The 115,343-nt window shown below is 39.7% G+C and carries 119 protein-coding genes, 1 pseudogene and 5 riboswitches (2 of these 125 cut by a window edge); of the genes and pseudogenes, 106 read left to right on the top strand and 14 right to left on the bottom strand.

The window, feature by feature from the left end:
- The 7 genes from FFR60_RS10820 to FFR60_RS10790 all read left to right on the top strand — a co-directional run.
- A protein-coding gene (locus tag FFR60_RS10820; RefSeq protein ID WP_137664170.1) for a sugar ABC transporter ATP-binding protein crosses the window boundary here: on the top strand, nucleotides 1-1,206 show its 3' portion. The gene continues 297 nt to the left of window position 1, outside the view; the window shows 1,206 of its 1,503 coding nt (coding positions 298-1,503); its start codon lies off the left edge, out of view; its stop codon occupies nucleotides 1,204-1,206.
- Nucleotides 1,206-2,222 (top strand): ABC transporter permease, encoded by a 1,017-nt coding sequence (locus tag FFR60_RS10815; protein WP_137664169.1) that lies wholly within the window; start codon nucleotides 1,206-1,208, stop codon nucleotides 2,220-2,222. Before FFR60_RS10820 ends, FFR60_RS10815 begins: the two co-directional genes overlap by 1 nt.
- Nucleotides 2,203-3,234, top strand: coding sequence for a galactofuranose ABC transporter, permease protein YjfF (gene yjfF, locus FFR60_RS10810; protein ID WP_249354986.1), 1,032 nt, complete (start codon nucleotides 2,203-2,205; stop codon nucleotides 3,232-3,234). The genes FFR60_RS10815 and yjfF overlap by 20 nt, the downstream gene beginning before the upstream one ends.
- 472 nt (nucleotides 3,235-3,706) lie before the next feature.
- Nucleotides 3,707-5,320: a PTS transporter subunit EIIC gene (locus tag FFR60_RS10805; protein WP_137664204.1), complete on the top strand. Its 1,614-nt coding sequence runs from the start codon at nucleotides 3,707-3,709 to the stop codon at nucleotides 5,318-5,320.
- Between the two features lie 2 nt (nucleotides 5,321-5,322).
- Nucleotides 5,323-6,654, top strand: a complete 1,332-nt coding sequence (locus FFR60_RS10800; RefSeq protein ID WP_137664168.1) for a 6-phospho-alpha-glucosidase — start codon at nucleotides 5,323-5,325, stop codon at nucleotides 6,652-6,654.
- Between the two features lie 74 nt (nucleotides 6,655-6,728).
- The gene (gene gnd / locus FFR60_RS10795) at nucleotides 6,729-7,628 is read left to right on the top strand and encodes a phosphogluconate dehydrogenase (NAD(+)-dependent, decarboxylating) (RefSeq protein ID WP_137664203.1); all 900 of its coding nucleotides are present in this window, start codon (nucleotides 6,729-6,731) and stop codon (nucleotides 7,626-7,628) included.
- Nucleotides 7,625-9,001, top strand: a complete 1,377-nt coding sequence (locus FFR60_RS10790) for a gluconokinase (RefSeq protein ID WP_137664167.1) — start codon at nucleotides 7,625-7,627, stop codon at nucleotides 8,999-9,001. Before gnd ends, FFR60_RS10790 begins: the two co-directional genes overlap by 4 nt.
- Here the strand turns inward: FFR60_RS10790 and FFR60_RS10785 are convergent.
- Nucleotides 8,998-9,723 (bottom strand): MurR/RpiR family transcriptional regulator, encoded by a 726-nt coding sequence (locus FFR60_RS10785; RefSeq protein WP_137664166.1) that lies wholly within the window; start codon nucleotides 9,721-9,723, stop codon nucleotides 8,998-9,000. The two genes, FFR60_RS10790 and FFR60_RS10785, sit on opposite strands and share 4 nt — an antisense overlap.
- A 108-nt stretch (nucleotides 9,724-9,831) precedes the next feature.
- On the opposite strand from FFR60_RS10785, the gene FFR60_RS10780 reads away from it, so the two are divergent.
- From FFR60_RS10780 to FFR60_RS10755, 6 genes are all read left to right on the top strand, one after another.
- Entirely contained in the window at nucleotides 9,832-10,299 is a 468-nt protein-coding gene (locus FFR60_RS10780) for a PTS sugar transporter subunit IIA (RefSeq protein ID WP_137664165.1), read from the top strand.
- A gap of 204 nt (nucleotides 10,300-10,503) precedes the next feature.
- Nucleotides 10,504-10,920, top strand: a complete 417-nt coding sequence (locus FFR60_RS10775; protein WP_137664164.1) for a GFA family protein — start codon at nucleotides 10,504-10,506, stop codon at nucleotides 10,918-10,920.
- Between the two features lie 105 nt (nucleotides 10,921-11,025).
- A complete protein-coding gene (locus tag FFR60_RS10770; RefSeq protein ID WP_137664163.1) occupies nucleotides 11,026-11,868 on the top strand; it encodes a sialate O-acetylesterase in 843 nt (280 codons plus the stop codon).
- 17 nt (nucleotides 11,869-11,885) lie between these two features.
- Nucleotides 11,886-12,407 (top strand): PadR family transcriptional regulator, encoded by a 522-nt coding sequence (locus tag FFR60_RS10765; RefSeq protein ID WP_137664162.1) that lies wholly within the window; start codon nucleotides 11,886-11,888, stop codon nucleotides 12,405-12,407.
- Between the two features lie 120 nt (nucleotides 12,408-12,527).
- A complete protein-coding gene (locus FFR60_RS10760; RefSeq protein WP_137664161.1) occupies nucleotides 12,528-13,901 on the top strand; it encodes a GNAT family N-acetyltransferase in 1,374 nt (457 codons plus the stop codon).
- The gene (locus FFR60_RS10755; protein WP_137664160.1) at nucleotides 13,894-14,829 is read left to right on the top strand and encodes a phosphotransferase family protein; all 936 of its coding nucleotides are present in this window, start codon (nucleotides 13,894-13,896) and stop codon (nucleotides 14,827-14,829) included. Before FFR60_RS10760 ends, FFR60_RS10755 begins: the two co-directional genes overlap by 8 nt.
- Before the next feature lie 146 nt (nucleotides 14,830-14,975).
- Here FFR60_RS10755 and FFR60_RS10750 read toward each other — a convergent pair whose 3' ends face one another.
- Nucleotides 14,976-15,671: a DUF1003 domain-containing protein gene (locus tag FFR60_RS10750; RefSeq protein WP_137664159.1), complete on the bottom strand. Its 696-nt coding sequence runs from the start codon at nucleotides 15,669-15,671 to the stop codon at nucleotides 14,976-14,978.
- A gap of 397 nt (nucleotides 15,672-16,068) precedes the next feature.
- Here FFR60_RS10750 and FFR60_RS10745 point away from each other — a divergent pair, with 397 nt between their 5' ends.
- The 9 genes from FFR60_RS10745 (at nucleotide 16,069) to grdD (ending at nucleotide 24,659) form a co-directional block, all read left to right on the top strand.
- Nucleotides 16,069-16,452 carry a hypothetical protein gene (locus FFR60_RS10745; protein WP_137664158.1) on the top strand — a complete coding sequence of 128 codons (384 nt, stop codon included), beginning with the start codon at nucleotides 16,069-16,071 and terminating at the stop codon, nucleotides 16,450-16,452.
- A 329-nt stretch (nucleotides 16,453-16,781) separates the two neighbouring features.
- A riboswitch (glycine riboswitch) is annotated at nucleotides 16,782-16,887 on the top strand.
- 3 nt (nucleotides 16,888-16,890) lie between these two features.
- Nucleotides 16,891-16,960, top strand: a riboswitch (glycine riboswitch).
- A 110-nt stretch (nucleotides 16,961-17,070) separates the two neighbouring features.
- Nucleotides 17,071-17,448 carry a GrdX family protein gene (locus FFR60_RS10740; protein ID WP_137664157.1) on the top strand — a complete coding sequence of 126 codons (378 nt, stop codon included), beginning with the start codon at nucleotides 17,071-17,073 and terminating at the stop codon, nucleotides 17,446-17,448.
- A 40-nt stretch (nucleotides 17,449-17,488) separates the two neighbouring features.
- Nucleotides 17,489-18,775, top strand: coding sequence for a glycine/sarcosine/betaine reductase component B subunit (locus tag FFR60_RS10735; protein ID WP_137664156.1), 1,287 nt, complete (start codon nucleotides 17,489-17,491; stop codon nucleotides 18,773-18,775).
- A 23-nt stretch (nucleotides 18,776-18,798) separates the two neighbouring features.
- Entirely contained in the window at nucleotides 18,799-19,272 is a 474-nt protein-coding gene (grdA, locus tag FFR60_RS10730) for a glycine/sarcosine/betaine reductase complex selenoprotein A (protein ID WP_088932293.1), read from the top strand.
- Between the two features lie 18 nt (nucleotides 19,273-19,290).
- Entirely contained in the window at nucleotides 19,291-20,592 is a 1,302-nt protein-coding gene (gene grdB, locus FFR60_RS10725; RefSeq protein ID WP_137664155.1) for a glycine reductase complex selenoprotein B, read from the top strand.
- A 61-nt stretch (nucleotides 20,593-20,653) separates the two neighbouring features.
- Nucleotides 20,654-21,622, top strand: a complete 969-nt coding sequence (locus tag FFR60_RS10720; RefSeq protein ID WP_137664154.1) for an NAD(P)/FAD-dependent oxidoreductase — start codon at nucleotides 20,654-20,656, stop codon at nucleotides 21,620-21,622.
- Complete coding sequence (trxA, locus tag FFR60_RS10715; protein ID WP_137664153.1) at nucleotides 21,619-21,942, top strand: thioredoxin TrxA; 324 nt, start codon at nucleotides 21,619-21,621, stop codon at nucleotides 21,940-21,942. The genes FFR60_RS10720 and trxA overlap by 4 nt, the downstream gene beginning before the upstream one ends.
- Before the next feature lie 12 nt (nucleotides 21,943-21,954).
- Nucleotides 21,955-23,490: a glycine/sarcosine/betaine reductase complex component C subunit beta gene (grdC, locus tag FFR60_RS10710; RefSeq protein WP_137664152.1), complete on the top strand. Its 1,536-nt coding sequence runs from the start codon at nucleotides 21,955-21,957 to the stop codon at nucleotides 23,488-23,490.
- Nucleotides 23,491-23,501: 11 nt separating this feature from the next.
- A complete protein-coding gene (gene grdD, locus FFR60_RS10705; RefSeq protein ID WP_137664151.1) occupies nucleotides 23,502-24,659 on the top strand; it encodes a glycine/sarcosine/betaine reductase complex component C subunit alpha in 1,158 nt (385 codons plus the stop codon).
- Between the two features lie 45 nt (nucleotides 24,660-24,704).
- On the opposite strand, the gene FFR60_RS10700 is transcribed toward grdD, so the two are convergent.
- The 3 genes from FFR60_RS10700 to FFR60_RS10690 form a co-directional block, all read right to left on the bottom strand.
- Complete coding sequence (locus FFR60_RS10700) at nucleotides 24,705-25,151, bottom strand: hypothetical protein (protein WP_137664150.1); 447 nt, start codon at nucleotides 25,149-25,151, stop codon at nucleotides 24,705-24,707.
- 116 nt (nucleotides 25,152-25,267) lie between these two features.
- Nucleotides 25,268-25,900 (bottom strand): HAD family hydrolase, encoded by a 633-nt coding sequence (locus FFR60_RS10695; RefSeq protein ID WP_137664149.1) that lies wholly within the window; start codon nucleotides 25,898-25,900, stop codon nucleotides 25,268-25,270.
- A 1-nt stretch (nucleotide 25,901) separates the two neighbouring features.
- The gene (locus tag FFR60_RS10690) at nucleotides 25,902-26,669 is read right to left on the bottom strand and encodes a DeoR/GlpR family DNA-binding transcription regulator (RefSeq protein WP_137664148.1); all 768 of its coding nucleotides are present in this window, start codon (nucleotides 26,667-26,669) and stop codon (nucleotides 25,902-25,904) included.
- Between the two features lie 161 nt (nucleotides 26,670-26,830).
- On the opposite strand from FFR60_RS10690, the gene FFR60_RS10685 reads away from it, so the two are divergent.
- The 4 genes from FFR60_RS10685 to FFR60_RS10670 all read left to right on the top strand — a co-directional run bounded on the left by FFR60_RS10685 (nucleotide 26,831) and on the right by FFR60_RS10670 (nucleotide 30,767).
- Nucleotides 26,831-29,101 (top strand): ATP-binding cassette domain-containing protein, encoded by a 2,271-nt coding sequence (locus tag FFR60_RS10685; protein WP_137664147.1) that lies wholly within the window; start codon nucleotides 26,831-26,833, stop codon nucleotides 29,099-29,101.
- 223 nt (nucleotides 29,102-29,324) lie between these two features.
- On the top strand, nucleotides 29,325-29,600 hold the full coding sequence (locus FFR60_RS10680; RefSeq protein ID WP_171004912.1) for a hypothetical protein: 276 nt from the start codon (nucleotides 29,325-29,327) through the stop codon (nucleotides 29,598-29,600).
- Nucleotides 29,581-29,799: a hypothetical protein gene (locus tag FFR60_RS10675; RefSeq protein ID WP_137664146.1), complete on the top strand. Its 219-nt coding sequence runs from the start codon at nucleotides 29,581-29,583 to the stop codon at nucleotides 29,797-29,799. The genes FFR60_RS10680 and FFR60_RS10675 overlap by 20 nt, the downstream gene beginning before the upstream one ends.
- Before the next feature lie 101 nt (nucleotides 29,800-29,900).
- Nucleotides 29,901-30,767, top strand: a complete 867-nt coding sequence (locus tag FFR60_RS10670; protein ID WP_137664145.1) for an arginase family protein — start codon at nucleotides 29,901-29,903, stop codon at nucleotides 30,765-30,767.
- A gap of 30 nt (nucleotides 30,768-30,797) precedes the next feature.
- Here the strand turns inward: FFR60_RS10670 and FFR60_RS10665 are convergent, their stop codons facing one another.
- Together FFR60_RS10665 and FFR60_RS10660 are read right to left on the bottom strand one after the other, a co-directional pair.
- Nucleotides 30,798-31,256 carry a VOC family protein gene (locus FFR60_RS10665; protein WP_249354985.1) on the bottom strand — a complete coding sequence of 153 codons (459 nt, stop codon included), beginning with the start codon at nucleotides 31,254-31,256 and terminating at the stop codon, nucleotides 30,798-30,800.
- Nucleotides 31,257-31,260: 4 nt separating this feature from the next.
- The gene (locus tag FFR60_RS10660) at nucleotides 31,261-31,989 is read right to left on the bottom strand and encodes a DUF2087 domain-containing protein (RefSeq protein WP_137664144.1); all 729 of its coding nucleotides are present in this window, start codon (nucleotides 31,987-31,989) and stop codon (nucleotides 31,261-31,263) included.
- Nucleotides 31,990-32,133: 144 nt separating this feature from the next.
- On the opposite strand from FFR60_RS10660, the gene FFR60_RS10655 reads away from it, so the two are divergent.
- The 5 genes from FFR60_RS10655 (at nucleotide 32,134) to FFR60_RS10635 (ending at nucleotide 36,898) form a co-directional block, all read left to right on the top strand.
- Entirely contained in the window at nucleotides 32,134-33,042 is a 909-nt protein-coding gene (locus tag FFR60_RS10655) for a DUF2268 domain-containing putative Zn-dependent protease (RefSeq protein WP_137664143.1), read from the top strand.
- A gap of 62 nt (nucleotides 33,043-33,104) precedes the next feature.
- Nucleotides 33,105-33,196: riboswitch (TPP riboswitch) on the top strand.
- A 176-nt stretch (nucleotides 33,197-33,372) separates the two neighbouring features.
- Complete coding sequence (gene tenA / locus FFR60_RS10650) at nucleotides 33,373-34,029, top strand: thiaminase II (protein ID WP_137664142.1); 657 nt, start codon at nucleotides 33,373-33,375, stop codon at nucleotides 34,027-34,029.
- Between the two features lie 115 nt (nucleotides 34,030-34,144).
- The gene (gene ilvB / locus FFR60_RS10645) at nucleotides 34,145-35,824 is read left to right on the top strand and encodes a biosynthetic-type acetolactate synthase large subunit (RefSeq protein WP_137664141.1); all 1,680 of its coding nucleotides are present in this window, start codon (nucleotides 34,145-34,147) and stop codon (nucleotides 35,822-35,824) included.
- Nucleotides 35,817-36,314 (top strand): acetolactate synthase small subunit, encoded by a 498-nt coding sequence (ilvN, locus tag FFR60_RS10640; RefSeq protein ID WP_137664140.1) that lies wholly within the window; start codon nucleotides 35,817-35,819, stop codon nucleotides 36,312-36,314. Before ilvB ends, ilvN begins: the two co-directional genes overlap by 8 nt.
- 11 nt (nucleotides 36,315-36,325) lie before the next feature.
- Nucleotides 36,326-36,898 carry a TetR/AcrR family transcriptional regulator gene (locus FFR60_RS10635; protein ID WP_137664139.1) on the top strand — a complete coding sequence of 191 codons (573 nt, stop codon included), beginning with the start codon at nucleotides 36,326-36,328 and terminating at the stop codon, nucleotides 36,896-36,898.
- Nucleotides 36,899-36,952: 54 nt separating this feature from the next.
- Here the strand turns inward: FFR60_RS10635 and FFR60_RS10630 are convergent, their stop codons facing one another.
- Both FFR60_RS10630 and FFR60_RS10625 read right to left on the bottom strand, forming a co-directional pair.
- Entirely contained in the window at nucleotides 36,953-37,405 is a 453-nt protein-coding gene (locus FFR60_RS10630; protein ID WP_137664138.1) for a precorrin-2 dehydrogenase/sirohydrochlorin ferrochelatase family protein, read from the bottom strand.
- A 30-nt stretch (nucleotides 37,406-37,435) separates the two neighbouring features.
- Nucleotides 37,436-38,947 carry an amino acid permease gene (locus FFR60_RS10625; protein ID WP_137664137.1) on the bottom strand — a complete coding sequence of 504 codons (1,512 nt, stop codon included), beginning with the start codon at nucleotides 38,945-38,947 and terminating at the stop codon, nucleotides 37,436-37,438.
- A 481-nt stretch (nucleotides 38,948-39,428) separates the two neighbouring features.
- Nucleotides 39,429-39,598: riboswitch (cobalamin riboswitch) on the top strand.
- Between the two features lie 114 nt (nucleotides 39,599-39,712).
- Here FFR60_RS10625 and FFR60_RS10620 point away from each other — a divergent pair.
- The 34 genes from FFR60_RS10620 to FFR60_RS10455 all read left to right on the top strand — a co-directional run bounded on the left by FFR60_RS10620 (nucleotide 39,713) and on the right by FFR60_RS10455 (nucleotide 70,043).
- Nucleotides 39,713-40,213, top strand: coding sequence for an ECF transporter S component (locus FFR60_RS10620; RefSeq protein ID WP_088932315.1), 501 nt, complete (start codon nucleotides 39,713-39,715; stop codon nucleotides 40,211-40,213).
- A 21-nt stretch (nucleotides 40,214-40,234) separates the two neighbouring features.
- A complete protein-coding gene (cobD, locus tag FFR60_RS10615) occupies nucleotides 40,235-41,305 on the top strand; it encodes a threonine-phosphate decarboxylase CobD (protein ID WP_137664136.1) in 1,071 nt (356 codons plus the stop codon).
- Nucleotides 41,296-42,285, top strand: a complete 990-nt coding sequence (locus FFR60_RS10610) for a GHMP family kinase ATP-binding protein (protein WP_137664135.1) — start codon at nucleotides 41,296-41,298, stop codon at nucleotides 42,283-42,285. The genes cobD and FFR60_RS10610 overlap by 10 nt, the downstream gene beginning before the upstream one ends.
- Entirely contained in the window at nucleotides 42,176-43,531 is a 1,356-nt protein-coding gene (locus tag FFR60_RS10605) for a cobyrinic acid a,c-diamide synthase CobB (protein ID WP_137664134.1), read from the top strand. The genes FFR60_RS10610 and FFR60_RS10605 overlap by 110 nt, the downstream gene beginning before the upstream one ends.
- The gene (gene cbiB, locus FFR60_RS10600) at nucleotides 43,528-44,484 is read left to right on the top strand and encodes an adenosylcobinamide-phosphate synthase CbiB (protein WP_137664133.1); all 957 of its coding nucleotides are present in this window, start codon (nucleotides 43,528-43,530) and stop codon (nucleotides 44,482-44,484) included. The genes FFR60_RS10605 and cbiB overlap by 4 nt, the downstream gene beginning before the upstream one ends.
- 14 nt (nucleotides 44,485-44,498) lie before the next feature.
- A complete protein-coding gene (locus tag FFR60_RS10595) occupies nucleotides 44,499-45,149 on the top strand; it encodes a cobalt-precorrin-8 methylmutase (RefSeq protein ID WP_137664132.1) in 651 nt (216 codons plus the stop codon).
- Nucleotides 45,149-46,270, top strand: coding sequence for a cobalt-precorrin-5B (C(1))-methyltransferase CbiD (cbiD, locus tag FFR60_RS10590; RefSeq protein ID WP_137664131.1), 1,122 nt, complete (start codon nucleotides 45,149-45,151; stop codon nucleotides 46,268-46,270). The genes FFR60_RS10595 and cbiD overlap by 1 nt, the downstream gene beginning before the upstream one ends.
- The gene (gene cbiE / locus FFR60_RS10585; protein WP_137664130.1) at nucleotides 46,267-46,878 is read left to right on the top strand and encodes a precorrin-6y C5,15-methyltransferase (decarboxylating) subunit CbiE; all 612 of its coding nucleotides are present in this window, start codon (nucleotides 46,267-46,269) and stop codon (nucleotides 46,876-46,878) included. Before cbiD ends, cbiE begins: the two co-directional genes overlap by 4 nt.
- Before the next feature lie 25 nt (nucleotides 46,879-46,903).
- Nucleotides 46,904-47,422 carry a decarboxylating cobalt-precorrin-6B (C(15))-methyltransferase gene (locus FFR60_RS10580; protein ID WP_371853220.1) on the top strand — a complete coding sequence of 173 codons (519 nt, stop codon included), beginning with the start codon at nucleotides 46,904-46,906 and terminating at the stop codon, nucleotides 47,420-47,422.
- A 4-nt stretch (nucleotides 47,423-47,426) separates the two neighbouring features.
- Nucleotides 47,427-48,194, top strand: a complete 768-nt coding sequence (locus tag FFR60_RS10575; RefSeq protein WP_137664128.1) for a cobalt-precorrin-4 methyltransferase — start codon at nucleotides 47,427-47,429, stop codon at nucleotides 48,192-48,194.
- Complete coding sequence (locus FFR60_RS10570) at nucleotides 48,187-49,245, top strand: cobalt-precorrin 5A hydrolase (RefSeq protein ID WP_137664127.1); 1,059 nt, start codon at nucleotides 48,187-48,189, stop codon at nucleotides 49,243-49,245. Before FFR60_RS10575 ends, FFR60_RS10570 begins: the two co-directional genes overlap by 8 nt.
- Complete coding sequence (cobJ, locus tag FFR60_RS10565; RefSeq protein WP_137664126.1) at nucleotides 49,224-49,949, top strand: precorrin-3B C(17)-methyltransferase; 726 nt, start codon at nucleotides 49,224-49,226, stop codon at nucleotides 49,947-49,949. Before FFR60_RS10570 ends, cobJ begins: the two co-directional genes overlap by 22 nt.
- Nucleotides 49,946-50,689, top strand: coding sequence for a precorrin-6A reductase (gene cobK, locus FFR60_RS10560; RefSeq protein WP_137664125.1), 744 nt, complete (start codon nucleotides 49,946-49,948; stop codon nucleotides 50,687-50,689). Before cobJ ends, cobK begins: the two co-directional genes overlap by 4 nt.
- A 1-nt stretch (nucleotide 50,690) precedes the next feature.
- Entirely contained in the window at nucleotides 50,691-52,121 is a 1,431-nt protein-coding gene (cobA, locus tag FFR60_RS10555; protein WP_137664124.1) for a uroporphyrinogen-III C-methyltransferase, read from the top strand.
- Complete coding sequence (locus FFR60_RS10550; RefSeq protein WP_137664123.1) at nucleotides 52,118-52,900, top strand: sirohydrochlorin cobaltochelatase; 783 nt, start codon at nucleotides 52,118-52,120, stop codon at nucleotides 52,898-52,900. Before cobA ends, FFR60_RS10550 begins: the two co-directional genes overlap by 4 nt.
- Nucleotides 52,893-53,621 carry a cobalt-factor II C(20)-methyltransferase gene (locus tag FFR60_RS10545; protein ID WP_137664122.1) on the top strand — a complete coding sequence of 243 codons (729 nt, stop codon included), beginning with the start codon at nucleotides 52,893-52,895 and terminating at the stop codon, nucleotides 53,619-53,621. Before FFR60_RS10550 ends, FFR60_RS10545 begins: the two co-directional genes overlap by 8 nt.
- Nucleotides 53,611-54,360 (top strand): energy-coupling factor ABC transporter permease, encoded by a 750-nt coding sequence (locus FFR60_RS10540; protein WP_137664121.1) that lies wholly within the window; start codon nucleotides 53,611-53,613, stop codon nucleotides 54,358-54,360. Before FFR60_RS10545 ends, FFR60_RS10540 begins: the two co-directional genes overlap by 11 nt.
- Entirely contained in the window at nucleotides 54,347-54,646 is a 300-nt protein-coding gene (locus FFR60_RS10535; RefSeq protein ID WP_088932332.1) for an energy-coupling factor ABC transporter substrate-binding protein, read from the top strand. The genes FFR60_RS10540 and FFR60_RS10535 overlap by 14 nt, the downstream gene beginning before the upstream one ends.
- Nucleotides 54,633-55,310 carry a cobalt ECF transporter T component CbiQ gene (gene cbiQ, locus FFR60_RS10530; protein WP_137664120.1) on the top strand — a complete coding sequence of 226 codons (678 nt, stop codon included), beginning with the start codon at nucleotides 54,633-54,635 and terminating at the stop codon, nucleotides 55,308-55,310. The genes FFR60_RS10535 and cbiQ overlap by 14 nt, the downstream gene beginning before the upstream one ends.
- Nucleotides 55,311-55,335: 25 nt before the next feature.
- On the top strand, nucleotides 55,336-56,139 hold the full coding sequence (locus FFR60_RS10525) for an ATP-binding cassette domain-containing protein (RefSeq protein ID WP_137664119.1): 804 nt from the start codon (nucleotides 55,336-55,338) through the stop codon (nucleotides 56,137-56,139).
- 20 nt (nucleotides 56,140-56,159) lie between these two features.
- Nucleotides 56,160-57,647, top strand: coding sequence for a cobyric acid synthase (locus FFR60_RS10520; RefSeq protein ID WP_371853251.1), 1,488 nt, complete (start codon nucleotides 56,160-56,162; stop codon nucleotides 57,645-57,647).
- The gene (locus FFR60_RS10515) at nucleotides 57,644-58,213 is read left to right on the top strand and encodes a cob(I)yrinic acid a,c-diamide adenosyltransferase (protein ID WP_137664117.1); all 570 of its coding nucleotides are present in this window, start codon (nucleotides 57,644-57,646) and stop codon (nucleotides 58,211-58,213) included. The genes FFR60_RS10520 and FFR60_RS10515 overlap by 4 nt, the downstream gene beginning before the upstream one ends.
- A gap of 33 nt (nucleotides 58,214-58,246) precedes the next feature.
- On the top strand, nucleotides 58,247-59,191 hold the full coding sequence (gene hemC, locus FFR60_RS10510) for a hydroxymethylbilane synthase (RefSeq protein WP_088932337.1): 945 nt from the start codon (nucleotides 58,247-58,249) through the stop codon (nucleotides 59,189-59,191).
- 10 nt (nucleotides 59,192-59,201) lie between these two features.
- Nucleotides 59,202-59,894 (top strand): uroporphyrinogen-III synthase, encoded by a 693-nt coding sequence (locus FFR60_RS10505; protein WP_137664116.1) that lies wholly within the window; start codon nucleotides 59,202-59,204, stop codon nucleotides 59,892-59,894.
- 13 nt (nucleotides 59,895-59,907) lie between these two features.
- Complete coding sequence (locus FFR60_RS10500; protein WP_249354991.1) at nucleotides 59,908-60,639, top strand: hypothetical protein; 732 nt, start codon at nucleotides 59,908-59,910, stop codon at nucleotides 60,637-60,639.
- A 6-nt stretch (nucleotides 60,640-60,645) separates the two neighbouring features.
- Nucleotides 60,646-61,233, top strand: coding sequence for a bifunctional adenosylcobinamide kinase/adenosylcobinamide-phosphate guanylyltransferase (gene cobU, locus FFR60_RS10495; protein WP_137664114.1), 588 nt, complete (start codon nucleotides 60,646-60,648; stop codon nucleotides 61,231-61,233).
- Nucleotides 61,230-61,991, top strand: coding sequence for an adenosylcobinamide-GDP ribazoletransferase (cobS, locus tag FFR60_RS10490; protein ID WP_137664113.1), 762 nt, complete (start codon nucleotides 61,230-61,232; stop codon nucleotides 61,989-61,991). Before cobU ends, cobS begins: the two co-directional genes overlap by 4 nt.
- Nucleotides 61,988-62,560, top strand: a complete 573-nt coding sequence (locus FFR60_RS10485; RefSeq protein ID WP_137664112.1) for a histidine phosphatase family protein — start codon at nucleotides 61,988-61,990, stop codon at nucleotides 62,558-62,560. The genes cobS and FFR60_RS10485 overlap by 4 nt, the downstream gene beginning before the upstream one ends.
- Before the next feature lie 316 nt (nucleotides 62,561-62,876).
- Nucleotides 62,877-64,025: a radical SAM family heme chaperone HemW gene (hemW, locus tag FFR60_RS10480; RefSeq protein ID WP_137664111.1), complete on the top strand. Its 1,149-nt coding sequence runs from the start codon at nucleotides 62,877-62,879 to the stop codon at nucleotides 64,023-64,025.
- 121 nt (nucleotides 64,026-64,146) lie between these two features.
- Nucleotides 64,147-65,187 carry a heat-inducible transcriptional repressor HrcA gene (hrcA, locus tag FFR60_RS10475; RefSeq protein ID WP_137664110.1) on the top strand — a complete coding sequence of 347 codons (1,041 nt, stop codon included), beginning with the start codon at nucleotides 64,147-64,149 and terminating at the stop codon, nucleotides 65,185-65,187.
- Between the two features lie 34 nt (nucleotides 65,188-65,221).
- Nucleotides 65,222-65,779, top strand: a complete 558-nt coding sequence (grpE, locus tag FFR60_RS10470) for a nucleotide exchange factor GrpE (protein WP_137664109.1) — start codon at nucleotides 65,222-65,224, stop codon at nucleotides 65,777-65,779.
- 50 nt (nucleotides 65,780-65,829) lie between these two features.
- On the top strand, nucleotides 65,830-67,659 hold the full coding sequence (gene dnaK / locus FFR60_RS10465; protein WP_088932346.1) for a molecular chaperone DnaK: 1,830 nt from the start codon (nucleotides 65,830-65,832) through the stop codon (nucleotides 67,657-67,659).
- 150 nt (nucleotides 67,660-67,809) lie between these two features.
- Nucleotides 67,810-68,970 carry a molecular chaperone DnaJ gene (gene dnaJ / locus FFR60_RS10460; protein ID WP_137664108.1) on the top strand — a complete coding sequence of 387 codons (1,161 nt, stop codon included), beginning with the start codon at nucleotides 67,810-67,812 and terminating at the stop codon, nucleotides 68,968-68,970.
- A gap of 89 nt (nucleotides 68,971-69,059) precedes the next feature.
- Nucleotides 69,060-70,043 carry a plasmid pRiA4b ORF-3 family protein gene (locus FFR60_RS10455; protein ID WP_137664107.1) on the top strand — a complete coding sequence of 328 codons (984 nt, stop codon included), beginning with the start codon at nucleotides 69,060-69,062 and terminating at the stop codon, nucleotides 70,041-70,043.
- A 70-nt stretch (nucleotides 70,044-70,113) separates the two neighbouring features.
- Here the strand turns inward: FFR60_RS10455 and FFR60_RS10450 are convergent, their stop codons facing one another.
- The 3 genes from FFR60_RS10450 to FFR60_RS10440 form a co-directional block, all read right to left on the bottom strand.
- Entirely contained in the window at nucleotides 70,114-70,848 is a 735-nt protein-coding gene (locus FFR60_RS10450) for a dehydroquinate synthase/iron-containing alcohol dehydrogenase family protein (protein WP_137664106.1), read from the bottom strand.
- A 360-nt stretch (nucleotides 70,849-71,208) separates the two neighbouring features.
- Nucleotides 71,209-73,803 carry a bifunctional lysylphosphatidylglycerol flippase/synthetase MprF gene (gene mprF / locus FFR60_RS10445; RefSeq protein WP_371853211.1) on the bottom strand — a complete coding sequence of 865 codons (2,595 nt, stop codon included), beginning with the start codon at nucleotides 73,801-73,803 and terminating at the stop codon, nucleotides 71,209-71,211.
- Nucleotides 73,793-74,515 carry an alpha/beta fold hydrolase gene (locus FFR60_RS10440; RefSeq protein WP_088932351.1) on the bottom strand — a complete coding sequence of 241 codons (723 nt, stop codon included), beginning with the start codon at nucleotides 74,513-74,515 and terminating at the stop codon, nucleotides 73,793-73,795. Before FFR60_RS10440 ends, mprF begins: the two co-directional genes overlap by 11 nt.
- A 184-nt stretch (nucleotides 74,516-74,699) precedes the next feature.
- Here FFR60_RS10440 and FFR60_RS10435 point away from each other — a divergent pair, with 184 nt between their 5' ends.
- The 12 genes from FFR60_RS10435 (at nucleotide 74,700) to FFR60_RS10380 (ending at nucleotide 86,219) form a co-directional block, all read left to right on the top strand.
- Entirely contained in the window at nucleotides 74,700-75,335 is a 636-nt protein-coding gene (locus tag FFR60_RS10435) for a lysozyme family protein (RefSeq protein ID WP_137664104.1), read from the top strand.
- Between the two features lie 149 nt (nucleotides 75,336-75,484).
- A complete protein-coding gene (gene dnaG, locus FFR60_RS10430) occupies nucleotides 75,485-77,305 on the top strand; it encodes a DNA primase (RefSeq protein ID WP_137664103.1) in 1,821 nt (606 codons plus the stop codon).
- A gap of 22 nt (nucleotides 77,306-77,327) precedes the next feature.
- Entirely contained in the window at nucleotides 77,328-78,437 is a 1,110-nt protein-coding gene (rpoD, locus tag FFR60_RS10425) for an RNA polymerase sigma factor RpoD (RefSeq protein WP_088932354.1), read from the top strand.
- Between the two features lie 265 nt (nucleotides 78,438-78,702).
- The gene (locus FFR60_RS10420; protein WP_137664102.1) at nucleotides 78,703-80,385 is read left to right on the top strand and encodes a cell division site-positioning protein MapZ family protein; all 1,683 of its coding nucleotides are present in this window, start codon (nucleotides 78,703-78,705) and stop codon (nucleotides 80,383-80,385) included.
- An 80-nt stretch (nucleotides 80,386-80,465) separates the two neighbouring features.
- Nucleotides 80,466-81,323 carry a CvfB family protein gene (locus FFR60_RS10415; protein ID WP_137664101.1) on the top strand — a complete coding sequence of 286 codons (858 nt, stop codon included), beginning with the start codon at nucleotides 80,466-80,468 and terminating at the stop codon, nucleotides 81,321-81,323.
- A 113-nt stretch (nucleotides 81,324-81,436) separates the two neighbouring features.
- Nucleotides 81,437-81,892: a ferric iron uptake transcriptional regulator gene (gene fur, locus FFR60_RS10410; protein WP_010744609.1), complete on the top strand. Its 456-nt coding sequence runs from the start codon at nucleotides 81,437-81,439 to the stop codon at nucleotides 81,890-81,892.
- Nucleotides 81,893-82,004: 112 nt separating this feature from the next.
- A complete protein-coding gene (xerD, locus tag FFR60_RS10405) occupies nucleotides 82,005-82,895 on the top strand; it encodes a site-specific tyrosine recombinase XerD (protein ID WP_137664100.1) in 891 nt (296 codons plus the stop codon).
- 14 nt (nucleotides 82,896-82,909) lie between these two features.
- Nucleotides 82,910-83,290 (top strand): GNAT family N-acetyltransferase, encoded by a 381-nt coding sequence (locus FFR60_RS10400; RefSeq protein ID WP_137664099.1) that lies wholly within the window; start codon nucleotides 82,910-82,912, stop codon nucleotides 83,288-83,290.
- The gene (locus FFR60_RS10395) at nucleotides 83,277-84,023 is read left to right on the top strand and encodes a segregation/condensation protein A (protein WP_137664098.1); all 747 of its coding nucleotides are present in this window, start codon (nucleotides 83,277-83,279) and stop codon (nucleotides 84,021-84,023) included. The genes FFR60_RS10400 and FFR60_RS10395 overlap by 14 nt, the downstream gene beginning before the upstream one ends.
- Nucleotides 84,020-84,601 (top strand): SMC-Scp complex subunit ScpB, encoded by a 582-nt coding sequence (gene scpB / locus FFR60_RS10390; RefSeq protein ID WP_088932361.1) that lies wholly within the window; start codon nucleotides 84,020-84,022, stop codon nucleotides 84,599-84,601. The genes FFR60_RS10395 and scpB overlap by 4 nt, the downstream gene beginning before the upstream one ends.
- Complete coding sequence (locus FFR60_RS10385) at nucleotides 84,601-85,317, top strand: pseudouridine synthase (RefSeq protein WP_137664097.1); 717 nt, start codon at nucleotides 84,601-84,603, stop codon at nucleotides 85,315-85,317. The genes scpB and FFR60_RS10385 overlap by 1 nt, the downstream gene beginning before the upstream one ends.
- A gap of 68 nt (nucleotides 85,318-85,385) precedes the next feature.
- A riboswitch (FMN riboswitch) is annotated at nucleotides 85,386-85,504 on the top strand.
- A gap of 121 nt (nucleotides 85,505-85,625) precedes the next feature.
- Nucleotides 85,626-86,219: an ECF transporter S component gene (locus FFR60_RS10380; RefSeq protein ID WP_137664096.1), complete on the top strand. Its 594-nt coding sequence runs from the start codon at nucleotides 85,626-85,628 to the stop codon at nucleotides 86,217-86,219.
- A gap of 56 nt (nucleotides 86,220-86,275) precedes the next feature.
- Here the strand turns inward: FFR60_RS10380 and FFR60_RS10375 are convergent, their stop codons facing one another.
- Nucleotides 86,276-86,491, bottom strand: coding sequence for a ferredoxin (locus FFR60_RS10375; protein WP_088932364.1), 216 nt, complete (start codon nucleotides 86,489-86,491; stop codon nucleotides 86,276-86,278).
- Nucleotides 86,492-86,519: 28 nt separating this feature from the next.
- Between FFR60_RS10375 and FFR60_RS10370 the strand changes: the two genes are divergently transcribed.
- The 11 genes from FFR60_RS10370 (at nucleotide 86,520) to FFR60_RS10320 (ending at nucleotide 97,990) form a co-directional block, all read left to right on the top strand.
- On the top strand, nucleotides 86,520-87,506 hold the full coding sequence (locus tag FFR60_RS10370; RefSeq protein ID WP_137664095.1) for a helix-turn-helix domain-containing protein: 987 nt from the start codon (nucleotides 86,520-86,522) through the stop codon (nucleotides 87,504-87,506).
- Nucleotides 87,497-88,888, top strand: a complete 1,392-nt coding sequence (locus FFR60_RS10365; RefSeq protein ID WP_137664094.1) for a RecQ family ATP-dependent DNA helicase — start codon at nucleotides 87,497-87,499, stop codon at nucleotides 88,886-88,888. Before FFR60_RS10370 ends, FFR60_RS10365 begins: the two co-directional genes overlap by 10 nt.
- Before the next feature lie 68 nt (nucleotides 88,889-88,956).
- A complete protein-coding gene (locus FFR60_RS10360) occupies nucleotides 88,957-89,607 on the top strand; it encodes a LysM peptidoglycan-binding domain-containing protein (protein ID WP_137664093.1) in 651 nt (216 codons plus the stop codon).
- Between the two features lie 60 nt (nucleotides 89,608-89,667).
- Nucleotides 89,668-90,339, top strand: a complete 672-nt coding sequence (gene cmk / locus FFR60_RS10355) for a (d)CMP kinase (protein ID WP_137664092.1) — start codon at nucleotides 89,668-89,670, stop codon at nucleotides 90,337-90,339.
- A gap of 146 nt (nucleotides 90,340-90,485) precedes the next feature.
- Nucleotides 90,486-91,706, top strand: coding sequence for a 30S ribosomal protein S1 (rpsA, locus tag FFR60_RS10350; protein ID WP_088932369.1), 1,221 nt, complete (start codon nucleotides 90,486-90,488; stop codon nucleotides 91,704-91,706).
- A gap of 461 nt (nucleotides 91,707-92,167) precedes the next feature.
- Complete coding sequence (gene der, locus FFR60_RS10345; protein WP_088932370.1) at nucleotides 92,168-93,478, top strand: ribosome biogenesis GTPase Der; 1,311 nt, start codon at nucleotides 92,168-92,170, stop codon at nucleotides 93,476-93,478.
- 228 nt (nucleotides 93,479-93,706) lie between these two features.
- Complete coding sequence (hbs, locus tag FFR60_RS10340) at nucleotides 93,707-93,982, top strand: non-specific DNA-binding protein Hbs (protein WP_010744623.1); 276 nt, start codon at nucleotides 93,707-93,709, stop codon at nucleotides 93,980-93,982.
- A 265-nt stretch (nucleotides 93,983-94,247) separates the two neighbouring features.
- Nucleotides 94,248-94,967 (top strand): hypothetical protein, encoded by a 720-nt coding sequence (locus tag FFR60_RS10335; protein ID WP_137664091.1) that lies wholly within the window; start codon nucleotides 94,248-94,250, stop codon nucleotides 94,965-94,967.
- Between the two features lie 163 nt (nucleotides 94,968-95,130).
- Nucleotides 95,131-96,183, top strand: coding sequence for a hypothetical protein (locus FFR60_RS10330; RefSeq protein ID WP_137664090.1), 1,053 nt, complete (start codon nucleotides 95,131-95,133; stop codon nucleotides 96,181-96,183).
- Nucleotides 96,184-97,431, top strand: a complete 1,248-nt coding sequence (locus tag FFR60_RS10325; protein ID WP_088932372.1) for a tetratricopeptide repeat protein — start codon at nucleotides 96,184-96,186, stop codon at nucleotides 97,429-97,431. It abuts the gene before it with no gap.
- Between the two features lie 13 nt (nucleotides 97,432-97,444).
- Nucleotides 97,445-97,990, top strand: a complete 546-nt coding sequence (locus tag FFR60_RS10320; RefSeq protein ID WP_088932373.1) for a YpiB family protein — start codon at nucleotides 97,445-97,447, stop codon at nucleotides 97,988-97,990.
- 40 nt (nucleotides 97,991-98,030) lie between these two features.
- On the opposite strand, the gene FFR60_RS10315 is transcribed toward FFR60_RS10320, so the two are convergent.
- Entirely contained in the window at nucleotides 98,031-98,921 is an 891-nt protein-coding gene (locus tag FFR60_RS10315; protein ID WP_137664089.1) for a YitT family protein, read from the bottom strand.
- 170 nt (nucleotides 98,922-99,091) lie between these two features.
- Here FFR60_RS10315 and FFR60_RS10310 point away from each other — a divergent pair, with 170 nt between their 5' ends.
- From FFR60_RS10310 to topA, 18 genes and pseudogenes are all read left to right on the top strand, one after another.
- Nucleotides 99,092-99,442 (top strand): nucleotide pyrophosphohydrolase, encoded by a 351-nt coding sequence (locus tag FFR60_RS10310; protein WP_088932374.1) that lies wholly within the window; start codon nucleotides 99,092-99,094, stop codon nucleotides 99,440-99,442.
- Nucleotides 99,439-100,656, top strand: a complete 1,218-nt coding sequence (locus FFR60_RS10305) for a CCA tRNA nucleotidyltransferase (RefSeq protein WP_137664088.1) — start codon at nucleotides 99,439-99,441, stop codon at nucleotides 100,654-100,656. The genes FFR60_RS10310 and FFR60_RS10305 overlap by 4 nt, the downstream gene beginning before the upstream one ends.
- Entirely contained in the window at nucleotides 100,653-101,015 is a 363-nt protein-coding gene (locus tag FFR60_RS10300; RefSeq protein ID WP_137664087.1) for a thioesterase family protein, read from the top strand. The genes FFR60_RS10305 and FFR60_RS10300 overlap by 4 nt, the downstream gene beginning before the upstream one ends.
- Nucleotides 101,016-101,087: 72 nt before the next feature.
- Nucleotides 101,088-101,540 (top strand): hypothetical protein, encoded by a 453-nt coding sequence (locus tag FFR60_RS10295; RefSeq protein ID WP_088932377.1) that lies wholly within the window; start codon nucleotides 101,088-101,090, stop codon nucleotides 101,538-101,540.
- Between the two features lie 226 nt (nucleotides 101,541-101,766).
- Nucleotides 101,767-102,348 carry a MarR family winged helix-turn-helix transcriptional regulator gene (locus FFR60_RS10290; RefSeq protein ID WP_137664086.1) on the top strand — a complete coding sequence of 194 codons (582 nt, stop codon included), beginning with the start codon at nucleotides 101,767-101,769 and terminating at the stop codon, nucleotides 102,346-102,348.
- Between the two features lie 115 nt (nucleotides 102,349-102,463).
- A pseudogene (locus FFR60_RS10285) lies at nucleotides 102,464-104,344 on the top strand (ABC-F family ATP-binding cassette domain-containing protein).
- Nucleotides 104,345-104,395: 51 nt separating this feature from the next.
- Nucleotides 104,396-104,890, top strand: a complete 495-nt coding sequence (locus FFR60_RS10280; protein ID WP_137664085.1) for a dihydrofolate reductase — start codon at nucleotides 104,396-104,398, stop codon at nucleotides 104,888-104,890.
- Nucleotides 104,891-105,000: 110 nt separating this feature from the next.
- Nucleotides 105,001-105,840 carry a DegV family protein gene (locus FFR60_RS10275; RefSeq protein ID WP_137664084.1) on the top strand — a complete coding sequence of 280 codons (840 nt, stop codon included), beginning with the start codon at nucleotides 105,001-105,003 and terminating at the stop codon, nucleotides 105,838-105,840.
- 51 nt (nucleotides 105,841-105,891) lie between these two features.
- Nucleotides 105,892-106,743: an SGNH/GDSL hydrolase family protein gene (locus FFR60_RS10270; protein WP_137664083.1), complete on the top strand. Its 852-nt coding sequence runs from the start codon at nucleotides 105,892-105,894 to the stop codon at nucleotides 106,741-106,743.
- Nucleotides 106,743-107,357: a YpmS family protein gene (locus tag FFR60_RS10265; RefSeq protein ID WP_137664082.1), complete on the top strand. Its 615-nt coding sequence runs from the start codon at nucleotides 106,743-106,745 to the stop codon at nucleotides 107,355-107,357. Before FFR60_RS10270 ends, FFR60_RS10265 begins: the two co-directional genes overlap by 1 nt.
- Before the next feature lie 33 nt (nucleotides 107,358-107,390).
- Entirely contained in the window at nucleotides 107,391-107,612 is a 222-nt protein-coding gene (locus FFR60_RS10260) for a YozE family protein (RefSeq protein ID WP_137664081.1), read from the top strand.
- 82 nt (nucleotides 107,613-107,694) lie between these two features.
- Entirely contained in the window at nucleotides 107,695-109,116 is a 1,422-nt protein-coding gene (locus tag FFR60_RS10255) for a S41 family peptidase (RefSeq protein WP_137664080.1), read from the top strand.
- 43 nt (nucleotides 109,117-109,159) lie between these two features.
- Complete coding sequence (lepB, locus tag FFR60_RS10250; RefSeq protein ID WP_137664079.1) at nucleotides 109,160-109,708, top strand: signal peptidase I; 549 nt, start codon at nucleotides 109,160-109,162, stop codon at nucleotides 109,706-109,708.
- Nucleotides 109,709-109,848: 140 nt separating this feature from the next.
- Nucleotides 109,849-110,856, top strand: a complete 1,008-nt coding sequence (locus FFR60_RS10245) for a C45 family autoproteolytic acyltransferase/hydrolase (protein ID WP_137664078.1) — start codon at nucleotides 109,849-109,851, stop codon at nucleotides 110,854-110,856.
- A gap of 307 nt (nucleotides 110,857-111,163) precedes the next feature.
- Complete coding sequence (gene ylqF, locus FFR60_RS10240) at nucleotides 111,164-112,012, top strand: ribosome biogenesis GTPase YlqF (RefSeq protein ID WP_088932386.1); 849 nt, start codon at nucleotides 111,164-111,166, stop codon at nucleotides 112,010-112,012.
- A complete protein-coding gene (rnhB, locus tag FFR60_RS10235) occupies nucleotides 112,012-112,776 on the top strand; it encodes a ribonuclease HII (protein ID WP_137664201.1) in 765 nt (254 codons plus the stop codon). The genes ylqF and rnhB overlap by 1 nt, the downstream gene beginning before the upstream one ends.
- Before the next feature lie 57 nt (nucleotides 112,777-112,833).
- Entirely contained in the window at nucleotides 112,834-113,688 is an 855-nt protein-coding gene (gene dprA, locus FFR60_RS10230; RefSeq protein ID WP_137664077.1) for a DNA-processing protein DprA, read from the top strand.
- 101 nt (nucleotides 113,689-113,789) lie between these two features.
- Nucleotides 113,790-115,343, top strand: the 5' portion of a protein-coding gene (topA, locus tag FFR60_RS10225; RefSeq protein ID WP_137664076.1) for a type I DNA topoisomerase. It continues 525 nt past the right edge of the window; only the first 1,554 of its 2,079 coding nucleotides appear in the window; the start codon lies at nucleotides 113,790-113,792; its stop codon lies beyond the right edge, outside the window.

Below are 115,343 nucleotides of genomic sequence, written 5' to 3'. Positions count from 1 at the left end.
GAAAATATCTATATTGGTCGACAACCAAAGAAGCTGGGCAAGATTGATTGGAAGAAAATGAATGAGGATGCTAAGAAGCTGTTAGAAACATTGAAGATTGATGTAGATGTAACGCAAACACTCGACAGCTACTCTGTTTCCGTTCAGCAGATGATTGCAATCGCACGGGCGGTAGATATGTCGGCCGGGGTTTTGATATTAGATGAGCCGACATCTAGTTTGGACGGCAATGAGGTAGAGCAATTATTTGAGATTATTCGCGAGTTGAAAAATAATGGAATGGCCATTTTGTTCGTAACTCATTTCTTGGATCAAGTCTATGCCATTTCTGATCGAATTACTGTACTGCGAAATGGCCGCTGGATTGGAGAATATCCTGCAAATGAACTAAGCCAGATCGACTTGGTGACTAAAATGATTGGTCAAGAATTCAAGGATGAGGATTCTCGGGCATTCAGGAAAACCACCGATTATCCGCAAACGAGTTTTATTCAAATGCGGAATGTCACAAAAAAAGGCGTGATCAATGATTTTTCCATGAAGATTCGTGAAGGCGAGGTTTTAGGTTTAGCAGGGCTTTTGGGTTCTGGTCGAAGCGAGGTAGCCGAGCTGTTGTTTGGGGCACAAGAGTTTGATGAAGGTGTTCTTTACATCGATAATGATCATATTAAAAAAATGTTCCCGCAAAAGGCTATCAAAGAAAATATCGGCTTTTGTTCTGAAGATCGAAAGGTCTCAGGGATTTTGGCTGATTTGAGTATTCGTGAAAATATCATCGTGTCTTTGCAGGCAAAACGGGGCTGGAAACGAATCGGTTATAAAGAGCAGCAAGAGATTGCTGAAAGATATATAAAGCTATTGAACATCAAAACTCCAGATGCCGATAAAAAAGTTGGTGAGTTATCGGGGGGAAATCAGCAAAAAGTGTTATTGGCTCGTTGGCTGGTAACCGATCCTAAGCTTCTAATTTTGGATGAACCGACGAGGGGAATCGATATTGGTTCAAAAAGGGAAATTGAAAGTCTGATTCTTTCAATTTCCAGAAAAGGGATGTCGATCTTGTTCATTTCTTCTGAGTATGAGGAAATGGTTCGCTGCTGCGATCGGATCATCGTGCTAAGAGATCGGCTTTCAGTGGCTGAATTGGTTGAGGAGCAAATTTCTGAGAACAATATCATGAGCGCTATTGCCGGGGAGGTATCGTAATGGAAAAACTCAAACGGTTGTTAAAACGCAAGGAACTGTGGGCAGTAGTCGGTCTATTACTGATCTTACTGTTCAACTTAATATTTTCACCGAACTTTTTCAAATTATCGATTAATAACGGACACTTATATGGAAGTATGATCGATGTCTTAAATCGTGGAGCTTCATTGGTCATCGTTTCAATCGGGATGTGTTTAGTAATCGCAACTCGAGGCATCGACATCTCGGTCGGCTCAGTCAACGCCTTGGGAGCGATGGTCGCTGCTTATTTACTGACAATTGGGACTCCGGTTGTTGCGGCAATTGCAGCAGGTCTAATTGTGGGCTGTCTTTGCGGGATATGGAATGGCTTTTTGGTAGCTAAACTGAATATCCAGCCGATGATTGCAACGTTGATCTTGATGACAGTCGGTCGCGGGTTTGCTCAAATTATTTCCGGCGGTGAAATTTTGACTTTAGGAAAGACTTCCTATTCATTTATTGGCCGAGGCTATTTTTTAGGAATCCCTTTTCCAGCAATCTTGATGGGATTGATCGTTCTGGGTGTTTATCTGCTGACAAGAAAGACTTCGTTAGGGCTGTCGATCGAATCGGTCGGGATTAATGAGCAATCCGCTCGCTATGCAGGGATCAATACGCGGCAAGTTTTATGGATATGCTACATAATTTGTGGTGTGCTGGCAGCATTGAGCGGAATGATGGATAGCGCAAATGTTTCTAGTGCAGATGGAAATAATAACGGACTGATGTTGGAGCTTGATGCGATTCTAGCAGTTGTATTGGGAGGCACGTCGATGGATGGCGGGAAATTCTATCTTGGCGGAACAGTAGTCGGTGCTCTGTTTATCCAAACCTTGACGACAACTATTTTTACTTTTGGGATTCCGTCAGAGACGATCATGGTAGTCAAAGCGATCGTGGTAATATTTGTGGTGCTGCTTTCTTCTGAAAAAATGAAAGAATGGTCGACAGCAATGAAGCAGAAAAGAAAGGCAGGTGTTTCGATTGAAAATTAAGCTTGGTAATTTTAATATTCCGTTGTTGGCCTCCATTGGAATTTTCCTCTTGATGTTTTTGGCGGGCTCAGTGATGTATCCTAGCTTTTTATCATTGCGGGTTGTTTTGAATCTATTTATCAATAATGCCCATCTAATCGTGCTGGCTTGTGGGATTTGTTTTCCAATATTAACAGGCGGTATTGATTTGTCCGTTGGTGCAGTGATCGCAATGACGTCGATGATTGCGGCTGCTTTGCTGCAAAAAGGGTTGAATGCTTTTATTGTAATCGTCCTTTGCTTATTAATTGGTATTGCATTTGGAACAGTTCAAGGCTTTCTTATCCAATATTTCAAGATGCATCCTTGGATCGTTACGCTTGCCGGAATGTTTTTTGCCCGCGGCGTCTGCTATCTGATCTCGATCGAGTCGATCCCGATTACGGATGATACGTTTTATAAGCTGTCGCAATTTAAAATCTATTTGCTGCCGGGTTACTTTATTTCGCTGAATGTGTTGATTGCGATCGTCTTCGTACTTGCTTGTATCTATGTGTCAAAATATACTCAATTTGGCCGAACCGTTTTTGCCATCGGCGGCAACATGCAGTCGGCAATCTTGATGGGCCTGCCGGTGGATCGCACGAGAATTATGATTTACTCTTTAAGTGGTTTTGGATCGTCATTGGCTGGTGTGATGTTCAGCTTTTACACATTATCGGGCTATGGCTTGCATGCTCAGGGGTTAGAAATGGACGCTATCGCTGCTTGTGTAATCGGCGGGGTGTTATTGACTGGTGGTGTCGGCTCCTTGATTGGACCGGTGATAGGTGTCTTAATTACGGGTGTGATTCGTACGATGGTAGATTTTCAAGGGACCCTCAGCTCGTGGTGGACGAAGATTTTTGTCGGGTTATTGATGCTCCTTTGTATCGTCATGCAGGTGGCGATCGTAAATCGCGGCAAGCGAACGAAAGATACAAAGAAAACAAAAGAAGAAACTATAGACGAATCCATCGATGTGGTGGTCTGATACGGGTTTCAAAATAGATATAGTTTAATGAGCTTCCTATTTTAGGAAGCTCATTTTTTATAAAGAAAGTATAAAATTTTCACATGAATAAATCGCTTTGTAGCGGGTATATCCATGTCTGGCTTCACGAACTAGCCTTTCTACACAACGGTGTGACCCAGCCAGTTGCTGCTAAATTAGCATTAAGCAGAACTAGCATATCGGCAATAAGCAAAAATATTTCGAAATTTGAGAAGCAATTTAGAAATATTTTGGTCTTATTGCTGTGAGACACAGCGATTGGTCTTTGGAGCTGATGTGGAACAGTACCTACTTGGTGCTCAAAAGCTGAGCGAGTTCGCGAAGCCTTTCTTATCTTATCTATGAAACATATTTCAAATCATGAAACCAGTTGAGTTGTAAGCGGTATCCATTTATTTTTGCAAGTGTGCCCCGTATACTGAACACATCACAAAAAGAAGGAGATAGAATGATGAAAGCAAAAATCATGGATAGCATGCAAAAATTTTCTAAAGCAATGTTCGTGCCTGTGCTGATCTTGCCGATAGCAGGTATCTTGATTGCAATTGGAAACGTTTTTACTAATCCGCGATTGATCGAGATGTTCGGCTTTTTAGATAATCCGATCACGATGGGTTTTGGCAGTATTTTATCCGCGGCTTTATTACCAGTTTTAACAAATTTAGGAGTCATTTTCTGTGTGGGTATTGCTCTAGGATTGGCAAATAAGAAAAAAGCGGAGGCGGCCTTTACTGCTTTACTTGGTTATTTAGTGTTCTTATACGCGATGAACAAATTTATGGAGCTGCGAGATATGCTGGTTGCTCCGGATCAGCTGCAGGGTTCAGGACAGGCATTAGTTCTAGGAGTTCAAGTCTTGGACATGGGAGTCTTTCTAGGAATTATTCTTGGGATCGTCGTTGCAGTGATCCATAATCGTTTTATTGATACGACATTCAACAATGCTTTTCAAGTATACGGCGGTGCACGATTTGTCTTTATCGTGTTGATTCCAGTATTAGTGCTGGCGGCTATTGCACTTTCATTTATCTGGCCAGTCATTCAGCAAGGAATTGACGGGTTGGGCGGTGTGATCCAAAGGACAGGAAACTTTGGTATCTTCCTTTATGGTTCATTGGAACGATTATTGATCCCAACTGGATTGCATCATTTGATATATACACCGTTTTTATATACTTCACTTGGCGGTGTGGCAGAAGTCGGCGGGCAGGTATTTGAAGGGGCGCGAAATATCTATTTTGCGGAAATTGCTGATCCAGCGGTCAAAGTTTTATCACAAAGTGTCATCTGGGATGCACGAGGAATTTCAAAGATGTTTGGTTTGATTGGGGCTTGCTTGGCGATGTACCAAACGGCAAAACCAGAAAATAAATTTAAAGTAAAAGCTATTTTGATTCCAGCAGTAGTGACCTCATTTATCGCTGGAGTGACTGAACCGATTGAATTTTCATTTATGTTTGTAGCACCGGCATTATTCGTGATTCATTCAGCGTTAAGCGGGTTGAGTATGGTTGCCTTGAATATTTTTGGTTCGCGGGCGATCGGTCCGAATGGGTTTATCGACTTTCTGCTGTACAACATTCCATTAGGAACTGAAAAGACACGATGGCCGATTTATCTTTTAGTCGGTGTTGCTTTCTTCTTTATCTATTATTTTATCTTCCGCTTCTTAATCGTCAAATTCAATTTTAAAACAGTGGGACGAGAAGATAGTGACCAAGAGACGAAGCTTTATTCGAAAAAAGAATATAACGAGAAAAAGACGGCAGGACCTGCTGATGGCGCATTGGCAGCTCCAACTTCGGATGATGAATTATCAGGAATAATTGTTGAGGGATTAGGCGGCGCCGAAAATATCAAAACAATCGATAATTGTTATACGCGTTTGCGCTTAAAGTTGGAAAATCCGGCTTTAGTGAATGAAGGCTTGCTGAAAAATCAGACCCAAGCAAAAGGTGTCATCAGCAATGGTGAAAATGTGCATGTGGTTTACGGTTTGACTGTACCGCAAGTACGAGAAAAGCTTGAAAAATATTTAGGTAGAGATAGTGGAGGAGACGAATAGTTATGAAGAAATTCTCAGTAGTAATTGCTGGCGGCGGGAGTACGTTTACTCCAGGGATCGTCATGATGATGTTAGATAATCTGGATCGCTTTCCATTAAGGACATTGAAATTATATGACAATGATGGAGATCGGCAAGGCATTTTAGGCGAAGCCCTGGAAATTTTATTGAAGGAACAAGCACCAGAGATTGAATTCTTATATACGACTGATCCGGAAACGGCATTTACAGATGTTGATTTTTGTATGGCGCATATTCGTGTTGGCAAATATGCGATGCGTGAAAAGGATGAAAAAGTTCCATTGCGACACGGAGTCTTTGGACAAGAAACCTGCGGACCAGGCGGAATCGCATACGGTATGCGCAGTATCACAGGAATGTTGGAGATCATTGATTACATGGAAAAATATTCACCAGACTGTTGGATGTTGAATTATTCTAACCCGGCAGCCATCGTTGCAGAGGCGTGTCGTGTGCTGCGGCCAGATTCCAAAGTATTGAATATTTGCGATATGCCTGTAGGAACGTTACGCCGGATGTCACAGATCGTAGGAAAAACACCAGAAGAATTAGAAGTACGCTACTTTGGTCTAAATCATTTCGGTTGGTGGACCAGCGTCAAGGACAAGGAAGGTCATGAATACATTGATCAGATTCGCGACTATGTTTCTGAACATGGCTATTTGACTCAAATCGAAGTAGACACCCAGCATACAGATCCCAGCTGGCAGGAAACACATAAGAAAGCAAAAGATATTTTAGCGGTAACGCCAGAGTACTTGCCAAATACTTATTTAAAATACTACTTGTATCCAGATTATGTCTTTGAACACATGAAGGATCATCCAGAATTTACACGGGCGAATGAAGTCATGCAGGGTCGGGAGAAGAATGTTTTTGATCATGCGCGCCAAATCAGCGAAAATGGTTCAGCAGAAGGGATTGCCTTTGACATTGATGCTCACGCGACCTTTATCGTCGATCTAGCGCGTGCGATCGCCTTCAATACCCATGAACGTATGGTGATGATCGTAGAAAATAATGGTGCGATCGCCAATTTCCCGGATGATGCTATGGTGGAAGTCCCATGTATCGTCGGAACAGATGGACCGGAAGCTTTAGCACAAGGTCAAATCCCAGCTTTCCAACAGGCATTGATGTTCCAGCAGGTCACGGTTGAAAAATTAGTGGTCGAAGCCTACGTGGAAAACAGCTATCAAAAGATGTGGCAAGCCCTGACCTTGTCCAAAACGGTTCCAAGTGCACAAGTTGCCAAAGAACTATTAGATGATTTAATTGCCGAAAACGGTGATACTTGGCCAGAATTACATTAATTTTTTTAGGGACGTAACGGCAGCGAATTCGTTGTCGTTAGGTTCCCTTTTTCTAAAAAGCAGGAGGAATAATGATGGAGATCGCAATGATCGGTTTAGGTAAAATGGGTATGGGGATTGCCGAAAATTTATTAAGGCACCAGCATCAAGTAAAGGGCTTTGACATTGATCCCAGTATCGCTAAAGCACTACAAAAAATGGGTGGAAGCTTCTATTTTGATATTGAAAGCTTATTAGCGGAGCAAACAAAGCAGCAGATCGTTTGGCTGATGCTGCCGGCAGGAATTTTGACAAATAATATGGTAATGACTGTTGCTGATTTTTTGAACGAGGGTGATATTGTGATCGAAGCTGGAAACTCTCACTATCAGGATAGTTTAAAAAATTTTGAGTATTGTCAGCAGCGAGGCGTTCACTTTCTTGATGTCGGAACCTCTGGCGGAGTAGAAGGAGCAAGAAATGGTGCATGTGTGATGATTGGAGGCGACCAGCAAATTTTTGCTGAACTCAAGCCGCTGTTTACCGATTTGTGTGTGGATAAAGGATTTATTCATGCTGGTCCGGCTGGCAGCGGTCATTACCTCAAGATGGTTCATAATGGGATTGAATATGGGATGATGCAGTCGATTGGTGAAGGCTTCAACTTACTGCATCATAGTCCTTATGATTTTCAACTGGCTGAAGTTGCTCAAGTCTTCAATCATGGCTCAGTGATTCGATCATGGTTGATGGAGTTAACTGAAAAAATCTATCATCAGCCTAAAGAGATGACTGAAATAGCAGGAGTCATTCCTTCTTCAGGTGAAGGGAAATGGACAGTTGAGGAAGCCTTGAGATTAAAAGTGAATCTGCCGGTGATCACGCAGTCGCTTATGACGCGCTTTGCTTCGGAGGATTGTGATAAGATAAGTGAGAAGCTTGTCGCATTATTGCGCAATCAGTTTGGCGGACACGCCATTGTAAAGGATGAATGATTTTGTCAGTATTTTTAGGAATAGATATTGGAACGACAGCGATCAAACTAGGTCTGATCAAAGAAAACGAACTGCTTTATTCGAGTGAATTACTTCTCCAAACCTATGGCGACGATCGGATAAAGTATCAAGATGGAAATGAACTTCTAACGATTTTACAAGCAGGGTTGCTAGCGATCCCCATAGAGCTTCGTCAGCAGGTAAGGACGATTAGCTTCAGTACAGCGATGCATAGCTTGATGCCTGATGATGGCAGAAAGCAAATCTTTTTATGGTCTGACCTTCAAGCGGCGACGAGTATTGACCGATTTAAGCAAATGGATTTAGCGGCACACTTTTATAAGCTATCTGGTACGCCGATTCACGCGATGTCAACATTTGCGAAGCTGCTGTATTTTCAAGAAAATGAAATCTATCCAGCAGGAATCCATTGGTATGGCATCAAGGAATTGCTTATGAAGTATTTTACCGGAGAAGCGGTGATTGATTATGCGACTGCTTCTGCGACGGGGCTTTTTGATTTGCGGGAAAAACAGTGGAGTGAAGAGATCCTTGAATTTCTTGGAGTTAAACCAGAGCAGTTGGCTCCATTGGTTGATACGGATCAAAGCTTCGAAATGGTGCCTGACAAACGTGATTTGTTTGGATTTACACCAGATGTAAAAGTCGTTATCGGCGCAAGTGATGGGACGCTAGCTGCATATGCCAGCTATTATTCTACCGGAAGAACTGCCAGCCTGACGATCGGTACAAGCGCCGCGGTTCGTCAAATCACAAAAGACATTCAATTGGATCAGAAGAAGCAAAACTTTTGCTACTATTTAAAAGCAGGTTTATTGGTTAGCGGAGCGCCTTCAAATAATGGCGGGGTTGTATTAGCTTGGGCGGCGAATCATTTAACGGAAAATCCAGCGAGATTTTATGAGAGGTTGCCGAAGTTGTTGACTGAAACGGAGATTGGGGCAAATGGGCTGCGCTTTTGGCCTTATTTGAATGGAGAGCGGGCGCCTTATTGGAGCAATGAAATCAAAGGCGGCTTTTATGATTTGACTTTGCAGCATACGAGAAACGATATGCTGCGAAGCGTGGTGGAGGGAGTATTGCTGAATATCCGCCGACTAGTTGAATTAGTCGCGAAAGGCGAAGAGCTTTCAGTCAGCGGCGGCTTTTTCCAAACGACAGAGCTGGGACAATTAGCAGCAGATGTTTTTGGCGTGAAATGCTGCTATGCCCAGCAAAATGAACCAATTTTTGGCTTGTACTATTTATTAGAACAGCCGGAATTGATGATTGAAGAGAGTCAGCAGATTTTTCTGCCAGATCTAAGCAATCATGCTGCCTATGATCAGATCGCAGAGAATTATTTTGATTAATTTGTTTTGGTAAACTCTTGAACGATATATTCCATCAGTAGTAGTGATTTACCGAAAAAGCTGTTGTATTTAATATTTTGACTGTCAAGCGGACGTTCATCGGCAACTTCAAAAATAATCGTCGCAGCTTCCGTCGCCCGCGATTGACTATTTCCTGTAAATAAAATCGTCGGAATGTTGCGATCCTGTGAAAACTGCATTTTTTCAATGACCTTTTGAGTCTCGCCGGATTTAGAAATGACGATCAGCATACTAATAGTATCGGCGTTATTGTTGATGATCCCTGAAGAATCTGCCGCATTCACAAAAAGGGTCTTAATGCCGTTTACCAGCAGCTTTTTGTAAAGATATTCGGCAATGATACTTGAAAAACCAGTGGCATAGATCGTAATGAACTTTCCTTGGTTTTTCTGATAGATTTGCTTCATATTTTGGATCGAAGGAGCGATCCTTTCTGTAGGAATAGAGATATCCACTGTGGCTTCAACGAATTGGTTTTGTGGCTGGTATTGATTTTTTAAAAAGTAAAACAGCTCTAGATATCCAGAGAAGTCCAGTTTTTGTGCTAAACGTACAATGGTCGCTGGTGAAGTATAAAGCGTTGCGGCGATTTTTCTCAATGAAACGCCGTCTAATTCATTTATATGAGCAGCTAAATAAGTCAAGATTGCCAGATCATTATCAGATAGCTGTTTTCCTTTAGTAATCAATTCTAGATCCATTCCTGCGCCTCCTAAAAAAATTAATAAAATCCTTACTTTTGTATTATACACTAAGGGCAATGGAAAAAAGTAAGTGGTACTTTAAACAATGTAGAAAGGAGCACAAAAATGTTTGGATTATTCAAAAGTAAAAGCAACGAGATCAACACACCTGTAAATGGAGAAGTAGTTGAGCTAAAAGAAGTAAGCGATCCGGTCTTTGGCGAAAAAATGATGGGGGAGGGCTTTGCCGTCAAACCATCAGACGGAAAAATCTGTTCACCGGTTAAAGGGACAATCAAATCAGTTTTTCCTTCTTTGCATGCGCTGACATTGAAGGCTGAAGATGGATTAGACGTTTTGATTCATATTGGACTGGACACTGTGGAGCTGAACGGCGAAGGCTTTAGCTCGTCGATCCAAGAAGGCCAAAAAGTAAAAACAGGCGACCCATTAGTTCAGGTCGATCTAGCTTTTCTAGCAGAAAAAAATAAAGACAACATCGTAATCGTTGTTTTCCCAGAAATGAAAGATAAGGAAGTCTCCGTTCATTTAGGCGAGAAGCAAGTTGGGGAAGTCGCAGCGGTTCTGAGATAAAAATGGTCATCGATTATTTTTGAGAATTTCCTATTTGGAAGTTCTTTTTTTTGAGAATTCCATTTTAAAAATGGATCAGTACTTAGTCGATACCAGAGCGTCATAGAGCTAAATTGGTAAAAAATCTGAGAGTTAATCAACTGAAACGAACAACAGTTCTCTAAAATCTGCTATAATTTAATTAAAAGAGTGAGGAGAGATAGGATGGAAAATGTAAAGGGAACTTGTTTGTGTGGAAAAAATCAGATAACGATCAAACGGTATGGAAATTTTATTTACAGTTGCCACTGCGATATGTGTCGTAAAATGTCAGCTGGACCGGTAATGGGTATCGATCCGGAGAAAAGTGAAAATGTTGTATTAAATGTGGTGGAGGATTCAGTGACTCGCTATCGTTCTAGTGAAGAGGTTGAGCGGTGTTTCTGTTCGACTTGTGGTACGTATCTGTATTGGCATCATCTAGGGCGAGATCATTATTGTTTTAATGCAGAGTTATTCCCGGAAATAATCGAAGTTGCAGATTTTGGCTTGCAATTGTTTTATGATCGCAAACCAGCATACTATGATTTCGCGAATAAAACTAAACGGTTGGATCATAATTTTCAAGAGATTACAGAATAATTTTATTGCTCCTCTATTATAGAGGGGCTTTTTTGTGGGCTGATGATTGACACTATAGTCTAATTAGACTATAGTGTGCAGAGAAAAGAAATTGAGGTGTAGAAAATGAAATCAATTTTATTGATTGGCCAATCAAATATGGCAGGACGTGGGTATCTAAGTGAAGTTCCAGCTATTTATAATGAAAATATCGAGATGCTGCGCAATGGCCGCTGGCAAATGATGGCAGAACCAATTCATTCAGATCGAGAAGTTGCCGGTGTTGGTCCAGCCGCATCTTTTGCCGCCGCTTGGTCACAAGATCATCCCGCTGAGAAATTAGGTTTGATCCCCTGCGCGGAAGGCGGAAGTTCGATTGATGAATGGGCGTCGGATCAAGTTCTGAGCCGACATGCACTTAGTGAAGCAAAATTTGCGATGGAATCTAGTGAATTGATCGGGATTTTATGGCATCAGGGTGAAACTGACAGCTTAAATGGGCGCTATAAAGAATATGCTGAAAAATTAAAAGCAGTTTTCGAACATTTTCGACAAGAGCTTGGGCTGCCGGAATTGCCGATCATCGTTGGAACACTTCCGACCTTCTTAGGAAAAACTGGTTTTGGTTTAAGTGCGGTGGAATTTGAGGAAATCAATCAAGAGATAGAAAAAGTTGTCTCAGAATTAGAAAATTGCTATTTGGTCAGCGCGGAGAACCTGACAGCCAATCCAGACGGTATTCATATCAATGGAGAATCACAACGACAATTCGGAATTCGATATTACGAAGCTTTTGCGAAGAAGGCCGATATTTCTACGGCCTTGGGAAATGAAGACGAGCAGCTCAGCAAGATTTATGGTCGAGCAACGACGAAAAATGAAAAAATCTATTTATTGAGTCGCGATTTTGCACTCGGGAAGTTGGATTATCAGAATTTTATAGAAAAATTTACTGAGATCACCAAGTAAGTGAAAGGAGCAGCAAGATGATTCCGCTTTTGATTTTAGGTTTGCTGAAAGAAAAGCCAGAGTCCTATGGCTATGAATTGCTGGCTGATATGCAAGCTAATTATTTCCAATATTTTGTTCGTTTTACGAAGGGTTCCTTCTATTATAATATGCAGCAGCTTGAAGAAAAGGGCATGATCAGAAAAGTACCGACAAATGGGCAGCCTAGTGAGAAAGAAAAAAATCGCTATGTCCTGACGGATTTAGGTGAAAAAGAATTTGAACGGCTGTTTATGAAATACGGCAGTCAAAATGATCCAATCATTTTTCCGTTTTATACGCCGATGCTGTTTGTTGATCAGGCAGGCTCCGATGAGATGGAGCAGTTATTGGTAAAACAAATCCAACAGACGCAGGAAAAAATCCGATTGATCGAACTTGCACTGCAATCACCAGAGCAGCTGCGTCCTAATTTTGTAAAAATGATGGAGAATTCCAAACGACATCATGAAGTAAATTTGACCTGGTTCAAAGAACAGTTAACTGAATACCAAAAGTAGTCCACAAGTTTACTCTTGTGGGCTTTCTTTAATTCAGGGTAGTCGTTGCATTATTTTCCCTGTATGATTGAATTAATTAAAGTGGTTAGAGGAAGAAACAATTCTTTAAGGAGGCCAAAAATGAAAAAGAATTTCAGTTTCCATGTGTACGCGGGCATTACGATTATTTGCTGGTCATTAGCGTTTGTATTGTCACGGCTGGTGATGCGGGAAATATCATCAGAAGCGTTAGGCTTTTTACGCTACTTGATTGCGTCGCTCGTTTTACTATGTTTGATTCCTTTTTTGAAATTACGAAAGGTTGAATCAAAAGATTTGGGAATGATCCTCTTGACTGGAGCGGCTGGTTTTTTCTTTTATATGATCGCCTTCAACAAAGGAGTCAAAGAGGTGAACGCGGCAACCAGCAGTGTCATCATCGCGACAGTACCAATGATTACAGCATTACTTTCGCGGTTGTTCTATAAAGAAAAAATTACCGTGAAGCAATGGTTCGCAACAGGTGTATCTTTTCTGGGTGTGTTGATCATTACGATTCTAAGTAAGGGGTTCACGATCAGTAATGGTCTGAACTGGCTTTTTCTGGCGGCGGTATTACTCGCAGCTTACAACTTGCTGCAAAAGAAATTAGTCCAAAAGTACTCGGCGATTCAGAGTACGATGATGAGTATTTTTGCCGGAACGATTATGCTGGCGATTTTTTTGCCTAAAACGATCAATGAGGTACAAGGGATCTCATTCAATTCAGTGATTCTTGTCTTGATCATGGGAATTTTATCAAGCGCGATCGCTTATGTTTCATGGACAAAGGCCTTTGAAGTCGCTGAAAATATCGCTTCAGTCAGTAATTATATGTACGTGACACCGCTATTGACGACGGTCCTAGGATTGGTCATTGCTAAAGAATTTCCTGATGTATCAACGATTGTTGGCGGAGTGATCATTTTGACTGGTCTGGTTTTGTTTAATAGTGACCAATTATTTGCTCCAAAAGTGACGATTGGGCTTTTAAATAAGGATGATTTAGAGACTGCGGCTCATGTTATTCGAGAAAGCTTTGCGGCTACGGCCAATGATTTTGACTTAACAATCGATAATTGCCCAACCAACGGAGCCTTTACACAAGCAAAACATTTAATGAACGATCTGGAAAATGGTAGTCAGCTGTTTGGTGTTTACTTGGGAAAGAAAATGATCGGCTTTTTTGAGTTAGTCTATCATGAGAATCAGCAAGCGGATTTAGAGAAAGTCTCTATTATTCCTTCTGAACGAGGTAAAAATTACGGCAAGCTTATTTTGAATCGTGCAAAGGAGATTGCCTATAACGACCAGATGGAGACGATCAATATCGGAATCATCAAAGAAAATAGGGATTTGAAAAATTGGTATCAAAAAATGGGTTATCAAATTGTTTGTTCCCAAAATTTTTCACATTTACCTTTTGAGGTGTTGTATCTGCGCTTAGATTTAAAAGATGAGGTGACCAATGGATAAATTAGAAGCAGTTAAACAGATCAAGCAGGAATATCCTGATTTAGTGATCGAAGAAATTGAGTTTTTGGGTGCGGGTTATGACAGTGAGGCTTTTCTGCTGAACCAGGCTTACGTATTTAAATTCCCCCGTCATGCCAGAGCGGCGAGAAATCTTTATAAGGAAGCTATCGTACTGAAGGAAATAAAGGATAAAGTGCCGCTGAAAGTTCCAGCGATTTGTTTTATTGGAACGTCGGATCAGCCGAATCAACTAACTTTTGCTGGGCACGAAAAAATCGAAGGTGTGCCTCTGGATGCTGAGCTATTGGCAACATTAACGAATGAACGAAAGGAGCAAATGGCTAAGGAGCTGGCAGCTTTCTTCAAGGCGCTGCACAAGATTGAGCTGTCAACACAAATCGAAGGACTTGAAGTAAATAAAAAGGTAAAAGCCGCCTATGAATATGAGATCATCAAAAAAGCTGCCTATCCCCATCTAAAGGAAACGGTCCAACACCAGATTGACGAGGTTTATCATCAGCTGCTAAAGCAGGACTTTCAGTATCAAAAAAGCTTGATCCATAATGATTTTGGAGCCAGCAATGTATATTATGACCAAGCTGATGATAAAATTTGCGGATTGATAGACTTTGGAGATGTCGCAATTTATGATCGTGATATGGAATTTGTTTGCTTGATGTATGATTATGAGGAAGGTTTTGATCAGGAATTTGTCCAAAAAGTTCTGACATACTATGGACTTGATTCAGCTGATTTAGTAAACAAAGCAAATTTCATCGATTTTTATGGCCAACTTGAAAATGTTTATCTAGGTATAGAATTTGACATGAAGGATCTTTTTGAAGAAAGTATCGCTGCTATCAAAGAGGGCTTGTATGGCTACAAGGAAAATATTCTAAGCGAAGATAGAACAAAGTATTATCTTTAAAAAAACAATATTAATTGAAACTCTGTTATTAATAAAATAACTAAAACTCTGTTTAGGATATTTAAATAGACTCTCTAATAAAAGCTGTCAGCAAATAATAGACCGATAAACTTCTATCAGATATAGGAGCTTATCGGTCTATTTGTTCACTTATTATTCTTTTCATTTTCTAAAAAATTTTGATTCTGTTTTATCAGTTCTTGTAAAAGTTCGATCTGCAATTGCTGTAATTCAGTTAGATGCTGCCATTTTGATTCCATCAAATAATCAATTTTTTCATGAAGTAAATGGATTTCGACCTCCGATTTAACGTTCACTTCGTAGTCGTTATCCGCCTCAACTCGGTCACGTTCAGTTTGGCGATTTTGACTCATTAAGATGATGGGTGCTTGGATCGCGGCCAAACATGACAAGGCTAGATTCAATAGAATGTAAGGGAATTTATCGAATGGTTCAAAAAATAACGGTAAAGTGTTCAAGGTTATCCAAGCGACTAAGATAAAAATAAAAGCAATAATAAAAGTCCAGCTCCCGCCGAATTTCGCGATGCCGTCTGCAATCCTTTGACCAAATGTTTCCTTGGTCTTTAAAGCATCATTAACATTTTTAATGTGAACCTGCTGCGTACGAATTTTATGCTTTAATTCATGATCAAACTGCTTAGAGGTGGAAACTTCATTTTTTAATAATTGATTGATGTATTGAAAGCGAAAATTCAAAAGGCTTATATGGGAGATAGTAGACGCTGCTGTTAAGTCTGTGTCCACTTTCAAGATAAATTTTTGAAGCTCTTTATCTAGCTCAGAGATTTTGAAAACTTGATTTGATTGCTCATTTGTCATGAGAATCACCTGCTTTTTTTTACAAATAATAGCACGTTGTCAGAACAATCGTTAAAAAAAATGCTTATGAAAATAGCAGCTTAAAGTTAAGCCTGCAGAAGTGGAAGCATAAATGCTCTTTCCGCTTGATAAAAACAACAGTTGAGACTGAGTTAATTCCATATAAATCAATATTTCGAGAGCATTAAAATAGCTTGTTATTAGTGAATTTTTTTATTTTTTAATCGCCAACATCGAAAAATAAAAATAAATTTTTATTTCGTTCAATTATTGTTGAGTTTTCAGGATTGTTCATTTGTGAATTCCACATTTTGTAAAAAATCGTGTTTGACAACCATTATTCTTTGGGATTATAGTCATGGCGTGATCACCGGACAAAATCAAAGGAGGGAAATTCATGACGAATTCACCATTTACTGCAAATCAGATATTCACCTTAAAAAGAAAGACACTAGAAAAAAGAATGATGACGTATTACGAAGAAACTGGAGATGAAGAATCGATTATTAAATATTTGATAGCGCTTCAAGTGCGTGATGAATTAGGAATTGCCGATTTTTCCTTTTTCCATCAAGATCTTGTTCGCCATATCTTCTTTAATAGTAAATCAACTCGGGCTTTGCGCCGCTACTATAAATATTTTGAGGAGTATTTTACTGAAAAAGAATGGCGGTCACTGACAAGCCGTTTATTTTCAGCGCTTACTTTTGTCTCAAAGAAAATAAAAACATTATACACTCAGTTTATCAAAGAACCTTTGGCACTATTAGGCGGATCATGATGAAAGAATCATCTAATGATCACTGCGTTGTTTGAACATTCGAAGGGATTATTTATGGTGTAATCCTCTGGAAAATGAGAAGACAATAAGTTTTGTTATTCACTTGCTTTTAACTATTGTTATTCAAAAAAAATCTTTTTTTTGACGATTTTATTTATTTAGTCGTCGAGTGCTATCAAACTAGGAATGGCAAGGAATTCAAATAGTGAATCTTTTTCTTTATGTGATAGAAGACTGTGATTTATTTTTTTATCGCTTAAAAAAATTTCTTGTAATTCATTCGTGAAATTGTTAACATCTAATTATAGAAAGCGTTTACATAAATATTCAAGAAGATTGCGGGAGAGTGCAGAAGCTACTGCCACCGAAGGTATAAGTTGTAAAATTTGCTGATTTTGCAGTGAACATCTCAGGTAAATGGACCGCAATTGGATGAAACTCTGGAGAGCAGAAATGCGCCGAAGGAGCAACCCCTGAAAGGGGGGAATCTCTCAGGCTAGGAACAGGGGACAACGGCACAGTGTGTCGTTGTCCCCTTTTTTATGGCTGTTAATGCTTTCTAGGAGTAAAGTGAAAAATCATCATGTGAAAATAAGCACAATAAAGGCTGGTGAATAGATGTTTATCATAACGAATAATCCAATGGTAAAAGAAAAGTTAGGCGAGGTTAGTTATGTGGAAGGTTCATACGGAGACGTATTGGACGAAGTGAAGCGACAGATAATCGAAAAACACGTCTGCTTACTGTCACATCCACTAAGCGGCAGTATCAAACCAAACGAAACCTATTATAAAACGATTTTTGCAGCAGAGACCACTTCTCAATACATTGATATTGAGAGTTTAGAATATATCGAATCAGCGATAGCCGTCTATGAAAAGTTTATCAAAAATAAGCAGCGCCCTAATTGGTCCTTAGCGGTACTCAAAGATTTTGCTTTTGTAGACTTTTATATCGCGCAAAGTACGTTGGACAGAATGGGGGTGGCACGATAAAGTTCAGCGTCTTGCAACTAATCAGAACTGAGGTGAATAAATGAAACTCGAAATTGGAAACATCGAAATCAAAGAAGTTGTTTTAGGTGAAGAAGAGAAAGTCGATAATGGAACGCTGTATCTCGATCCGGCAAAAATCAAAGAGTTGGTTTTAACAGATGATCGTTTAGCTGACTGCAAGATCGAAATCGCTAAACCAGGTGACAGTGTTCGCATCACACCAGTTAAAGATGTGATCGAACCAAGATGCAAGGTTGATTCAACAACAGGTATTTTCCCAGGTGTTATCAACAAAGTAGATGTTGTGGGAAGCGGACGTACTCATGTATTAAAAGGCTGCGGTGTCATGACCGTGGGGAAAATCGTTGGTTTTCAAGAAGGTATTGTGGATATGCAAGGACCTGGCTCTGAACTGACGCCGTTCTCACAATTAATCGAAATTTGTTTAGTCTTGAAACCGCAAGAAGAGTTAGATCCTCATTTATATGAAGAAGCGGCTCGTTTTGCAGGACTGAAAACAGCTGATTATATCGGCAAGCTGGGTGAAATGATCGAACCAGATACCATTGAAACATTTGAGACTTTGCCGCTGTTAGAACAGATTCAGCAATATCCAGATCTGCCGAAAATTGGGTATGTTTATATGCTGCAAACACAAGGATTGCTTCATGATACTTATGTTTACGGCACAGATGCGAAGCACATCGTACCAACCATCCTCTATCCAACAGAAGTAATGGATGGCGCGATCATCAGCGGAAACTGTGTTTCTGCTTGTGACAAGAACACGACGTATCATCACTTAAATAATCCGGTGATAGCTGATTTGTACAAACAACACGGTAAAGAGATTAACTTTTTAGGTGTGATCGTCACAAATGAAACAGTCTATCTAAAGGATAAACACCGTTCCAGCGATTTTGTCGCGAAATTGAGCGAATATCTCGGGTTAGACGGGGTGATTATTTCCCAAGAAGGCTTTGGGAATCCTGATACGGACTTGATCATGAACTGTAAAAAAGTCGAAGAAAAAGGAATCAAAACAGTAATTGTTACAGATGAATATGCTGGAAGAGATGGTGCTAGCCAGTCATTAGCAGATGCAGATAAATTAGCAACTGCAGTTGTCACTGGCGGAAACGCAAATGAAACGATCCAATTACCAAAAATGGATCGCTTGATTGGGCAATTAGATTATGTCGATGTGATCGCAGGCGGCTTTGACGGCAGTCTGAAAGACGATGGCACGATTGAAGTTGAAATCCAGGCAATTACCGGTGCAACAAATGAACTAGGTTTTAACAAAATGTCTGCAAAAGGCGTTTAAAACATAATAGGGAGGAAATACTAATGACTTTAGATTTAAAAAATAAAAAAGTCTTAGTGATCGGCGACCGTGACGGTATCCCAGGACAAGCTATCGAAGCTTGTATTGAAGGTACCGGCGCTGACGTAATATTCTCATCAACAGAATGTTTCGTCTGAACGGCCGCTGGGGCAATGGACTTAGAGAATCAACGTAGAGTAAAAGAAGCAGCAGAAAACTTCGGAGCAGAGAACGTCGTCGTTCTAATCGGTGCTGCCGAAGGAGAAGCAGCTGGTTTAGCTGCTGAAACTGTAACTAACGGAGACCCTACGTATGCCGGTCCATTGACCAATGAACAGCTAGGTTTAGCTGTATATCACGCTGTAGAGCCAGAATTTAAAGAAGTTGTCGACTCAGATGTTTTTGAAGAGCAGATCGGCATGATGGAAATGGTTTTAGATGTTGATGACATCATTGAAGAAGTGTCCGAAATGAGGAATCAATACGCCAAATACTAACCAGTAAAGGAGCGTCTTATGACTAAGTTTAAAGTTGTTCACTACATTAACCAGTTTTACGCTGGTATAGGTGGTGAAGAAAAGGCGGATATCCAACCATTCTCGAAAGCCGAAGTAGTAGGACCAGGTCTTGCTTTTATGAATTCATTTGGTGATGAAGCAGAAATCGTCGGTACCGTTGTGTGCGGCGACAGTTTCTTTAACGAGAATTTGGATAGTGCCAAAAAAGATGTATTAGATCGAATCAAACAATTTGAACCAGATATTGTTGTTGCGGGTCCGGCTTTTAACGCCGGCAGATACGGCATTGCTTGCGGCGAAGTTGCTCAAGCGGTCATGACTGAACTGGGCATCCCTGCTGTGACGGGGATGTATGAAGAAAACCCTGGAGTTGAAATGTACAAAAAGGGTGCTTATATCGTACCGACTAGAAATAGTGCGGCGGGTATGAGAAAAGCAGTACCTGTACTTGCAAGTCTTGCGTTGAAATTGTTGAAGAAGGAACAAGTTTCACCGGAAACGGATAATTACTTTGTTCGTTATCGAAAGAATTTTCAGGATGAAAAACGCGGCTCTGCTAGAGCGGTGGATATGCTGGTACGTAAGTTGAATGAACAAGAATTTACGACCGAATATCCGATGCCTGAATTTGATAACGTCGCGCCAGCCACCGCGATAAGTGATTTATCGAAAGCGAAGATCGCGCTTGTAACTTCCGGTGGGATTGTTCCTAAAGGCAACCCAGATCGAATCGAATCGAGTAGTGCTTCGAAGTATGGAACATATTCTATTGAAAACGTTGATACTTTGACCGCTGACTCATACGAAACGGCTCATGGTGGGTATGACCCTGTGTATGCAAACCAAGATCCTAACCGAGTATTGCCATTAGATATAGTTAGAAAAATGGAAAAAGAAGGCGTGATCGGCAGCCTGCATAATTACTTCTACACGACAGTAGGGAACGGGACTGCCGTTGCCAATGCCAAGAAATATGCGGCTGAGATCGCACAAAAATTATTAGCAGATGGTGTCGATGCTGTTATTTTGACATCCACCTGAGGAACCTGTACTCGTTGCGGTGCAACGATGGTAAAAGAAATTGAAAAAACAGGTCTGCCTGTGGTTCATATTTGTACAGTGGTTCCAATCTCACAAACAGTAGGTGCGAACCGAATCGTTCCAGCTGTCGCGATTCCTCATCCATTAGGAAATCCAAGCCTAAGCTTGAAGGAAGAGCAAAAGCTTCGTCGCGGGATCGTTGAAAAAGCGTTAGAGGCATTAACAACACCTGTAGATGAACAAACGGTATTTGAATAACTGTTGACTGCCTGAGTGATATTCACTCAGGCGGTTAATTGAGATGAAAGGAGCTAACTAAATGTACGATGTAATTATTATCGGCGGCGGACCAGCCGGATTAACAGCAGCTTTGTATAATGCAAGAGCACGCTTAAATGTTCTGCTTTTAGAAAAAACAAAATTAGGCGGTCAAATTGTTTCGACTCATGAAATTGCGAATTTCCCTGGATCAATCAAATCAACGGATGAAGAAACTTCAGGTCCAGAGTTGATCAGGCGAATGGCAGACCAGGCGAAACAATTTGGTGCCGAGATTCAACTGCGCAAAGAAGTGACAGACTTGGATCTTGAAGGCAGTGTCAAAAAAATTACTTGTAATGACGGCAGTGTGTACGAAGCACATGCAGTTATTTGTGCTAATGGCGCTTTTCCCAGAGAAATCGGTTGTACGGGCGAGCGTGAATTAGCCGGAAAAGGTGTTTCTTATTGTGCAACTTGTGATGGGGCCTTTTTCGAAGACATGGAAGTATTTGTGATCGGCGGCGGGAATTCAGCGGTGGAAGAAGCAATGTTCATTACGACATTTGCTCGTAAAGTGACGATCATTCAAAATTTAAGTGATCTGACTGCGGACGCGATCGCTGTTGAGCAAGCCAAAGCCAATGAAAAGATAGAATATATTTTTGACTCAGTTGTGGAAAATATCGAAGGCGATGGTATGGTGGAAGCTATGACGATCCGCAATACGAAAACCGACGAGTTAACCCGATTTGAAGCAGATGAAGACGATGGACTATTCGGTATCTTTGTCTTTATCGGCAATGTGCCAAGCACGAAGCTTTATGAAGGAAAAATTCCATTAAACGAATACGGCTATATGATCACTGATGAAGCGATGTGTACGCAAATCCCAGGTGTTTTTGCAGCCGGAGATATGCGTCCGAAAGTTCTGCGCCAAGTTGTGACCGCTACTGGTGATGGTGCAACCGCGGCATTTTCAGCTCAAAAATATGTAGAAAAAATCAAAAGGGAGGCACCCGTAACATGATTGAATTAACTGTTGATAATTTTGCTGCAGAAGTATTGGAACAAGACACGCCAGTATTAGTAGACTGGTGGGGCGAGACTTGTGAAAACTGCTTGGCTTTGATGCCTGATGTAGAAGAGTTGCACGCCAAATACGGGGAAAAACTCCGTTTCACAAAATTTAATACCTCACAAAAAAAAGTTCGTCGTTTTTGTATCCAGCATAAAATCCTAGGTCTGCCGGTCATTTCAATTTACCAAAATGGTGAAAAAGTTGACGAAGTAGCTAAAGATGATTGTACTAAAGAGGCGATCGAAGAAATGATCCAGAAATATATTTAAGGCGGGATGTTTATGAAATATTCAACTTTACGAGGGGCAAGTTATGTCTTGGTCCATACGCCTGATATGATCGAACATAATGGAACAACTCAAACTATGGAAAAGATTACGACACCAGACAGTCCTTACTTAGCGAATCTTTATGACAATATTCGCAGTTACGATGAAGTGGTTAACTATGCACCGAATCAAACGTTTATCGGGAACTTAAGTTATCAAGAGCTGAAGGAAATTCCTCAACCATGGGTCAATCAAACATTTGAGGGCAAACGTGAAGGCAAGTTCGGCGAAATTATGCCGGAGCTAGAGTTTTATGGTTTGCTGCAGATCGCTGACGTGTTCGAATTGGTTCACTTGGAAGAAGGCTTTGCAGCAACTGTGCGTGAAGCATTAAGCAATCATCCTTTGTTTAAAGACGACGTGGAGAAAATCAAAGAGGGCAAACCGCTTGATTGGATCGAAAAGGATATTGCGGAAAATCATGCAGAGGCTTTGTATTATGAGCACCAATTGGTTGGTTGTGTAAGTCCTGCTCATCAAATTGATGTGAATTTGAATGCTCATGTGATGCTGGAAAATTTGGTGGTGAAAGCTAGCGGTGTATTGGCTCTGCGCCAATTGATCGACAAGCATCAGCTTGATCCCAAAGAAATTGACTATGTAATCGAATGCAGTGAAGAAGCCTGCGGCGACATGAATCAGCGCGGTGGCGGGAACTTCGCCAAATCAATCGCTGAATTATGCGGATGTGAGCATGCGACAGGGTCGGATATTCGGAGTTTTTGTGCTGGGCCGACACATGCCTTGATCACAGCAGCTTCTTTAGTAGCAGCAGGGACCCATAAAAATGTCGTCCTTGTGGCTGGCGGTGCAACGGCTAAATTAGGAATGAACGGCAAGTCACACGTAGGCAAGGGCTTCCCGATTTTAGAAGATGTTTTAGGTGGTTTTGCGGCCTTAATCAGTGAAAATGACGGGGTTCATCCAGTTTTACGTCATGATCTTACTGGTAAACATGAGGTTGGCAGCGGTTCAAGTCCTCAGGCGGTTACTTCCGCTTTGATTGCTAGTATTTTAGAAAAAGCTCAATTAACGATTAAGGATATCGACGTGTATTCGGTTGAAATGCAAAATCCGGATATTACGAAGCCGGCAGGAGCGGGTGACGTGCCATTGGCTAATCTGAAAATGATTGGAGCTATTGGCGTGCTGCGTAAAGATATTGAAAAGAAAGATATGAAATCCTTTGTCGATGAGAAGGCTCTAGTAGGCTGGGCACCAACACAGGGCCACATTCCAAGCGGAATTCCTTATTTAGGTTTCGCGGCAGAAGATTTAGTTACAGGTGATAAAAAACGTGCCATGATCGTTGGGAAAGGTTCCTTATTCTTGGGACGGATGACCAATTTGTTTGATGGTGTGTCAATTTTGATTGAGCGAAACAGTGGAAAAGTGTCTGAAGAAAATCAGCAAGATCTAGAAGAAATGGTGAAACGTGAAGTTGCGCAAGCCTTGAGAAGCTTTGCTGCCAATCTTTCAGCGGAATAGAGGTGAGTGCAATGTCTGATCAAGTGAAACAAACAGTCAAAAAAGTTTTCGAGGATTTAGCAACTAGTTTGGAAACTGGACGAATGGAAGCGAAAATCAAGATCGGGTTGACCATTGATGGCAGCGAGTTAGGTCTTGATGTAATGAAACAGGCGGCGTTTGCTATTAAGCAAAAGAATCTTTTTGATTTGGTTTTGATCGGCAGCGACGTTGAGTGGGCAGCAGAATTTGAACATTATTCGACCACTGATTGTCAAAAAGAAGCGGCTGAATTAATGGAAGAGCTGTTGGACAGCGGCGAAATCCAAGGCTGTGTGACGCTACATTATAATTTTCCAATCGGCGTTTCTACTGTCGGTAAGGTCATCACTCCCGCATTGGGACGTGAGCTGTATATCGCGACCACGACTGGGACGACCAGCGGAGCTCGCAATGAAGCGATGGTATTGAATGCAATCAATGGACTCGTGGCAGCGAAAGCTTGCGGAATCAAACAGCCGACAATCGGTATTCTAAATGTCGAGGGTGCCAAAACAGTCGAGCGTTCATTAATTGCGCTGCAAGAAAATGGCTATGAGCTTGCTTTTGGCGAAAGTCAACGCGAAGATGGCGGGAAAGTTCTGCGCGGCAATGATTTATTGCTAGGCAGTGTTGACGTCGTAGTCTGTGATAGTCTGACCGGCAACATTTTAATGAAGTTATTTTCTGCTTATTCAAGCGGCGGAAATTACGAGACCTTGGGTGCAGGCTATGGTCCGGGGATCGGTCGTCATTATGATCGCAATATCTGTATCATTTCGCGGGCCAGCGGTGCACCGGTAATCGCGAATGCTCTGGAATACGCGTATGAATTAGCAAAAGGTAAGCTGGGAAAAGTCAGTCAGACCGAATACCAAAAAGCCGATCAAGCAGGTTTGAAACAAATTTGCAGTGAGCTGACAGCGGCACCCGCAGCACAAACGAAGGAAATCGAACCGCCAGCCAAGGAGATCGTGACCAGTGAGATTGCTGGGATCGAGATCATGGAATTAGAAGATGCGGTGAAGGTTTTATGGGAAGCCGATATTTACGCGGAAAGCGGAATGGGCTGTACTGGACCGATCGTTCTCGTCAATGAGAAGAATTTGCCAGCGGCTCAGGATGAATTAAAAAAAGCGAATTATTTATAAAAGCAAAACCAGCTCACTTATTAAAAGGGCTGGTTTTTTTGTGCATTAAAATAGAAAATTACTGGCTGTAATCAAAATATGCGTGAGGGCAAACAGCAAGGTGAATGAGCAAGCCAATGTATTTCGTAATTTCCAAGCAATTAGCAGAAAAAAGAGCGATGGAAAGACGGCCATGCCGGTCAGCATTACTCCATTAGCAATGCCATTAAAATAAAATCCCCAGAGAACAAAATAACTAAGCAGTGAAATCACAGCACTGATCTTCAACATTTGATTTTTACGCATAGGTATCTTCTTTACAATGATGCAAAGCGAAGCCATCATGCCGAAACGGCCAATGTTTTCAAACAGGTTCCAGAGCCAGAAGGACGCTTCGTTGTGGTTCAGTGCATCAATCGGCGGTGTAACAAATAGAAATAATAGATTTGGAACCATCACTAGACAAACGGCTAATAATCCAAGGGGCGAAAAACCAATTCGATAATTCTTCATAGCTTACCTTTCAATCGAAATATGACGTACTTTTAGTATAAAAGTAAGCGACAAAAAGGTCATCCAGCTTAAGTACTAGTTTTTGTTGAAAATTTCGTGCGTTACGATGCGCTGGATCAACGCTCGATATATTTCAAGAGGTCGTTTGGTTCAGCCAAAATAATATCGGCTTGGGCAAACTCGGTATTTTCCTTCGCCCCCCATTTAGCTAAGGCGAAGTCGATCCCTGCTGCATGAGCGCTCTGCATGTCGTAGATCGAGTCGCCGATGTAAATAGCTTGAGCCTTTTTCGCGCCGGATAGTTCTAAAGCCAAATTGATAGGATCAGGATTGGGTTTGTGTTTTTCGGTATGCGATGCAGTTACGACGGTCGCAAAATAATCACTTAACCCATATGGCTCAAACTCTGTTTTCATTGATTGATTTGTTTTGGAGGTGACCACACCTAAGGGAATAGCCATTTTCTTGAGCTCCGAAAGTAGTTCGCGAATGCCGGGAAATATTTCTGCGTAATCTAAAAAGCGCTCGACGTTTTTTACCCAGCATTCATGAAGAAAAGCAATCTCAGATTCAGAGGAACTAAATTTTTCAAGCGCCTTTTTACCAGGAATACCGAGAATAAAATCCAGATCATGGGTGGGTACCGTCAGATTTTTTTGTTCCTTCAAGGTTGCCTGTAGGGATTTCACCATGACCTCTTCGGTGTCCATCAAGGTACCATCGATATCAAATAAGAGTGTAGTAGTCATTTTATTTCTCCTTCGTATTTATAATCGTCACACTTGCTTCTTTTAATATTTCTTCCAACTGTGCAGGGAGCTTCTGGTTGCAAATCAATGTGTCGATTTCCTCAAAAGGAAGCACCCGATAATTGTGGGGTAAATTGATTTTTGTTTCATCAACCAACAGGATCAACTGTTTTGTTTGTCCGCGCAGTTTCTTCTTAAATTCGATCTCCTCTTCAAAGGCGTAATAAACCCCCGCGGAATCGATTCCCGCCGCACTGATAAAGGCCAGATCAAAAAGGTAATGATCCAATTCAGCTAGCGGCTTTGTTCCAGTCACATTGCGACTTTCTCGATCAATATTTCCGCCTAATATTCGTACTTTGCTGCGGGAGTTTCTCAAGAGCTGATCGGCGATGTCCAATGAATTAGTTATTGCAAGCAGGTGATCATTAGGATCAAGATGTCTTGGGATAAAACTCACTGTTGTCGAAACATCCAGATAGATTAACTGAGCGTTTTTGAGTAAATGACTGGCCGCTTTCGCAAGCCGATTTTTTTCGTCGTTTAAATCCGCTGCACGATCTAAGTAATCGTCTAAACGATTAAACGAATGGGGCAGACTAATCCCGCCATACGTACGATCAACTGCATTTTTCTCAGTCAGCTTTACAATATCTCTTCGGGCGGTATCTCGTGATGCATCAGTAATCGTCATAATATCCTTCAAACTCAAAGATTGCCTTGTTTCCAGCTCAGCTAAAATACGGTTCATTCGTTCCTGCTGATTCACCTGATCACTCCTAACTGAATAAGTATTTATAAGCTGTTTATAATTATAGCTTAATTATGCTTAATAGACGAGCCGAGGTTCAAAAGACTGGGAATTTTTAAAACCTGCTTGACTCTCCAGTTGCGGCAGACTTTAGACTGGATGGGTAAGGGGGGAATCAGATGAAACCATTAAGATTAATCGGTCTCACACAAAACAATTTGCAGGATCTTTCATTGGAGATTCAAAAGAACCAGCTGATTGTATTTACAGGCGTGTCAGGTTCAGGAAAGTCCAGTTTGGTCTTTGACACGATCGCTGCAGAAGCGCAGCGGCAAATGAATGCGAATTATTCCGCATTCGTACGGAATCGGATGCCCAAGTTCCTCAAACCGAAAGCGGAGCGGATCGAAAATTTGAATCCATCGATCGTGATTGACCAAACTCCGCTAGGCGGAAATCAACGCTCCACTGTCGGAACGATCACCGAAACCTATTCATTATTGCGATTATTGTATTCGCGAGTGGGGCGGCCGCAAATTGGCTCGGCCAGTCAATTCTCATTCAATCACCCGCAAGGAATGTGTCAGACGTGTTCTGGCTTGGGGCGGGTCAATCAAATCAATCTGGCTAAATTGATCGATCGGGAAAAATCTTGGAATCAAGGAGCGGTCATGGACACCAGATATGCAGTCGGAAATTGGTATTGGAAACAGTATGCAGCCGCTGATTTTTTTGACAACGATCAACCATTAAAGGAGCTTACGACTGCTCAATGGAATCAATTGATTTATGGCCATCCTGAAAAAGAGCCGAAGCCGCTCAATCCAAAGCTGGAAGGAATCTGTCGAAATTATGAACGGATCATTTTGAAGCGGGACCTATCGGAACGCAGCAAAATGTATGAGGAAAAGTTAAAGGAATTATTAGTTGAAGCCCCTTGTCCTGATTGTGAAGGACGCCGCCTAAATAAGGAAACCTTGTCAGTGAAAATTAACGGATGCTCGATCGCGGATTGCGTAGCGATGGATATGCACGAACTTCTCACCTTCTTAAAGGAGCTGCATTACCCAGAAGTGAACGAGGTGATCGCTGAAATCATGCGCCAAGTCCAACGGCTGATCGATATCGGGTTGGACTATTTACAATTGGATCGGAAGACGCCGACCTTATCGGGAGGAGAAGCGCAGCGAGTAAAACTGGTGAAACATATGGGGAGTGCCTTGAACGGAATGTTTTATATTTTTGATGAGCCGAGTACCGGTATGCACGCCAGGGATGTTTCGCGGATCAATCGATTGTTGCAGGACCTTCGGGACAAAGAAAATACCGTTTTTGTTGTGGAGCATGATCCTGATGTGATTGCGATCGCTGATGAAGTGATCGATATTGGACCATCAGCCGGTAAAAAGGGCGGCGAGATCATTTTCCGCGGAGATTATCCCGCACTGCTTCGGTCAGATAGTCTGACAGGAAAAGAAATTTGCCAGACGCTGCCGATCAATACAGCTCCTCGCAGCTGGCATGAAAAAATGACGGTCAAAGATGCCACGCTGCATAATCTAAAAAATGTGACAGTGGATATACCTAAACATGTTTTAACGGTAGTCACTGGTGTAGCCGGTTCAGGAAAATCGACATTGATCACTAAAGTTCTGCCGGAACAGTTCCCTAACGAAATCTCGATCATCAATCAGGCACCGATCAAGGCAACAAACCGCGCAACGCCAGCGACTTATCTAGGGATCTATGATGAAATTCGGCGCAGCTTTGCCAAAGCAAATAAAGTCCCCGTCGGTATGTTCAGCTTCAATTCAACAGGTGCGTGTCCGATCTGCAATGGTAAAGGGGAAACAACGGTCGAACTTGTCTTTATGGACCCAGTCGTCAATGAGTGCGAAGCATGCGGAGGGCAGCGCTTTTCAGATGAAGCTTTGAGTTATCGTTTGATGGGCTGTACGATTTTAGATGTTCTAGCCATGACACCAAAAGAGCTGCTGGACTTCTATCAAGAGATCAGCAGTAAGAAAATGAACGAGAAGCTGCAGGCGATGATTGATACCGGCTTGACCTATTTACCCCTTGGTCGAAATCTGACGACACTTTCGGGCGGTGAACGTCAGCGCCTGAAGTTGACCAAAGCGATCACGCAAAAGGAATCTGTTTTTGTACTCGATGAACCGACCACCGGACTGCATCTCTCAGATATCAAGAAGCTGAATGGATTGTTCCAACGGATGGTGGATAAGGGAAATACTTTGATCATCATCGAGCACCACAGCGAGATCATCAAGCAGGCCGATTGGGTCATTGATATTGGACCGGACGGCGGCGTGAAGGGCGGCAATGTCGTTTTCACCGGTGTGCCGGAAGATTTATTAGTAAGCGGCACGATCACTGGAGAGTATCTAAAGAAAAGTAGTCAACTGATCGAAAACACAATCTCCTGCTGATTCAGCAGGAGATTTTTCGGTTGCTCCGCTAGCACAGAAGCTTGATTTGAATGCAGCAAAAAATATAAATAAAAAGAATCGTTTAGAGGGATTATTATTTAAAAGCCAAAAGCTCAACGGAGAGTAAGCCCGCTGAATTTTCTTTTATTTTTTAAAAGTAGTTGGAGCGAATCTTCCAATTTAAGTCAACTAATTTTGTTATACTTAAAGGGGGATGATCGTGATGGATCGATTGAGAAATATCTGTTGCTATGCACCCATGATGGTGTATGCAACACCAGAAGCAGAGGCAAAAGTAGATAAATTATGTTTGGCAATGGTTACACTGGCTGCGCAGGGCTGGAGTGTGGACCAGTTATATTATTATGCGCTGAAACACGGTAGTGAGATCAAGGACATCAATATGGTATTGACGGCAGATTCTAAAGGGTTAGTCATCATCTTTCGGTCAGAGCAGGAAAGACAGGAGGTGGAGGAATATGTCAGTGAATACTTTTAATTTAAGCATCATCCATCAAAAGATGTGTGATGAATTTATCGCCGATATTTGGATTTACGCGATTCAAAAATGTATGGACCTGCAAGAAGCCTTCGTTGCAGCCAGAAAAGATGAACAGCTTAACTATTTTTATAAGCTGATCGATGAAAATGACGAAATGTTTTTATATGTACACGAAGAATTGGGACTAGATTGCTAGTCTCTTTTTTTATGCCGCGATTGCTTCTGAGGGTTAGAGGCTAGTATACTGAGGATAAGAAGTACTGGAAAAAGAAATCAGCAATGAAGGAGGAAGTTTCGATGAGCAAAACCCTCAGATTGGTCTTTCCTCAATGGCAAGGGGGAAATGATCCAAATTATGTTTTCGGTTCTGAATTACTGAGTCACATCGTACCGCCAAGTGCCAAGGCTGAAACGGTCCGCGTTACAGTGGATGAGACTCTTTCCCAAGAACTGCCACTTGAAAATGGCGTCCTAGGTGAAAGCGGCCTGTTAAAGCAATTAGCAGAAGCTGCGAAGGTTTTAGAAGAAAAGCGGCCAGATAAGGTCATTACTTTGGGTGGAGATTGTTCGATATCCCAAGCGCCTTTTGACTATTTGCATGGACGGTATCCGGATTCGCTGGGGATACTTTGGCTGGATGCGCACTCCGATATGTCGACGATCAATGATAGTACGCGGGGACATATGATGGTGCTGGGTAATCTTTTGGGGCAGGGCGCGCCGAGCTTCGCAGAAAAAGTTCAGCATCCTTTCAAAGTAGAACAAGTGCTGCTGGCTGGATTAAAGTATCAAGAGCTGCGGCCGTGCGATCATCAAGTCGATGAGTTGAACATGAATTACCTGACGCCTGAAGAATTGGCCAATGATAGCCAGCCGCTGATCGACTGGATTTGTCAAAATCAGTTCAAACAGCTGGCCATCCATTTTGATTTAGATGTATTGTCGCCGCAGGATTTTCGCTCGACGAAACCGGCGAAGCCTTACTTAGCGGTCGAGCAGTTTCCCGCTCCTGTTGGAACCATGACCTTGGAGCAAATTGCTCGAATAATCGGCGACGTTGCCAAGAAAACGGAGATCGTCGGCTTTAGTATCGGTGAACATATTCCGTGGGATGCGATCAATTTGCGAAAGGCGTTGGAAGGTGTCGAGATATTTAGAGAATAAAAAGCCAGCCGGTGCTATCCGGCTGGCTTTTTACGAACAGTGATCGTCATTATTCACGATCTCATACTTGATTCCGTCCGGATCGTTAAAGAAAAGGGCATAGTAATTAGGGCCATGCTGGGGAAAAATTTGCGGCGCATCCAAAATTTCAGCGCCCAGTGACAAGACCTTTTGATAAATTCGATCGACTTCATCTCTGGATGCGGCTCTAAAGGCAATGTGGTGGATCGCACCGGGTTTTCTTCTATGAATCGTTTCGTCTTCGTATTGTTGTAACGCAGAACAGATTCCAAAATCATAAGTGCGGTCGAGATATTCGATGACATGCATATCCAATTCTTCCAAGTAAACCTTGATTTTCTTGCTTAAATCAAACCCTAAAGCATCCATTAAGCCATCATAAAAAGCTTCCACTTCATTGACGTCTTTCACCGTAACCTGCAGGTGATCGACTTTCATCGGTAGTACCATTTCACTTGCTACTTTCAACGCGCTAGATCTTCCAATAAGTCGTCCCATCCACCGTTCGACCCAATATCCCATACTCAATGAGATAGCGTCTGATCGTCACGAAATCATCAAACATTTCTGAGATAATCTCATTCACTTGTTTTTCGGTATATTGCTTCTCAGGAGCAAAGTTTTCAGCCAGCCTTTGCAGCAAAATGATCCGCTTTTTTTCCTTTTTGGGAATCTGAACGGCTTTTCCATTTTCATCAAGAAAAGTATCAAAGACTTTTTCTCTTTCTTTCTTGCTTGAAATGAATCGTTCGTCTGAATCAATCAATGAGTTTGCAGTAAATTCATCCTGTTCTTTTTCCTCGATCGACTCTAACAATGCCAAGAGGATTTTGGCTTGGCGTTTCTTTTCCCTAAATTTGAAGCGGTGATTTCTCACAGCAGAAGTCGTGATATTTAGCTGATCCGCTATTTCCTGATCGTCGATTCCTTTGGAAAACAACGCTAAAAACTTTTTCTGGGTATCGCTTAAGCCGCTTTGATTTTTATCTAAATTCAATAAAGCATCAAACGGTCCGTCATGCTGGTGTTTTAGATGATAGATCATCGCGCCTTCAGCTCGGGCTAACTGGCTGTTTGAGCCGCTGATGGGATAGACGAAACGATCATCAAACGTTTGATCACAATACAGACATTGAAAAAGAAATTCGCCCTTTTTTGAATAGCCCTTTTTTATTTCCTCAATCGTCAATTCGGTTTCCATTAGATCACCTCTTTATATAAATGCTAACATAATTATAAAACGTTTGCAAATATAGTTGCGAAACCCGATTTAGATAATTGCTATCTTTTTCTTGACCTTCACGCAACGTCAACCATTATGATAAAAAGCAAGGAGGGGTTCAAAATGAATGAGTTGAAAGTTACGATCGTGGATTCACTGTCTTTTTACAGAAAGTGTCTGCAGGAAACAGTGGATGAGCAGGCTTTTCGTTATGAGCTGATGCGGCCGCTTGAAGGGATGTGGCGTTATTTGAATGCGCCGCTCACGCCTAAAACACCTGGAGGCTATGACGTGGTGATGGCTTCGGAAATGCTGGGCATCTGGACACCGCGAAAAAGCATCGAGTTAATTGAGTCCAAAGTAGAAACGTTAAGCAAAACCAATATTTTCAATGAGTGCAGTGAAGTTATTGTCGAAAGCGCGCAGCTCTTCAGTGAAATCGGCTATCAAATTCCAGTAAATGAATTCATTGTAGATATTTTATTGGGCGATCCGGAAAATAAGGTATTGATGGCGAGTGAAGGGTATAGCGGATTTGGCGGGATACCCGGATACATGCTATTGATTGTTGTGCCGAACGATTTTAATCGTACGTGCTTGAAGTCCGCCTTAGCACACGAATTCAATCATAATGTTCGCTTTACTTATGAACCATTTAATCATGGAGATGTGAGTGTCGAGGATTATTTAGTGATCGAAGGCTTGGCAGAAGTTTTCGCTGAGGAGCTTTATGGTATCGAGCATCGCGGTCCGTGGGTGCAGGAGTACGATGAGGAGGAGCTGGAATATACGATCGAAGTAATGAAGGATGGGCGTGAAGCGCGCGGGTTTGATCAAGTTTCAGCTTATATGTATGGTGATGAAGTAGCAAGAGAGCAGGGATATCAGCCAGTCGGACTTTCGAGAAATGCCGGCTATACTATCGGCTATCAGCTAGTGAAGGCGTACTTAAAAAATACCGGAAAGTCAATCGCGGAAGCAACGTTAACTCCCAGTGCAGTGCTTGTAAAAGAATCAAAAATCTTCGACTAGTTGTTGAAATACCTTAAATGGAATCGTTTTTTCTAAAAAGGTATGCTATACTTTTAGTAATTGAATGACACTAGGGGTGCTTTTAGAGCTGAGATTATACCCATTGAACCTGAAACAGTTAGAACTGACGCAGGGAATGTGTGATGTTTTAGAAATTTGCACCCGATCGCTTATTTGCGGTCGGGTTTTCTTATGTATGCTTTTTCCAACATAGGAGCCTCCTTTTCATTCGTAAAAGAGGGGGTTTTTTATGTTGCGTTAGGGAAGGTTGTTGGCCGCAGTTGTTTTTATGGAAGGAACTCAAATTTTTAACAGAGAAGGAGAACATGCATGACATTTACAGACTTGGCACGAAAAGAAGCAGCGGTATTTTGGGAAGGCAGCTTTGAACATCCCTTTGTCCAATCGTTGGCCGCCGGAGATTTGGCACCAGAGATATTTCGTTATTACTTGCTGCAAGACCGCTATTACCTTGAGCATTTCAGCAAGCTTTACAGCTATATTGCCGAACAAACGGATGACAAAGAAGTACAAGCACAGCTACAGGAAAATGCGGAAAACCTTAAGCTGGGTGAATTGGCGATTCGCGAGGAATTCTTTACTGAACTAAACATCACGGAAGAAGAAATCCTAGCAACTCCAGTCGCACCAACCGCCTATAATTATGTCTCTCATATGTATCGTCAGCTGATCGACGGCACATTCAAGACGGCTTATGCCGGAATGCTCCCTTGCGCTTGGCTTTATCAAGAAATAGGAGTTCGTTTGATCGAGACAGGCTCACCTCATCCGTTATACCAGCGATGGATCGAGACTTATGCAGGGGAAGCCGCAGCTGAAGGAATCAAAAAAGAGCGCGCGCTGTTAGATCGACTCTACCAAGAAGCGTCAGCAAAAGAACAGCAGCAAATGATTGAAGCTTTTGTAATCAGCAGTAAAATGGAATACGCATTTTGGGAAATGGCGACGAATTTAGAAAAATGGTAATCCGAAAGAAGATCGTTTCGAGTGAACGGTCTTTTTCTTTTGAAAACGCTTGACAATCCATCTGGCCTTTCTGTAAAACGCAAGTCAATACTTGCATAATTAGGAGGCGGAAAAAATGATTTCGGGAGCTGAATTGGTTGTTAAGTCACTTGTAAAAGAGCAGGTTGAAGTCTGTTTTGCTTATCCAGGAGGACAGGCGATTGATTTGTTTGATGCACTTTATCAAAGAGAGGAGTTTCGAGTAGTATTGCCGCGACACGAGCAGGGACTGATCCACGCGGCGGACGGTTATGCTCGTTCTACAGGAAAAGTTGGCGTCTGTATGGTGACAAGCGGACCGGGAGCCACCAACTTGATCACGGGAATTGCTACGGCAGGATATGATTCTTCTCCATTAGTTTGCATTACAGGACAGGTGTCGACCCATTTGATTGGAAAGGACGCTTTTCAAGAGGTCGATATGGTAGGAATTAGTCGTTCGATTGCCAAATATGCGGTGACTGTTAAGAAGAGAGCAGATTTAGGAATGATTTTAAAAAAGGCTTTTGTGATTGCGCAGTCAGGAAAGCCTGGTGTCGTAGTGGTGGACATCCCTAAAAATATTCAGCAAGAACTTGGTTCAGAAAGCTATCCAGAAACAGTTGAAATTCGCGGCGGACAAAAAAAGCAACACATTCCAACTGAAAAAATAAAAGAAGCGGCCGATATTTTGAATCATGCTGAAAAACCAATTGTATTGATTGGCGGCGGAGTTCATCGTGGAAAGGCTTACGAAGAGTTACTGGCGTTTGTTGAAAAGACGAAAATTATGGTTGTGTCTACGATTATGGGAAAAGGTGCCTTGCCCAGCGACCACGCTAATTATGTGGGCAATGTCGGGATTCACGGCAGCTATGCGGCAAATCAAGCACTTACCAAAAGTGATGCGATCTTGGCATTGGGAACTCGTTTAAATGATCGAGTGACGGGAAATGCGGCAACCTTCTGTCCTTCTGCCAAAATAATTCATCTAGATATTGATCCTGCTACAATCAACAAAAATATCGATGCCTGTGTGGAGCTTGTTGGCGATATTAAAGAGGTGCTGCCTAGGATTACGACTCTATCAATTACGAAGTGTCAAAACAACTGGCTGCAGGAGATTAAAAAACTGGCTACAGCTTTTCCGCTTCATATGGAAGAGGCTGGCTTGACCCCAGAGAAAATCATAAAGAAAATCAATGAACATTTTTCTGATGCGATCGTAGTCACTGACGTAGGACAAAATCAGCTTTGGACCACGCAATTTTTAGAAGTGACGAAAGATAGACAACTGCTGACTTCAGGAGGCTTAGGGACAATGGGCTTCGGATTTCCCGCCGCGATCGGCGCAAAGCTGGGAAATCCCCAAAAAGCTGTCTTAACGATTACCGGAGATGGCGGCTTTCAAATGAATCTGCAGGAGCTTGCCACTGTAATGATAGAAAAAATCCCAATCATCATCTGTATTTTCAATAATAGCTGCTTAGGAAATGTCCGGCAGTGGCAGGAGATGTTTTATGAAAAGTGTTATTCCTACACCATGCTAAAGGAAGATGATAAACAATATATTCCTGACTTCTTAGCGTTGGCTCACAGTTACGGTGCGGATGGGCTGAGAATCACGAGTGAAGAACAAATCGATGAGGCCTTTCTTCGAGCCAAGCAAATGAAGGATAGAACCTTTGTATTGGAATTTATGTTAGCAACTGAACAAAAAGTCATGCCGATCGTTGCCCCAGGTCATAGCTTAAAGGAAATGATTGTTTATGAATAAAATCGAACAGAAATGGTTGAGTGTCTATGTCGAAAATGAAATAGGAGTTTTGGCAAGAGTCGCTGGTTTATTCTCGGGAAAATTGTATAATTTAAATAGTTTGACAGTTGGTGAAACGGAATCTGCGGATACCTCTCGCATGACAATTAGTCTTTACAGCGATAATCGAACGTTTGAACAAGTCAAACATCAATTGAGCAACATGATTGAAGTGATTCAAGTGATCGATTACAGCAACATTCCGATTCATGCAAAAGAAGTGATGTATGTAAAACTCAAGTACTATGAAGCGCTCGATTCTAAACTAATAAATCTGCAAAAGCGTGTATCCTTTGAGATTACTGATCGCACGGCAAATGAACTGCTGATCGAAAGCAGCAACACTGAAGGGCTGAATAATAAATTGCTCGACGAACTTCAGTCCATTTCAAAGGAATTTGAGGTGATTCGCGGAGGAAGCGTGGCGATTGCCAGCCTTACAAAGGAGTAAAGAAAAGTAAAATGAAAAACACCCGAACCAATATCATGGCAGCGACCAAAAGCTTGATCGTAGAAAAAGGTTACAGAGACATGACCACGAAGGATATAGCAAGAAAAGCGCAGGTGAATGAGGCGACAGTGTTCCGCCAATTTGGCACCAAAAAGGAATTATTACTGACGACTTTAAAAGAAGCTGATTGGACTCCCACTGTAAGCAAGGATATTTTTGATCGATTTCAATGGGAACTTGCAAAAGATCTGTCCATGATCATGGAAGAATATTTTGAACAGGTGACACCAGAAATCGTTCGTTTTTCCATTGGACTGCGGGCACAAGAAATTTATCAAGAAACACTGCCGTATATCCAAAAAATCCCTACCTCCTTTATACAGGTAATCCAAGACTACTTAATTAAGATGGAGGAAAAGAAGATCATTGAGATCAGCGATCCGAAAGAAACCGCGGAATTGATCTTTTCAAGTATGATCGGCTTTGCGTTCTTAAATGCTTATGCCAGCCATGAGCAGTACCAAAAAGATAAAGAAGTTTTTGTTACTCATGCAGTTGCCCGCTTTGTTAATGGGCTGAACTAAAAAACGCTTGGATGCGACTTTTCCTAAATCGGAATCTTGCATCCAAGCGTTTTTTTAATCTAAAGAAATACCTTTTAACAAGCTGCGAAGTTTCTGCTTTAGAAGTTTGGTTTTCGCAGGATTTTTCCCCTTAGTCGTTAAAGCAATGCCAAAGTCCTTTTCTTTGATCAAGGCCATGTTGAAGAAGTTGCTGTTGTACTGATTTGTCGTATCGTTTACGAGTTGACGAGGAGTAGTCTCATTTAAGATCGCCTGATTAACCGCTTTGTTATTCGTGCAGATAAAAATGATTTGAAAGCTCTTGGTATCTCCATATTGAAAGGAGCGCTCACGTAATACGACAGACCCACTTTTTTTGGCATTCAGTAAGGTATCGGAAAAATTTGGCGAAATAACAGTAGGCTTTGCACCTGCTTCAATTAATCCGCAGACCTTTCTAGTGGCGATCTTTCCACCACCGACTACTAGAATCGAAAACTGCTTGATATCAATTAGAATTGGATACATCGGCTTAACTCCTTTGTTTCCTAATTTACCCTAACGCTGTTCATTATTTTGTTCAGAAAGACTTAGCACTGCCTTCTTTTGTTCCAAATGAAAATAGATGAAGTGTGAAAGGACACCAAAGAATACCGGCCCTAAAAGCAATGTAGAAAAGTTCAAGTAATTGCCCAATTTCAACGGCTCGTAAATTTGAAAAGCGATCGCCACAAAAATACACAGGCACACACTAATAGAGAATAGATAATTCAGAGAGTTATTCTTAATAATCAACGATTCCTTTTGAATAACCTTCTTCCTCAAAGAGAATGGAAAGCTCGCCGCAACGATAAAGTAAGGAATCGCCCGCGAAACATTTGTCATATAAGTCAGTTGATTGAACAATTCCGCTAAGAAGGTGTTGCTAAAAGAGAGCAAACCAATAAATAACGAGATAAGGATCGCTTGAATCCAGAGTGCATTCTCTGGCATCTGGTTTTTATTAAGCGCTGAAAACTTTGGCCAAAAGATTTTAGGCGTACTTTTGAGCAAACTTTTCAAAGGACCATAACTGATCGAACTTAGCAGACTTAAGTATGCCAGTCCCATCGTCAAGGCCGTATAGCGAATAAAAAGCTGCGTTAATAAATAACTATGACTGGCGGAAAGCTGGAAGCTCGCCGCTAAAGTTTTAGCCAGCTGTTCCATTACCCCATACATGAGATTACCTAGATGAAGGGAAGTCGTATTTCGCAAACCTTCGATATTGTTCGCACAGCTCCAAAGAATAATTCCGCTGACATACAGCAGCAAGACAACAAAAGAGCTGATAATCACCGCGCGGGGAAATCTCGTGCGGCTTTTTTTGGTCTTATCGGCCAGACTGGCTATAGTATCTAAACCACCAAATGCCGTGATTGAGAAAATGAAGAATGGCAGCTGCGACAGCAGACGGCTCGATGATTCTTGGAAAAAACTGGATACTGAAATACTGTGACTGATATTTTCTGCCACTTGTTCAGGATTTCTAATGATCAGCAGCAGGTTGCCGATGATCGAAAGGATCAATAACCCCACCATAGCATAACCGCTGATATGCAAAAATCTAAAAATAACTTGAAAACCGCGCTTATTCATCCAGGTGATAAACAATACCGCCAAAATTGATAAAAGAGCCAACCAAATTTGCGGAGAGATTCCCAGCCAATTAATCGAGGCGGTAATGTCTTTTCCGAAAAGAAGAATCGATATCGGAATCAAGAGTTTCATAAATAGACTGATCATCCAAATAAAATAACTGCTATACCAAAGGAAAACCGTCGTGAAAGCCGCTTTAGGCGACAGCGATTCTTTTAACCAATCATAGATTGCTCCAGAGCGATGGGCATATTTTTTAGTATATTGCGCGACGATCAACGCATAGGGAATAAAGTAGAAAAAAGCACTAATGAAAAACCAGATAAGCGATTGACTTCCCAGCATAAAGAAAGCGGAAATCATACTGGAAAATGAATACACCGTGGTAGTGATGATCAAGATCAAATTTTGAGAAGATTTCTTTTTATCCATCGTCTGCTCCTAATGGTCTTTTCTTCTATCTTATTTTCTTTCAAAAAAAAAGACAAGATGGCTGGTGATGGAAAAAGAACGATTGTGAATGAAATATTTTGCTGTAAGCGAATCAGATGGTTGATAAATCAACACTTCTAAGCACACCAGCAGATACAATAACAATATCTTGCTTTGTTTTTGCAAGAAATAACAAATTTTGGCTGAGCTGATTGGATTGAATAGTTTTTTAGCGATCGGTCACTTAGTATTTAAGAAAACGCATTCAATGAATGGGAATGAGGTGAGAATCCTCAACAGCCCCTTTCTACTGTATAAGCAGACGAAATCTAGATTGCCACTTAACAAGAAGGCAGGAGAGTAGGATGAAGGCAACTAAAACTGAAGCGTCATCATAGTAATATTTTGTCCTCTCGCAATAAAAGATAACACAATGTGGCTGTGTTGCTTGTAAAGGCGAAGCCGCACTGTAAACGTTTGCTATAATAATAAAAACCGAATAATTAATAACTGGACAAGGGAATGAGGTGAGAATCCTCAGCAGCCCCTTTCTACTGTATAAGCAGACGAAATCTAGATTGCCACTTAACGGGAAGGCAGGAGAGTAGGATGAAGCGAAGTCAGGATACCTTGTTTAGGGATTAAAAAATAATTGGATCGGGAAGATTATTTTGCTGACGGTCTATTAAGAAATTTAGACAAATTAAAAACGCGGCGAGCCCATCTTTTTTGGACTCGTCGTGTTTATTTTTTAGGAGGGAATTTATGATGAAGTATTCAACAAAGAAGTTGGCAACACTGGCAATTCTACTGGCTCTCTGTGTAATTGGCGCAAATATCAAAATTTTAGGTTCGATCGCATTAGATTCATTTCCGGCATTTATCGGCGCGATTATTCTAGGACCAGCAGCAGGTGCTTTTTTAGGCTTTTTCGGTCACATGATCTCTGCTTTATTATCCGGCTTTCCTAATACCTTGCCGATCCACTTAATTATTGCGGTATTGATGGCAGCCTGTATGTTTTTTTACAGCTGGACACGCAGAAAACTCTCAAAGAATAAAGTTGTCGCTTCAGTCGTTTCAATGTTAGTTGGCTACACAATTAATGTACCGCTTGATTTATTGTTGCTGTATCCAATCATGGGACCGGTTGTCTTCATGTTGTTTGTTCCATTAACTTTGGCAACTGTCGTTAATTTATGTTTGTCTGAGGTCGTGATTCTCGGCATTCCCTCAAAATATAAAGAAGCAATTTTTTTAAAATAATTAAAAATCGGAGTCGTTGATATGGCAGCTAAGCATGGAGGCAATATTCAAGAAATTAGTGAAATTTATCAAAAGGACAAACAGCAGTTGATTGATTTTAGTGCAAACATCAATCCACTAGGCATTCCAGAGGAAATCAAGCAAGTTTTAACTAGCAGCATTGAGGATTTAATTCATTATCCAGATATTCGTTATCGCTCGTTGATTCAAACGATCGCAACGTTTCATGAAATTCCAGAGACGTATGTTTATCCAGCAAACGGGGCAGCTGAAGCGATTTTTATGCTGGGACGCACCTTGAGATTAGAGAAAATGCTGCTGCTTGCACCAACTTTCATGGAATATGAGGAGGCCTTTAGTCAACAAAATACAGAATTTTGCTACTTCAATTTGGAGCAGCGAAATTTTCAATGGTCGATTTCAGAATTCATTCAAACAGCGAGAAAGCAGAAAGTTACGGGAATTTGTCTTTGTAATCCCAATAATCCAACAGGACAATTATTAAAGCAATCCGAATTAGATGAGCTGTTAACCTTTTGCCGAGAAAACGAAATGAGTTTAATCGTTGACGAAGCGTTTGTAGATTTTACGAAAGAGGAACATTCACTTGTTTCAGCAATCAAAGAATATCAGAACTTATTCATTTTTCGCTCACTGACCAAAATGTTTGCGATTCCAGGATTACGATTAGGTTATTTGCTGACAAGCAACTCGACGGTTTTAGCAGAAATAAACAAAAAGACGATTCCGTGGCATATCAATACATTTGCTGATTTAGCCGGTCAGCAGGCATTGAAGGAAACACAATTTATAGAAGAGAGTCAACACTACATTGTAAAGGAACGTCTCTTTTTAGAAAAAGGTTTATCCACGTTTAAAGAGCTGGAACTATTTCCCAGCCAAACGAATTTTCTTTTCTTTCGTTATTTAGGTGAGGGGTGTCTGCAAGAAAAAATGATTCAGAAGAATATTTTGATTCGAAATTGCAGCAGCTTTAAGGGATTGACCCAAAAATATTATCGAATCGCGGTTAAATCTAGAGCGGAAAACCAATTATTACTAGAAGCATTGGGGGCGATTTTATGCGAGTGACAGCTTCTTGTCCCGGCTCATGCGGCGAACTAATTCAAGGATGGCTTGGTGATTCGCAAAAATTAGTCAGTTACGGCATTGATCGCTTTTCCAACGTGACTATTTCTCCAGGAAGTTCTTTTGAGCATAGTCACTCAAAAGCTAAAGAGGCTTTACAAAGAACCTTGGTTCACTTTGATCTTCCCGATACAGATAGTAAGAACATTTCACTATCGATTGATTCAGAATTGCCGGTAGCTAAAGGGATGGCGAGTAGTACAGCAGACATCGCAGCTACCTGTCAGGCTGTTGCAGCTTTTCATGGAAAAACGATATCAATGGAAGAGATCATAGAAATTTGTCTGGCAATCGAACGAACTGACAGCATACTTTTCCCGACTCTCACCCTATTTGAACAAAAGGATGGTCTGGTTAGAGAGGAAAGTGGTTGGGCACCGCATTTTTATGTAGTTGTTTTGGAACCGAAAAAAACCGTTACAACAGAAGCCTTTCATTCAAAAGAAACTGATCGTTTATTCTATCAGCAACGTACACAATTTGAAAAAGTTTATCTTCATTACGCGAAAGCTGTAAAGGAACGATCTGTAAAACTGCTTGGGGAAGCAGCGATTCAAAGTGCTATATTGAATCAAAAAATTTTACCTAAGCCTTATTTTTCAGAATTACTAAAGCTTCAACGTCAACATCAGTGGTTGGGTGTCAACGTTGCGCATAGCGGTTCTGTAATCGGGATAATGGTTGAAACTCAAGAAGAAATCGACACAGTTTTGACAGCTATTCAGCGATCCGAACTTAATCGCTGCTATTCAAAAGTGAGTGACCATCAAAGCTGTTATCAAGGCGTACAGCTGAAAGAAGTGAGGGGAAACGATGAAGAAGCTGATGGTCGCCGCAGTTTCCAGCGGCTCAGGAAAAACGACGATAACACTTGGTTTGATGAAGCTTTTACAGAATCAAGGGTATCAAATTCAGCCTTATAAAGTCGGACCAGATTATGTCGATACACAATACCATACTCGAATAACAGGAAAACCTTCGCGTAATCTAGATATGTTTTTAGTTCAGGATCAGACACGGCTGCGGGCCTTATTTGAAAAGGAAGCCCAACATGCAGATATTTGTGTGATTGAAGGAGTAATGGGGCTTTTTGATGGATTAGGTGTAGATAAAGATTTTTGTTCTAGCGCAGGAGTAGCAAAACAATTGAACTGTCCAGTGTTGTTAGTGGTCAATGGACAGTCGGCTTCAACCTCAGTCGCCGCTGTAGTAAAGGGATTTGCTGATTTTGATCCCGATCTCATGATTTGCGGAGTGATTATTAACAAAGTTGCCTCCGAAACCCATTATCAATTAATTAAAAAAGCAGTCGAGACGTATACGAATATTCCAGTTTTCGGCTATTTGAAGCGTGAAGCAGGAATAGAACTTCCTTCTAGACAGCTAGGATTAGTACCTGATAGAGAAATCGATGATGTCACTGAAAAAATCCAGCAAGTTGCAGAATCTTTGGAAAAGACATTTGATTCTCAGAGTTTAATAGAAAAATTACCAGAAGAAGAAGTGTCATATAAGCAGTCAAAATATCCGCAGTTTTCTGAACTCAAGGTGGCCTATGCACTAGATGAAGCATTTCACTTTTATTATCAAGATAATCTTGAGCTGTTGGCTGCGCACGGAGTGGAGCTCATTTCCTTTAGTCCAATGAGGGGTCATCAACTTCCCGATGCTGATTTATATTATTTTGGCGGTGGTAATCCTGAAGAATTTGCGCTGCAGCTTGCTGAAAATAATCTGATACGAAAAAGTATTAAAGAAAAGCATGAGCAGGGCGCATTCATATTAGCAGAGTGCGGAGGATTGATGTATCTAGGCTCCTCATTCAAAAAAGATGAGCAGCTTTATCCAATGGTAGGAATTTTTGATGGGATCAGTGAAATGACCGCGGGGTTGAGAAAATTTGGCTACTGTTATGGCGAGATTAAAGAAGATACGCTCATCGGTAAAAAAGGCACGACTGTGGTGGGTCATGAATTTCATCATTCGATCTTTAACACTAAAGAAGCAACAGTGTTAAAAATGACCAAAAAACGAGATGGAGAAGTGGTAAAAAACTGGACTGGCGGTTATCAAAAGAAAAATACATTTGGCAGTTATCTGCATCTTCATTTCTATCAAAGCGAATATTTTTTACAGAATCTATTGCAGCAAGTGAGGGAGGGCTCATGATTGGTTTGATTGTTATTGCATTTTTATTAGATCTGCTGATTGGTGATCCTTACAACTGGCCGCATCCGATCAAAGTCATTGGCAATTTTATTGCCTGGTTTCAGCAAAAATTCATTCAAACTAAAAATGAAAAAGAGAGATTTCGCTGGGGCATCCTTTTGTGGCTGGTCACTGTTTTAGGATCGGGACTCATTACTTACTCAATTTTACGGTTAGGCTACTTGGTCCATCCTTTCTTGGGGAGGTTCTGTTATGTCTATTTGGCTTACACAACGTTGGCAACTAAAAGCCTATCAATAGAAGGAAAAAAAGTTTATCAAAAATTGGTGCATGACAGTTTAGAAAATGCTCGTAAGCAGGTGGCGATGATTGTTGGCAGAGATACGAATGAGTTAACGAAAGAAGAAATTACTAAAGCAACGATTGAAACAGTTGCCGAAAACACTAGTGATGGGGTGATCGCCCCGTTGCTTTGCCTATTCATCGGAGGACCAACTTTGGCGATGATGTACAAAGCTGTGAATACACTTGATTCGATGGTGGGTTATGTAACTCCAAAGTATCGAGCAATCGGCTGGTTTTCAGCAAAAATGGATGATCTATGGAATTTTATTCCCGCTCGTTTGACTTGGTTGTATTTACTGGGCGCCGCCAAATTGTTGCAGCTCAATACTGCTAATGCGTGGACGGTCGGAAAAAAAGATTGTCGAAATCATAAAAGTCCCAACAGCGGTTATCCAGAAGCCGTCGTGGCAGGAGCCCTAGGGATTCAACTAGGAGGAACACACCTTTATCACGGCATAGAGATTTATAAACCGACTATCGGGATGCCGTTACGTTCAGCAGAACCCAAAGATATTTTAACCGCAAATGCTTTATTATATACGGCCGCTGTTTTGAGTCTTATTGCATTCAGTGTGATAGCATTTTTTATCAACTACTATTTTTTGTGAAAAGAGGGAATCGTGTGGACTATATAAAAAATCCGCAAATGATTGAAGAAGAAAGTTTCCATATTATTCAAGAAATTATCGACAAGGAGTTTCCTAATTTCGTCTTTTTTAATACTACAGAAGAGAAAATCATCAAACGTGTGATTCACACGAGTGCAGATTTTGATTATTTGAAAAATCTTGTATTTTCCAATGATGTCATCACAGAATTAGAAACTTTTTTCTTAGCAGGCAATGGCACTATTTTTACAGATACGACGATGGCTCTTAGCGGGATCAATAAACGGATTTTAGATAAATTGGGTATTCGATATGAATGCTATATAGCTGATCCTGAAGTTGCTGAACAAGCAAAGGCTAAAGGGATGACCCGTTCAATGGCAGGAATCGAACGAGCAGCAAACGTTGAGGGGCCAAAACTCTTTGTCATCGGCAATGCACCGACTGCAATTTTTAAACTATTGGAGTTAATTGACAAAAAGAAATTAGCAGCATCAGCAGTTATTGGAGCTCCTGTTGGTTTTGTTGGAGCAGCCGAATCAAAGGAAGCTCTATTTGAAAGCGATGTTCCATCTATTGTCGCCAGGGGACGAAAAGGCGGTAGTAATGTTGCGGCCGCGATCATCAATGCAATGCTTTACCAGTTAGTAGAAAGGGAAAGCTGATGGAGGAATTTGTTTTCTATAATGGAAAAAAATTACGCAAGGGATACACCACGGGTTCTTGCGCGACGGCAGCTGCAACCGCAGCAGCATGTTTGCTATTCAAGGATGAGGCTCATGAGAATGTTCAAATCGAATTGCCGAATAAAGAAAAATTAACGATTCCGATCGCTTCGATGGAAATGAAGAAAGAAGGATGCCAAGCTTTTGTCGTAAAAGACGGTGGTGACGATGTTGATGCAACGGACGGGATGCTGATTGGAGCAAGGGTTGCAAAAACAACAACAAATCAAATTGTTATTGATGGCGGCATCGGTATCGGCCGAGTAACGGAAGTTGGCTTGCAGCTTCCCGTGGGCGAGGCTGCGATCAATCCGGTTCCAAGAAAAATGATTGAAGCATCTGTTCGAGAAATCATTGGACCAGACCAAGGGGCAGATATCATGATTTTTGCTCCAGAAGGGGCAACTATTGCAAATCAAACGATGAACCGTCGTTTGGGAATTATCGGCGGTATTTCAATTTTAGGAACTACGGGTATTGTCACGCCCATGTCTGAAGAAGGCTGGAAACAGTCTATTTCCCTAGAACTAGAAATGAAGAAAAGCCAAGGTCAGCGCTCAGTAATCTTATGTCCAGGAAATTATGGAGAAGATTTCGTTCTTCAAACACTGCAGCTTAGTAAAGATAAAATTGTTTCTATGAGCAATTTTGTCGGATACGTTCTGAAAGAGGTGCAGCGTTTGGAATTTGAAAAAATATTGATGGTAGGACATTTAGGAAAGTTGATCAAAGTTTCTGCTGGTATTTTTTCCACCCATAGCAAGGATGCGGATGCGCGAACTGAAATTTTGATTGCCAATCTAGCTTTGTTAGGTATGCCAGTTGCGCAACTAAAACAAATTCAAAAATGCTTAACGACAGAAGCAGCAGGAGAGATTATTGCAAATACAGGCTATGAAGAAGTTTATGAAGTCATAGCTGAAAAAATAAAACAACGTTCTGAAGGTCTACTAAAATATCGAAAGCATGAACCAACTATCGAGGTCGTTTTATTTTCTTCTCAAAGAGGTTACTTAGCTTCAACTAAATCACTTGAGTCGTTGAAGGAGGAATGGAAATGATCACTGTTGTTGGAATTGGACCGGGAGGAACACAGGATTATTTGTTTGATAGAGCCAAAGATGCAATTGCTGCAGCAGAATTAATTATCGGAAGCGAAAGGCAGTTGAAGATTGTCCCAGCAAACAAAATAAATAAATGCCGCCAGCTCCCTCGTAATTTAGATGATCTGGCTGTATTTTTAACAGATCATCAAAACGAGGAGATTGTACTTTTAGCTTCTGGAGATCCATTGACTTATGGTATTGGGAAATGGTTAACCAAACGATTTTCATCAGAAAAATTGACGATTTTGCCAGGAATCAGTTCGCTTCACTATTTATTTAATCGTTTAAATATTCCGATGGAAGACTGCTTTATTACCAGTAGTCATGGCCGAATCCCTGACTTTTCATTGCTCTTTAAATTACCAAAAGTTGGAATTGTTACGGATAAAGTTAATGGACCCTATCAGCTAGCTCAAGAAGCGGTAAAGCGAGGCAGCAAGACAATTTTTTATATTGGAGAAAATCTTAGCTACTCTGATGAAAAGATTAGCTGTTACAAGGCCTGTGAAGTTCCTGATGAAGACTATCAAATGAATGCAGTGGTGATGATAAATGAAGGATGATTGTTTTATTCGCGGAGAAGTTCCGATGACGAAAGAAGAAGTTCGAACGGTTAGCTTGGCAAAGCTGCAGCTGCAAAAAGCAGAGAAATTTTTGGACATTGGTACTGGAACGGGCAGTATGGCAATCGAAGCAGCCTATATGTATCCAAAACTAATGGTCACAACGATTGACTCGAAGCAGGCTGCACTCGATGTCTTAAAGCTGAATCAAAACAAGTTTCAGTTAACCAATATAAAAAGCATTTTGGCAAAGGCACCAGTTGAGTTGAACGATACTTTTGACGCTATTTTTATAGGCGGAACAGGCGGAAGTCTTTCAGAAATATTAGCTTGGGGCTTTCAAAGCTTAAAACCAGGCGGACGCTTAGTACTGAATTTTATTCTAATAGAAAATGCGCTTGAAGCTATTAGATGGCTGGAGGATGAACTTTATCCTTTTCAAGTGATTCAGTTGCAAGTTGGTCAGTATACAAAATTAGGTCAAGGTCATTATTTTAAGCCGCAAAATCCAGTAATCATTATTGAAACGAGAAAAGAGGAATAGTTGTATGGCAAAGGTACATTTTGTTGGTGCAGGTCCGGGCGATCCCGAGCTTATCACGTATAAAGGATATCAGCTTCTAAGTTCGGCCGATATCGTTATTTATGCAGGATCACTCGTAAATCCTGAGCTTCTGAAATATTGTTCGAAGGACTGTAAGATTTTCAACAGTGCCTCAATGAATCTAACGGAGATCATTGATGAAATGGAGCACGGTGTTCGATCAAACAGTGAGGTCGTCAGGTTGCAAACAGGTGATTTCTCGATCTACGGTTCCATTCGCGAACAAATTGAAGAATTAAAAAAACGTGAAATTGAATTTACTTGTACACCAGGTGTCAGCTCCTTTTTGGGTGCGGCCTCTAGTTTAGGAGTGGAATATACAGTTCCTGAGATATCTCAAAGTGTGATTATCACGCGGATGGCAGGAAGAACACCGGTACCAGAAAAAGAAAGTTTACGCTCTTTTGCTCAGCATCAAACTTCAATGGTGATTTTTCTTTCGATTCAGGGAATAGCTCAAGTGGTTGAGGAGTTGATCGCTGGAGGTTATCAACCGACTACCCCCGCAGCAGTCATCTATAAGGCAACTTGGCCAGAGGAAAAGAAAATTGTTAGTACATTAGAAAAGATTGCAGAACAAATTGAAGAAGCAGATATCACTAAAACAGCGCTGATTATGGTCGGTGAATTTTTGGGTGATGAATTTTATTATTCCAAGCTTTATGATGCCTCCTTTAAACATGAATATCGAGATGTGAAGAGCAATGAATAAGGTTGCGATTTTAGCTTTGACCTCGGCAGGAATAAAACTTGCTAAAGAGCTCCGGGAAAATTGGAATAATAATATCCCAATTTTTGTATCTGAAGACAAACTAGAAAATGGTTTAACAGTATTTCCTACCGGAAGATTTACAACAGGCATTCAGCTGCTTTTTAAACAATACGATGCATTGGTTTGTATTATGGCAACTGGAATCGTCGTTCGCAGCATTGCAGAAGTATTAGAAGATAAGCAAAATGATCCAGCGGTTATTGTACTTGATGAAAAGGGAAGACATACAATCAGTCTTTTATCTGGACACATCGGCGGAGCAAATCAGTTAACACTAGAGATTGCGGCAAAATTGAACAGCTGTCCAGTGATTACCACTGCCACGGATGTTCAGGAAGTAACGGCGCTCGATGTACTAAGTAAGGAAATTAATGCTTGGTATGCTGATTTTAAAGAAACGACTAAGAATGTTAATCGCCTTTTAGCCAATCATCAAAAGGTCGGACTGATTCAACGTGAAGAATGGGTTAAGGATACTAGAGGATTAACGGTAATTAAAAAAAATGATCCCATTGATTCCTTTGCTGCTGTTTTACTTATCTCAGATAAAAACGAGGAAAATCTAACTGAAAAAATCATACAAGTCGTCCCAAGAAGATATGTATTGGGGATTGGAGCTAAAAAAGGCTGCGATTTTTCTGTTGTTAAGAAAGAATATTTAAATTTTTGCCAATCAGTGAATGTCCATTATCGGAGTATAAAAAAAATCGTCAGTATAGAGTTAAAAAAGGAAGAACCTGGGATTATCCAATTGTCGAAATGGCTTGATGTTCCTTTTGAAACCTTTTCAGCAGAACAATTGACTGCCGTCTCGGAGAAATATCCACAATCCTCCTTTGTAAAGCAGGTAACTGGTGTCGGTAGTGTAAGTTTGGCTGCTGCTGATTTAGCAAGTAATGGACAAGTGGTGACAGAACGTTACGCAAATCATGGAGTCACATTTGCGTTGGGAAAGGATGAAGACGACACATGTTGTATGTTGTGGGATTAGGACCGGGCGAAAAGAGAAAGATGTCGCTTGAAGCCATTGAAGTCATTAAAAAAGTTGATGTGATTGTCGGTTATACGACTTATATTCGTTTGATCAAAGAATTGATCGATGAAAAAGAGTTGGTCAGTACAGGAATGAAACAAGAGATTGACCGGTGCAAAAAGGCAATTGAAATAGCAAGAGAAGGGAAGGATGTAGCGGTTATATCCAGCGGGGATGCTGGAGTATACGGTATGGCAGGACTGATTTTAGAGCTCACGAGTCAAATGGATGAGGAGATTGCAGTCAAAGTTGTCCCAGGTATCACCGCCAGCATCGCAGGAGCGGCTTTATTGGGAGCCCCTCTAATGAACGACTTTTGCCATATCAGCTTGAGCGATCTGATGACTCCGTGGGAAATGATTGAAAAGCGTCTCCATGCAGCTGCCAGTGCAGACTTTGTAATCTGTCTCTACAATCCAAGAAGTAAAGGCAGACCCAATCACTTAGCTAAAGCATTAGAAATTATTCAACAATACAAATCAAAAGATACCATCATTGGATTAGCGAAAGATGTTGGCAGAAAAGAGGAAGAGGCAATCCTCACTTCGATAGCGGAATTAGATGAAACAAAAGTAGACATGACTACAGTTGTTTTAGTTGGCAACAAAGAAACCTATATTTCAGATAATCGGATGATTACACCACGAGGTTATCAACTATGATTTTACTACTGGGAGGGACCTCTGAAAGCTTGAAAATCGCTGAAGCATTTAATGAATGCGATCAAAGTTTTTATTTGTCAGTAGTTTCAGACTACGGAGAGAATTTAGCAAGCTCTGCAGCGGAACATATCATTAAGGGACGATTGACTGAATCCGAGATGATCGCATTTATTCAGAAACATCAAATTACTAAAGTAGTTGATGCAACACACCCTTATGCAATCGAGGTATCAAAAAATGCCATTTCCGCTTGTAACGGAACAGGCGTCAACTATTTTCGTTTTGAAAGGACTTCATATCTTACCGATGAGATGATTTCAGCTGTTTCGATAAAAACTGCTTGTCAAAAGGCACTCGAATATTCAGGAACGATTTATCTGACTACAGGCAGCAAGACATTAGGAGAGTTTCTAAAATACTTACCCAAGGAACGAATCATCGTCAGAGTATTACCGACAATTGAAGTATTGATGGCAATTGAAAAACTTGGGCTTTCAACTAGCCAAATTGAAGCAATAAAAGGACCGTTTTCTAAATCATTAAACCGAGAACTATTAATCCATAATCAGGCCGGAGTAATGATTACAAAGGAAAGTGGACAAGCGGGAGGCTTTCCAGAAAAAGTTCAAGCCTGTAATGAGTTGAATATTCCTTGTATTGTACTGAAACGTGAACAAATAGAATATCCGAATAAGTTTTCTTCTATTGAAGAGCTTATTGATCGAGTAAAGGGGGGATAAAATGATTGGACAAATCGCTTTAGTTGGTGCAGGACTGGGAGATCCAGAATTATTAACTGTTAAAGGATTGCGAAAAATTGAACAGGCGGATGTAATTGTTTATGACCGACTGATTAACCCAGCGATTTTAAACGCGTGTAAAGCAGACTGCGAGAAGATTTATGTAGGAAAGAAACCTAATTATCATCCGGTTCCTCAAGATAAAATCGAAGAAATCATGATAGAAAAGGCGCGACAAGGATTCAATATTGTTCGTCTTAAAAGTGGAGACCCTTATGTTTTTGGTCGAGGCGGAGAGGAAGGCGCGGCTCTAAAAAAGGAAGGAATTAATTTTGAAGTCATACCTGGAATTACTTCCTCAATCGGCGGATTAGCTTATGCAGGGATTCCAATTACGCACAGGGACCTGGCCGCAAGTTTTCATGTTTACACTGGTCATTTGAATAATTCGGAGCAGGCTGTTGATTGGTCAACTGCAGCTAAAGCAGAAGGTACTTTAGTTTTTTTGATGGGGATGTCAGGATTACAGGAAATTACGAAACAACTGAGAAATCATGGTAAGGATAAAAATACTCCTGCTGCGGTCATCCAATGGGCAAGTCGCCAACAGCAAAAAACAGTCGTAGGAACACTGGAAACCATTTTCGAACAAGCCAAGTCAGCTGAACTGCAACCACCTAGCTTGATTGTGATTGGACAAGTTGTCGAGCGCAGAAAAAAACTAAACTTTTTTGAAGAGCGTCCGTTGTTTTCAATGAGTATCGCGATCCCATTTACAAAAAAGAAAAAAATGGCTAGTCGTCTGACGGATCTAGGTGCGGAGATCATAGAACTACCACCGAGTACCACACAAATTTTTAATGAAGCAGTTCCTTTTATTAACTCGAAACAGGTTGTTTTTACGGATCAGCATAGCATTGAGATGTTTATTCGAGCAATGAAACAGAATAAAATTGATTGGCGAAATTTAGCTGGCTGGCAATTTATTACTGTAGGACACCATACTGGTGCAGCGTTAGAAAAAAATGGTATTCAACCAGATCAAAACTATTTAGACTTGAGTATTTGTTTACAGGAGTTGAAGGTTACTCCAGAGACCTTGTTCTTAGGTGATGCATTAACAATTGACTGCTTGAATGATCAAAAGATTCTAGGAGATAGACTGATTAGTCATGAAGAGAAAATAACTGTAGCGATTCCGGAATTATGGCAGAAGACAGATTTGATGTATTTCCCAAATTCAAAATCTGCCCGATTATTTTTAAGAGCTCTAACTAATCAAGAGTTGGCATTTGCCAGACAGAAAAAAATTGTCGTCATGGGTCAAAAAACAAAAGAGGTCTTCGAGGCTTATCAAATTCCTGTGATTCAAACAAACGAACCAAGTTATCAAAGCGTTATAGAAAAACTAAAAGAGGAGATGGAGCGATGAAACCTGCTTTAATAGCCGTCAGTTTTGGTACAAGTTATCCAGAAACAAGGAAAAAAACGATTGAAGCTGTAGAGAGAAAACTAGCTGAAGCATACCCAGAGTTTGATGTATTTCGTGCTTTTACTTCTAATAAAGTGATAAAAAAAATTAAAGAGCAGGAGAACACGACAATTTTGACGGTCGATCAGCAAATGAAAGATCTGATTGCTGACGGTTATGATGAAATTTATGTTCAGCCGTTACACATTATTCCCGGTAGTGAATACTCCAAAGCACTCCATCAAGCGTTGAGCTATAAAAATCAATTAAAACTGATAAAAGTTGGTAAGCCATTATTAAGCAGTATAGCGGATTATCAAAAAATTGTGGCTTGGTTAGAAGTGTTAGCAAAAAATCTAGACGATGATGAATGTCTGGTGCTAATGGGGCATGGTAGCCAGCATTCAGCCTTTACGGTTTATGCTTGCTTAGACCATATGCTAATGGACAAGGCGATTTTTGTTTGCGCAGTTGAAAGTTATCCGGAAATTTCTTTACTGATTAATCGCCTTCAATACAGTCATTATAAAAAAATCAAATTGTATCCCTTAATGTTGGTAGCAGGTGATCATGCCACAAATGATATGGCATCTGATGAAGAAGACTCTTGGAAATCTCAGCTGGAGCAGGCTGGTTTTTCTGTTGAAGCATTTCTTAAAGGTATGGGGGAAGCGCCGGAAATACAACAGATGTTTGTCGAGCATGCCGGTGCGATGATGGAAGGAAAGACAAATGGCTAAATTTTATGGAGTTGGTACTGGTCCAGGCGCATCAGATTTATTAACGGTTCGTGGAAAAGAAATCATAGAAATGGTGGATTGTCTTTATACACCTGAATCTAAAAAAGGTGGGAAAAGTCTAGCTTTACAAATTGTTGATCCTTATTTAAGTGAAGGCCTGACAATCAAACAACGTCATTTTCCGATGGTGAACAATTGGGATGAGAAAAGAAGTGCTTGGAACGAGATCGCTGAGGAAATTATTGTTGATGTTAAAAAAGGTTTGAACGTGGCTTTTATCACATTGGGAGATCCGATGGTTTATAGCACATATAGTTACTTGTTGGAGCGAATGACCGATAAGATCGAAACAGAGACAGTCCCGGGCATATCCTCTTTCTGTCAGATTTCCAACAATTTGCAAATTCCATTGGTGATTGATGAAGAAAGTTATGCTGTTCTGCCGGCTACTGCTGACGAAAAAATAATACGTACAGCTTTAGAACAAATTTCAACAGTAATATTAATGAAAGTTTCAATCGCATTGCCCAAGATTCTTAAAATTTTAACAGACTTAGATTTATTGGAACAAACGATACTAGTCAGCGATTCTTCAATGGAATCAGAAAAAATAATGATTGGATTAAATGACTTAAGTGAACAAGATCAGCTATCGTATTTTAGTACCATGATCGTCTACAAAAATAGAAAGTTGAAAGGGAGTAAAAAAGATGAATCCTAAAGTGAAAACGATTCGAAAAATTCTTCTTGCACTGTTGCTTTTGATTCTAATTACACCGCAAAAGGCTCATGCTATGCATATTATGGAAGGCTTTTTACCGTTAGGCTGGTGTTTGTTTTGGTATGCAGCGTTTATTCCTTTCTTTATTTATGGTTTGATCAGCATCAAAAAGGCAGTTGCTGATAATCCGCAGAATAAGGTTTTGTTAGCTTTCAGCGGTGCATTCATCTTTATTTTGTCAGCTTTGAAAATTCCATCAGTTACCGGCTCCACATCTCATCCAACAGGTGTCGGAATCGGAACTGCATTATTCGGGCCGGGTGTTATCAGTGTTTTAGGAACGATTTGTTTGCTATTTCAGGCTTTGCTGCTTGCACATGGAGGGATAACAACCTTAGGAGCTAATGCCTTTTCAATGGCGGTAGTTGGTCCCTTTGTCGGTTATGGAGTGTATCTTCTTTTGAAAAAGTTTAATGCTTCAAATTCCGTATGTTTATTCCTATGTGCTTTTATTGCGGATCTCGCAACATATTTTATGACCTCGCTTCAACTGGGAGTGGTTTTTCCAGATCCTTCAACTGGCGTTTTTGGTGCGATCATGAAATTTGTCGGAGTTTTCATGTTAACGCAGATTCCGATTGCTATTGCGGAAGGCTTGCTGACAGTTGTTGCTTATAATCTGATTTCTGCGAATTTTCCTTTTCAAGAAGGAGGCATTTTAAACAATGGAAAAAAATAAATCAAAAACTAGTTTGAACATTATTCTCTTGTTGGCAGTAGTAGTGCTAATGGTTGGAGCGTTGCTAATTAATCAAACTGGCGAATTTGGCGGATCTGATGGTGAAGCGGAGACAGTTATTACCGAAATTAACCCGAATTATAAACCTTGGTTCGATTCATTGTTGGAACCTAAAAGTGGAGAAATTGAAAGCTTGCTGTTTACTCTTCAAGGAAGTCTAGGAGTTGGGATCATTACTTATATCTTAGGCTATTACAAAGGAAAGAAGAAAAATGCTGTTAATTGATAAGATAGCCTATGAGAACCGATTAATCGAGCTTTCACCTGGGCTTAAAAGTATTCTGTATCTCGTTTTATTGATGATTTGCTTTTTAACGCCTCCCATAATCCAAGGCTCGATCAGTTTAATTGTCGGGATTACGACAATTTATGTCACCAGAGTAAAGGTTAGGCGATATTTCAAATGGTTACTAGTTCCCGCACCTTTTCTAGTGATAAGCATTTTAACTATCCTATTTTCAATCAGTCCGCGTTCAGGAGGGTTCATTTTCGAGATTTCCTTATTCAATCATTTTTTAGGGATAACAAGAGCTTCATTAACTACAGGAACTAGGCTGTTTTTCCGTTCCTTTAGCTGTTTAATCTGCACGTATTTCTTTATCCTGACTGTACCGTTTAATCAAATACTGTTGGTGATGAAGCGAGCACATTTCCCCACACTATTAATAGAACTGACAATGCTGATGTATCGTTTTATTTTCATTTTTGCTGATGAGTTTCTGATCATCAAGCGAGCGCAAGACATGCGTTTTGGGTATCGGGGGCTAAAGAATAGTTATCAATCATTAGGAGCATTGATCAAGATTTTATTTTTTCAAACATTTGATCGCTTCAATAAAATGATTCTTTCTCTTGAAATGAAATTTTTTGACGGAGATTTTCCGCTGTAATAATCGAATGAAAGAAGGAGGCAAAATGTTTAAAGTAACAGATTTATGCATCAGTTACGAGAATCAAGCAGATGTACTGCATCATCTTTCTTTGGATTTTAGTAATCATAAGGCGGTAGGCATTTTAGGAGCGAATGGTTCTGGAAAGTCCACCTTGTTTGCGGCAATCGTTGGATTGTTGCGCCCTACTCGAGGTGAGATTATCTACGAAGATCGACCATTAGATTATAAAAAGTCAGCACTTTATCAGTATCGACAAGAAGTGGGAATCGTTTTTCAGGAACCGGATCATCAGATTTTTTATTCGATCGTTGAAGATGATGTCGCGTTTGCTTTAAAAAATTTAGGGATTGCCCCTGCACAGATTCGAATTAGGATGGATGAGGTATTTTCTTTACTTAAAATCGAACATTTAAAAAAGAAACCGGTACAGTACCTGAGCTATGGACAAAAAAAGAAAGTCGCTATCGCAAGTGTTTTGATGCTTAAAACAAAGTGGCTGCTGCTAGATGAACCAACATCTGGCTTAGACCCCGCTGGAAAGCAACAGATGATAGAGATCATTTCTCAACTCTTACAACAAGGAACTAAAATCATTTTATCGAGTCATGATATGGATTTGATGTACGAGATTTGTGATTATCTGTATGTAATTGATAAGGGGACAATCATTAAAGAAGGCAAATCAGATCAAGTTTTTTTAGATGAAGAAGTACTAAAGACTGCTGGCTTAGAACAGCCATGGTTAGTCAAGGTGCATCAGCAATTAGGTTTTCCGCTTGTTAAAAACCAACAGGAATTTATGCGAACAAAGATGAAGGCGAGGTGAGTATATTGGGTAAAAGTTTGATGATTCAAGGGACTGCATCGGATTCAGGCAAAAGTATTCTGGTTGCTGGATTATGTAGAATTTTTCAGCAAGATGGTTTGAAGGTAATGCCCTTTAAGTCACAAAATATGGCGCTCAATTCTTATATCACTATGGATGGAAAGGAAATGGGCCGTGCTCAAGTTTTTCAAGCCGAAGCAGCTGGGATCGAGCCGGATGCACGTATGAATCCTGTTTTATTAAAGCCGACTTCTGATAGAAAATCACAAGTAATATTTAATGGAAAAGTCCTTTGTGACATGGATGCAGTAGAATACCATGAATTCAAACCGCAACTGATCGAGAAGATATCTACCTTATATCAAGAACTGCTTCAAGAAAATGATGTGATTGTACTCGAAGGAGCGGGCAGCCCAGCCGAGATCAATCTAAACAGTCGAGATATCGCCAATATGGGAATGGCTAAAATCGCTGATGCACCGGTAATTTTAGTAGCTGATATTGATAAAGGCGGTGTGTTTGCCTCAATTTACGGAACTGTTCATTTGTTGGAGCCAGAGGAAAGAGCACGAATCAAAGGAATCATCATCAATAAATTTCGTGGAGATATCGCATTATTGGACCCAGGGTTGAAAATGATTGAGGATTTAACAGATGTCCCAGTGGTAGGAGTAATACCCTATGCTCAATTAAATATTGAAGATGAAGATAGTGTGGCACTATCGAAGGTTAACCGTTTGTATAATACACAAAAAGATTTGGATATTGCAGTGATCGGGTTATCTAAAATGTCGAATTTTACTGATTTTAAAAGTTTGGAAAGTGAACCGGATGTATCTGTTCGATATGTTTTTCCAAATGATCAGTTAGGCAGTCCGGATATTCTTATTTTACCTGGAAGCAAAAACACTTTAGAGGATTGTCTATATTTAAAAAAAACAGGCTTGGCAAAAGAAATCCAGCGTGTTCGTGATGAGGGTAAAATGATTTTTGGAATTTGCGGCGGCTTTCAGTTACTAGGCAAAATGCTGCACGATCCAAATCAAGTCGAATCTGTCCACGGCAGCCTAGAGGGATTAGGGCTACTGGAAACAGAAACTTATTTCGAAGCAGAGAAAACAACCACTAGAGTGGAAGCAGAAATTGGAAAAGAAATAATCAGCGGCTATGAAATTCATATGGGAAGAACGGAAAATCATGAGCGGCACCATTTTGCTCATCTTATTTCTGCTAACGGTAAAACGATCTCAAGAAATGATGGTGCTGTCAGTTCTGATAAATTGGTTATCGGAACCTATCTTCATGGCGTTTTTGATAATAGTATTTGGAGACGAAAATTATTAAATCAGGTACGAGAAGCAAAAGGCCTGTCTCCAATTAACGAAGCTGCCATGCCATATAACGAATATAAAAATCAACAGTATAATAAGTTGGCGGATTTGATTCGTGAAAATATTGACTTAGATAAAATTTATCAAATCATGAATCAAGAGGAGGTAAACGCATGAGCATCTATACGCGTTATGGAGACCGCGGTTACACTAAATTAGTCGGTGGAGGAAGAGCCAAAAAGAACGCTCCCCGCGTTAAGGCGTACGGCTCTATCGATACATTAAACGCACAAGTAGGATTAACCGTGGCTTCATTAGATGCACAAGAGCATTCTTTATATGCTGAATTAGTCCAAGTTCAGCAATGGATCTTTGATTGTGGGAGCGACTTCGCTACTCCAGAAGAAAAACGTCCATATAAAATTGATCCGCAAATGATTGAGTGGCTTGAAGAAAAGATTGACTTTTATTGGGCTGCATCACCAAAAATCGATCGTTTCATTATACCGGGCGGAACGGTCAGTGCTGCAAATCTGCATTTGTGTCGATGCTTTACCCGCGAAGCTGAACGAAATGCTGTGAGTCTATTGGAACAACAAGAAGCTATCAATAAAGAAGCCTTGAAATTTTTAAATCGCTTATCAGATTATTTTTTTGTTTTGGCTCGTTGGGTCAATGGACAAGCCGGACAATCTGAGGTTTTTTATGAAAATAGTGTTTCAGTTTTTAATAGGAAGAAATAAAAATGGAGCTATCCGAACGAAAGAAGGAAGAAAATGAAAAAACTGAAGGTAGGGACACGCGGCAGTAAACTAGCCACGACACAAACAAAGCAAGCTTTAGCAGTTTTTCAAAGCCATTTTCCAGATGTGGAAGTTGAACTCGTTAAGATCAAAACGAAAGGCGACCATTTGGCAACTCATAATTTGCAGGCGATTGGTGGTCAAGGCTGTTTTGTAAGGGAATTAGAATATCAGCTTCGTGCAGGCAATATTGATTTTGCCATACACAGCTTGAAGGACATCCCCACTACTATTCATGAAGACTTGACGCTTGCGTGTGTCATGAAGCGGCATTCGCCAACGGATGCTCTGATTATTAGAGATGCTGGGGTAAGTTTGGAAACCTTGCCGAAAAATGCTGTCGTGGGTACCAGCAGTCTTCGCAGAAAAGCACAGCTCTTGCATGTCCGTCCGGATTTCGATATTCAGCCGATCCGAGGGAATATCGATACTAGAATTAGAAAAATGAGTGAAGGTCAATATGATGCGATTGTTTTGGCTTTAGCAGGATTAGAGCGATTAGGTCTGGATCAAACGGTGTATCACCAAGAGCTTTCTCCAGAAATCATGCTGCCAGCTATAGGACAAGGTGCTCTAGCTTTGGAATGTCGGAAAGATAATAAAGAAGTACTGCAAATGCTTAAAAAAATGGAGCATCCGGAAACAGCAATTGCTGTTTCCGCCGAACGGGCCTTTTTAAATAGTATGGATGGCAGTTGTACTTTTCCGGTGGGGGCGTATAGCTTTCCCAAAGGTGATACTTATGAATTAACAGGAATGATTGGCAGTGAAAATGGAAAAATCATTTTGAAAGAAACAATGCAGGGTGATGATCCGGTAATTTTAGGAAAAGCTGTGGCCGCTAAAATGGTGCAGCAAGGTGCGATTACGTTGATTGAGGAGTGTAAAAACGATCAAAAAGAAACTTTTATACACTAGAGAAGCTGTTATGCCTGATAGCATTCATCAAGCCTTTGCGAAAAAAGATGTTGAAGTCATTACAATCCCTTTAAATCGAACAGTACTTCAACCGTATGAATACTTGGAACGCGATTATGACTGGATTTTTTTTACCAGCAGCAACGCGGTAAGATATTTTGATTTTACTCAATTGAACAGCCATGCTCAGATACTCGCTATCGGCAATCAAACGGTTAAAACATTGCAAGACTTAGGTTACGATGTTGATTTTCAACCTAAAGAAGCTTTTTCTGAAGGTTTAGTGAAGGAGTGGCTGAGTTTTGTAAATGGAAAACAACGAGTTTTTTGGCCGCATTCATTTCAAGCCCGACGTGTAATATATAATGTGTTGACCAGCCGAGGGCATGTGGTCTTAGAAAAGGTGATTTATAGAAATGAGTTCTATCCTGAAGATCAAGATCGCTTGCGAAGACTATTGCTTAATGAAGCTTTGGATTATGTACTTTTCGCCAGTCCTTCTGCGTGGACCTCTTTTTCCAAAGTAACGGAAACAATGTTACAGTTGCCTGCTGATTTTTGGTTACGCTTGAAAATAGCCGCCATTGGACCTGTCACAGCAAAGGTGATCGAAAAAGAGCATCCAGTTGCAGTTCAGCCAAAGATTTATGATATGCCGCATCTTTATGAATGTCTGCTGCAAGAAATCGAACATGAGGAGTGAGAACGCTGTGTCTATGACAACCGAGTATCGTGATCTTTCCATTTTGCCTATTTCGAACGACAAACGGCTGGTGATTGCCTGTGACTCTAGTGCCGGAATCGGTGAAAAGGAACAAGATGTTGTTCCGATTGATCCGACAGTGACAGCCGCTTTTTGTTTACGTGTTCCCTTAATGGAACTGTTTTGTTATGGGGCAGAGCCAATCGCCGTTATTGATCTGGTTGGAAATGAGTACCTCCCAACTGGGAAACGGATGTTGGAGGGAATAAAAACTGAGTTAGCTAAGGCGGGTCTATCTCATTTGCCATTAAATGGCAGTACAGAAGAAAACATGCTCACAAAAACAACTAGTCTTGGAGTAACGGTGATTGCCGAGACTTCAACAGAAAAAGAAAATTTTAAAATGAAGGAAGCTTGCAGTCTTTTGCAATTAGGCCAACCTTATGTCGGGGAAACAGTCGTGAGAAATCAGCATAAAATTTTTTCCTACTCTATAGTAAAGGCCTTAAAAAAAGAGTCGGGAGTATTAGATATGCTTCCTGTGGGGTCAAAAGGGATTCGTTACGAAGCACAGGTGATGGCTGAAGGCTCTGAATATCAAGTGGAATTTCTTGAAGAGAAAGAAATCGATTGCTCCGCCGGCCCTGCGTCCGTCATTTTATTGGCAGTAAAAAAGGCTCATGAAGAAGATATTTTAACTCGCTATCCTGAACTAAAAAAAATTGGCGAGTTCACGAAGGAGTGATTAACTTTGGGAGAGATCACATTGATTACTGGCGGTGCGCGTAGTGGGAAATCTGCATTTGCAGAGAGTTTGCTTGATACAGAAGCAAAAATCAATTATATTGCTACGAATTGTACAGCACAGGACGAGGAAATGAAAAATCGTGTGCTGCTTCATCAAAAGAGACGCTCTAAAAATTGGCAAACGACTGAAACTTTTTTGGATATCGCTGATTTATTCCAGCAAAAGCAAGTATCCGCGCATTTACTAGATTGTGCCACCATGTTAACGACAAATTTTTTCTTCCATTTAATGAAAGAACGATTCGGTGAAGATTTTAAAGTAATTGATGAGGAGATTGCAAAATTATCTGAAAGCGCAAAAGCAGATATCGAAGCTGAGATTCTGACCGAATGGCATAAAATTCTAATGGCAGCGAGAAAAAGTTCTTCACAACTGATAGTGGTATCGAATGAAGTTGGATTAGGGATCGTTCCGAAAAATTCTTTTTCTCGCTGGTTTCGAGATGTGTTAGGACACGTAAATCAATCTTTAGGGAAGGAAGCGGATGCCGCATTTTTAGTGATAGCTGGTATTCCTATGAAAATAAAATGATTGATAGTATAATTTTGTATTTTCAATTTTTTACACGAATACCGATTCCTGTAGCAATCGATGATGCAGAAGAAAAAATGCGTTCGGGTGTTCGTTTCTTTTCGCTGTTCGGTTTGATGATTGGCTTTATTGAGGCTGTCGTATATTGGCCTTTGCAGTATTTGTTCGGAGCTAGTATCGCATGGATATTTATTTTGTTTTTCGATGTCCTGCTTACGGGCGGATTTCATTTAGACGCTTTATCTGATATGGCAGATGGGCTTTTTTCATCACGAAAAAAAGAGCGGATGCTGGAAATCATGAAAGATAGCCGAGTGGGCAGTAATGGTGTAATAGTTATCGTTTTTTATTATCTATTTTTAACCTTCAGTTTTTTTTCATTACTCCCGCAAACAAGTATTAAGTTACAAGCCATTATCGTATTGTTGTTAAATCTTATTGGAAAAAACGGAATCAGTCTTCTGTTTTATCAAATGGAATATGCTGGAAGCAATGCTGAGGGGCTTGGTACAACTTTTTTGAATGTGAAAGTTCAGGATGTATTTTTTTGTCAATTAATTTCTTTTTTAGTGCTATTCCTTTTTTTAGGAAGGACCGGTCTTATCTGTTTTATTACCAACCTTCTTATTACGATTCTCTATCGGAGCATGGTCTTAAAAAAAGTGGGCGGTTTTAATGGAGATACATTAGGTGCTTGTTCACCAATTTCGCAAGCAGTTTTTTTACTGACGTTGGTTCTTATGCGAGGTTTCTTATGAAAATATATTTGATTCGTCATGGTGAAACAGAATATAATCGGCGTCATCTGTTTTACGGAAAGACGGACGTCTCATTAAATCAAACGGGCATCGAGCAAGCATATTTGCTGGCAGAAAAATTTGAAAAGTTGAATATTGATGCTATTGTCTATACGAGTTCACTACAGCGTACGATCGAAACGGCGAAGCGAATCTTTCCGAATCAAACAACCATTTCTTTAGAAGCTTTGGATGAAAAGGATTTTGGGGCATGGGAGGGAATGAACGCAGATCAAATCAACAGCGACTTTCCAGTGGAATGGGAGCAGTGGCTTTTGTCACCATTTGAGTATACACCTAAAAATGCTGAAAGATTTTCAGACTTTCAATACCGGATACTGGACTGTTTTGAAAAGCTGCTCCAAAAGAAAGAAGATTTTGTGATCGTCGGCCACTTAGGTGGTTTGCGAACAATTTTAAAAAAATGTTTTCCTGAGCTTGATTTTTGGGGAATCGTTTTAGAACAGGGAAATTACACAATAATTGAAGCAGAAAATTCGATGTTCAAGATTATTGAATGGAATACGTAAAACTTGTCGTAAGGTTAAATAATTTACTATAGATAATTGCTGACCGTTTCTGATGAACGGTCTTTTTTTTAGATTTTATGGAGTTTCATTTTTCTATAAAAATGTGAGACCATTAAACCAAAATATTCAAAATAAATAATCGGGCTTCAATAGAAAGAAGTTCCAGATAAAAAGGTTTAGATAATTTGAGTATTGGGAATGGTTCTTCGTTTATTTTTTAATATATTTTTTTATTCAATCTACTATTTGCTGATAGTAAGAAGAATTATGATAGAATACCTGTTGTTACTATTTATATAGAAGAAAGAGGAACACAATGACACAATCAACTTCTGCTTACATCCATATTCCTTTTTGTGAGCATATCTGTTACTACTGCGATTTCAACAAGGTTTTTCTTGAAGGACAACCAGTAGATGAATATATTGAAGCATTGCTGAAGGAAGCGCGTCTCTCGCTAGCGCAAAATCCAGTTGGCAAAATGGAGACGCTCTATGTCGGAGGAGGTACGCCGACATCGTTGAATGCGACACAATTAGATCGGTTATTAAGCGGCTTACGTGAAGTTTTGCCATACAAGGATGGGGAATTTACGGTTGAGGCGAATCCTGGTGATCTTTCAGGTGACAAATTGGATGTTATGAAAAATTACGGAGTCAATCGTTTATCGATGGGTGTGCAAACCTTTGATGATCGATTATTGAAAAAAATTGGACGTAAACATACTGCACAGGATGTGTACGATACGATTCGTTTATTAGAAGAAAAAGATTTTCGGAATGTAACGATTGATTTGATCTATGCATTGCCAGGACAAAGTTTAGAAAGTTTTCACGATACTGTTGCTCGTGCCTTAGCTCTGGATTTACCTCACTATGCGTTATATTCGTTGATTTTGGAAAACCAAACGATGTTTATGAATTGGGTTCGTCGCGGAAAAATGCATTTGCCAGAGCAAGAGTTAGAAGCTCAAATGTATTCAGAAACGATTGAAGCAATGGAAAAAGCAGGGCGCAAGCAATATGAAATTAGTAATTTTGCGAAACCAGGTTTTGAAAGTCAGCATAATCTCGTATATTGGAACAATCAAAATTATTTTGGACTTGGTGCAGGGGCTAGTGGGTACCTTGGTAATCGACGTTATAAAAATCGTGGACCTATACAACATTATTTGAAAGCTTTGAATGACGAACATTTGCCAGTGCTTGAAGAAGAATATTTATCCCAAGAAGAGCAGATTGAAGAAGAGATGTTTTTAGGCTTAAGAAAAATTTTAGGAGTAGACAAAGCGAAATTTGCAGCTCGCTTCGGGCGAAGCATGACCGATGTCTACAGCATGGTCATTAATGAGTTGAAAGAGCAAAACCTGTTAACAGAGACAGATTCACGGGTATTTTTGACAAAGTATGGACTGTTTCGAGGGAATGATGTTTTTGAGAAATTTTTATTGAACAAATCGAATTAGCACTCTCGTTACGAGAGTGCTAATTTTTTATATTTTTTCCTTGACTTATAAAACAGATGTGGTATATTAATAATCGAGTTAGCACTTAAAAAGAAAGAGTGCTAACTAAAGGATGAGAAGAATGTTAACGGAAAGACAAAAACTGATTCTCAGCTTAATCATCCAAGACTTTACCAATACGGGACAGCCGGTTGGGTCGAAAAGTTTGATGGAAGAAGGCGTAAAAGCAAGTTCCGCGACTATTCGCAATGACATGAAAGCCTTAGAAGAATTGGGTCTGTTAGAAAAAACTCATTCTTCGTCCGGGAGAATACCTTCCGCTTTAGGTTATCGTTATTATGTGGATCATTTATTGACGCCAGCAAAGGTGAGTAATCAAGAAGTAGATCAGATTCGCAGATCGCTAAAAAATGATATTCACGAAATTGATGATATCATTCAGCAATCTGCAAAAATACTTTCACAAGTTACCAGCTACACGGCGTTTTCACTAGGTCCTGAAATGAAAGATCGGACATTAACCGGCTTTCGGATCGTTCCGTTGAATGACCGGCAGATTTTGGCGATTATCGTTACGGACAAAGGGAATGTTGAAAGCCAAGTTTTTCGCATACCTGAAAATGTCGACAGTCAAGATTTGGAAAAAATGGTTCGTATCATCAATGACCGTTTGGTAGGGCAGCCTTTAGTGAGTGTCTATCAAAAATTAAGAACCGAGATTCCTATGATCTTACATCGCTATTTCCAAACCACCGAAGGAATCAGTCATTTATTTGACATTATTTTAAATGATGCCTTTGAGGATAAAGTGTTTGTAAGCGGCCGAATGAATATTTTGAATTTCAATCCTGATCAAGATGTTAACCATGTTAAGTCCATGTATTCATTGATGCAAAATTCCGACGAATTAACGCAATTATTGTTGCCATCTGATAACAATATCCACGTTCGAATCGGAACAGAGATGGGGAATGATTTGTTTGATCAATTAAGTATGATTCAAGCAAATTATGAGATTCGCGGGCATGGTCGAGGAACGATTGCACTATTGGGTCCAACAGCAATGCCGTATTCAAAAATCTTTGGTTTATTGGAAGTTTTCCGATACGAGTTGACAAATGCATTAGACGATTATTATCGTTCTTTAGATTTATATCACTAAGAAATGATTCCTAAAAAGAAAGGAAGTATGCGTAGTGGCAAAAGAAAAGAAACAAGAAGTTGACGAGGAAATTGAAGAAGTCGAAGAAACTGAAAATGACTCGATTGAAAAAGAAGCGGAAGACATTGACATTCCAGAAATTTCTGAGGTTGAGGAATTGACCAATAAGTTTAATGAAATGGAAGATAAATTCTTGCGAGCTCGCGCTGAGATCGCGAATATGTCTAACCGTAACAAAAATGAACGCGAACAATTAGTTCGTTATCGTTCACAAGATCTTGGTAAGAAACTATTGCCGGCGATCGACAATTTAGAAAGAGCCTTAGCAACAGAGGTTACTGATGATCACGGTACCAGCCTGAAAAAAGGTGTAGAAATGGTACTTGAGAGCTTAACAGTTGCATTAAAAGAAGAAGGCATTACAGAGATCGAAGCTGAAGGTAAAATTTTTGATCCGAATCTGCATCAAGCAGTGCAAACTGTCCCAGCAGAGGGCGAGACAAAACCTGAAACGATCGTCAATGTCTTGCAAAAAGGGTATCAGCTGCATGATCGCGTGTTGCGTCCAGCAATGGTGATCGTAGCTCAATAAATATATAAACTACTAAATTAAACATATAATGGAAAAGGAGATTTTCAACTATGAGTAAAATTATCGGTATTGACTTAGGTACAACGAACTCAGCAGTCGCTGTCTTAGAAGGCGGAGAAGCTAAAATCATTACTAATCCGGAAGGAAATCGTACAACACCATCCGTTGTTTCATTCAAAAATGGCGAGATCCAAGTTGGTGAAGTAGCAAAACGTCAAGCAGTAACAAATCCACATACGATTTCATCTATTAAACGTCATATGGGTGAAGCTGGATATAAAGTAGAAGCAGACGGCAAATCGTACACACCGCAAGAAATTTCAGCGATGGTATTACAATACATCAAAGGATTTGCAGAAGATTACCTAGGTGAAAAAGTTGAAAAAGCAGTTATTACTGTTCCTGCATACTTCAACGATTCACAACGTCAAGCAACCAAAGATGCTGGTAAAATCGCTGGTTTGGAAGTTGAACGTATCGTTAACGAACCAACAGCAGCAGCATTAGCATACGGTTTAGATAAAACAGATAAAGATGAAAAAATCTTAGTATTTGACCTTGGTGGTGGTACTTTCGACGTTTCAATTCTTGAATTAGGTGACGGAGTCTTTGACGTATTATCCACTGCAGGGGATAACAGCCTAGGTGGAGATGACTTTGATAACAAAATTATTGATTACTTAGTTGCTGACTTTAAACAAGCCAACGGAATTGATCTTTCAAAAGATAAGATGGCTATGCAACGTTTGAAAGACGCTGCTGAAAAAGCGAAGAAAGATTTATCTGGTGTCAGCTCAACTCAAATCAGCTTACCATTTATTACAGCTGGCGATGCTGGTCCATTGCACTTAGAAACAACACTTTCTCGTGCGAAATTTGACGAAATCACTGCTGATTTAGTTGAACGTACAAAAGCTCCAGTTCGTCAAGCATTGAAGGATGCTGGCTTGTCTCAATCTGAAATCGACGAAGTTATTTTAGTCGGTGGTTCTACACGTATTCCAGCAGTAGTAGAAGCAGTACGTAAAGAAACAGGTAAAGAACCAAATAAATCAGTTAACCCGGATGAAGTAGTAGCAATGGGTGCTGCGATCCAAGGTGGAGTTATCACTGGTGATGTTAAAGACGTTGTATTATTAGACGTAACACCATTGTCATTAGGTATCGAAACAATGGGCGGCGTATTCACGAAATTGATTGACCGCAATACAACGATTCCAACAAGCAAATCACAAGTATTCTCAACAGCTGCTGACAATCAACCTGCTGTAGATATTCATGTTTTACAAGGTGAACGTCCAATGGCTGCGGATAATAAAACATTAGGTCGTTTCCAATTAACAGATATTCCAGCTGCACCTCGCGGAATCCCTCAAATCGAAGTTTCATTCGATATTGATAAAAACGGTATCGTAAACGTTTCTGCGAAAGATTTGGGAACACAAAAAGAACAAAAAATAACGATCAAATCTTCTTCTGGCTTGTCAGATGATGAAATCGAACGTATGGTGAAAGACGCTGAAGCAAATGCGGATGCCGACAAAGCTCGTAAAGAAGAAGTAGATTTACGTAATGATGTTGATGCTTTGCTATTCTCTGTTGATAAGACATTGAAAGAATTAGAAGGTAAAGTGGACGCTGACGAAGTGAAGAAAGCTGAAGATGCTCGCGATGAACTAAAAGCAGCGGTTGAAGCTAATGATATTGAACAAATGAAAGAAAAACGCGATGCGTTGAATGAAATTGTACAAAACTTAACGGTTAAACTTTACGAACAAGCAGCACAACAACAAGCAGAGGCTGATCCAAACGCAGCTCAAGGCGGCGCGGATGATGTCGTGGATGCTGATTTTGAAGAAGTTAACGATGACGACAAATAATTGATTCGTTGATAAAAGGCCAAAGTCATCGCTTTGGCCTTTTTTCTTTCAAGATTAGCCATTCCTGTAGAAAAAATCTAAGAAAAGTATCGTATCGAATTTGATTGTGATACAATACTAACGATTCTATGAAATTATGGAGGGAAGCCAATGGCTACAAAACGGGATTATTACGAAGTCCTTGGGGTGCAAAAAGGTGCTTCGGATGATGAAATAAAAAAGGCATACCGCAAGCTTTCCAAGCAGTACCATCCGGATATTAATAAAGAAGCTGATGCTGAAGAGAAGTTCAAAGAAATTTCTGAGGCGTATGAAATTTTAAGTGATCCACAAAAACGAGCTGCTTATGATCAATATGGGCATGCTGGTACTGATCCGAATTTCGGTGCTGGAGGCGCTGGCGGTTTCGGTGGCGCTGGTGGCTTTGGCGGAGCAGGCGGATTTGGATTTGAAGATATCTTTGAGTCGTTCTTTGGTGGTGGCGGTTCGCGACAAGCGGATCCTAAAGCTCCTAGACAAGGTTCGGATTTACAATATTCGATCAACTTGGAATTTGAAGAAGCTATTTTTGGTGTGGAAAAAGATATTAAGTATAATCGTGAAGAAACTTGTCATACTTGCAACGGAAATGGCGCAAAACCTGGAACACAACCAGAAGTTTGTCATAAGTGTCACGGTTCAGGCTCAATTAATGTAGAACACCAAACACCGCTTGGTCGTGTGATGAGTCGCCAAACGTGTGATGTTTGTCACGGTACAGGGAAAGAAATCAAAGACCCATGTCCAACTTGTCATGGATCTGGCCATGAAAAACGTCCTCATACAGTTAAGGTGAAGGTACCTGCTGGTGTAGAAGATGGCCAACAAATGCGTTTAGCAGATCAAGGTGAAGCTGGAATCAACGGTGGGCCTTATGGTGATCTTTATGTGGTCTTCAAGGTGAAACAAAGCGATATCTTTGACCGTGATGGTGCGGAAATTTATTACACGTTGCCTTTGAGCTTTGTACAAGCCGCTTTAGGTGATGAGATAAATGTGCCAACTGTTCATGGCGATGTGAAGCTAAAAGTGCCTGCCGGAACACAAACAGGAGCGAAATTCAGACTCCGCGGCAAAGGTGCACCAAGACTTCGCGGTAACACGAATGGAGATCAACAAGTTACGGTAAAAATCATTACGCCTAAAAACTTGAATGATAAGCAGCGTGAGGCTTTACGTGCGTTTGCGGAAGCTGGCGGTCAAACTGTTAGCGAACAAAAAGAAGAGGGTTTCTTTGGTAAAGTAAAGGATGCCTTTGGCGGAAAGAAATAAACTTAGAGGTTCAGTCGATTCAGTATTGATTGAACCTCTTTTTTCTTTTACTATTAGTAAGAGGAGAATAAGTGTTGAAGGAGGTTCGTATGGATAAGCTTGACAAATTGTTGGATCGAATGACAAGAGATATGACGTATTATTTTATCGCTGGAGGACTTGCAGAACCGGATGGACTTATTCGCACAGTGGAATTCTTTTTGAGTTTTATTGATAAAGGAAAGCTTAGTGATAAACTGTTGGATGAAGAGATTGTCGAAGATGCCTTGATTCATCATATGCCAAAACATATGCCGCTATTTATCGACGAAAGCTTTTATGCCTATCAAATTTTATTAGATTTATATAGCGCGCTGTTTCATGAAAAAATTATTACTGAAGAAGAATGCAAAAACATGCAGTATTTTCTTTACCTAAATAAGACCGCTTTTTTGACTCGGATGAGCAATCCTAATTATTGGTCGAAAACTAAATTAGCGATTATGGATGAGTGGCGTGAAGGAAATTTCGAAGTCGAAGATCCATATAATATTGAACATTACGATCTTGAAGAGCCGCCAAAGAAAAATCTTCCAGATAATATTTTAAAATTTCCTAGACAGTATCAAGATGAAAATAAAGTAACGAGTTATTTTGTTCGAGTAGACTTGAAGGGATTCAAACCGCCAATTTGGCGAAGACTTCTGATTCCCGCTGGTATCTCTTACGAACGTTTGCATCGTATTTTGCAAGCTGCTTTTGATTGGGAGGATAGCCATCTCCACAGTTTCTTTGTGGATCGCACGAAAATGATTGGGCCGAATGATTTAGAGATGCCGCAATTTGATGAGAAAAAGCGACTGATCGATGAGGACTTTCAAGAAGGTGGGAAAATCGAATACATCTACGATTTTGGTTGTGATTGGACACATCAGATCGTTGTTGAAAAAGCAGTCTTGGATGATCCGATACAACCTGAATCTGCTGTTTGTGTGAAAGGAAAAGGTGATACACCGCTTGAGGATTCTCGTGGTGAAGAGATATGGAAACCATTTGACATAGCTGAAATAAATATGAAATTGGATTATGAATGAATCGTGATCGATTAACCTTAATACGTTTTATCTGAGAGTCTAGGATGTTCCTTCCTAGACTCTTTATTTTTTAGAAACTTGAAGGGATTCCAAACAGTAAGATAGACCGAATATCAAGATACTGCGAACTCGAAAGCAGCCGTATTTGTTTAGAAAGTGGCAGGTTAGAAGGTAATGCATCAAGTATTTTCTTGTAGTCCAATTGGTGACCGCAGATCCGAGTTTTCTTTCTCAACTCACGGCGAGACGCGTGATCTTGCGAAAGCCCTAATTTGAGCAGAAAAGTTTGTACGGAATTCACTTCTTCAACAGAAGCGTCATTGCCAATATTCGTGTCGATTAAAATCCCGTCCGGTTTTGAAACTACTGATTGTAAATATCTCGCCTCACTATTAAATAAGCAGGCATGTTTTTGTTTTGGAAGCGTAAGTTGGCCTAGCAAAGTAGTGGGTATCTGAATTAATGAAAGACCGCCGCAGTAAGTTGCTGAGACATATCCGCTTAATTGGCAAACTGCTTCATTCCCTAAACCAATAATTCCGTCTGCTTGAGTGATTCCTTGATTAGTTAAGAAATCATAGACTAGACTTGCGGTAGTTGTTGTATAGTGAACTTCGTTTAAAATCAAAGTATGCACTTCAAAATCAAAAATTGTCAGGTATTGGAGGATTAGTGTTCCATAAAGGTCGAAAGTCTCATTGTCACTGATTAAGACAATTTTTTTCTTTGACCAAAGTGAAGCTGCGTAACTGCCGATTGCTGCAAGGGCGTCTGGTTTAATCATAATTTTCGGTACAGTGTTCATATTAATTCCTCCATTTTTTTATTTGCTTAGAACCGCCATAGAAAAAAGCTCATCATAGATTCGAAAATCTACAATGAGCCTTCTAAAACAAAATAAAAAGCCACAATAGATTTTCATCTATGTGGCCGGACAAGTCAGCGTTAAAAGCCTTAGCCATCATAGATACAAACTTAAGTGTTTGCATCCATGAATCATGAATACAAACTTATCTAAAATAGCTAAAGTAAAAATTATTCAGTTGTACAGAGATTAATTGAGTCATAATAAACGCTCCAAACTGATTAGTTTTATATTGTGGTTCATTTTAGACGGATTGCTTGGACTTGTCAATACAAAAAAGCAACTTCGTATTTGGAGTTGCTAATCTCGGAAAATAAAACGACGAAATCCGCGATATTTTTTTTCGCCTTGAACTGGTGCATTGTCGGTGATAAGTAGTGCAATCATGACATATCCGATCCAACTGTCGCGAGAGTATAACACATATTCAGGGAGCCATTCATTTGCGTATTTATCTTTGTATTCCTTCAAACCACCGAAGGAATAGAAGCGTGAACCAAAATTATACACTAAGTATGCGATTCGTTCCTGAGTAAAACTTTTGCGGGAAGTACCAACATTTGCTAAAGGAGCCATACCTAAATCAAAGTACTCGATTCCCATTTCGTCACGCATATATTGAAACAAATTAATGAATAGAAAATCCATTGTTCCGCCTGGAGCTTTTTCAGGACTATGACGCATCAAATCAATTGTTCCTATGTTGTTCGTATACGTTGGCATAAAATTCGCGAAAGCCACGATCTCTTGAGCTTGATTTTTGATCACAGCGATTGGCGCACGTTGCAGGTAATCTTCTGAGAAGAATCCTAAAGAAAAGCCTTTTTCTTTACGACCGCTTAACCATTCATCAGAAATAGCTCGTAACTCTGACATCGTGTCAGCTGAGAAAGGCGGTTTGATGACGTCGAATTGATACCCTTCCTTTAAAACTTTGTTGAAGCTCGCTCGCTGTCCCTTCATTTTTTTGCCGCTTAATGTAAAGTCAGGTAAATGAACATGTGCGCGTTCACCAAACTTGATAAAGTCATATCCAAACTCATGGAGAATCATGACCATCTCTTCACTATTTTCATAGAAGACAGGCAAATAATTATAGCGGTCGACCTCATTGATCAGGGATTCTGTAGCTGCTTCGAAATCGCTTGTTTTCCCTGAAGGATCACCCATTATCAAAATCTTGTTGTTGAAGGTTGATAATTGGAAGAAGACGGTATCTTCCTCGCCATTATTATAATAAAAAACTTTCTTGTCTTTGAGAAAAACTAATTGACTATCAGGATTACCGCCATAAGACTCTAATATATGCTGAACACGCTTCTCATCGACGGCCTCGCCAATTTGAATACGTTTGTTTTTCAAGAATCGGATCATTAATAAAATGATGAAGGCTACGATCAAAATCGCAATGAAACCAACACCCCATATTCGTTCGCTAGGAAACAAAAAGAATTCCGGTAAACGATGACGATGATGAATGTTCGGACTATTATACACACCGATAATGATGTATAAAATTGTCAGACCGCCCATAATAAATCCATCGATTGTCATCCATTCTGCAGAATATACGAGTTGCTCTCTGTATAATTCATTTTTAGAAAAAATAACAAATAATAACAGCAGTGCTAAGAAAAAACCAGTTGAGACACGAAAGCCTGCCAGTAGTGAATAAAGGAAGGTCAGCGTTACAATAAGAATCGTTGGAACATAAGCTCGTTTGACTCGTGCTGAGATCCCTCTGCCAGTAACAATCAATAAAAACCCTAATAAAATTGCCGGAAATACAACGATCACACGTGAGTGAATCGGATTTAAACGCTGCAAGAATGGCAGGCGAATAAAGGCTTCAGGAATCGTTGCAGACAAGACTAGCATGATACCTGTAAAGTAAAGCAGAAAACCCTCGAGTTTATGGGCTAATTCCTTTAAAAGACCAACTGGAATGCCTTTATAACGTGTATTAATCGTTGTACCAAGGTTTTTGAAAAATAAAACCAAACCGATAGCAAATGGAATCAAGTAATAAAAAAGTCTAAATAGCAGAAGCCACGCAACAACCGTTTCTCTAGGTGTACCCAGAGCTGATAAACCGATGATCATCATCAGATCAAAGCTGCCAAGTTCACCAGGGATCATTGAGGCGATCCCGATCACTGTAGCTGCAATAAATAACGGTACAACGTCACGCAGACTAACGTTGATTCCCATTAAAAGCCCGGTAGAAATGAAACTCACTAATACACCGGTCCACTCAAGGAAAGAGGTTCCAATCAATTCTAAGCGATGAGTACTTTTTAAATCACCGAGGTATTCTCCTTTGCCAAAAAGACTTAGACAAAAAACGATTGGAAAATACAAACCGCCTCCAATTAGCCAGATCCAATATTGACGCAAATATTGATTATGATCGTCAAATATTACCAAGAAAAAAGAGATCAACGCATAAATAGATAAGCCGGACATAGTAAAGACTAAAATCTTGGATAACGCTTGGACGACTTTTTTTCCAGAAGATTGCTTGCCATAGAATTCTGAACGTAATCCTGCACTAACAAAACCGCCAAAACCAGCGATGTTATTCAAGGTATTGACTAACCAGCTAGTTTCAAAAATATATCTCTTTTTCGGTTTTTGCTCCAGGATGTTATTTAAAGTAAAGTCGTAACCAATCATGGGGGTTACAGAAACCAATCCAATCAGCGCCATCAGCAAAATATTCCAGATGCTGATCTGGCTAAAAATAGTTGACAGCTGATCGAAGGAAATTGTTTTTGCGATATTTGATAATTCGAATATGACAATAATGATAACTGAAATTAAAAAAATTGTTTTGAACTTATTTAAATGTGCTTTGAACCAATCGACTAATTTAACCACCAAATCACTCCTCATTGATTAAAAATTGTAATACCTCTTGGTTGAAGCGTTTTGGATTTCTTCGTGCGAACATGTGACCTTGCCCCGATACGATGGCAAAACTTGCATTCGGAATCGAACGAGCGATGTACATGGAATGTTGCGTTTTAATAGAATCATGTTTTCCCACAATAACTAAAGTGGGCGCCTGGATCTTGCTAAGATCCTCAGTTGTTAATCCAATGTCCCGAAAAAGCAAACGCAAGATCGGTAAAAAATTTCTCATCCCTGTATCGACAAAAGCACCAATCCAAACAATGGCATACTGAACATAGCTCAAAAAGTGAGGGATAGTCCGCACTCCGCTAGGTACTGTATTTCCGGCATTTAGAATCAGGTGATCGACTTTATCTGGATAAAGTCGCGCAAAAACCATTGCCAAATTGGCGCCATCGCTAAAGCCGAGAAGATCAGCATGATCGATCTTTTCCTGCAGCATGATGGCGGCAAGGTCTCCCGCCATCAATTGAAAACTTGTTTCCTTTTGTGTATTGGTCGAACGTCCATGACCACGGCTATCCACGACGTAAACGCTGAAATGTTTGCTGAAACTATTTAGCTGCTTCGAGAAGTATCTTCCGCTGCCACCATTACCGTGAAGTAAAAACAGTGCTGGACCCTGTCCATATTTTTCATAATAAATTTCTGAACCATCACTCATCTGAGCGATTTTTTTTTCATTTTTCACAACATCACCTACCAGAGATAAGTATACCGATTTTTTTGAGTCTTGCACATTAATTTAATTGTTTAATGAAATGAAAACTTTAGAATGATTAATTAAATATAAAGCTGTCAATTTATGCTTTTAAAAGCTTAGTAGATTCTTGTAGTATGGATAAAGAAAAAAAGAAGATAGATGGGCAGATTTTATGTTGAAATTAATTGGAAAACTTTTAAAAATAATTATTACACTTGCGATCCTAGTGACCTTAGCAGTGGGCGGGATTTTTGCAGTTCGAACATATAAAAGTACACAAACAGTAAATAGTTATCGCAATGAAGTACAAAATTTAGCGGATCAAGCTGGTGTTGGAGAACACACCGATGTTATTTTAGCCATTATGTATACTGAGTCAAAAGGAAAGGGCACAGACTTGATGCAAAGTTCTGAAAGTGCCTATGGCAGCCGCGGAAAGATTATCAGCCAACAAGAAAGCCTTGAAAGCGGCGTTAAACACTTTGCAGATAGCTACAAACAGGCTAAAGCTGAAGGGTGCGATCTTAATACCGCGATTCAGGCATATAACTTTGGAACGAAATATATTCAATATGTTCACGATCATGGCGGAAAGAACAGTGTGGAACTTGCCGAAGAATATTCTCGGGATGTTTTATCACCAGGTTATGGGAATGATCAACAACATACTTACCGTTATATGCAGATGCAATCAGTGTTATACAATGGCGGTTACTTATATCAGAATGGCGGAAATATGTTTTATGCTGAAATCGTTCAAATGAACAAACGCTTCATCACATTGTTCCAAAGGTTTCAAAATAGTTAAAATAATGAGCAGAAAGCTTGTAATAATAAACAAATATGCTAAAATGATACTTGTATAAGTTTGTCAAAAAAATCGCGCTGATCGAAAGATGAATTAGGGCGATTTTTTAAAGCTGTTATTATATTTTTAGGAATTGGGGTGAAGTTTTTTTGGCGCAAAGAATTCCCCAACAAGTTATTGATGAGGTTCGTGAAAAAACAAATATCGTAGAAGTTATCGGACAATATGTTCAACTAAAAAAGTCTGGTAAAAATTATTTAGGATTATGTCCATTTCACGAAGAGAAGACTCCATCATTTTCGGTTGCTGAAGATAAGCAGATTTTTCATTGTTTTGGTTGCGGTAAGGGCGGCAATGTGTATACCTTTTTACAAGAGCTGGAAGGAATCAGTTTTCCAGAGGCAGTTAAAAAAGTTGCAGATATAGAGCAAATTCCTTTAGATATCGAGATTTCGAGTGAACCTGCTAGTCAAACGTCATCCGGACAGCAACAACTGATTGCATTGCATGAGCGAACGCGTGATTTGTATCATCATTTATTGATAAATACGAAAGCGGGCGAGGCTGCATTAGAGTATCTCCATGATCGCGGATTGAGCGATGAGCTGATTGACGAATTCAAAATTGGCTTTGCTCCCAGTCAGAGAGATTTTCTAGTCCAAGTTGCACAGCAAGATAAGGTGAATGCTGATTTGATGGAACGAAGTGGATTATTTATCCGTCGTGATGATGGCAGTTTTAGTGATCGCTTTTATCATCGAGTCATGTTTCCCTTAAATGATTTTCGCGGAAAACCAATCGGATTTTCTGGACGCTTATTAAAAACAAATGATTATCCTGGCGATGATCAACCAAAATATTTGAATTCGCCAGAAACAGAATTATTTAATAAACGGCAAGTTTTGTTCAATTTCGACAAAGCGCGAAATGAAATCCGTAAGCAAGGTGAAGCGATTCTTTTTGAAGGCTTCATGGACGTGCTAGCTGCTTGGCAGGCTGATATCAAGATTGGGCTAGCTTCGATGGGAACTAGTTTGACCGAACAGCAAATCGCAGCGATTGAGCGTGTAACAGGGCAGGTAGTGATTGCATATGATGGCGATGATCCAGGACAAGCAGCGACGGATCGCGCACTGACGATTTTAGATGCACATAGTCGTTTAAATCTAGCAACCGTTACTGTACCAGAAAAACTTGATCCAGATGAATATTTGCGGAAATACGGTGTGACCGAATTGCAAAATTTATTGCAGCATGGTCGCCAAACACCTTTTGCGTTTAAAATGCAGTATCGTAAAAAAGGATTGAACTTAGAGAATGAAGCGGATCGGTTAAACTATTTAGAAATCGTTATGCAGGATTTGGCAAAAGTTCAGTCACCTGTTGAGCAAGATATGTATCTAGGTCAACTAGCGAATGATTTTCATTTGACAAGAGAGAGCTTGAAGCAGCAGTTGCAGATGGTTCGACAAACGCTTCGTACTGAACGACGTCAGCAGCAAGCACCAGTTTCTCAAGTGCCGATTCAGCCTGTTCAGAAAGTGTTGACCAAAGAAGAGAAAGCCGAACGAATGTTGCTGTTTCGCAGTATGAATGAAAGCTCAATACGTGAACAGTTAGTTCAAACGGATTTTCAATTTATTCATGATCAGTATCAAGAATTGCTTCTTTACCTAGATAGTTATATGATGGTTCATGGAAATTTTGTTTTAGCGGACTTCCTGAACTATTTAAAAGAGAATGAGATGAAGCAGTTAGCCATCGACATCTCTATGATATCCATGTCAGAAGATAGTAATGAACGAGAAATCTATGATCTGATGCGGGTAATTTCCCAATCGGGCATTGCTGAAGAAATAAAACAACGACAAAAAGAGCAGCTTGAGGCCAGAAAAAGCGGAAACCAGCAGCGAGAATTAGAATTGACTGTTCAGATTATCGAATTGACGAAACGCTTGAAACAAGCCTAGAAGTGAAAGGGGCATTTATTTTATGGCAGATGTAAAAAACAAAAAAGAGTATGAAAAAGCTGTAGCGGCCTTCATCAAGGAAAAGAAACCACTGGGACAAGTGGTTTATGATGAGCTAACGAATCGTTTAGCGACTCCTTATGAATTAGGTGCAGAAGCAATGGATGTGTTGATCCAAAAAGTTGAAGATGCTGGTGTCAGTGTTGTCGATGAAAACGGGGATCCCTCTAAAGCTAGTTTAAAACAAAATGAAGAAACTGCGAAAGCCGCACAAAAAGAAGATTTATCGGCCCCAACTGGTGTCAAGATCAATGACCCAGTTCGTATGTATTTAAAAGAAATCGGACGCGTTTCATTACTGACCGCTGAAGAAGAAGTTGAACTTGCCCTGTTGATCGAACAAGGTGATCAAGAAGCCAAACAACGTCTAGCCGAAGCAAACTTACGTCTAGTTGTAAGTATTGCAAAACGTTACGTTGGACGTGGTATGCAATTTTTAGATTTAATCCAAGAAGGAAATATGGGATTAATGAAGGCTGTTGAAAAATTTGATTACCGAAAAGGGTTCAAATTCTCAACTTATGCCACTTGGTGGATACGTCAAGCAATTACCCGTGCAATCGCTGACCAAGCACGCACGATTCGTATTCCAGTTCATATGGTGGAAACTATCAATAAATTAATTCGTGTACAACGTCAATTATTGCAAGATTTAGGACGCGAACCAACACCAGAAGAAATCGGTGCTGAAATGGACTTGCCTACAGAAAAAGTTCGTGAGATTTTGAAAATCGCTCAAGAACCTGTTTCTTTGGAGACTCCGATTGGTGAAGAAGATGACTCGCATTTGGGTGACTTCATCGAAGACCAAGAAGCAACTAGCCCTGCTGAGCACGCTGCATCAGAAATGCTGAAAGAACAATTAGAAGACGTGTTAGACACATTGACTGATCGTGAAGAAAACGTGTTACGTTTACGTTTCGGTTTAGATGATGGCAGAACCCGTACTTTGGAAGAAGTCGGACGTGTCTTTGGGGTTACCCGTGAACGGATTCGTCAGATTGAAGCGAAGGCATTGCGTAAATTACGTCATCCGTCACGTTCAAAACAATTGAAAGACTTTCTAGAATAGATTTTTACTCTCCTCGGGATGCTTCTCGAGGAGTTTTTTTATTTATCAATTTAATAGAAGAATAGTGCGTGATAAAATTGCGAACAAATTGCATAATAAAAATTGATATATTAGCGATAAAAAAATAAAACTCTAATAGAAATAATACCCATCAAAAGTCAAATGGATTTTATTATTTTTGGTTAATTCACTCGAAAATTGCTTGGAACATCCCTAAACATATGATAGATTAAAGCATATGATTGAAAAAAAGGAGCCGATTTCATTGCAAAAATGCCCTAACTGTGGTTTTGAACCCATCGAAGGATGCACGACTTGTCCGAAGTGTGGCTTTTCATTACAGTTGAACGATCGAGAACATATTGAAGATATTAATGATAAAAATGACACGATAGAATGGTCAGAGCTAGCTGACATGCCTATTGAATCTGTGCAAAAAATGTTTAAGGATAACGAGGATAAGATGAAAGAAGAAAATTCAAAAGAAACGAATGAAGAAACTCCTGAAATGAATCCGATTTTGGCAGAATATATTCGTGAGCACAAAGATGATCAGGACAAAACAGAAAAGAATGAATCTGAGAATGCAAATGAAGCGGACTCTGTTGACAATGATGAAATAGAACAGGATTCAACTTTAGAAGCCGAAGGTCAAAGTTCTGACGAATCTGTAAAAAGTTCAGAGGCTGAATCTGACGAGCTCTCAGATGAAAAAGCTTCTGAAGTAGGTGGAACAGCCGAGTTTGATCCAATCCCTTTCGTTGAAGAAGAAGTTTCATCAGAAACTCCCGAGGTAGAATCAATCGACTCTGAAAACACAGCGGAAAAAAATGAGGATTCTGGGGAAGAAGATATTCCACCAGAAACCCCTCAATTTTCAGAAGAACCGCCTAAAAAGAATCGTAAAAAACTTTACATCACTTTAGCAGCAATTGCTGTTTTAGGAGTAGGCGGCGGCTATTATTATCACCACGAAAAAGAAGTGGAAGCACAGCGTATTGCGACTGTTAAAAAAGAGAACAAAGAACTTGATTCAATTGAAGACAGTATCGCGAGCTATTATACAGATGACAAACAGATTTTTCTTGCTAGCGATAAAGTCACTCTCAACACTAGTAAAATTGACGAAGAATTGTCTCGATATAAAAGCAATAAACGTTACGATGATTTGAAAAAGAATTATAATGAATTGGTCGATAAGCAAAAAGCTGAGCAGTCGGTCAATCAGTTATTTACAAGTGCTGCAATTAATGGAAATAAAATTGTTGATAAACCACTATTAAAAGCTGCAGAGCCAATAGACTTATCAATCAATACAGGTGACAAAGAGTTTGATGACTTAATGAATCAGGCTATTAACAATGCGAAGGATCAATATTCGAAGTTTGAAGCTGCTAAAAAGGCTGCCGACGGTTTATTGAAAGATGGTAATGTAATCGAATCAGTTACTCGAGATCAGTATAATACAGCAAATAATGCTGTTAAAGCGGTCGCAAATCAAGCGTTGGTTCAGTCGCAAAAAGATGAATTAAGCAAAGTTGATCAAACATTGAAAGAAAAAGAAAAGAAAGCCGCTGAAGAGAAAGCTGCTGCAGAAAAGGCAGCTCGTGAAAAGGAAGAACAAGAAAAAGCTGCTCAAGAGGCACAAAATAAAGCTTCATCAACTGACAGCAATAATCAAGCAGGCGACACAAGCAGCGATGCGTATGCTTGGGCTCCCGGAGTTAAGGAGAAAGTTATTCAAACTTGTATTTCTCGTGGTTATATTGTAGAAGGCGGCTATAGCTTGGAACCAGTGAAAGTTGAAAATGGTGAAGGCTACTATAACTTGTACGCTACTTCAAATCGAGCATCCTTAACAAAGGGATATTCAGACTCAGACTTGCCGATGTATTTGGTAACAATCAACTGTAAAACTGGTTGGTTTAAAGGCGATGGATCAAATTAAATTAGGACATAGAGGCTGGGGAGATACTGTCTTCCCAGCTTTAATAATGATATAAGATATTTTTATAAGGAGTAATAATTATGAATGAACTATTAGGACAAGTTTTTACCGGATTAATTATCGATGAGAATGAAAGTATGTATCTGGTACAAAAAAATGGTGTAACCTTCCACTTATTGAAGGATGAAGATGAATCTCATGAAGTCGGAGAATCGGTTGAGGGATTTGGCTACGTGAATCAAAAGAAAGAGGCTATCTTCACGACAAAAATCCCACAGATTCGAATTGGTCATTATGCTTTCGGTGAAGTAACAGACGTTCGCCGTGATTTAGGTGTATTCGTGAATATTGGTTTAGCTGACAAGGACATGGTCGTATCATTGGATGAAATGCCAAGTATGAAAGAGCTTTGGCCCAAAAAGGGTGATCGCTTAATGGTCAGTATACGAGTTGATGAAAAAGACCGGATGTGGGGTGTGTTAGCTGACGAGGCTATCTTCCACTCTCTAAGTCGTGCCGGAAATGCAGAAATGCAGAATGAAAACAAAAAAGGCACGATTTATCGATTGAAAGTTGTGGGGTCCTATCTAATTACTGAAGATTTTTATATCGGCTTTGTTCATCCATCTGAACGCTACCTAGAACCGCGATTGGGTGAAGTAGTAGAGGCTCGTGTTATCGGAGTTCGTCCAGACGGTGTTTTGAATATGTCATTAAAGCCTCGCAGTCATGAAATGATCAGTGATGATGCTGCAATGATTTTAACAATGTTGGAAAGAAATACGGATCATAAATTACCTTATTGGGATAAGTCTGCTCCTGAAGAAATCAAAGAAGCATTCGGCATCAGCAAAGGTCAATTTAAGCGTGCGATTGGTCACTTATTGAAAGAGAAGTTGATTGAACAAACTGAAGGTGAGATTCGTTTAAAAAGCTAATTGAGAATGTCCTTGCATAAATAAAGGTGATAAACTATAATAATTCTAAGAAAAACAGTAGAGTTCTTGCTGCTTGTTTATAATTATTATAAAATAGATAGAGGAGGGTTCTCTTGAACGCAATCCTAGCCTTACAAAAAACAAAAAAGCAACTTCATGATTCTGGATTCAAGTTGACGCCCCAGCGTGAAGCAACCGTTCTCGTTTTATTGGAAAATGAAAAAGACCATTTATCGGCCGAAGAAATTTATTTTTTAGTGAAAAAGAAAAGCCCTGAAATCGGCTTAGCAACTGTGTATCGTACTTTAGAAATTTTAACCGAACTGCATATCGTCAATAAGATTAGTTTTGATGATGGATTGGCGCGTTATGATTTACGAAAAGAAGGTGCTGAGCATTTTCATCATCACCTTTTGTGCCTAGAATGTGGGAATATCGAAGAAATTGAAGAAGATCTTTTAGGCGATGTGGAACGAGTAGTAGAATCACGTTATCACTTTTTAGTAAAAGACCATCGTTTGACTTTTCATGGTATTTGTCAGAGTTGCCAAGAGAAGAAAGATGCGTAAACTTCTTAGTTAAATTGGATTAAGTTATAATTAATTTATATAGTCCCTTGCAAAGATACGTGCTATCATTTCAAGGGACTTTTTGTTATGATAAAGCGAAAGTGGTGAAAACATGGATGAACAAATAACGGAATATTTACATTACTTATCGATTGAACGTGGTCTTTCAGAAAATACACGTATTAGTTACCAAAGGGACTTGCAGCAATACTTGTCCTTTTTGACTGATCAAGGTGTATCTGAATGGCAGGCGGTTGATCGTTATATGGTTGTGTCTTTTTTGACAAATTTAACTGAAGCCGGTAAAGCATCTACTACGATTACGCGAATGATTTCTAGTTTGCGTCGTTTTCATCAATTTTTACGCCAAGAACGTTACACGGACCACGATCCAATGCAGCATATTGATAGTCCAAAGAAGGCCCAAAAGCTTCCCCAAACACTTTCATTAGCAGAAGTAGAGCGTTTGATTGCTGCGCCAGATACCACGACTGATTTAGGAATTCGTGATCGTGCAATTTTGGAAGTGATGTATGCCACTGGACTAAGGGTAAGTGAACTTATTGGACTAAGACTTGGGGATATCCATTTGGAAATGGGGCTCTTGCAAACTGTCGGTAAGGGTGATAAAGAGCGGATCGTTCCATTAGGAGATTATGCGATTCATTGGCTAGAACGTTATCTGGCAGAAGTTAGGCCCATATTAACTAAAAAGACACCAAATGAAACATTTTTATTCGTTAACAATCATGGTCATGGACTGAGCCGACAAGGTATATGGAAGAATCTGAAACAATATGTTATCAAAGCAGAGATCATGAAGGATGTTACACCTCATACTTTGCGGCATAGTTTTGCGACACATTTACTTGAAAACGGAGCGGATTTGCGAACGGTTCAAGAACTTCTAGGTCATGCTGATATATCTACAACACAGATTTATACTCATATCACTAAACGGCGAATGACCGAAGTGTATAAAGAGTTTTTTCCGCGTGCTTAACAGGAGGAGAAAGAATGCTTACTCAATATCGAAAAAATCAGCGAAAAATTGCGATGGGGCTTTTAAGTTTTCATGAAAGCTTAAAAGATCAACAACATTTACTAAAAGAAATCGATACATATGAAGGCGATGATCGTTACCAACTGTATTGCTATTATGATGACAATTCTGACAACGTACAAGGTGTAGTCGGTGTGAGTCAGTTAGAGGATCAGGAAATTGTACTTCACGATATCAGTTTGAACCCTTCTTATCGAGGAGAAGGGATTAGCATTACTATGATGGATGAGTTGCAAGCGATGTATCCAAATCAAAAAATTATTGGAACACCTGCTACCTCCGCCTTTTTAGCAAAATGGCAAGAACATAAGCGAGGGCAAGATGGAAACAATTAGTTTAAAATTAGATGTTTTTGAGGGTCCGCTTGATCTTCTGCTGCATTTAATCCAACAGTTGGAAATCGATATTTATGATATCCCAATTGCAGAAGTGACAGAGCAATATATGAATTTTATTCACGCCATGAAAACCTTAGAATTAGAGGTGGCTGGTGAGTACTTAGTTATGGCAGCAACCCTTATGTCAATTAAGAGTCAAATGCTGTTGCCAAAGCCAGAGCTAGAATTTGATTGTGATGATGAAGAAGGTGAAGACCCTCGGGAAGCCTTGGTTCAACAGCTTTTGGAGTATCGCAAGTACAAATATGCGGCTTCTGTCTTATCTGAGAAAGAACAAGAAAGAAGCTTGTTTTATACCAAAGCGCCGATGGACCTTTCTGAATATGAAGACGAAATTTTGCCATTACCAAAAAATCAATTAAATACGATTGATCTTTTTTTAGCACTACATGACGTATTGCAACGTAAAAAAAGAAATAAACCGATTGAAACAACAGTTACTACTGAGACAATCACTGTTGATCAAAAAGTAAATGAAATTGGTCAACGACTGGCAAAATTATCTGAGTCTGAAGGCTTGCCATTAGAGTCTTTTTTTGTGCAATATACGAAAGACGAAATGATTACGACCTTCATGGCTCTTTTGGAATTAATGAAAAAGGGGCAAGCTTCGGCAACTCAGGAAGAAACATATGCACCAATCTTGATATTTAAAGGAGCCGTTATATGAATCAATTAAGTCAAATTGAAGCGATGCTTTTCGTGGTGGGAGAAGAAGGAATCAGTTTAGAGGAAATGGCCTTCACTTTAAAAAGACCCATGCCGGAAATATATCAGAATATTATTGATCTAAAAGATTCTTATGAGAATAATGAAGCTTCTGCGCTTACTCTTTTAGAAGTGGGCAATCACTTTGTGTTAAGTACAAAAAAAGAATTTGCTCCATTGTTAAAAGAATTTGCTCGGTCCCCAATGGCTAATCGTCTGAGTCAGGCAGCTTTGGAGACACTCTCAATTATTGCCTATAAGCAGCCTGTGACGCGATCAGAAATTGATGAGCTTCGTGGTGTTCAATCCAGCGGTGCAGTGCAAACGCTGGTGGCACGGCAATTAATTGAGGATAAAGGACGCGTGGATGGTCCAGGACGGGCGATTTTGTATGGAACAAGCGATTACTTCATGGATTATTTTGGGCTGAAAGACATGGAAGAACTACCGGATGTCCAAAAGATGGAAGAAGATTTAGCGGATGAGGATGAGCCTTTGGACTTGTTTTATGACCGTTTTAAAGAAGAGGATGAACAATAATGGAAAGATTACAAAAGGTTATTGCCCATGCAGGGATTGCATCGCGTCGTAAAGCCGAGGAATATATTACTGGCGGACGGGTGAAAGTAAATGGCGAAGTTGTTAAGGAGTTAGGAACAAAGGTTGGCAAGAAAGATATTGTCGAGGTCGATGGTGTGCCGATTTATCAAGAGGAACCGGTGTATTATTTATTTTATAAACCTCGTGGAGTTATCTCCGCTGTGGCTGATGACAAAAATCGAAAAGTCGTGACAGATTATTTTTCGGCTGTACCTGAAAGAATTTACCCAGTCGGACGATTAGATTATGATACATCTGGTATTTTACTTTTAACCAATGATGGAGATTTTTCACAACGATTAGCTCATCCTAAGCATCAAATTGATAAGGTTTATGTGGCTAAGGTGAAAGGTTATGCAGAAAAAAGGAATCTTCTACCTTTAACAAAGGGGATTCGTATCGAAGGAAAAAAGACAGCACCTGCCCGGTTTGAAATCCTTTCGACTGATAAGAAGGCTGAAACGAGTATTGTGGAGTTAACAATCCATGAAGGTCGAAATCATCAAGTTAAAAATATGTTGGCAGCAGTTGGTTTGCCTGTTCAAAAATTAAAGCGGGAACGCTATGGCGATCTGACCTTACAGGGCTTGCGACCAGGGGAATATCGTCGCTTAAATACAAAAGAAATCAATACGCTGTTAAACCAATCAAGATAGTCAAAGTCATTTACTTGTTTTTTGATAGTAAAATTGTTATAGTGAATCTACAATAAAAAATATTTAAGGTTCGTCTTCAGGGGCAGGGTGAAAATCCCGACCGGCGGTAATAGTCCGCGAACTGCGCAAGCAGCCGAATCGGTGTAATTCCGATACCGACAGTACAGTCTGGATAAAGAAGATAGAGCTTATTTGGGTGAGTCTGTATTCAAGTAACTCTATGCTTTTTCTGAAGCATAGAGTTTTTTTTGCGGTGAAGCAACACTCAAATAGTTCGATGAAGATGATTCCGAAACGGAGGATTTCATATGAAGAACTTAAAGTTACAAAAAATGACAGCAGTAGCAGTGGCAGCAGCAATGGGATTGATTTTACAATTTATCGCTTTTCCGATTGTCCCAATGTTTCCTTTTTTAAAGCTAGATTTTAGCGATATTCCGGTCTTAATAAACATGTTTATCTTTGGACCGTTAACAGGGATTGCAACTGCATTTATTCGTTCATTGCTCCATTTAACCATGAGCGGTTTTTCCTTTGATAACATGATTGGCGATTTTGCCAGCTTCTTTGCATCAACTTTGTATACATTACCGATTTTCTTAATGTTTAGAAAAAAGACCACTTCAAGAAGAGTATTGGGTCTTGGATTAGGCATTCTAGCGATGACATTGTCTATGAGCATTGCAAATTATTTTGTGATCACACCGCTTTACTTAAAAGCCTTTGGACTTTCCGCTGGTCAGATGTTAGGAATGGGATTAGGCCGCTATATATTAGTAGGAATCGTTCCGTTTAATATACTTAAAGGAATAGTCGTCAGTTCGGTGTTTTTAGTATTACATGCAAAATTATTGCCTTGGTTAACAAAAAAGACACTGACTTCACAGCATCATTCAGTATAATTTGGTAAATCAAAAATCTCAGACAAAACGTCTGAGATTTTTTTTGCAGATGTGTGTTATGATGATTTCTGATATAAGATGGCATGAGAAGGACAACGCTTGGCAGATTGAACAACTGCTGCTTGTTGATCTTCAGGAATAAATTCGTGTGTCGCATCAGGCTCGCCCACAAAAAGTACGAGGCCATCATCTGTATAATCAAAAATTTCTGGCGCGATCGTTTGGCATAAACCACAAGCGATACAACGCTCAGGAATGATTTCGCATTTCATTTTTTCACCTTCCACAGGAGATTTTACTATGACATTTTTTATTTTAACGTTATTTCAGACGGGCTACAAGTTAAGAACCTCTACCTTATATCATTTATTAGTAGGCAAGAGGACTAGTTCCGTTTTACTTCACGGTTTTTTTTACAAAAATTTGGCTTTTTTAGGAGCGTTGCCGAATTTGAAGGAAGAAATGTTTCAAAAAGAGCTACAGCGATTGATTGATCTTCAATTGATTTTAGTTGAAGAAGGCTTTGGAGAGCTAACATCAAAAGGGGAAAAAGTATTATCGAAGGAGACTTTTGACTTAACTGGCTTAAATAATCTACGTTACGGCCGGATGCGAGAGAATTCGTGGCAGCTGGTCTTATTTGCAGTGCAAGTTGTCAGTAATTTATCTTTTAACGAAAAAAACTATCTTCCAATCGAAAATAGGCCCTACTATCTGCAGCAAATAAAAAATTGGTTGGCACACTCAGAAACTAATCTGTTGGAAAAGTTTCAACAAGAATTAGTAATTATTTTTCAAACGTTGGCGCAAGAGGAAGCAGATTTTTTAGCAAACCAATTTTCTGGCTTTGGTTTTCAAGGTAAAACCGCCTTTCAGCTGATTCCTGAGAAATGGCAAGAAACCCCGTGGAATCTGGTTTATCGCCAGAAAGTAATTGATTTGTTTTTAGCACGTGTTCAGGATGGCGAACTATCAAGATTATTATCGAATTTGGATCAGCAAAACATTAATCAAAGCATGTTGAAGACGAAAGAGTTCTTTTTAGCGGGAAAGACAATCGATGAGATTTTAGCCTTACGCCATTTAAAACAAGGTACTATTAATGATCACTTTATTGAATGGGCATTAATGGATGAAAAATTTCCTTTTGAAAAATTTGAGAAAATCGATTTTACTACTTTGGATGAAAATAAAGTAGTAAATGCACATTATCAAGATTACGAAGTATCCTATTTAAATTTCCGTTTGTCACAAATCTATTATTTGAGGGAAAATCAATGGAACTAATAGAGTTGCTAAAAACAAAATTTAATTATAATCAATTTCGTCCTGGGCAACAGGAAATCATCGAGACGCTTTTAAAAGGGAATTCGGTGCTGGGAATGCTGCCGACAGGAACTGGGAAGTCTTTGTGTTATCAATTGCCGGGATATTTACTCGAGGGGACGGTAATTGTGATTTCACCATTAATCTCTTTAATGGAAGATCAGGTAGCGCAATTGCAGCGTCTAGGTGAAAAGCGTGCTGTTTCCTTAAACAGTTTACTCTCATCTTGGGAAAAACAATGGGTCCTAAACGAAGCACATAAATATAAGTTTATCTTTATGAGCCCAGAAATGTTTTTGACACCTAATGTTCAAAAAACATTACAGGCAATGAAATTATCTTTTGTTGTGGTTGATGAGGCCCATTGCATTTCTCAGTGGGGAATTGATTTTCGACCAGAATATTTGAAACTGGCTGAAGGAATAAAAAATGCGGGTGCATCTTTAATTCTAGCGTTGACCGCTACAGCCACTAGAGCGGTTCGTCAAGATATACAGCGTTTATTATTTGATGATAAAGCACAAGAGTTTGTTTATTCTGTTGATCGACCCAATATTAGTTTTTTTGTTTATCAGGAGGATAAGAATAAAAAATTACAAGAGCTGGTCGAATCGTTAAACGGGTCAGGTATTATTTATTGTGCTACAAGAAAAAAAGTTGAAGAATTGTATCATGCGCTTAAACAAAAACATGCTGTTGCTTATTATCACGGAGGGCTCAGTGGACAAGAAAGACGTATGCTGCAGCAGCAGTTTTTAGCTGGAGACTTGCAGCTGCTAATTGCGACCAATGCATTTGGAATGGGGATTAACAAAGACAATATTCGATTTGTCATTCATTATGATCTGCCAGACTCGCCAGAAAATTACCTGCAAGAGGTTGGGCGTGCGGGCAGAGACGGCCGACCTAGTCAGGCGATTCTGCTTTACGAAGAAAGGGATGAGTATATCCATCATTTCTTGCAAGAGCAGACGAATCAATCAAAAAAATTATTTGAAATCAAACAAAAAATGAGTGATTTGGTATTTGAAGATCCGTTAATAAAAAAATGGGAGCAGTTTTTTCCTAATCAAGAATCACGCTTGCTAGATTTATTAAGTCAACGTGGAACAACAAAGAAGCTGCAATTACAAAAAATGCTGGATTATATTTCAACAACGGATTGTCGTCGAGATTTTTTAGTGTCCTATTTTGATGAGACGCTTTCTGATAAGAATCCAAACTGTTGTGATAATGATGGTGCTAATTTAGCAGTCAAAACTAGTCAAAAGCTGGTGCTTGAAACATCGTTTCATTGGCAAAAGATATTTCAAAAAATTTTTAAAAATGATGTGAAAGATTGAAAATTGCCGCATATTTTTTTAGAGCTATGGTATAATACATGGCGATAGCATTTAGGAGGTTAGAGAAATTGAGTAGAAAAGATCGCTATAACGATACGAACAACGAACCGTGGGATCAACATATTTACGAATCTGATAGTGAAGAAGAAACTTATTCACGCAGCCAGTCTCGTCGTAGTGGTGGTGGTAACAAAGGTGGCGGAAATACAAAATTCTTGACGATTCTAGTCGCATTATTGTTAGCCCTTATTTTGATTCCAGCTGGTGCTTTTTTCTGGATTACTCGTGGAAATGATAAACCAGCGGCCTCTCCTGAGAGTACGACTCAGGTATCTAAGGTTTCATCAACAGAAAAATCAAGCACCGAAGAAAGCAGTACTGAAGAAAGTACCGCTACAACAGATTCAGAAGCAAATCAACAAGAGCAACAACAAGCTGCAGATCAGCAAGCACAGCAAGCTGCTGCAGAATCTCAAGCTGCCGCACAATCTCAAGCAGCAGAAGCATCACGCTCTGCCGCAGCAGCTGCACAGCAAACAACACCTTCTTCAGACACAACGAATGATCCAAACGCACAATATGGTACGGTTCAATCGGGCGAAGGTCCACAACAAATCGCTGGGCGCTATGGTTTAAGTGTAGATGATTTCTTAAGACTTAATGGAATGGATAGAAGTAATTTCTATTTTGATCCAGGTCAACAAGTGCGTATTAAATAATTTGAATACTTTGCCGTAATCGCTAGCGATTACGGCTTATTTATTGAAAAGAGGCAGAACATGGAAAAAATTTCAATTGCAATTGATGGCCCGGCATCTTCAGGAAAGAGTACAGTGGCTAAGATCTTAGCCAGCGACTTTAATTTTATTTATGTCGATACTGGCGCGATGTATCGCGCTATTACTTTTTTAGCAATCAAGCATCAAGTAGCTTTTTCGAATGAGAAAGCTTTAGTAGATTTGACAAGAAAATATCCGATTACCTTCAAGCAATCTGATCGTGGACAATTAGTATTTGCAGATGGTGAAGAAATTACCCAAGCGATTCGACAGCCAGATGTAACCGCGGCTGTTTCGGAAGTATCCGCTCATGGGGAAGTACGGGCTGAGCTGGTTGAAGCGCAGCGTCAATTGGCCGAAGCCGGGGGAGTCGTGATGGATGGACGAGATATTGGTACAACTGTCTTACCAAAAGCGCAAGTAAAAATCTTTCTGGTAGCAAGTGTCGAAGAACGGGCCCAACGTCGCTACAAAGAAAATCAAGAAAAAGGAATCGAGATGGATTTTGAAGCAATCAAAGAGGCCATCGCAAAACGTGATTATCTGGATTCACATCGTGAGGTTTCACCGCTTGTTCAAGCTGCTGATGCAGAATTGGTCGATACGACTGGAATGTCGATTGAACAGGTAGTAACGAAGATTAAAGAGGTTATTTACTCAAAAGGTTTCTAAATTTCAGCTAAAATCGATAAATAAAGCGAATTTCTTTCAAATTTTTAGAAAAAAAGAAGAAATCGCTTTATTTTTCATGTGGATTATTCTAAAATAGAACATGTAGTGTATTTTACGCAGAATTGTTGGTAAGGAGGACAAACGACATGACAGAATTAGAACAAAATTCGATGGAAAACGAAAATGTTTCCATGGAAGCAGCAATGGAAAGTGTGCATGAAGTTCAAGTTGGCGATATTGTTAAAGGTGAGGTGCTCGCCTTAGAGGATAAACAAGTTATCGTTGGTATTGAAGGTGCAGGAGTAGAAGGTGTAGTTCCTGCCAAAGAACTTTCAACATTACCTGTTGAAGATATCAATGAAGAAGTCAAGGTTGGCGATATTCTTGATTTAGTCGTTATCTCTTCTATCGGAAAAGACAAAGAAAATGGTAGTTATCTCCTTTCTAAACGTCGCTTGGATGCGAAGAAAGTTTGGGAAGATATTGAAAAAGAATTCAAAGATGGGAAAATTATCGAAGCACCGGTAACTAGTAGCGTCAAAGGTGGTTTAGTTGTTGACGTGGGTGTACGTGGTTTTGTACCTGCATCAATGATTGATGATCATTTTGTTGATGATTTTTCAGTCTACACTGGGAAAACATTAAAATTCAAAATTATTGAAATCGAACCTTCAGAGAATCGTTTGATTCTATCTCATAAAGCAGTTGTCGAAGCTGAAAAGGCTGAGAAGAAAAAAGAAATTCTAGCTGATCTATATGAAGGTCAAGTAATCAAAGGTCAAGTTGCTCGTTTAACAGACTTTGGTGCTTTCATTGATCTTGGCGGAATTGACGGATTGGTTCACGTGTCAGAGATTTCTCATAGTCATGTGGCGAAACCAGCAGATGTTTTGAATGTAGGCGATGAAGTAGAAGTTCAAGTACTTTCTGTTGATCCAGAGAAGGAACGTATCTCATTGTCAATTAAAGCAAATCTGCCTGGACCTTGGACAGATATTGAAGAAAAAGCGGCACCAGGTTCCGTACTTGAAGGAACAGTGAAACGCTTGACTAGCTTCGGAGCTTTTGTTGAGATTTTCCCTGGAGTAGAAGGTTTGGTTCACATTTCTCAAATTTCACATAAACATATCGCAACACCACATGAAGTTTTACATGAAGGTGATCAAGTACAAGTGAAAGTTTTGGAAGTGCATCCTGAAGATCATCGTGTGGCTCTTTCAATCAAAGCTTTGGAAGAAAAACCTGAAGAAGCGAAGGCAGAACCTGTTGAAGAAGAATCCTATGAATTACCTGAAGAAAACACTGGTTTTACTATGGGTGATATTTTAGGTGACGCTTTAAGTGATGACTCAGAGGATAAAGAGTAATTAATACATCTAAAGGTGTGCGTAAGCACGCCTTTTTTTCGTCTAAATTTGTTGGAGAAAATGGTGTACTTTACTGAAGCATTGAGTAAAATAGGAACAACAAAGTGTAACTTTATCATTATTTAATAGATGAAAGCGGCTCCTTCTCTTGCAAGAAGGAGCTTTCTTGGTTAAACTAAGGAGAATTTGAAAAAAGAATGCAGCCGCTAGTTCTACTTCTTGCTTTTTTAAGATTAGTAGAAGGGTATGTAATTGAATCTAAAATAGATTTTGTGGAAATTTATTAAAATAATTTGAAATTACCCTAGTTTTTTATTATACGTTTTTGGTGGATGTGATAGTAGATCTACTACTTTCAAATGAATATCGAACGTAGTTACCAAAAGGATAGATACTATGAGCATCGGGCTCATTTTTTTTGAAAAAAATTTAATTCATTAATAGGAACGGGGAGTAAATTTATGTCAAATCCTACAATTGCAATCGTTGGTCGTCCGAATGTCGGAAAATCAACATTGTTTAATCGAATCGCAGGTGAACGTATTTCGATCGTAGAAGATACGCCAGGCGTTACTCGGGATCGAATCTATGCAAAAGGCGAATGGCTGGATCATGAGTTTTCAATCATTGATACTGGTGGAATTGATATCGGCGACGAGCCATTTATGGAGCAAATCAAGCAGCAAGCGCAAATTGCGATTGATGAAGCAGATGTCATTTTGCTTGTAGCAAGCGGAAAAGAAGGGGTCACTGATGCTGATGAAGCAGTGGCGAAGATTTTGTATCGTAGCAAAAAACCAATTATTCTAATGGTAAATAAAGTCGATAATCCTGAAATGCGCAATGATATTTATGAATTTTATTCATTAGGTTTGGGAGAACCCTATCCTGTTTCCGGTAGTCATGGACTAGGGCTTGGTGATGTGCTGGATGAGGCGGTCAAGCATTTCCCTGATGATAATGAAGACGATGAGGACCAATCGATCAAGTTTAGCTTGATCGGTCGACCAAATGTTGGGAAATCTTCATTGATCAATGCTATTTTAGGAGAAGATCGAGTAATCGTATCAGATATTGAAGGCACTACTCGAGATGCAATTGATACGAAATTTGTTGGTGAAAACGGTCAAGAATTTACAATGATCGATACGGCTGGAATGCGAAAACGTGGAAAAGTTTACGAAAACACAGAAAAGTATTCCGTGATGCGTGCTATGCGCGCAATCGATCGTTCTGATGTTGTTCTTGTGGTTTTAAACGGCGAAGAAGGAATCCGTGAACAAGACAAGCGAATTGCTGGTTATGCGCATGAAGCTGGTCGTGGTGTGATTATCGTGGTTAATAAATGGGATCTAGTCAAAAAGGATACCAATACCATGAAGAAATTTGAAGAGGAAATTCGTGATGAGTTTGCTTATTTGGATTACGCACCAATCGTATTCGTTTCAGCAATGACGAAACAACGATTGAATAAAATTCCAACAATAATCGAAGAAGTCAGCATGAATCAAAATTTAAGAATCCCTTCTTCTGTTTTGAATGATATTATCATGGACGCAGTAGCGATCAATCCAACACCTACTGATAAAGGAAAGCGATTGAAGATTTTCTATGCTACTCAAGTTGCGGTGAAGCCGCCGACATTTGTAGTATTTGTTAATGAAGAAGAGCTGATGCATTTCTCATACGCACGATTTTTAGAAAATCAAATTCGAAAAGCATTTGAATTTGAGGGAACTCCGATAAAAATAATTGCTCGCAGAAGAAAATAAGGTATTTTATCATACTTTTATTTTGGTGACAACAGATTTCTCCGAATGATAAAACAACCATGAATTTTATCCCATTAATTGCTAAAAACCTTGCTAACATAAGGTTCTTATGCTATCGTTATAAAAGAATATTGACCAAATCAATATTTCTTAGCTGATGACTGGACCACTCAGTTATCAGTCGATGTTTACGCATCACTACTCATTTCTCAGGAGGTGAATTCATTCATGGCAAACAAAGCAGAATTGATCGAAAAAGTTGCAGCAGCTACTGACTTAACTAAGAAAGACGCTACAGCTGCTGTCGATGCTGTATTTTCAACAATCCAAGACGCATTAGCTGAAGGTGAAAAAGTTCAGTTGATCGGCTTCGGTAACTTTGAAGTACGTGAACGTGCGGCCCGCAAAGGACGTAACCCACAAACTGGTGAAGAAATCGAAATTCCAGCAAGCAAAGTACCTGCATTTAAACCAGGTAAAGCGCTAAAAGACGCAGTTAAATAATTTTTGCTGCTAAAACCGTTATGACTCTTTAGTCATAGCGGTTTTTTGTTTAAAATGAAATTTGATTTAAATGATACTAATTTCTACAGGATATCGTTATTTCACCCAATTTGTAACTTATTTTTTATTTTACGAAAGGCTTTTCATAGGATAAAATGAAGTAGAGAATTTCACTTTTTTTGTTGGAGCAGCTTACTGAGTCTACAGAAAATGATATACTGCTTATTGACGAAATAAATGGAAAAGGGAGAAAGAGGGTGAAGCGATGTCAAAGGAACGACTTTTTTATGTTGAAAAAAACGATTCTTGGCATTCATATGATTTTCTGGCACAAAGACAAAATGATCCTAAATGGCGAAAAGCTTTTTTAGAGGCGGATGCACTGCTGGAGCGAGAAGATAAGAAAAGGAAACGTCGCAACTTTATAATATTACTAGTATCGGTTCCTTTATTGTTGATTCTTGTGTTGGTAGGATTGTATTTCTACGGATCTACTGATGAGGAGATTGTTCCAAAAAGAGAAATAAGCTTGAATGATTCGACATCGGTCTCTACTATGCCAACGGACGCATCGAGTACTGTCGATACATCCAGTGTTGGGCAAGTATTAACCACACCTTGGGGCGAGCAGGTCACAGTTTTGCGTGTTCTGACAAATGGTGAACGGGTCATCAAGGAGGGCTATTCACCATCCGATTTGAATGGTGACGGATTGTTGACCTTTGAAGAACTTTCGGAAGTAGAAAAAAAGGCAAATCAAGGGAATCAACAGCAATACCAACAGCCGCAGCAAAACTATCAACAACAGCCTGAGCAAAATTATCAGCAGCAGGAAACACCGCAGCAGGAGCAGAATATTCAGCAACAAACGCCTCAGGAAAATCAGCAAGGCGTACAGCCAAGTCAATCAAATACTCAGCAGGCTCCTTCAAATCAAGAAGGAACGCCAATTCAGGGTCAACAAAATATACAACAGGGTCAATGATCATATGAGCTTTAAATAGTGTGAAATTTACAAATAAGAATTTCTAATAATCCGGATTCTTTTTTATTCTTATAATAATAGAGCTGAAATATCCGAAAGCCTTTCGCAGATTTGTTGCGGGAGGTTTTTTTGTAGTATAAAATAAAGAAAACGGGGTGATCGGATGGAAGTAACGTATCGAAATAAACAAAATGAGACGCTAATTATTTATGGAGAAACGGTCGCTTCAATGATGCGTAAAAAAGATCTAAAGAACAAACAGATACTTTTTTGCGGCAATCAGCGCTATTATGATTTGTACGCGGAGAAGCTGCGGCAATTTATTCCTAAAAGCAGCACGCATGAATGGTTTATCACGCCGAATAACCGTTATTGCAACACGATGGAAAATTTTCAAGAATTGATCAGCTTTCTTGATCGCTTCAGTCGACAGAACGAAACTATTTTTATGGGGATCGGCAACGAAGGAGTCATTGAACTGCTGGGATTCACGCACCATGTTGCGAATTTTCAAGCAGAGTTGTGCTTCTTACCTGTTTCATTGCGATCGTTTGCGCAAAGCTTATCTTTTGTAGACCAAATTGTTTCAGATAAAACGTTAATGACAGTGATGGAGATTGAGGAAGCACCGAAAAGTATCTTGTTTGATCATACTTTAGCAGATCAGCAAAAAACGGGGAAAATGGTCGATCTTTTAACGTTGATTCGTTGTGGGATCGTCTGTGACTATCCATTTCTACAAAGTTTATACGTGAACTTTCCAACGCGTGAAGCTCTATTGCAGCATTCTTTTTCGGCTTTTAGTGAGACTTTGATCAATTATTACCAAGAAAACAGCCGACAGCTGCGCAGGTTTGGGAAAACCTTTGAAAAAGCTTTTTTCCAAACAGAGAATGGTTCACTGTTGTCGAACAGTATGAAGACGATGTTTGGCTTGTTATTTGAGTTAGCGTGGAACGTGACAGCAAGCGATCTTCATTTCAATTTCAAAAATTTTATGATATGGTTGGTGCGATTAGGATTTCCAATCATGATGCCTGAAGGAATCTCTTTGGCTGATTATGGTCAGCAGGTGATTGCTTTAGCGCAGGAGAAACCATTGGCTGGGTTAGTCCAAGTCGGCGAGGTCGGCATGAACAAAATTCCGACTGAAAAAGAATTGCTTCGAACATTTGAAGCGTATCAAAAAATAGTTACAGAGATCAGGGGAGAATAGATGTCAAGTTATAGTGAAAAAATGCTCGCAGCATTGAAGGATGAAAATTTAACAGAAGCAAATTTGTTGTTTGAAGCGGCATTGAAAAAGGATGATCCAGAGATTTTAGCAAGCTTGGCTGAAGAGCTGCAGGCGCTAGGTTTCATAGAAGAAGCCAAACGTGCTTTAGAAAAATTGTTGAAGGATTTTCCTGAAGAGGATGTTTTTTATCTTTCTTTAGCCGAGATTGCTATCGAAGATGATCTTATTGATGACGCGTTTGAGTACTTAGAAAAAATCAAACCTGAAAGTGAGAATTACTTAGAAAGTTTGTTAGTGACAGCTGACTTATATCAGGTTTTAGGCATTCCGGAAGTCAGCGAAGCGAAGCTGCTGCAGGCTAAAACAATTGCGCCAGAAGAACCGTTGATCACCTTTGCTTTGGCGGAATTACATTTTTCTGCTAATCAATTAGGAGAAGCGATTAATGATTACGGTCAGCTTCAGAAACAAGGGATCGATGAAATCGCGAATATCTCTATTGATGAGCGCATTGGATCGGCTTATAGTATGATGGGCGGTTTTGAAGAAGCGATCCCATTTTTAGAGCGAGCTTTAGAAAAAGAGCATACATCTGATCGGTTGTTCCAATTAGGCTTTACGTATTACCAATTGCACGATCATCAAAAAGCAATCAATTATTTACAGGAGTTGATTACGATTGATCCGCAATATCAAAGCGGCTATTACTATTTGGCCGATAGTTTGAAAGAAGAAGAATTGCTGGAGGAAGCTTTGGTTGCTGCTGAAGAGGGCGTCAAGGAAAACCCTTATCAAGTGGAACTACTGCATATGGCTTCTGAAATCGCGTATCGTTTACGTGATAGCAAGAAGGCTGAAGAATTGTTGTTACAAGCATTAGAAACAGGAGATAAAACGGATGAAACGTTGTTGACGTTAAGTAATCTTTATCTCAATGAAGAGCAGCCTGATAAAGCGATCGAAATGATTAGTCAGATGGATGAAGAAGATAATCCTTACGCCGCATGGAATCTGGCTCAGGCCTATAATGAACTGGAAGACTTCGATGCCGCACGTACTTATTACAAGCAGGCTTACGAAGACTTGGCTCATGAACCAGACTTTTTGAAAGCATATGGAATCTTTTTACGAGAAGATGGTCAATTAGAACCGGCACGAGCTGTTTTGACGAACTACTTACAATTAGAACCGGGTGATTTAGAAGTACAGTCATTACTAGAAGAGTAGAGAGGTGAGAGAAATGATCGATGTAGGTGAAAAACGTGAATTTCTCGTGTGGTTGATTAATAATGTGAGTTTTCAACGACGCGAAGTAATTTGGATTTTAAATTACTTGATTAATCATGAAGCAATCTTGCGAAATGTCCACATCGTAGAACAAGCGCTAGAAACAAAACGAGGATTGGTTTTTCGAGATATTACTCAACGTGAGGAGCCAATGGTGTTTTCGATTGAAGGCCATCAGTTTTCTAACAGTGATCAAATTTTTCATGAGATTCGTCTGCATTGGCAACAGCCTTTATACTTGGAATGTGTTTTTCCCAATTCTTGGCAGAACGCCCAGTATTTATCAGTTCTTGAAGACAATCCCGCGCTTTCATGGAATGATAATGTCAGTGAGGAAATTGTGACAGAGGTCGAAAACTATTTGAAGTTTCAGGAACAGGAAGCGCAAGTAGATTTATTGAAGAAGCAGATTGATATGGCCTTAGAAGATGGTGACAAAGAGGCTTTCCTAATTTTGTCAGATGAATTGAACAGACTTAAATTATCTTTACACGAATAAAAATACCGCAGACAATCAAAAAATTGTCTGCGGTATTTTTTTAATTACTTCGTTTTAAAGTAAATCTTCGTCGCTGCGGTTTTAAGTAGGTAAAGCCTTCACCTTCTACGTCATGGACATTGCTGATTAGAATAAAAGCTTTTTCATCAACTGAATGAATAAGTTTTTTTACTTCATTGATTTCTTGCTGTGAAACGACGATATAGACGATGCGCTTCATATCTGAGGAGAAGCCGCCTTCCCCATGAAGATAGGTAACGCCGCGTTCTAGATGAGCCATCAATAACTCCGCGATCACGTTACTTTCATTGGAGATGATCATCACACCTTTGGCAGCATATCCGCCAGAAGAGAGCATGTCAACTACTTTACTAAATACAAACGACACAATCAGTGTATACATCATGCGTTTCAAATCCAAATAAGTCAGTGAGCAAAGTAAAACGATGATGTCAAATACTAGTAATGACTTTCCCATCGTGAAGCCGAATTTTTGTTCTAAAATCCGCGCGATAACATCTGCCCCGCCAGTCGTCCCACCATTTCGATAAACCAGTCCGCTGCCGAACCCTGCAAATAAACCTGCTAAGATAGAAACGATGAATAAATCGTGATCCAAATTGATCTGTAAAGGAATCCGCTGCCAGATCCATAAAAAAACAGACAAACAGACCGTACCCAAAATTGTATAATAAAATGATCGTTTACCCAAAATTTTTCCACCGATTAAAATCAATGGGATATTAATGATCAAGGTTGTATAGGCAGGATCGATGCCAAAAAGCGCTCGAATGATCAAAGTGATACCGGTAACGCCGCCCTCTGCTAAGTGATTCGCAATATTCAAATAAACTAGACCAAATGCATATATGGCTGTACCTACCACAATAAAAAGAATTTCTCTGATCCGTGTAGACATAGTCGTTTCCATACGACACCTCCTGATTTTAATTGAATGAAACGAGTAAAATAGAAAATTTGGATTGATATTGATCAAGTCAAAAATTAGTCCTCAACCAACATAGCATGAATTTCAGTTACTTACAACAACATGATAGGAAACAAATCTGTTTTTTGATAAGATAGGTTTGAGGTGGTTTAATGAATGAAAAGACAATGAAAATCATGCAACAAGAAGTTGATGATTATATACAACAATTCAAAACTGGTTATTTTTCTCCATTAGGACAAATGGCCCGTTTAACAGAAGAGGTCGGTGAGTTGGCTCGGGAGGTCAACCATTATTATGGTGAAAAAGCAAAAAAAGCTTCAGAAAAACCAAATTCGGTTGAAGAAGAATTGGGAGATGTTTTATTTGTTACGATTATCATGGCAAATTCACTAGGAATTGATTTGACAGAAGTCTTTAACCATAATATGGAGAAGTTTAATCAACGTGATCGCTTTCGATTTGAGCGTAAAGATGGTCTGACAGAAGGTGATATTAAATGAAATTAGAAGCTTTTCCGCTCGAGTTTCAAGGTGCGATGCCGATCTTACGCAAACTACAGAGCGCGGGTTATGAAGCCTACTATGTTGGCGGCAGTGTCCGCGATATTCTTTTAAATAAGCCGATTCACGATGTAGATATTGCAACAAGTGCTTTTCCGGCAGAGGTGAAGGAACTGTTCCATCGCACAATCGATGTAGGGATCGATCATGGAACTGTAATGGTAATCACAAAAGAGGCGACATATGAAGTCACGACTTTTCGAACAGAGTCGACTTATCAAGACTATCGTCGACCTGACCATGTAGAATTCGTCCGCTCCCTTAAAGAGGATTTGAAACGACGCGACTTTACGATTAATGCTTTAGCGGTCGGGATTGACGGTACTGTGATCGATCTTTTTGACGGCTTAGACGATCTGCGAAATAAAGTATTGCGAGCGGTGGGGAATCCTTACGAACGTTTTCATGAGGATGCCCTACGGATGATGCGGGCGCTGCGATTTGTCAGTCATCTAGGTTTTACTTTAGAGCCGGATACCTTTGAGGCAATCCAAGAATATCATTCTTTATTAGCAAAAATTTCTGTAGAACGGATCAATGTGGAGTTTGTTAAATTGATGATGGGTTCTTTTCGTGAGGCAGGGCTGTGTTCCTTTGTGGAATCTGAATGCTACGTTTATTGCCCTGGTTTAAGGAATTACGGTGAAGCGTTGTTAAACTTCTCAGAACTTCGCGGGCCGGCGATTCCTACTGAACGACAGGCCTGGACGTTATTAATGACGATGTTGGATATGAATATTACGAATATTCGTCATTTTATGAAGGAGTGGAAATGTTCGAATCAATTGATTCGCGAAGTTACCGAAATGGTGCCTGCACTGCAATTTCGCCTTAAATACGAATGGGATAACTGGACTTTATATCAGTTGGGCAGAGAGCTAGCACTTTCAGTTGAATACTTGCTTTACTATTTCGATCGTGAACCGAATTTAGCAAAGATCCGGCTGCTTTATCAATATCTACCGATTAAATCTTTGAAAGAATTGGCAGTGAAGGGCAACGAAGTCATGGATCATTTTGATTATCCTCGGGGATCATGGATCAGTATGACGTTAAATGCTTTAGAACAAGAAGTAGTCGAAGGAAAATTGAAAAATGAGAAGCAAGCATTATTAAGCTTCGCAGCGATTTTTCTGGAAAAGGAGATGTCATGAAAAGATTAACAAAACTATATCGAGTAACGGAGAATCAAACAGCCTTGCAAATGGGATCTGGTGATTTAGAAGTTTTGGCTACACCAGCATTAGTTGCGATGATGGAGAATTGTGCGAAACTTTTAATCGCACCCGAGCTTTCCGCCGAGCACACCAGTGTTGGTTTCAAGATGGAATTGAAGCATTTGGCTCCAACAGCCGTGGGCTCAGAGGTAAAAATCGAAGCGCAAATCGAAGAGGTGGTTAAGAATAAAATTTCTTTTTCCATCAAAGCCTTTGATAAGGAGCAATTAATTGGTGAAGCTTTTCATCAAAGAGTGATCGTCGAAACTGCAGCTTTTCTAAAAAAATTGAAGTAAGAGCACAACATGTGACCGTTTACTCAAGGTATGCTAAACTTGAATTTAGATCAGTAGTGAGGAGAATGCAGAATGGCAAGAGAAATGACAGCGTTAAAATTCTATTTTCGTAATGGCGAAACATGGACAATCGATCGTCGTTACATTGGCGATTTGTGGATTAAACAAATTACGACAAGTTTTGGAAGAATTCATGGCAGTGAGTTTGTAGAAATACATCCATGTGCCGGCTTCAAGATTGAGATTTATCAAGAGGGCGATCATGTTCAAACGACGGATATCAATTTAGGCGGATTAGAGCTTGGTATGTTCGAACGGGCACGCAAGTTCGAAGACATCGAACGCATGGAAATAATTTACCGTGCGGGACATCCTGATTCAGTCTACTTCCCTTACAAGGACAAAGATAACGAAGGCTTAGATAATGTCTATCAATCGACAAAAGTTTCAGAAAAGACCAAGAGTTTATATATCGTCATTGATCCAAACCAAAATGTTGATGACGTTTATGGAGAACAATTTTAATTGATTAATTGACAAGCATCCTGCTTAAATGGGTGCTTGTCTTTTTTTAACCTCAATGAGGTTGAAAATTGTGTATAGATATATCATCAATGAGAGTATCGTAGATGATGAAATTTAAAAAAAATGTTAAGGCACCTGAATAATTAGTGTGAAAGACTTGGATTAATCTTCAGGTACCTGTATTATATAAATATAAGGTACCTGAACAAAAAAGGAGAGATCTATCATGGAGAATCAAATGAATGAACAATTTATGAAGCTGCAACATAATTTACGTCGCTATTACCATCGTCAAATGGCAAAAAATCAAGGGTTTGGACCACATCGAGGGCAAGGACGCGTTTTAGCCTTATTAAAAATGAATCCTGAAATCAGTCAAAAGGATTTAACTTTTGTTTTAGGAATGCGGCCGCAATCTGTTGGAGAATTATTACAAAAACTTGAAGACAAAGAATTTATCACTCGAGAAGCATCCGAGGAAGATCGTCGTATCATGATTATTCGTCTGACGGAACTTGGCAAAGAAGAAGCAGAAAAAATTTCTGAAACGCCAGACTTTGGTGAAGAATTATTTGCGGATTTTAGTGAAGAAGAAAAAGCAGAATGGTCACGCTTAGTTGAAAAAATAAATGACACATTAAAAAATCAATTAGGAGAAGATGATTCCGAAGAATTTTTTGGCGGCGGAAGGGGTTTTGATGGTCCACGACCTCATCACGGACACGGGCCTCATGGATTTGGTGGATCACATGGTAATTGTTCAGGTCATGCCCATCACTTTGGCGAATTTAAAGGCTTCAACTGGTAAGCTGCAAAGAATAAAAGCCTATAAATTTAAATAGTAAGAAAGCTGTAAGGGAAAAATTTCCTTTATGGCTTTTTTTTGTTACAATAACGGAGAGAAATTTGAGGATGGTTCAGAGATGAAAGAATTAAAAGTTACAGAGTTATATAAGACCTTTGGTGATAAAACATTATTTGACCGCATCTCTTTTTTGATTCATGAAAAGGATCGAATTGGTTTGATCGGGGTCAACGGAACAGGAAAATCCAGTCTATTAACTATTTTAGCTGGTAAAGATAGCGGCGACGGCGATGTTTCGGCGATTGAAAAGGCCAGTGATTACCGAATCGGCTATTTATCACAGGAGCAAAATTTTTCTGATGAAACATTGGTTTTGGATGCTGTTTTTCAAGGAAACAATCCATTAATGCAGACAGTCCGTGAATACGAAAAAGTCTTGCTGGAATTATCGGTTGATAATAATGCAGATACCCAACGAAAATTTACGTTAGCAGAAGAAGCGATGAATAAGCAAGACGCTTAGACAGCTGATAGTGAAGCCAAGGCAATCTTGAATAAGTTAGGTATCGATACCTTAGACAAAAAAATCAGCGAACTTTCCGGTGGGCAGATAAAACGAGTGGCATTGGCGCAAGTTCTGATTGATGCACCTGATCTATTATTATTAGACGAACCAACTAACCATTTGGATTACGATGCAATCCAGTGGTTAGAGAGCTATTTAAAAAACTATACTGGTTCACTTTTGATGGTCACTCATGACCGCTATTTTTTAGATCATGTAGCGAATCGTATTTTTGAGCTGTCTTTTGGCAAACTGTATGAGTATCAAGGGAATTACGAAGCTTACCTAATAGAAAAGGCAGAACGTGATCGCATTTCTGTTGAACAAGAGGGCAAAAGAAAGCAACTATTCAAACAGGAATTGGCTTGGATGCGAGCGGGTGCTAAGGCACGAACGACCAAACAACAAGCAAGGATCAATCGATTTGAAGATTTAAAAGAAAATTTACATCAAGTTAAAACTGATGGTCAGCTTGAAATGAACATTGCAACAACTCGTTTAGGCAAAAAAGTTTTAGAATTAAAAGAAGCTTCTTATTCAATTGAAGGAAAAACGCTTCTGGATCATTTTGACCTTTTGATTCAAACAAATGAACGTCTAGGGATCACTGGTAAAAATGGAGCTGGAAAATCAACTTTGCTCAATATTTTAGCTGAGCGAACCCCACTAGATAATGGAGTAATTGAGGTCGGTGAGACAGTTCGTTTGGCCTATTATACCCAGCAAAATGAAACATTAGATCCCAATAAGCGGATGATTGCTTATTTACAGGAAGCAGCCGAAGAGGTAAAACAACGAGATGGTTCTCAGATCAGTGTAGCTGAAATACTAGAACGATTTCTTTTTCCTCGTTTTATGCATGGCACGTTGATTGGAAAATTATCCGGTGGTGAGAAAAGACGTCTCTATTTATTGAAGTTATTAATTCAACAGCCGAATGTCTTGTTGTTAGATGAACCGACCAATGATTTAGATATTGCAACCTTAACCGTTCTGGAAGATTACTTGCACGATTTTTCGGGAGCAGTGATTACAGTTTCTCATGATCGTTATTTCTTAGATAAAGTTGCAGAAAAACTGTTGATCTTTGAAGGCAACGGCAAAATCGTTTCTTATTTTGGTTCGATTATGGATTACTTGGAACAGCAAACAACAAATAAGGAAGAAAAAGCTGTTAAAATGAAGCCACAATCGCAACCCAAAGAACGCAAGAAAAAGCTTTCCTATAATGAGCAAAAAGAATGGGAAACGATAGAGGACGATATTGCCTTGCTGGAAAATAAAATAGAGGAACTAACAGAAACCATGAATCATCAAGGCGATGATTTCACTAAGCTGCAGGATCTTCAAAAAGAAATAGATCAAACTGAACAATCCTTAGAAGAAAAGATGGCCCGTTGGGAGTATCTAAGTGAAATAGTGGAAGAAAATTAATCTGTTTATTAAAAGAGCAATAATAAATACTATATAAATAGGAGGAATATTATGCTGATCGCGATTTGGGCGCAGGATAAAAATGGTTTGATTGGTAAGAACAATCGCTTACCATGGCATCTGCCAAATGATCTACGCTTTTTTAAAGAAACCACGATCAATCACACCTTAGTGATGGGCCGTAAAACGTTTGAGGGAATGGGTGGCCGACCATTGCCGAACCGTCAAACGATCGTTTTGACTAGGGATAAGGATTATCAAGCTGAAAATGTAATGGTGATGCATTCATTAGACGAAGTTCTTGCCTATGATCAAGCGAATAAAGGAAAGACCTTTATTGCTGGAGGTTCTGCTATTTATACAGAATTTATGCCCTACTGTGAAAAAATCTATCGAACTTTTATCGAAGATTGTTTTGAAGGGGATGCCTATTTTCCTGAGGTATCTTGGAATAAGTGGCAGCTGACAGAGCGAAAACAAGGACCAAAAGACGAAAAAAATCCTTATCGTTATTATTTTGAAACTTATGAAAGAGCCGAGAGCTAGTGATACGGTTTTTTCAAGATTTGTAAAGAAATAGTTTCAACAATGATTTATTTCATGAGGTTTGATATACTGAAATTAATTTGAAACTAGGTATGGAAAGAAGGATCATAATGCCAAATGTTAAGATTGTAACCGACTCTTCTTGCACGATTGAAAAATCTGTACGAGATGAATTAAATATTACTGTAATCCCGTTATCAGTGATGATTGATGACGTGGTTTATCCAGATGATGATGAGTTGACTGGGGAGCGATTCATGGAGATGATGGCGCAGGCCAAAAACCTGCCTAAAACGAGTCAACCGCCGATTGGCTATTTTGCAGAACTCTATGATGAGCTAGGAAAAGATGGCAGTTCAATCGTTTCCATCCACATGTCTCATACATTAAGCGGTACCGCTGAAGCTGCGCGACAAGCTACATTTTTAAGCAGCAGCAATGTAACAGTCATTGATTGTGGCTTTATCGACCAATCGCAAGCCTTTCAAGTAATCGAGGCTGCTAAATTAGCTCAGACAGGCGCTACGCTGGATGAGGTTTTAGCAGGCGTTGAACAAGTAAAGAACCATAGCAAGTTATTCATCGGTATCTCTTCACTTGATAACCTTGTAAAGGGCGGGCGTATTAGCCGAGTAGCAGGAGTCATTTCCAGTGTACTTAATATGCGTGTTGTCATGGAACTTGAAAATGGCGAGCTGCTGCCGATAACAAAAGGCCGCGGTAAAAAAACGTTTAGTAAATGGTTTGCATCGTTTATGGATGAACTTGCAAAAGTCAATGTGAAGCAAATTGGAATATCCTATGCGGGTAAACTGGATTTTATTGATGAGGCTAAACAAGCACTGCAGGAAATGTTCCCTGATATGCACATTCCAGTTTTGCATACCAACCCAATTGTTGCTACACATACGGGACCTGGGGCCTTTGCAATCATGTATTACACAGATTAGTTGTACCTGCCTCTAGCAATAGAGGCGTTTTTTTACAAAAGGAGTAGATGAATGAAACGATTTTCAACGATATTGATTCCATTAGCAGCAGCTGTGGCTACCTTACTCATCCTTTTCTTGACAATTCCTAAAGCAGACTCGCGAATTCATGTTGTGAAGGATGAAAGCCAGAACTATAAAAAATCGGTTCACTTTGTTGCAGTGGGAGATTCACTGACTGAAGGAGTCGGTGATGAAACTAAACGTGGAGGCTATGTGCCTTTAGTAGCGGATGCTTTACAACAAAATTTTGAGTTGTCTTCTGTTGAGAAAGATAACTATGGCGTTTCTGGTGAACGCAGTGATCAAATCTTAAAGCGCGTAAAAAAAGATTCTGATTTGCGAAACAGTTTAGCCAGTGCGGACATTATTACGATGACGGTGGGAGGAAACGATCTCTTCCAAGCATTTCAAAAGAATCTCAATGCTAAAACCGCTAAGCAATTTGACCGTTCAATCAAAAAATATGGTACGCAAGTCAGCGATATTTTAACTGAAATGCGAGAATTAAATCCTAAAGCGCCGATTTACGTAGTCGGCATTTATAATCCGTATTACTTGAACTTTCCAGATATCAAGGCGATGCAGACAGTTGTAGACAATTGGAACGATGAGACTGAAAGTTTGACAAAGGAAACAGCGAATTGCTTTTTTGTTCCTGTGAACGATTTATTATACAAAGGGATCGCAACCAAAGATACTGAGGAAACGACTGAAAGCTCAAGCTCTGAGGTTAAAAATAATGCACTTTATGATGAGGACAATTTCCATCCGAATAACTTAGGCTACCAATTGATGGCTACGGCTATTCGAGAAAAAATAGTTGATACGAAGGATTTATGGTTAATAAAGGAGAGCAATTAATGGAAGAAACGAAGAAGAAAATCAATGGTTGGAAAATTGCTTTTCTGATTTTGATCGGCATCATTTTAGGCGGTATTATTTTCTCAACGGTTAGAATATTTACCGCACGAGAAACAAATCTGCCACCAAGCAGTGAAACAACAGTACCCAAAGGTTCACCTGTTTTATCGATGAATACAAATAAGAAAAAATTGAATACTGTGATGGAATATTTTTTGAATGATTTGCAAAAGGGATCAGACGTCAAATACGAATTCTATTTAGAAAACCAAGCTATGCTAAAAGGTGAATTTAAAATTCTAGGTGCAAAAGTCGACTTTTATCTTTACTTTGACCCATATGTTATGGATAATGGCAATGTTCAATTAAAAGCCCGTGATTTGTCGATTGGTTCTTTGAATTTACCCGTGAGCCAAGTGATGGCAACCGTTAAGCGCGGATACAAATTTCCTAAATGGGTAGCTATCGATGCAGAAGAGCAAACAATTGTTTTGAAATTAAATGAGTTCAAATTGAATAACGGCATGTTTATCAAAGCAAACCACATTGATCTTGTCGGTGATGATATTCAATTCAGTTTGTATTTACCAAAAGAAAAGAAGTCGAACGATTGATCAGAATCATTAGTAATCATCGAGGTGAAATAAGTGAGAAGAAGCTTTTATCATTATATCTTGACACAGCGTGGACATCGACCCAATGATCCTGTCGAAGCTTTTGCCGGAGCAGTTGCAAAAGATATCATGTTTCCAAAACAATCGGAGGATTATCATGAGATTACTGACTACTTGGAGTTAAGTGTCGATTATTTAGACTCGATGGATCTTTTTGATCAAGTTTGGGATAAATATCAAGAAAACAATAAATAATTAAGAAGGAAAAGTTGTGGAAGGCTTTTCCTTTTTTTTCTAGCGTGCTATCATGAAAAAAAGGGTGAAAGGAAAATGCGCCTTGCAGAAAAAAACGTTACCAGTATCGATTTTTTTAATATCGATTGTATGTACTATTGTTATCACTGCGGTAGTAACTCATTTTATTGAACAAAAACAAGCGATGGACAATGACTCGGTTGTTAAAATCACTAGAAATGATCTAGACGATGTCCAAGATCTGTACGATCTGATCAGCACAAATTATGTCGATAAAGTTGATAAAGAGCAGTTGATTCAAGGAGCTCTTAAGGGAATGACCGAATCCTTGCAAGACCCTGAATCTGAATTTTTAACAGCAAAGGAAACGAAAGAATTAAATGCGAAAGTAGCTGGTAGCTTTGAAGGAATCGGAGCTAACCTACAACTTGAAAATCGCCTGCCTGTGATCGATCGTGTGCCTGTCAAAAATTCTCCCGCTGAAAAGGCGAAGCTGAAGGCTGAGGATATTATTCTGGAAGTAGATGGTAAGAAGACACAGGATAAGTCATTAGATCAAGTGTCGAGCATGATTCGGGGGAAAAAAGGCACACAAGTCAAACTATTGATCCAACGGAATGATGAAAAATTTGAAGTATCAATTGAAAGAGATGTCGTACCAGAAGACACAGTCAAAGGAAATCTTGATAGAAACGATAAGTCGATCGGCTCCATTCAAATTGATAATTTTCGCGAAACCACAGCATTAGAATTTCGAACGATTATTGAGCAATTACGTAAAGAAGGTGCGAAATCTTTTGTTATTGATTTACGGCAAAATTCGGGTGGATTAATGGCAGAGGCGGAACGCGTAGCGAGCTATTTTCTCGAAAACGGGGACACCATCGCTCAATTTTCAAATAACAAAAAAGTCATTTCGATTGATAAAGCGGGAAAAAAGATTGACCAAGGTTTCAAAGTCAAAGAACCAACTGTTTTTTTGGTTGATCAAGAAAGTTCTTATGGTGCCGAACTGCTAGCAGCTGCAGTTAAGAGTAAAAATTATCCCATTATTGGAGTAAATACCTTTGGCAAAGGCAGTGTGCAGAGTCTCAGTCAGATTGGAAAAGACAATTATGTTCAGTTAACAATCATGAAATGGTTTGCGCCGGATGGGACCTCAGTAGAAGGAAAAGGTGTTGCGCCGACCATCGAAGCGGATTATCCCGAATACGCAAAGCTTCCACCGATTTCGAAGCAGTCTAATTGGCGTATCGGCGATTCTGGCGATGCGATTGAAAACATCAATACGATGTTAAAGGCCTTGGGCTATCCCACCGATGGCGATTCCTTTAATGAAGCTACAAGAGATGCTGTAGCGGAGATTCAAACCGAAAACAACCTATCGGCAACCGGTGCGTTGGATGATAAAACGATCGATGCTTTGCAAGAAAAAGTATTCGAACTTGTCAAATCTAATGATGTCGCCTATGCTAAAGCTATTGAAACGCTCAAAAATAAGTAACAGAGTTTTATTCAGGTGCTTTTTGTTACAGGGAGGGGACGAGTTGAAAGATTTATTTACGAAAAACCATTTATGGTTAGGTGTCAAATATTTTATAATCTCCCTCTTTGTAGGAGTGATCGTTCGCGGATTTCTATTGATTCCAGTTCCTGTAACTGGTAATTCAATGGACCAAACGCTGACTCAAGGAGATATGATTCTGATGGAAAAATTCAGCAAGGTTAAGCGTTTTGATGTGATCGTTTTTCAACAACCTGATGGAACAATCTATATTAAACGTGTAATTGGGCTGCCAGGCGACGAGGTTCGCTATGACAAGGATCAACTTTATATTAACGGCGAGAAAGTTTCAGAATCTTTTCTTACCAACAACCGAAATCATGATCATCAAGTTTCTCCCTATACGACGGATTTCCAACTGGAAGAGCTGCTTGGTGAACGACAACTGCCGAAAAATGAGTATTTCGTATTAGGAGATAATCGGCGAATCTCTAAAGACAGCCGATCATTCGGCACGGTTCAGAGTAAAGATATTTTAGGTAAGGCTCAGGCTGTATATTACCCACTGACCCACATTAAAATTATTTCGTAAAAGATGGATTGCTCCATCTTTTTTTTGAGCAAAATAAAAAATGAAAACTGTTCTCATTTTATTCAATTGAAGTTAAATTTTTATTAGGGTAATCTTGAGATAGGAAGTCGACTCCTAACAAATATAAAGGAGATAAAAATATGTATCATGCAAGATTTAAAGGCACTCACTATGAAATAGGAAAAAAGTGGGGAGAGCTTTTGAAAAAGAATAATAAAAATTTGCTAGACAATATTCCGTTTGAAATTACTAAGGAAATGGAAGAATTCTCAGAGAATTGTCTCCCCTATTATAAAGAATTTTTCCCAGAGGTTATTGATGAAATCAAAGGGATAGCCGCTGGTCAATCAATCGAACCAGCCTCGTTGTATCCTGTCCTTTTTTCTATGTATGCTCTTGTCAGAGTAACGAATTGTTCTAGTTTTATTGTTAAAAACGAACAAACCTTTTTGCTCGGCCGCAATAGCGACTTTCTAACGGCTATCGAGAAATTGTATATGAACTGTTTGTATACATTTAAAGAAACTGATTCCTATTCTTTTTCTGGTAATACAACAGCTTTTGTGGAAATGGAAGATGGGATCAATCAATGGGGATTGGCGATCGCTCTTACGTCCGTTTTTCCTGACAGCATTAAGCCGGGAATGAACGTTGGTATGATTTTACGAATGCTGTTAGAAAAATGTCGGAGTGTGGAAGAGGCTTTGGCCCTGCTAGAGACCATTCCACGGTGTACTGCTGGGACACTAGTGCTGGCAGATACTACTGGAGAAGCTTGTGTAGTTGAGTTTACGAATGATCAGCTGGTTCATCATTCTCTAACGGAAAAAGGATATTGTTGTGCAACAAATAGCTTTCATTTGCCAGAGATGCTGGACCAAAAAATAACAGTGGATGACGATTGGTTTGCAGAGGAGCGCTATCAAACATTGGAACAGTATTTATCGACGCACTATCAAAATATGAGCTTATCTGAAGGGCAAAAATTATTAGGCGGCGGTTATGGATTTTTATGTCAGTATGATCGCAAAACGGGAAAAGATACAGTTTGGTCCTCGATTTATGATTTAAGAAATAAGCAGATTTATCGATGCGAAGGGAATCCATCACGAAAAAAATTTAAAGAAGATTCACGTTTTACTTTCTAATTTAAAAAGCAGAGCAGTCACAAAAGCCTGATCAAAAACTTTTGTGACTGTTTTTACGTACATAAACAGCAGTAAGAAAATCAGATTCTGCATAAAAAATAGAAGCGAGACATCGCAAAAAAAGATAGTTGTGATACAATAGCGGTTGGAAATAAAAGCTTAAACCTATAGATGCAACAAGTTAGAAGCGGTATAAAACTTTATTACTTTTAATGATTTACAAATTTCGAAGCGTTCAAGAAACGTATACTTAAATTGAAACAGAAATTTTAGACTGACAAATATCACTTTCAAGGAGGAAATATATATGACTATTCAATGGTTTCCCGGACATATGGCTAAAGCTAGACGAGAAGTCGCTGAGAAGCTAAAATTTGTCGACATTGTCTTTGAGCTGATTGATGCTCGATTGCCACTATCATCACGTAATCCAATGCTAGACCAAATTGTACAGCAAAAGCCCCGTTTAATTCTGCTAAATAAGTCTGACTTAGCTGACCCTAACCAAACCAATTTATGGGTGAACTATTTTCGAGGTCAGGGACATCACGTACTTGCGTTGACTGCTAAGGATGATAAAAGCGTTAAACAAATTGTTCCTGCTAGTAAAAAAGTTTTAGCAGAAAAAATTGCTCGTGATAAAGAAAGAGGGCTGAAGCCGCGAGCAATTCGGGCAATGGTTTTAGGGATACCCAATGTAGGAAAATCTACATTATTGAATCATTTAGCCGGAAAGAAAATTGCAAGTACCGGTAATCGACCTGGAGTTACTAAAGGTCAGCAATGGTTACGTTTTGGTTCTCAATTAGAGCTGTTAGATACTCCCGGAATTTTGTGGCCTAAATTCGAGGACCCCGCAGTCGGGAAGAAATTAGCTCTAACAGGAGCAATCAAGGATGATCTTTTGCACTTGGATGATTTGGCTCTTTATGAACTAGAAGTATTCTGCCGATTTTATCCAGAGCAATTAAAGTCTCGTTATAAATTATCGGATGAAGACTTATTTATGGCACTGCCTGAATTATTATTACTAATTTCTGAAAAACGCGGGTTTAAAGATGATTATGAGCGTGCAAGTGAGATGTTGATTCTTGAATTGCGTCAAGGTAAGTTAGGTCGTTACACGCTGGATCGTTTTGAGGAGCTGAGTGAATGATGGAAAAATTATCAATCAGCGTAGTGAAGGCAGAGATCAAGAACATCATCTCGTCAGATGATCCTCGTTTAGCAGAATTTCGACAAGACCCCCGCAAAGGTGTCCAACAAGCGCTAAACCAGTGGCAAAAGCAGCAAGAAAAACAAGCTGCACTAGCTGAAAAATATCATGAAATGTCAGTTTTTGAGAATGAGAAGAAGTCACTTGGCTTTCAAGCAATTTGCGGCATTGACGAGGTTGGACGTGGACCATTGGCTGGACCAGTGGTTGCAGCAGCAGTTATTTTAAATGAAGAACATGAGATCTTAGGTTTGAATGATTCAAAGCAACTTTCAGCACATAAGCGTGAAGAGCTTGTTGCAGAAATCAAAAAAAATGCGCGTGCAATTGGTATTGGTGAAGCAACGGCAGAAGAAATTGATCAATTAAATATCTACCAAGCGACTAAAGTGGCCATGCAACGTGCGATAGACCAGTTAGAAATTGCACCGGACTGTTTGTTGATTGATGCGATGGTTCTAGATAATGGTTTGCCGCAAGAAAAAATTATCAAAGGTGATGCACGATCAGTTTCGATCGCCGCTGCAAGCATCATTGCAAAAGTCTATCGTGATGAATGGATGACAAGATATGGAGAGAAATATCCCGCTTATGGTTTTGCCAAGAATGCTGGATATGGAACTAAGGAGCACTTGCTAGCCATAGAAACGCAAGGAATTCTGCCAATTCATCGTAAAACTTTTGCCCCAATTAAAAATTTATAAAATAAAATCCTTCTTTTTTGAGTATCTTTTGGTAAAGAGCTGAAAAGAGGGATTTTTTTGAAAAATAATTTTCTATTACGTTTAAGTTTAACAAAAGGAATCGGGGCATTTGGCAAGCAACAGATTTATCAATTCGCTAAGAGGCATCAATGGTGGGAATTTGATGGATTAGAAGTACGTTTATTGGCACAAACCACTAAAACGAACGATTGGAATGAGTGGACGGAGGAACGATTAAGCGAGATCCAAAGGACTCATCAGTTCATCACTATTGAAGATGAAGAGTATCCAGATGCATTGCGGTATGTCCCAACTCCGCCGTTAGTATTATTTTATAAAGGTGATTTGAATTTACTAAAGCGAAATATGTTGGCAATCGTAGGTGCTCGAGATGCGACAAACTATGGTTATCATGTTTTAGAGGAATTGCTGCCAGATATTACCAAACGGGGATTTATAATAGTTAGCGGACTGGCTAAGGGGATTGATAGTTTTGCTCACCAATTTGCTATTAGCAATCAAGGAAAAACGATTGGAGTAGTTGGAACTGGCTTGGATATTTGTTATCCTAAATCTAGCGGTAATTTACAAATAGAAATGAGTCAACACCATTTAGTTTTGAGCGAATATCCAAATGGTACGACTCCGGCAAAATTTCACTTTCCAATGAGAAATCGAATTATTGCAGGACTGAGCAGCGGCGTTTTGGTAGTTGAAGCAAAAAAACGCAGCGGATCACTAATCACTGCTCAACAAAGTTTGGAATATGGAAAAGATGTATTTGTGGTTCCCGGATCAATATTGGATGGGCGATCTAGTGGGTGTCATCAGCTAATACAAGATGGTGCGATTTGTGTTGAAAAAACACAGGATATTTTTGATTCTTATGATTTATGGAATAAAATTCACTAGACCTGACTTGACAAACAAAATTTGAATAGCGTATTATAGGCTACGATTTGTCAGTAGTTACCGATATATAATAGAAGAAAAAATTGAGGAGGCAAATACATTTGGCCTATAAATACCTAGTTATCGTGGAATCACCAGCAAAAGCAAAGACCATTGAGAAATATTTAGGAAGAAACTACAAAGTGGTAGCAAGTGTTGGACATGTTCGTGACTTGCCAAAAAGTAAAATGGGGATCGATGTTGAGAATAATTACGAACCTCATTATATCTCGATTCGTGGCAAGGGCGATGTTATCAAAAGTTTGAAGCAGGCAGCTAAAAAAGCGCAAAAAGTTTATCTCGCAAGTGACCCGGATAGAGAAGGAGAAGCCATAGCATGGCATCTTGCCTATTTGTTAGGGTTAGACTTAAAAGATAAAAATCGTGTTGTCTTTAATGAAATTACAAAAAATGCTGTTAAGGCAGCATTCAAAGAACCTCGTTCAATTGATGTCTCTTTAGTCGATGCTCAACAGGCACGACGAGCATTGGACCGATTAGTAGGTTATTCAATTTCGCCAATTCTTTGGAAAAAAATTAAAAAAGGCTTGAGTGCCGGACGTGTTCAATCGATCGCTCTGAAGATGATTATTGACCGTGAGCAGGATATTCGTGATTTTATACCAGAAGAATACTGGAGTATTGATGGAAATTTCAAGAAGAAAACTAAGAAATTTAAGGCTAACTTCTGGGGTATTGATGGGAAAAAGAAAAAGCTTTCGAACGCCGAAGCAGTGAAAGAAGTCACTTCAAGGATTGATGGTAAGGATTATGAAGTAACCAAAGTTGAGAAAAAGGAACGAAGACGGAATCCAGCATTGCCATTTACTACTAGTAACATGCAACAGGAATCCGCTCGTAAATTAAACTTCCGTACTAGAAAAACCATGATGGTTGCTCAGCAATTGTATGAAGGGATCGCTTTGGGCAAGCAAGGTACAGTAGGTTTAATTACCTATATGCGTACCGACTCAACTCGTATTTCGGATACTGCTAAGACTGAGGCAGCGGAATTTATTGAAAAAACTTACGGTAAAGAGTATTCGCAACACCATGCACGTAAAGCGAAAAATCCACAAGGGGCGCAAGATGCCCATGAAGCAATTCGACCAACAAGTGTTCAACGGACACCGGATGAGATGAAACAATATTTAGATAAAGATCAATTAAAACTTTATACCTTGATTTGGTCGCGTTTTGTTGCTAGTCAAATGACTGCGGCTATTCTGGATACAATGAAAGTGACTTTGGAGCAAAATGGTGTGATTTTCATTGCTAATGGTTCTAAAATCAAGTTTAAAGGATTCATGCAAGTCTATATCGAAGGTCGTGACGATGGCAAAGAGGATAAGGAAAACATTTTGCCGGAACTTGAAAAAGGCGAAGTGGTTCAATCTGTCAATATCGAACCGAAACAGCACTTCACTCAGCCGCCAGCTCGTTTTAGTGAAGCAACGTTAATCAAGACACTTGAAGAAAACGGAGTGGGCCGACCATCAACTTATGCTCCAACGTTGGATACGATCCAACGTCGTTACTATGTGAAACTAACTCAAAGACGATTTGAACCAACCGAGCTTGGTGAGATTGTTAATACCTTAATTGTTGATTTCTTC

Source organism: Enterococcus hulanensis, from assembly GCF_005405485.1.
Classification (GTDB): Bacteria; Bacillota; Bacilli; order Lactobacillales; family Enterococcaceae; genus Enterococcus_A; species Enterococcus_A hulanensis.
Note: the sequence above shows the minus strand (reverse complement) of the source record. Positions and strands in the feature narration are given on the sequence as shown.

Coding starts and splice junctions, on each gene's coding strand:
- FFR60_RS10815 (WP_137664169.1), top strand. CDS start 1,206: ATGGAAAAACTCAAACGGTTGTTAAAACGCAAGGAACTGTGGGCAGTA.
- FFR60_RS10805 (WP_137664204.1), top strand. CDS start 3,707: ATGAAAGCAAAAATCATGGATAGCATGCAAAAATTTTCTAAAGCAATG.
- FFR60_RS10800 (WP_137664168.1), top strand. CDS start 5,323: ATGAAGAAATTCTCAGTAGTAATTGCTGGCGGCGGGAGTACGTTTACT.
- gnd (WP_137664203.1), top strand. CDS start 6,729: ATGGAGATCGCAATGATCGGTTTAGGTAAAATGGGTATGGGGATTGCC.
- FFR60_RS10790 (WP_137664167.1), top strand. CDS start 7,625: ATGATTTTGTCAGTATTTTTAGGAATAGATATTGGAACGACAGCGATC.
- FFR60_RS10785 (WP_137664166.1), bottom strand. CDS start 9,723: ATGGATCTAGAATTGATTACTAAAGGAAAACAGCTATCTGATAATGAT.
- FFR60_RS10780 (WP_137664165.1), top strand. CDS start 9,832: ATGTTTGGATTATTCAAAAGTAAAAGCAACGAGATCAACACACCTGTA.
- FFR60_RS10775 (WP_137664164.1), top strand. CDS start 10,504: ATGGAAAATGTAAAGGGAACTTGTTTGTGTGGAAAAAATCAGATAACG.
- FFR60_RS10770 (WP_137664163.1), top strand. CDS start 11,026: ATGAAATCAATTTTATTGATTGGCCAATCAAATATGGCAGGACGTGGG.
- FFR60_RS10765 (WP_137664162.1), top strand. CDS start 11,886: ATGATTCCGCTTTTGATTTTAGGTTTGCTGAAAGAAAAGCCAGAGTCC.
- FFR60_RS10760 (WP_137664161.1), top strand. CDS start 12,528: ATGAAAAAGAATTTCAGTTTCCATGTGTACGCGGGCATTACGATTATT.
- FFR60_RS10755 (WP_137664160.1), top strand. CDS start 13,894: ATGGATAAATTAGAAGCAGTTAAACAGATCAAGCAGGAATATCCTGAT.
- FFR60_RS10750 (WP_137664159.1), bottom strand. CDS start 15,671: ATGACAAATGAGCAATCAAATCAAGTTTTCAAAATCTCTGAGCTAGAT.
- FFR60_RS10745 (WP_137664158.1), top strand. CDS start 16,069: ATGACGAATTCACCATTTACTGCAAATCAGATATTCACCTTAAAAAGA.
- FFR60_RS10740 (WP_137664157.1), top strand. CDS start 17,071: ATGTTTATCATAACGAATAATCCAATGGTAAAAGAAAAGTTAGGCGAG.
- FFR60_RS10735 (WP_137664156.1), top strand. CDS start 17,489: ATGAAACTCGAAATTGGAAACATCGAAATCAAAGAAGTTGTTTTAGGT.
- FFR60_RS10720 (WP_137664154.1), top strand. CDS start 20,654: ATGTACGATGTAATTATTATCGGCGGCGGACCAGCCGGATTAACAGCA.
- trxA (WP_137664153.1), top strand. CDS start 21,619: ATGATTGAATTAACTGTTGATAATTTTGCTGCAGAAGTATTGGAACAA.
- grdC (WP_137664152.1), top strand. CDS start 21,955: ATGAAATATTCAACTTTACGAGGGGCAAGTTATGTCTTGGTCCATACG.
- grdD (WP_137664151.1), top strand. CDS start 23,502: ATGTCTGATCAAGTGAAACAAACAGTCAAAAAAGTTTTCGAGGATTTA.
- FFR60_RS10700 (WP_137664150.1), bottom strand. CDS start 25,151: ATGAAGAATTATCGAATTGGTTTTTCGCCCCTTGGATTATTAGCCGTT.
- FFR60_RS10695 (WP_137664149.1), bottom strand. CDS start 25,900: ATGACTACTACACTCTTATTTGATATCGATGGTACCTTGATGGACACC.
- FFR60_RS10685 (WP_137664147.1), top strand. CDS start 26,831: ATGAAACCATTAAGATTAATCGGTCTCACACAAAACAATTTGCAGGAT.
- FFR60_RS10680 (WP_171004912.1), top strand. CDS start 29,325: ATGGATCGATTGAGAAATATCTGTTGCTATGCACCCATGATGGTGTAT.
- FFR60_RS10675 (WP_137664146.1), top strand. CDS start 29,581: ATGTCAGTGAATACTTTTAATTTAAGCATCATCCATCAAAAGATGTGT.
- FFR60_RS10670 (WP_137664145.1), top strand. CDS start 29,901: ATGAGCAAAACCCTCAGATTGGTCTTTCCTCAATGGCAAGGGGGAAAT.
- FFR60_RS10660 (WP_137664144.1), bottom strand. CDS start 31,989: ATGGAAACCGAATTGACGATTGAGGAAATAAAAAAGGGCTATTCAAAA.
- FFR60_RS10655 (WP_137664143.1), top strand. CDS start 32,134: ATGAATGAGTTGAAAGTTACGATCGTGGATTCACTGTCTTTTTACAGA.
- tenA (WP_137664142.1), top strand. CDS start 33,373: ATGACATTTACAGACTTGGCACGAAAAGAAGCAGCGGTATTTTGGGAA.
- ilvB (WP_137664141.1), top strand. CDS start 34,145: ATGATTTCGGGAGCTGAATTGGTTGTTAAGTCACTTGTAAAAGAGCAG.
- ilvN (WP_137664140.1), top strand. CDS start 35,817: ATGAATAAAATCGAACAGAAATGGTTGAGTGTCTATGTCGAAAATGAA.
- FFR60_RS10635 (WP_137664139.1), top strand. CDS start 36,326: ATGAAAAACACCCGAACCAATATCATGGCAGCGACCAAAAGCTTGATC.
- FFR60_RS10630 (WP_137664138.1), bottom strand. CDS start 37,405: ATGTATCCAATTCTAATTGATATCAAGCAGTTTTCGATTCTAGTAGTC.
- FFR60_RS10625 (WP_137664137.1), bottom strand. CDS start 38,947: ATGGATAAAAAGAAATCTTCTCAAAATTTGATCTTGATCATCACTACC.
- FFR60_RS10620 (WP_088932315.1), top strand. CDS start 39,713: ATGATGAAGTATTCAACAAAGAAGTTGGCAACACTGGCAATTCTACTG.
- cobD (WP_137664136.1), top strand. CDS start 40,235: ATGGCAGCTAAGCATGGAGGCAATATTCAAGAAATTAGTGAAATTTAT.
- FFR60_RS10610 (WP_137664135.1), top strand. CDS start 41,296: ATGCGAGTGACAGCTTCTTGTCCCGGCTCATGCGGCGAACTAATTCAA.
- FFR60_RS10605 (WP_137664134.1), top strand. CDS start 42,176: ATGAAGAAGCTGATGGTCGCCGCAGTTTCCAGCGGCTCAGGAAAAACG.
- cbiB (WP_137664133.1), top strand. CDS start 43,528: ATGATTGGTTTGATTGTTATTGCATTTTTATTAGATCTGCTGATTGGT.
- cbiD (WP_137664131.1), top strand. CDS start 45,149: ATGGAGGAATTTGTTTTCTATAATGGAAAAAAATTACGCAAGGGATAC.
- cbiE (WP_137664130.1), top strand. CDS start 46,267: ATGATCACTGTTGTTGGAATTGGACCGGGAGGAACACAGGATTATTTG.
- FFR60_RS10580 (WP_371853220.1), top strand. CDS start 46,904: ATGACGAAAGAAGAAGTTCGAACGGTTAGCTTGGCAAAGCTGCAGCTG.
- FFR60_RS10575 (WP_137664128.1), top strand. CDS start 47,427: ATGGCAAAGGTACATTTTGTTGGTGCAGGTCCGGGCGATCCCGAGCTT.
- FFR60_RS10570 (WP_137664127.1), top strand. CDS start 48,187: ATGAATAAGGTTGCGATTTTAGCTTTGACCTCGGCAGGAATAAAACTT.
- cobJ (WP_137664126.1), top strand. CDS start 49,224: ATGTTGTATGTTGTGGGATTAGGACCGGGCGAAAAGAGAAAGATGTCG.
- cobK (WP_137664125.1), top strand. CDS start 49,946: ATGATTTTACTACTGGGAGGGACCTCTGAAAGCTTGAAAATCGCTGAA.
- cobA (WP_137664124.1), top strand. CDS start 50,691: ATGATTGGACAAATCGCTTTAGTTGGTGCAGGACTGGGAGATCCAGAA.
- FFR60_RS10550 (WP_137664123.1), top strand. CDS start 52,118: ATGAAACCTGCTTTAATAGCCGTCAGTTTTGGTACAAGTTATCCAGAA.
- FFR60_RS10545 (WP_137664122.1), top strand. CDS start 52,893: ATGGCTAAATTTTATGGAGTTGGTACTGGTCCAGGCGCATCAGATTTA.
- FFR60_RS10540 (WP_137664121.1), top strand. CDS start 53,611: ATGAATCCTAAAGTGAAAACGATTCGAAAAATTCTTCTTGCACTGTTG.
- FFR60_RS10535 (WP_088932332.1), top strand. CDS start 54,347: ATGGAAAAAAATAAATCAAAAACTAGTTTGAACATTATTCTCTTGTTG.
- cbiQ (WP_137664120.1), top strand. CDS start 54,633: ATGCTGTTAATTGATAAGATAGCCTATGAGAACCGATTAATCGAGCTT.
- FFR60_RS10525 (WP_137664119.1), top strand. CDS start 55,336: ATGTTTAAAGTAACAGATTTATGCATCAGTTACGAGAATCAAGCAGAT.
- FFR60_RS10520 (WP_371853251.1), top strand. CDS start 56,160: ATGATTCAAGGGACTGCATCGGATTCAGGCAAAAGTATTCTGGTTGCT.
- FFR60_RS10515 (WP_137664117.1), top strand. CDS start 57,644: ATGAGCATCTATACGCGTTATGGAGACCGCGGTTACACTAAATTAGTC.
- hemC (WP_088932337.1), top strand. CDS start 58,247: ATGAAAAAACTGAAGGTAGGGACACGCGGCAGTAAACTAGCCACGACA.
- FFR60_RS10505 (WP_137664116.1), top strand. CDS start 59,202: ATGCCTGATAGCATTCATCAAGCCTTTGCGAAAAAAGATGTTGAAGTC.
- FFR60_RS10500 (WP_249354991.1), top strand. CDS start 59,908: ATGACAACCGAGTATCGTGATCTTTCCATTTTGCCTATTTCGAACGAC.
- cobS (WP_137664113.1), top strand. CDS start 61,230: ATGATTGATAGTATAATTTTGTATTTTCAATTTTTTACACGAATACCG.
- FFR60_RS10485 (WP_137664112.1), top strand. CDS start 61,988: ATGAAAATATATTTGATTCGTCATGGTGAAACAGAATATAATCGGCGT.
- hemW (WP_137664111.1), top strand. CDS start 62,877: ATGACACAATCAACTTCTGCTTACATCCATATTCCTTTTTGTGAGCAT.
- hrcA (WP_137664110.1), top strand. CDS start 64,147: ATGTTAACGGAAAGACAAAAACTGATTCTCAGCTTAATCATCCAAGAC.
- dnaK (WP_088932346.1), top strand. CDS start 65,830: ATGAGTAAAATTATCGGTATTGACTTAGGTACAACGAACTCAGCAGTC.
- dnaJ (WP_137664108.1), top strand. CDS start 67,810: ATGGCTACAAAACGGGATTATTACGAAGTCCTTGGGGTGCAAAAAGGT.
- FFR60_RS10455 (WP_137664107.1), top strand. CDS start 69,060: ATGGATAAGCTTGACAAATTGTTGGATCGAATGACAAGAGATATGACG.
- FFR60_RS10450 (WP_137664106.1), bottom strand. CDS start 70,848: ATGAACACTGTACCGAAAATTATGATTAAACCAGACGCCCTTGCAGCA.
- mprF (WP_371853211.1), bottom strand. CDS start 73,803: ATGAGGAGTGATTTGGTGGTTAAATTAGTCGATTGGTTCAAAGCACAT.
- FFR60_RS10435 (WP_137664104.1), top strand. CDS start 74,700: ATGTTGAAATTAATTGGAAAACTTTTAAAAATAATTATTACACTTGCG.
- rpoD (WP_088932354.1), top strand. CDS start 77,328: ATGGCAGATGTAAAAAACAAAAAAGAGTATGAAAAAGCTGTAGCGGCC.
- FFR60_RS10415 (WP_137664101.1), top strand. CDS start 80,466: ATGAATGAACTATTAGGACAAGTTTTTACCGGATTAATTATCGATGAG.
- xerD (WP_137664100.1), top strand. CDS start 82,005: ATGGATGAACAAATAACGGAATATTTACATTACTTATCGATTGAACGT.
- FFR60_RS10400 (WP_137664099.1), top strand. CDS start 82,910: ATGCTTACTCAATATCGAAAAAATCAGCGAAAAATTGCGATGGGGCTT.
- FFR60_RS10395 (WP_137664098.1), top strand. CDS start 83,277: ATGGAAACAATTAGTTTAAAATTAGATGTTTTTGAGGGTCCGCTTGAT.
- scpB (WP_088932361.1), top strand. CDS start 84,020: ATGAATCAATTAAGTCAAATTGAAGCGATGCTTTTCGTGGTGGGAGAA.
- FFR60_RS10385 (WP_137664097.1), top strand. CDS start 84,601: ATGGAAAGATTACAAAAGGTTATTGCCCATGCAGGGATTGCATCGCGT.
- FFR60_RS10380 (WP_137664096.1), top strand. CDS start 85,626: ATGAAGAACTTAAAGTTACAAAAAATGACAGCAGTAGCAGTGGCAGCA.
- FFR60_RS10375 (WP_088932364.1), bottom strand. CDS start 86,491: ATGAAATGCGAAATCATTCCTGAGCGTTGTATCGCTTGTGGTTTATGC.
- FFR60_RS10370 (WP_137664095.1), top strand. CDS start 86,520: ATGACATTTTTTATTTTAACGTTATTTCAGACGGGCTACAAGTTAAGA.
- FFR60_RS10365 (WP_137664094.1), top strand. CDS start 87,497: ATGGAACTAATAGAGTTGCTAAAAACAAAATTTAATTATAATCAATTT.
- cmk (WP_137664092.1), top strand. CDS start 89,668: ATGGAAAAAATTTCAATTGCAATTGATGGCCCGGCATCTTCAGGAAAG.
- rpsA (WP_088932369.1), top strand. CDS start 90,486: ATGACAGAATTAGAACAAAATTCGATGGAAAACGAAAATGTTTCCATG.
- der (WP_088932370.1), top strand. CDS start 92,168: ATGTCAAATCCTACAATTGCAATCGTTGGTCGTCCGAATGTCGGAAAA.
- hbs (WP_010744623.1), top strand. CDS start 93,707: ATGGCAAACAAAGCAGAATTGATCGAAAAAGTTGCAGCAGCTACTGAC.
- FFR60_RS10335 (WP_137664091.1), top strand. CDS start 94,248: ATGTCAAAGGAACGACTTTTTTATGTTGAAAAAAACGATTCTTGGCAT.
- FFR60_RS10330 (WP_137664090.1), top strand. CDS start 95,131: ATGGAAGTAACGTATCGAAATAAACAAAATGAGACGCTAATTATTTAT.
- FFR60_RS10325 (WP_088932372.1), top strand. CDS start 96,184: ATGTCAAGTTATAGTGAAAAAATGCTCGCAGCATTGAAGGATGAAAAT.
- FFR60_RS10320 (WP_088932373.1), top strand. CDS start 97,445: ATGATCGATGTAGGTGAAAAACGTGAATTTCTCGTGTGGTTGATTAAT.
- FFR60_RS10315 (WP_137664089.1), bottom strand. CDS start 98,921: ATGGAAACGACTATGTCTACACGGATCAGAGAAATTCTTTTTATTGTG.
- FFR60_RS10310 (WP_088932374.1), top strand. CDS start 99,092: ATGAATGAAAAGACAATGAAAATCATGCAACAAGAAGTTGATGATTAT.
- FFR60_RS10305 (WP_137664088.1), top strand. CDS start 99,439: ATGAAATTAGAAGCTTTTCCGCTCGAGTTTCAAGGTGCGATGCCGATC.
- FFR60_RS10300 (WP_137664087.1), top strand. CDS start 100,653: ATGAAAAGATTAACAAAACTATATCGAGTAACGGAGAATCAAACAGCC.
- FFR60_RS10295 (WP_088932377.1), top strand. CDS start 101,088: ATGGCAAGAGAAATGACAGCGTTAAAATTCTATTTTCGTAATGGCGAA.
- FFR60_RS10290 (WP_137664086.1), top strand. CDS start 101,767: ATGGAGAATCAAATGAATGAACAATTTATGAAGCTGCAACATAATTTA.
- FFR60_RS10280 (WP_137664085.1), top strand. CDS start 104,396: ATGCTGATCGCGATTTGGGCGCAGGATAAAAATGGTTTGATTGGTAAG.
- FFR60_RS10275 (WP_137664084.1), top strand. CDS start 105,001: ATGCCAAATGTTAAGATTGTAACCGACTCTTCTTGCACGATTGAAAAA.
- FFR60_RS10270 (WP_137664083.1), top strand. CDS start 105,892: ATGAAACGATTTTCAACGATATTGATTCCATTAGCAGCAGCTGTGGCT.
- FFR60_RS10265 (WP_137664082.1), top strand. CDS start 106,743: ATGGAAGAAACGAAGAAGAAAATCAATGGTTGGAAAATTGCTTTTCTG.
- FFR60_RS10245 (WP_137664078.1), top strand. CDS start 109,849: ATGTATCATGCAAGATTTAAAGGCACTCACTATGAAATAGGAAAAAAG.
- ylqF (WP_088932386.1), top strand. CDS start 111,164: ATGACTATTCAATGGTTTCCCGGACATATGGCTAAAGCTAGACGAGAA.
- rnhB (WP_137664201.1), top strand. CDS start 112,012: ATGGAAAAATTATCAATCAGCGTAGTGAAGGCAGAGATCAAGAACATC.